Origin of the sequence: Corynebacterium sp. CCUG 70398, from assembly GCF_024454055.1 — a bacterium.
Lineage (GTDB): Bacteria > Actinomycetota > Actinomycetes > Mycobacteriales > Mycobacteriaceae > Corynebacterium > Corynebacterium genitalium.
Window position 1 is genome coordinate 1 of sequence record NZ_JAGPYZ010000003.1, and the last position, 115,343, is coordinate 115,343.

A 115,343-nucleotide genomic window follows, 5' to 3' on the forward strand; every position below is an offset into this window, starting at 1 on the left:
ATGGTTTGAGCATTGCCGAATACCGAAAAGTCAATGTAGCGTGAGATTGAAACTGTCCAAAAAACGTCCGCATCCTCTTTTGCTACTTAACCCTAAAAGAAAACGCCCATCACCGTTGTGCGGATGGGCGTGATTTCTGCTTTTGTGGTGCGCCATGACGGGCTCGAACCGCCGACCTACTGGGTGTAAACCAGTTGCTCTTCCAGCTGAGCTAACGGCGCGCGTGTCGACGATGCTAGCACGCAGGCGCGTCACCCAACAAAACCCTAGAAACCTTTGAAAACGCGAGAGAGCTCTAGAAGCGCTCTTCGGTTTCTTTCTGAGCCCACGGGTTCGTGCGTGAACTTCCGTACCGAGCTCGGGCAGGAGCTGCTGTCGCCACCGGGCCTTTGGGTTCAGTCTCGGTCGTCCCAGAGGCTGACGACGAAACCGGCGCGGGGGCGGGGGAGTCATCGGCGATGGGATTGACCAGCTCGGCGAGTTCTTCTTGCTCCTGGCGGTAGCGGCGGCGCTCGCGCACCTCGGAATAGAGGAAGTAGATCAGGCCGGCCGGCGCCATGATGCCGAAGGCGATCCACTGTAACCCATAGGACAAATGGTTGCCGCGGTCGAGCTGCGGCAGGGGGATGGGGTTGAGAACGCCGGGTTGGTCGGACAGCAGCTGGGCGTAGGGCTCGGCGAAATCCGAGCCTGACTCGGTCAGCTCGGCAATCTGAGCGGGGCTGATGGACTGCACCATGGTGTAGCCCTGATCCTGGGTGGCTCCTTCGGGGTGGGGGTCCTCCGGGGTGCGGATCATGGCGTTGAGGGTGACTGTCTCGGTCGCGGGCGGGGCGGGCAACTCGGGAACAGTCGTGCCGCCGTCTTCGGCAGGCACCCAGCCGCGGTTGATCAGGATGACGGTGCTGGAATCGTCGTCAAGCTGGAAGGGCACCAGTGACTGGAACGCTGGGGCTCCGTCGACGGGCCGCAGGCGAATCAGAACCTCGTCATCGGGCACGTAACGGCCGGTCAGCGAGATCCGGGTCCATTCGTCGGCGGGGTCGTAGCCGCCGTCGAGAAGCGTGGCGGCGGGGACGGGGTCTGCTTCGAAGGCGGTCTCAATGCGCTCGTTGCGCTCGACGATGTCGTGGTCCTTGTTCAACTGCCACGGCGACAGCCATGTGATGGCGAACCAGGAAAATGCGAGCGCCAGAATGAACGCGATGACCCAGCCGGGAGTCAAAAACGACTTCCACACGGAACCGGTTCGGGTCTTTGGCGCACTCACGCTTTCAAGCCTATTAGCCCGCGGGCACGGGGCCGAATCCGCGCAATCAGGCTTCGCGCTCGCGGACCCATTCCACGATGCCGGGCGCGGCGGCCTCAATCTGCTCGCGCGTGGTGGTGAAGCCTTCCGGCCCGCCGTAGTAGGGGTCCGCCACGCCGGCGTCGGCGGGGGAGGAGGGATCGAAGGAACGCAGCAACCGGATCTTGTCCTCGGGCACGCCGCGGACGACCAGCTCAGAGATGTGGCGGGTGTCCAGAGCCACGATTAGGTCGGCGTCCAGCTGAGCGGCGCCGAACTGCTGGGCGCGGTGGGAGGAACCGTCGTAACCGTGGGCGGTGAGCTCGTCCAACGCACGGGAGTCGGCGGGGTTGCCCACGTGCCATCCGCCGATGCCGGAGGAGGTGACTGTGACGTGGTCGAGTCCGGCGCTGACAAGCGCATCGCGAACAATGACTTCTGCCATGGGTGAGCGGCAGATATTGCCTGTGCACACGAATTCAATGTGCGTCATGGAAGTTCCTTACAATCGTGTCCAGTTCTGCGGGCGTGTGCGCGAGAAAATCGGCCTGCTCCCACTCGGAGGAAGTACCGTAACCCCACGCAACAGCGGCAGTGGGAATGCCGAACGTGGCCGCGCCCTCGATATCGTGCGCGCGGTCACCGATCATCAGCCCAGTGCCGCTGGGGATACTTACCTTATCAAGAACATGGGCAATCACGTCGGCTTTGGCGCGCCGTGGGCCATTTTCTTGCGCGGCACCGAGGAAGTCGAAGTAATCCAGCAGGCCTTCCCGCTCGAGGATGGCGCGAGCAAAGCCTTCGCCTTTCGACGTCGCCGTCACCAGCCGGAACCCGTCCGCGCGCCAACCGGCGAGGAGATCCTCGATCCCGTCGAACACCGTCGCCCGCTCCCAGCCGCCGGCGCGGGTGAAGGACATGTAGGCGTCGAAGGCCTCGTGCAGCTGCGCGCTGGAAAGCCCCAGGGAGCGCAACGTTTCCTCCATCGGCGGCCCCGGGATCCGGGCAATGAACTCGTCAGAAGGGTGGTTGACCCCGACTGTGTCCAGGGCGTGGAGGAAGCCGTCGCGAATGCCGGGGAAAGAGTCGATCAGGGTGCCGTCAACGTCCAACAAGAGGGTGGTCATGCCACACAGCCTAAACTGGAGCGCATGACTACCGTCGGCGATGTTGTTCACGCACTCGAGACCGCCTACCCGCCGCGTCTCGCAGAAAGTTGGGACGCGGTGGGCCTGATCTGCGGGGATCCGGCAGAGCCCGCCCGCAAGGTCGTGTTCGCCCTCGACTGCACGCAGGCTGTCGCAGAGCGCGCAGTGGAACTCGGCGCTGACCTGCTGGTGGTCCACCATCCACTGCTCATGCACGGGGTGACCTCGGTGGCTGCGAACACGCCGAAAGGCAAGGTCGTGCACACGCTCATCCGCGGCGGTTGCGCGCTGTTCGCTGCGCACACGAACGCCGATTCTGCGCGCCCGGGCGTTTCTGACAAGCTCGCCGAACTCGTCGGCATCACGCCCGGCCGCCCCATCAAAGTTGTCGACCCAGCCGCGCAGGACCTGTGGGGCGTTCACATTCCGCCCGGCGACGTCGACCGCGTCATGCAGGCGCTTTTCGACGCAGGCGCCGGCCACATCGGCAACTACTCCCACTGCGCCTTCGAGTGGGACGGCCGGGGCGGTTTCACCCCCGAAGAAGGCGCGGATCCAACAGACGGCCACGTCGGTGAGCACTTCACCGGCGAGGAAACCCGCGTCCAATTCGTCGCACCGTCTTCACTACGCGGCAAGCTCACAGCGGTACTGCGTGGGGCGCACCCGTATGAGGAGCCGGCATTCGACGTCGTCACGCTCGAGTCCACCGTGGACCTGGAGACGGTGACGGGGCTGGGGCGCGTCGGAAAGCTCGCGGAGCCGATGACTCTGCGCGCGTTCACGCAGCAGGTCGCTGATGCGCTGCCGGAGACTGCGTGGGGCGTGCGCGCTGCCGGTGACCCGGACCAGATGGTGCAGACGGTGGCAGTGTCATCGGGTTCGGGCGACAGCTTCCTGGATGCTGTGTCCACGCTCGGCGTGGATGTGTACGTCACCTCTGACCTGCGCCATCACCCTGTCGACGAGCATTTGCGCGCCGGCGGGCCTGCCGTGATTGACACTGCGCACTGGGCCAGCGAGTTCCCGTGGACGAGCCAAGCCAGCGAGGTTGTCGCGGAGGCGTGCCCAGAGGTAGAAACGGAGATCATCACTCTGCGCACCGACCCGTGGACTATTTCCGCGCACCCGAAGAGTTAGGAGACAACTATGCACCTGGATCCCGACAAGCAACGCGACCTCCTGGCCCTCGCGCAGGCGGAACGCTCCGCCGCGCACCCCAGCAGCTCCCCGGAACAGCAGGAACTCGACGAGCTGCTGTCCAAGCGCCCGGGCCTGGCCAACGCCGCGGCCGCCGCGCAGCTCGCGCTTGATGACGTCGAAGCAGACATCCTCCGCATCCAGGAGGACGAGCGCAAACTGAAAAAGCGCGAGCTCGACGACAAGCACCAGCTCTCCGCGGAGACCGACCCGGAGCGCCGCGAAGACCTCAAGCGCGACCGCTACGCTGCGAAGTCCCGCATTGCGGACCTACTGTACGAACTCAAGGAAGCCCACGGCGAGGTCAAGGCGCTGCGCGGCAACCGTGACCTGCGTGCTCAGGCCCTCGCGGAGCTGGATGATCGCATCGAAGCCGCCCGCCGCGCCGTCGACGCCCTGCCGGAGGAAGAGCCGGTAGACATCGAGGCCCTGCGCGCGTCGTTGCCGGCCGACGTTCTCGGTGTCTACGCCACTGTCGGTGCCGCGCACTTCAACGGCCGGACCTGCGGTTCCTGCTTCCTTCAGCTCCCGCCCGCGGAGCGCAACGAGGTGCTCGCCGTCCCTGAGGACGAGCTTCCCACCTGCCCGAACTGCGGAACGTTGCTCATCCGATGAAGGTCACCCTCTACACCGACGGCGGTTCCCGCGGCAATCCGGGAGTCGCCGGTTCCGGCAGCGTGCTTTACGACGCCTCCGGTGCAACGCTGGCCGAAATCACCTACGTCGTCGGAAAGAAATCGTCCAACAACGTCGCCGAATACTGCGGTCTGCTGCGCGGGTTGGAGGCCGCGCGGGATCTTGGGGCCACCGACGTTGACGTGTTCATGGACTCCAAGCTTGTCGTCGAGCAGATGGCCGGCCGGTGGAAGATCAAGCATCCGGATATGAAGAAGCTGGCCCTCGAGGCCCGTGACCTGGCCGCTGGGTTCGACTCCGTCACCTACACCTGGGTGCCACGCGCGAAGAACAAGAAGGCTGATGAGCTGTCCAACGTGGCGATGGATGCCGCCGCAGCCGGACATGCGCCGGGGATTATTGATGCGACACCAAGTGGGGAAGGTGCTGGTGAGCAGGCTGATGCTGGCAACAGCCCGACGCCTGGTGCCTCCCACACCGTCGGCGGCCCCGCCCACTGGTCAGGCACATCTGCCGCAGACGCGCCGCGCACCCGCTTCGTGTTGCTTCGGCACGGTCAAACGGAACACTCTGCCCGCAAGGCCTACAGCGGTTCCTCGGATCCGGCTCTCACTGAGACCGGGCAGGAGCAGGCGCGCCGGGCAGCGGCAGCATTGGCCGCGATGGGCACGATCGACGCGATCATCGCTTCACCGGCCACCCGCGCTCAGGAAACTGCCGCCGCTTGCGCGGAAGCTCTCGGTATGCCCGCCGAGAAGATCGAGACCGTCGAGGGGTTCAGGGAGGTCGACTTCGGTTCCTTCGAGGGGCTGACTCGTGCGGAGGCCGAGAAGCAGTTCCCCGATGAATTCGCAGCCTGGATTGGGTCCGCCAACCAGGCGCCGCCGGAGGGGGAGTCCCTGGCCATCTTGCACCGCCGGGTCACGCGGGCGCGCCTCAAGGTGCAACAGAAGCATGAAGGGAAGACGGTGCTCGTGGTCACACACATGACACCGATCAAGTCTGTGGTCCGGCAGGCGCTTTCCTCGGGCCCGGACACCTTCAAGCACATGTTCTTGGACTTGGCTTCGATCTCCGTGGTCGAGTTCTACGGCGACATGGGTGTGCTGCGCTCTTTTAACGACGTCGCACACTTCCGCTAAAGCAACCCCTGTGGACCCGGAATACTGCTGGGCACTTTCCGGAATACTGCTCGGTTAAACACCCTGGTCAAAAGCATGCATTCTAGCGCATATGTCTGAGCGGTATTCCAGCCCCACGGCCCCGGCCCCGCCTGCCTCAGGAGAACTTCCGCAAACTGCCCGCCCAGGGGTACAGTTACGCCTTGCGAGTGAGTCGGCTGGGTGATCGCGGCTCCGCGAACCATTCCACAGGAGAAAGGCGCGGGTCGAGGAAAGTCCGGACTCCACAGGGCACGGTGGTTGCTAACGGCAACCCGGAGCAATCCGCGGGAAAGTGCAACAGAAAGTAGACCGCCGGCGCTGCGCACGGCATCGCCGGGTGCAACGCAGGTAAGGGTGAAAGGGTGCGGTAAGAGCGCACCGGCGTGTGCGGTGACGCATGCGGCCAGGTAAACCCCACTGGGAGCAAGGCAAGAACCCCTGCCTTTTGGCAGAGGTCGTCGGACGTGATGAGGCTGCCCGCCCATGTTCGAAGGTAGCTGCTCGAGACGCTCAGTAATGGGCGTCCTAGATGGATGATCGCCGCCCTGGGCTGCGCTCAGGGAACAGAATCCGGCTCATAGGCCGGCTCACTCGCCCTGTTTCTCACGCGGATGACTCGGCCAAGATTTAGTTTGCAGCGGGCTGGAATCGTATTCAGAAAACACCAGGTCAAATTTCCTGGCCGGGACAAGCTTGCAAACTATATCTGGAAAGCTGCGCGGCGTGTGCAAGACACCGCAAGTGAACCCCGCGCTCAAGAGTGTTTTCTGCAACAATTGGCCGCTATGAAGCTTTACGCAGCCCCTCTCGACTTCCGCGCGATTGCCGCTGAGTTCGACGTCCCCACGGAGTTCAGCCCCGAGCTGCATGAGGCTGCAGCCAACGCGACTGACCGGCATGCGGGGGAGCGTATCGACGCCCGCGACATCCCGCTAGTCACCATCGACCCGGCGGGGTCCATGGACCTGGATCAGGCGGTGTGCATCGAGAAGCATGGCTCCGGCTACCGCGTTTTCTACGCGATTGCGGATGTGGCGGCGTTCATTGAGCCGGGAAGCCCCCTGCACGAGGAGTCCCTGGTGCGCGGCCAGACGATCTACCTGCCCGATGAACCTGCCCGCCTCCACCCGGAGGAGCTCAGTGAGGGCAGTGCGTCGCTGCTTCCGGACGTCGATAGGCCAGCGGTGTTGTGGACGTTCGACCTTGACGCCAACGGCGAGCTCGCCAGCACGCATCTCGAGCGGGCGGTGGTGCACTCCGTTGCGCGACTCGACTACGACGGGGTCCAGGCAGACCTCGACGCCGGTCGCGTCCACCCCTCTATCGCGCTGTTGCCGGAGGTCGGCGAGTTGCGCGCAGCGTCGTCACTCCGACGCAGGGCGATCAACCTGCGCGTGCCGTCGGTCCGCGTCGTCGAGCTTGACGACGGTCAATTCGAGCTGGTCATCGAACCTCGCCACAAAGTCATGGACTACAACTCGGAGATCTCCCTGCTCACGGGCATGGCGGCCGGAGAGATGATGCGCGAGGCGTCGGTGGGCTTCCTGCGCACGTTGCGGCCCGCAGAGGAATCGGCCGAGAGCATGTTCCGCACCGAGGCGCGTGCGCTAGGTTATTCGCTTCCCGACGGCGCCAACATCGGCCTCTTCCTCCACACCGTCAACGCCGCCACGCCCCGGGGAATGGCCGTGATGCGCGAGGCCCAGAAGTTGCTGCGGGGTGCCGGGTATGTCGACCTGACCGAGAAGGAACCAGAGGTTCATGCTGGCATCGGCGGACACTACTCGCACGTCACCGCACCGCTGCGGCGTCTTATTGACCGCTACGCCACCGAGGTCTGCCTGGCCCTTTGCAAGGGCGAGCCGGTTCCGGAGTGGGTGGAGCAGGATGCCCCGCGCGTGATCAAAACGATGGGCCGGACGTCCCAGCTGGCGAACTCAGTGGACCGGGCGTGCCTCAACCTCACCGAGGCCACAGTGCTGCAGCCGTGGGTGGGCCACAACTTCAACGGCGTCATCCTGCGGACCGACCAGGAGAACGACGAGGCCAGGGTGTTCGTCATCGACCCGCCCGTGCTCGCCGATTGCCTCGGCCACCCCGAAGAGCCCCGCGAGGCCACCATGTCCCTCATTCGTGCGGACGTGGAGGAACGCGAGGTCGTGTTCGCCTGGCCGGCGGACTAGCTTGCAGCCTGCGCTAGGATAAAACCTTCGCGGCCGAGCCCTGTTGCACGTCCATCACGTCCAGCCCATCGTCGATAAGGTCGGCGATCGCGTTGCTCGCCTTCTCCGCCGGCACGTATGCGAGCACTGCCTGAGACATGCCGGCAGCAGCCGGGCGCGCGGCTGTGGCCCCGCGCAGCTCCAACAGCTGGATCAACTGGTCGGGCACCGATAGGCCCGGGGTGGGCAGGGGCTGGTCGAGGACGGCGAAAAAGTCGTCGATACGCATGCTGCGTAAGGCCTTCGCTGCGGCAGCCGCTTGCTGCGTTTCCGCCTCGCTGAACGTCACCCACGCGCGCGCAGTTTCCGGGGCCGGGGCGGAGTCCGCACCGTAGACTTGGCGGCGCGCGTCGACCCACTCGGCCACACGATCCACCGCTTCGGGCAGCTGGCGCAGGGAAGGGACGCCGAAGTTGGCGCAGGCGTCGTCGATAAGCGTGCGGCCTTCTGTGATTGCCTGATCGGCGAAAAACTCATCGGACGGTGCTGCGACCGAGAAAATTGCGACGCCCGCGCGGCTGGGGTGAGGTGCCTGGGTGAGCGAACCGTCCGAATAATCGATGACGCACACCGATTCCTCCGCCCCGCGCAATGCGGCCGAGTGGCGGGCACGCAGCACCGGGACCGGCGAGAACGTCTTCGCGGATTGGCTGGCGATCTCCGCGATGCGGGTGCGCAGTGGGGCCGAGTCGATCTCTTCGTCGTCGGCGAGCAGGGCAAGCCCCAGCGCTGTATCGGCTGCGTGCAGCGCGCCAAGCCCCGACCCCAGCGGAATGTCACTGACCACGGTGATGTCCATGCCGGCGGTCTCACGCGACAGCATCTGCCTACCGACGAACGTGTGCACCAGCCCACCGAAGCGCACCGCGTAACGGCTATCCGTGTCCGGAGATTCTGTCAGCTCCGCGACCTCCGACGTCGTGGCCGTGTCCTGAATGACCCTCGAAGCAAACTCGGCGTGGACTGAGATCGTGTCATCGGTGCGCGGGCTCACTGCCACGGCCGCCCGGTGCCAAGCCAGTCCGGCAATGGTGATCCCACCGAAGTGGTCCGCATTCTCACCCACCACGATGAACGTGCCTGGCGCATCCGCCGTGTGCTTCGGATCCCCGCCCGTCACCTCGCGGTGGACCTTAGCCACGCGCTTAGAAGCGGGGGTGAAGTCAGCAGTCCATTCGGCCATGACAGTCCTTTCCGAGGGGAGGATTTCTCACACAACAGTACCAACCGCGCATGTAGCCTTGAGGTGATCCCGGCGGCACGCCGGAAAGTGTTCGGCGCGCAGCCGGACAGAGACTGAAAGGACCCCTTATGAGCGACGAAAAGTTCTACTTCAACCCCTCCACCGGCGAAGTCACCCAGGGGAAAGTCGGCGGCTGGGATGACCGCATGGGCCCCTACGACACCCGCGAGGAAGCACAGCGCGCACTCGACACCGCCGCGGAGCGCAACAAGCGCGCCGAGGCCCAGGACGAGGCTGACGACAACTGGGGCGAGCCCGCGTCCTGGGAGAAGTAAGCGGTAAGGGGGTCCGGTAGGGTTGGCCTGGCCGGGTTGGCCTGGCCGGGTTGGCCTGGCCCCGCGGAGGCCATGAACCTCTGTCTATGAACCGAGTGACTTCACCGTGCTGTCCGGAGCGTCTCAATTCATAGGCAGAGGTTCATGGCATAGCGCTCACAACCCGCCCCGCTCATGGTGCCCCGCTTCGTTCAGCCGTGTCCGGCCAACGCCCGTGCCAACGCCGGAGCTATTCCCACTGCTTCACTTTACGGACCGACTCGAAAAATCTTCCCTGCCACGGAACCGCAGGTCAAACCCCGTAACAGCCGACACTAACAGGGGCGCTTCTGTGGATAACTTACGAAATTCCACAGGTTGAAAGCGTCCGCCTCGACGCGCACCCGTCCTGGTCGCAGACTTAAGACCATGGATGAAAAGTCTCGGGGGCAGTTGGCGGACCTGATCATCAATCTTCGCGCCACACCTTTCGGCGACGAAGAGGTAATTGCGGGCCTGAAGTCCGGTTCACTGACGAAGCTCAGCCGTGACAAAGCCATTCAGACGGAGATCTACCGCTCGCTTGAGGAGCACGAGCGGGCATTCATCCGTGCGCTTGCTGTGGGCAGGGGAGCGCACCGCGCGCTGCTCACCGGGTTTTCGGCTGCGCGGATTCACGGAATGTGGGTGGCAGGACAGTGCAGGGCTCCCGTTGAGTTGGGGTTGAAGAAGACTCCGCCTCGGAGCCAGTGGAATCCAGGCACGGTCTATAGGCGGCTCGATCTCCCGGATGATCGAATCGTTTCGATTGGGGGCGTGCGGACCCCTCGTCTGTTCAGAATCTTCGCTGAAATCGCCCGTCATCACGGATTTCCGAACGCTCTTGTCGCCGCCGATTGGCTGCGCAGACAGGGGATGGATCTTCACTCGATGCGTGAAGAAGCGGAACTCCTAGGTCGCTTTCCTGGCATTGAGGTGGTTGATCGCGCGATCGAGCACTCCATTCACAACTCTGATTCGGCGCTCGAGCCGTACGCACGTGGAATTCTCATCGAAGAACGCTTGCCTGTTCAGGGACAAGCATTGCTTTGCGACGGTTCCTACCGCACCGACCTCCTCATCGGCACGACCACAGTTGTTGAAATCGATGGGGATGAAAAATACTTCGGAAAACACGGGCCGACCAGCCACGTACTGGTGGATGAGAAAAAGCGTGAAAACCGGATTCGGAACACGGGAAAGAGTGTGCTGCGGTACGGAGCCGATGACTTGTTCAACCACAGGGATCGGTTCGTGAGGGAAGTACGGGCGGATTACGAGCGGCATCTCAAACGTGACAGCGCCCAGCGACCGTAACTACGCGAACCGCCGTGGTGCCATGAACCTCTGTAAGGTCCGACCCGCGGGAGTGCCATGAACCTCTGTAAGGTCCGAACCGCCGTGGTGCCATGAACCTCTGCCTATGAACTGAGAGGATGCCGGTTTCAGAGAGCTGCTACTCAGTTCATAGGCAGAGGTTCATAGCGTCTTGCGGATCGGGGCAGATCGGGCCGGGTCGGGCCGGGCGGCGCTACTTCTTCTTGCCAGACTTGACCGGCTTGACCTTCTTGAAGGCCTTCTTCACCTCAGTGATGGCGTCCGGGTACCCCTTGAGCGCCTCGTTGCCGCGGGAGATCTCCCGCTGGAAGAGCATGCCGTAGGCGAAGGTGTCCTCGCCACGGGTGCGGGCCTCACCGGCGATCTGCCGGATCCGGTCACGCGAGGTCACGGCATCCTGGAAATCACCGAGGACCTCCTGGAGCTGCTTGCACGCCTTCGACAGCTTTCCGGCGTTCAACCCACTGTCCTTGGCGGCGTTAGCGGAGTAGCGCAGCTTCTTGGCGGCTTTGCGCACGTCGTGGACGTACTCTTCACGGTCGTGAAGGGGCAGGGAGGTGTCCTGGTAGTACTTCTCGGCCTTCTTCTGGCGCTTCATCAGCTTCTTGTAGCCGGTGGCGAGGTGGTCGTAGAGGATCTCCTCGGGCTCGGCGCCCTCGGACTCGTCAGCTTCAGCCTCCACCTCGGGGAGCTCGAAGTCCGCGGCGGCGGAAGGGGATTCGGCGTCGAATTCGGCAGCGTCCGAACCCGGCAAGGCGTCCGGCGCACCTGCGCCAGGCACCGGCTCCCCACCGAGTTCTGGCGACAGGGGCGGGTTGGCCAACAAGGCGTCGATGTCGTCGAGAAGCTGGAGGTAGCGGTCGGAATCCAGGGTGCGCACGATGCGGCGGTGGGCGCGCTCGTACTCGCGGCGCATGTCGCCGCGGATGTGCTCATCGGCATCCGGGTCGACCATGCCGGTGTCGTCGGAATCGAGTAGGCCGACGAAGCGCTCCTCGACGACCTCGGCGTCGCGGGCGGTGCCCAGCAGGGAGGCCAGCTCCTTGAGCTCGGACTCAAGGTGGGGCAGCTGCGGGCCGGCGAGGATGCCTTCGAAAGTCTCCATCAGGGAGCGCAGCTCACGGGTGGCTACGCGCATCTGGTGGACGGAGTCCCATTCGTCGTTGCGGACGCGGGGATCCCACTCGACGAGCTTGTCACGCTGGGCGCGAAGCGAGTCGACGACGGCCTTAGCGGGGGAGTCGCTGGAAAGCGGCGTGACGGCGGGCGGAACCGGCGCGTTGTTCACGGAGGTGCCCAGGGCGGTGGCGAGCTTGGAAGCGGATGCGGACTTGCGTGCACCCGCGTTGATCAGCACCGTCGTGGCCTCGTGGATAAGTGCGCCGCCGTCTAGGGACTCGGCGAGGGCCGGGCCGAGCTCGACCTCCCACTCGCGCCAGGAGGTTTGCTGGCCACCGGGCAGCAGGGACCATGCGGTGACGCGGTCGTCGCAGAACTCGGCGACAACGCCGCCGTCAGCACCCAGCAGCTGTGTCTCGGCGCGGTTGTTGTCGATCTGCGCGATCGGCGCGAGCGGCTCACGGCGCACAATGGCGCGCACGGCGGAGAGCAACTGAGCCGGCGGCGTGGACAGATCCTCCAACGGCGCGTGCAGCTCCAAGCGGCCGTGGGTGGCGGGCAGCTTCAGGTGCCAGCCGTCGTCGTTACCGCCCGAGCGCCGGCGCAGGGTGATCTTCGCGCGTGTGAGGCGCAGGTCCGCGGTGTCGTAGTAGATCGCGGACAGGCTGTGGTGCGCGGTGTGGCCGAGCGTGTCCACGCCACTCAGCGAAGACAGGTCCGGCGCTGCAACGGAATCGTCGACGGCGAATTTCGCCTCGACCTCAAGAAATGTCTCAGAACCCAGTCCAGAACTCATGGTGATATCGCCTTTCGAGCAACTTTCGTGCGAACGGAGGAATTTACCTCTAGTTTACCTAAGGACCATGCGGCCCGGGGAAACCTAGCGCGCGTCCCCGCTACGCTGGTTGCCATGAACAGCCAACAAGAAAACGTCCTGCGCGACGTCGAAGAACGCGACATCCGCTTCATCCGTCTGTGGTTCACGGACCTGTTCGGTTCGCTGAAGACAGTGATGATGTCGCCGGCGGAGTTGGAGACCGCATTCGACGAGGGCGTCGGCTTTGATGGCTCGTCCATCGAGGGCTTTTCGCGTATCTCCGAGTCGGACACGTTGCTGCTGCCGGATCCGTCGACGTTTCAGCCGCTGCCATTCGACATGGATGACGGAATGCAAACAGCCCGGATGTTCTGCGATATCTCCATGCCGGACGGCAGCCCGCTCTACGCCGATCCGCGCCAGGTCCTGCGCCGGACACTGAACAAGGCTGCCGATGACGGTTTCGAGTGCGTGGCCAGCCCGGAGATCGAGTTCTTTGTGCTCACCGAGGGCAGCGATGACAAGGAGCCGAAGCCGGTCGACGACGGTGGTTATTTTGACCAGGCGAAGCGGAATGCGGCGCCGCAGTTTCGTCGACAAGCGATCTCCGCGCTTGAGTACATGGGCATTGTGACGGAATTTTCGCACCACGAGGGCTCGCCGGGGCAGCAGGAAATTGACCTGCGCCACACAGACGCGCTGACCATGGCGGACAACATCATGAGCTTCCGCTACGTGGTGAAAACCGTCGGTGAGGCGAACAATGTGCTGGCCACGTTCATGCCGAAGCCGTTCCGCGAGCACAACGGCTCGGCGATGCACACCCACCTGTCGCTGTTCGAGGGCGACTCGAACGCCTTTCACGATCCGGACGATGTGTACTCCCTGTCCAAGACCGCCCGCCAGTTCATCGCCGGCGTCATCGAGCACGCCAGCGAGATCTCCGCGGTGACCAACCAGTGGGTGAACTCCTACAAGCGCCTCCAGTTTGGTTCGGAGGCGCCCACGAGCGCGACGTGGGGCGTGTCCAACTCGTCCGCAATGGTGCGCGTGCCCACCTACCGCCTGCACAAAGAAGCTTCTCGACGCATTGAGGTCCGCACCATCGACTCCGCCGCCAACCCCTACCTCGCGTTCGCCGCAGTGTTGGCGGCCGGGCTGGACGGCATTGATAAGGAGATGGAGTTGGGCGAGCCCGCTGTTGATGACGTGTTCTCTCTGACTCGCCGAGAGCGCCGCGCGATGGGGTACAAGGACCTGCCCGGCTCCCTCGACGAGGCACTGCGCGAGCTGGAGAAGTCCGAGTTCATGGCAGAAGTCTTGGGCGAGCAGGTCTTCGAGTTCTTCCTCCGCTCCAAATGGGACGAGTGGCACCAGTATGAAGACCAGATCACGAAGTGGGAACTGCAGACCAATTTGAATCTCTGATCGCTCTGTTGCAGAGCTCCAGAGATCCAAAGGAGGTAAGAAGAAATGGCCCGCAAGACCTCGCCGTCACCTGCGCAACTATCCCTCAGCAGCAAGAACGCCGCCGAGGATCTGGAGCGGCTCGGCTGGATCGACAACGACGTGCTCTACACGCTCGGCGCGGCCGGTAGCCCCGACCTGACGCTCAACACGGCGTACCGTCTCGCGGAAGCGCTCGGTGATTCCTATGAGGAGCTGCGCCAATCGCTTATCGACGATAAAACCCTCCGTGTCCGGCTCTTCGCCCTCCTAGGAGGATCGACCGCGCTCGGCGACCACCTGGTAGCCCACCCCGAGGAGTGGAAACTCCTGGCGGAGCCGTTGCCGGACAGCAGGGAGATCTTCCACGCCATGCTCTCTGCCGTGGATGCGGTACCGGAAGACGGCGACCCGACTGCGACGCAAGAGCTGGACGCGCCGGGCACCTACCGCGCTGCTGAGGCCGGCAACGACGCGAAGCGGGCACTGAAGGATGCCTACCGCACGCTGATGATGCGGGTCGCCGCCGCTGACTTGGCGGGAACCTTTTCCTCCTTCAAGGGCGTCGGCGGGGACCAGGAGGAGCTGACGTACCGGGAGGTCACGGAGCTGCTCACCGTCATTGCCGATGCTGCGCTGACCGCAGCCTTGGCGGTGGCGATGCGCTCCGTCCACGACGACGAGAAGGCCGACGGCAAACTGGCCGTCATCGCGATGGGCAAGTGCGGCGCCCGGGAGCTGAACTACATCTCCGACGTGGACGTCATCTTCGTGGCCGAACCGGCTGACGCGAAGGCGACGAAGGTGGCCAGCGAGTTCACAGCCATCGGCAATTCGGCATTCTTCGACGTCGACCCGAACCTGCGGCCGGAGGGCAAGTCCGGTGCGCTCGTGCGCACCCTCGATTCCCACGAGGCGTATTACAAGCGCTGGGCGGACACGTGGGAATTCCAGGCCCTGCTTAAGGCCCGCCCGATGACGGGCGACATGGAGCTCGGCCAGGAGTACCAGGAACGGTTGCGGCCGATGGTGTGGGAGTCGAGCCAACGCGACTCTTTCGTCGAGGATGTCCAGGCCATGCGCCGCCGGGTGCTGTCCAACGTCCCGGAAGACATGCGCACCCGCGAGCTCAAGCTCGGATCGGGCGGCCTGCGCGATGTCGAGTTCGCCGTGCAGCTTCTCCAACTCGTGCACGGGCGTATTGACGACACCTTGCGCACCCAGAACACCATCGAATCTATCGAGGCGCTCTCCGCCGGCGGGTACATCGGCCGTGAAGACTCGGCCCGGCTCATTGAAGCCTATGAGTTCCTCCGGCTGCTCGAGCACCGGCTGCAGCTGCACCGCTTCCGTCGCACCCACACGCTGCCCGCGGAGGACGACGCGAAGAACCGCCGCTGGCTCGCCTTGACCGCAGGGTTTGTCTCCTCCCCGAAGACACCGGCTGTCGAGGCGATGGAGAAGCACCTCAAGGGCGAGCGCAAGAATATCTCCGACCTGCACTCACGCCTGTTCTACCGCCCGCTGCTCAACGCCATTGCGGGGATGAGCATCGGTGAGGCGTCGCTGACTAAGGACGCCGCCGTCGCTCAGCTCAAAGCACTCGGTTACACCCACCCGTCGCGCGCGTACGAGCACCTCACCGCCTTGGCCAAGGGAACGTCGCGCAAGGCGAAATTGCAAGCCATTCTGCTGCCGACTCTCATGACTTACCTCGGCGACACCGCCGACCCAGATGCCGGCCTGCTCAACTACCGCAAGCTTTCAGAGGCGGCGAACGACAGGTCGTGGTTCCTGCGCATGCTTCGCGACGAAGGCGTTGTCGGTGAACGCCTCATGCACATCTTGGGGACATCCCCTTACGCGGCGAATTTGATTATCAGTGCGCCGGACGTCGTCAAGCAGTTGGGCGATGGTGCCTCGAAACCGAAACTCTTGGACACGAACCCGGACCGTGTGTACAAGTCGCTCATCGCGGCCACGAAGCGCCACGCCGACCCGGACAAAGCCGTCAATGTGGCGAGGTCGCTGCGGCGCGCGGAACTGGCGCGCATCGCCTCGGCGGACCTGCTGGGCATGATGAGTGTGCGCGAGGTGTGCGTGCAGCTGTCGTGGGTGTGGAACGCCGTGCTCGAGGCAGGTTTGCGGGCGGAGATCCGCGCCGACCTGATCGAGCGTGAGCTGGAGGAGCCGCTGGCGCACATTGCCGTGATCGGCATGGGGCGTCTTGGTGGTGAAGAACTCGGGTACGGGTCCGACGCAGACGTCATGGTCGTTGCCGAACCGAGCGAGGGTGTCGCAGAGACAGACGCGTTGGCGTGGGCGAAGAAGATCATCGACCAGATGCGCAAACGCTTGGCCAAACCGTCCAGCGACCCGCCGCTCGAAGTCGATCTGGGGCTGCGCCCTGAGGGACGTTCCGGCCCGGTGGCGCGAACCATCGCCAGCTACGAGCGCTACTACGACGAATGGGGCGCGGTCTGGGAGAAACAAGCCCTTTTGCGGGCCACTGTGTGCGCGGGAGATGTCGAGGTGGGAAAGAACTTCCTCACAGCCATCGATAAGTTCCGTTACCCGGAAGGTGGGGCTAACGATGCGGAGATCAAAGAGATCCGCCGCATCAAAGCGCGCGTGGACAACGAGCGGTTGCCGCGCGGCGCCGACCGCGCCACGCACACGAAGCTCGGCCGCGGCGCGCTGTCCGATATTGAATGGACAGTCCAGCTGCTCACGATGATGCACGCCGATGCGTACGAGGAGCTGCACAACACCTCCACTTTGGAAGTGCTCGACTTCCTGGTCACAGATGAGGCGAACGGCATTATTGAGAACTCGCAGGCGCGGAAGCTCACCGACGCCTGGCTCATGGCCACCGCTGCACGCAATGCGTTGGTCCTGGTCACAGGCAAACGCATCGATCAGTTGCCCGGTCCGGGGGCGCAGCTCAACCAGGTTGCGGGTGCTGCCGGATATGACCCGCAGGACGCGCAAGCGTTCCTGGACCGCTACCTGAAGGTCACGCGCCGGGCTCACCGTGTGGTGGAGGAAGTTTTCTGGGGCGAAGAACCGTCCTTCGAGTTCGAGTAGCGTTGGGCCCATGGCTATGAATCTCTCGATCGATCTGCAGGACGCGACTTTCGGCGACTTGGTCGCGCTCATCCGGGCGGCGCAGGCGGCGGGTGTGGACAACGCCACCCGGTTGGAACTGGAAGACACAACGCTGCTGGTGAACATCGTCGCCCCGGCAGTGGGTTCTGCGAACCTTGCCACGGCTGAGGACTTTGGGGGTGCGGACGGAGCGTCGGGCCGCCACTCGCGCGGACACGAACCGCTGCCGGCGCTGGGGGACAGCGCGATCCGTAGCGTCATCGACATCCTGACCGGCAGGCAGGAGCCTCCCCGCTAAGCGTGTCCTGTGTGGCGGGTAAACTTCTTTAGCGTGGATTACATCTCAACGCGCGACACGTCGAAAACCCCGTACAAGTTCACCGACATCCTGCTCGGTGGTCTCGCCCCGGACGGTGGCCTCTACGTGCCCGTCGCGTACCCGCGGATTACGCCCGAGCGTCTTGCGCAGTGGCGGACCCTGTTGGAGGAGAAGGGTTACGCCGCCTTGGCCGCCGAAGTGGTCAAACTGTTCGTCTCCGACATCCCGCCGGTGAAGATCGAGGAGCTGACGGCCAACGCGTACCGCACCCCGGTCTTCGCCGATGAGGAAATCGTGCCGGTCACGTCGTTGGAAGACGGCATCTACCTAGCGCACCTGTCGGAGGGACCCACGGCCGCCTTCAAGGACATGGCGATGCAGCTGCTCGGCGAGTTCTTCGAGTTCGAGCTGGCGCGGCGCGAAGCCACCCTGAACATCCTCGGCGCGACCTCCGGCGACACCGGTTCTTCTGCCGAGTACGCCATGCGCGGCCGCGACAACATTCGCGTATTCATGCTCACCCCAGCAGGCCGCATGACACTATTCCAGCAAGCGCAAATGTTCGGCCTGGATGAGCCCAACATCTTCAACATCGCCCTCGATGGTGTCTTCGACGACTGCCAGGACGTGGTCAAAGAGGTCAACGCTGACGCCGCGTTCAAGGAGAAGTACTACATCGGCGCGGTGAACTCGATTAACTGGGCCCGCCTGCTCGCGCAGACGATCTACTACATCTCCACCTACCTCAAGGTCACGGAGGCTCCCGGGGAGGGCCAGGAGCCGCAGCAGATTTCCTTCTGTGTTCCCACCGGCAACTTCGGTGATATCTGCGCAGGTCACATTACGAAGCAGATGGGTTTGCCCGTCGACAAGCTCATTGTGGCGACGAACGAGAACGATGTGCTCCACGAGTTCTTCACCACGGGCCAGTACCGTCCGCGCTCCGCTGCCGAGACGCAGGCGACCTCCTCGCCGTCGATGGACATCTCCCGCGCGTCCAACTTCGAACGCTTCATCTTCGATGTGCTCGGGCGCGACGCAGATCGCACGAGCGACCTGTTCGCGGTGCAGGCGAAGGCTGACGGCTTCGAGCTCGAGGACTACCTCATGGAGCAGATCCGCGCCGATTACGGGTTCCTGTCCGGCAAGTCCACGCACGCAGATCGCTTATCGACGATTCGTGCCACCCACACCGACCACGATGTCATGATCGATCCGCACACCGCGGACGGTGTCTTTGTCGCGCGCGGTGTGGCGGCCCGAGTGGACACCCCGATTGTCGTGCTGGAGACCGCGCTGCCGGTGAAGTTCTCCGAGACCATCGTGGAAGCGACTGGTGTGGAACCGGACGTGCCGGAGCGCTTCGCGGAAATCATGGATGCGGACCGCCATGTCGTGGACATGCCGAACGACGCTGAGGCCGTGAAGCAGTACATCGCTACAATCGCTGACAGCAACGCAGTCGAAGGCAACGAGTAGAGGAGCACCCATGGCACAGGAACAATTCGCAGGCCCGGACCACTACACCGAGTTCGACCCGGAGAAATTCGTCCGCGATCTGAAGGTCCAGAAGTCAGTGGGTGAGGACGACAAAGGCGGAAAAGCTGCGAGCGAGAAAGATGCCGCTGGCATCGACGACACCGCCACGAACGCCGATTCTGACTTCGCCGATCAGGTTTAACAACCGCGGGTTGACCCACTGGTGACGCAACCATTCATGCATCCGTCTGAGCCCCCGCGGGAGTACCCCGTGCAGGGCGGGGGCGGGCTGCCTGTTTATTATCCGCCGCAGCCGCTGCCTCAGCCACAGCCGCATCCGCAGCGCCGGTCGAGCGACAGTGGTTTGACCCTGTGGTCGGCGCTGATCGTCATCATGACGTTCGTTGTCGCCTCGGTGGTGTGGCTCGGCGTGAGCACCTCGGATTACCCGACCCTTACCGTCGAGGAGCGCCAGGCGCGCGAGGATGTCCGGACCCCCGGGGAGCCGGCGGCTGATGCACCCGTAGAGGAGCTGCCGGGGACCCCAGTCATTCAGCCGGCGTTCGCTCTGTGGGCCCCGGGCACCAAGATCCAGTCCACGCAGCATTACCCCCAACCGGGCGAAGTTTTCACGGCACAGTCCTGCACTGTCGCGTTCAGTTTCAGCGCCGACGACGGCCGCAACTTCGCCGTCACCGCGGGCCACTGCGGGCGTGAAGGCGACCTGGTGTGGCCGACGAACGCGGAGACGGTGCACGACTTTTCTGTTGAAGCGGGCCGTTATATTTACTCGGGGCTGTACAGCGATGAAAACGGTGACATCGATGTGGGGATCATTGAGATCACTGACCCGAACCGCTTCATGGATCTCGTGGGTGACCCGATCGACACCGGCCTGTACAAAGGCAAGATGGAGCCCGGCGAGCGCATCTGCAAAACCGGCGGAACCACTGGGTTAACCTGCGGAGAGTTCAAGGCGACGGAGCGCATCCAGGTAATCCGCACGGAAGCGGATGTGGAGCGTGAAACCCACGGCGACATTGCCAACGTGTGCGCTCTGCCCGGTGATTCCGGCGGCCCGGTGTTCTACATCGTCGGTGACCGCGCCACGATCATCGGCGTGGTCTCGGGTACTGAAGCTGGCCGTGCGCACGAGGAGTGCGACATCCCCGGCGCAGAGACCAAGATGATGAGCTACTCCAACCTCAACCAGGTCATGGAAGTGATTCGTCGCGTTGTCCCCAACGCCACGTTTTCAGATCAGCGCTGGTGAGATTCGCCCGTGAGCGCTTCCGTCGTTGCGTAGTCGGGCTTCCCGCGAGATTTGACCACACGGTGCACTTCGTTGGGGCTGTAGGTGTACAGGTTGATCTTCTCGATCGCGCGCGGCCGGCGCAGCGGGTTCCACGTCTCGTGGATCTTCTCGGCGACGTCATTGGAGTCGACGAACCAGTTCATGGTCACAGCGTTCTTGTGGCCGCGGTTGGGGTGGTTGGCAAAGTCGATTGAGTCCGCTTTGCCGTCGAGAGCAAAGGTGAGCATGCGCTCGATCGTCTCTGGGGGCAGCGAGGTGTAGCAAAAGCCGTTGAAGGTCACGCGGGTGTTATCTGGGGTTTCCAGAGCCATTGCGTCCAGGCAATTCTGCTCGAGCAGCCGGCTGATATGCCCTGTTAGCTCCGGCATCATGCCGAGCGCTTCCTCGGACACAGTGCCGGTGACTGCGACGCCGGTGTAGGTGCGTGCCGTCGCGGCGTCCTGGATGAGGTAGGAGCGTATCGACGATTTCACCTGCTCCTCATCCGTGCCCGGGGGCGCCGGCTTGGGTTCTCGGGTGACAGTGACCTTGTCCTCCTCGCCCGGACCGGTCACCGTGGTCACCGGGGTGGTCGTGGACTCGGTGGTAGTGGTGCTGCTTCCACTCGTCCCCGTCGTCGCTGTGGCGGAAGCCGCACGTTCTTCGGCTCCAGACTCGTAATTGAACAGCCCAATGGTGAGAACCACGCAGATAACGAGCAGGGCACCGAACCCGACGATGAAGGCTGGGGTGGGCAGGCTGCGCAGGTCTCTCATAGTGCTTCTAAACTTTAGCGCCCTTTGCCCGCAACGTAGACTTGGCGGTATGCCCATTCCAGATTTCATTGTGGAGACTCGCAAGAAGATCGGCCATGACCCCATGTGGATCCCCGCTGTGTCGGCGTTGGTCCTGCGGGATTCCACGGACGGTTCCGCATGGGCAGTGCCGGAAATTCTGCTGGTCAAAAGGGCAGACAACGGGAAGTGGACTCCAGTGACGGGGATTTGTGATCCCGGTGAGGAACCGCAGGACGCCGCTGTGCGCGAGGTCATGGAGGAAACCGGTATCGAGGCTGCTCCCGCGGCACTGATCGGTGCTGGCGCCATTGGCCCGATCACCCATGAGAACGGCGACCAGGCGAGCTACATGTCCATCGCGATCCGCCTCGAGCCTGTCGACGCCGCCGCGGCCCCGCACGTCGCCGACGACGAATCGACGGAGGTCGGCTGGTTCTCTGTCGCCCATATGCCGGTCACGGACCCAAAGTGGCGCCTTGTCATTGCCGACGCGATCGCCCAGCGGAAGCACCCGGCTAATTTCTCTCCGCGCATGGGATTCACCAAGCGGTGATGGCTCCAGACTCTCGCGTCCAGTTCGGGGTGGATGTCAGCGAGCACCAGGATGGCATCAGCCTGGTGCGTGCTGCAGCCGAAGGCATCGAGTTCGCAGTGGTGCGCACCACGGACGGCACGTACAAAGACCGCACATACCGCTCGCATATCGACGGTGCCTCCCACGCCGGCATCGCAGCCGAGTCCTACCACTACCTGCGTAACCCCTCGGAGGGCACCACGATCGCTCAGCAGGTCGAGGCATCCCTCGAGGTGATGTCAGACGCGCAGCGCCCGGTGTGGCTGGATTGTGAAACCCCTGCGGGACTCCACCTTGACCACATCCGCGAGGCGCGCGATCTTTTCTTGCAAGCGGGTGTTCCCGTGTGTGGCATCTATACGTACCCGCACTTTTGGCGGTGGCGGATGCTCGGTGCCGACACCCGGGAGTTCGGCCAGGTGTGGTTAGCCCAGTACGGACAAAACCCGGCCGGTCCGCCCGCGGAGATCTACACGGGGGAGTGGCCGGGTGCCGTCGGCAAGCAAGCGCCCGCAATGTGGCAGTTCAGCTCGCGCGGTCACGTTGCTGGCTTCGAGGTCGACGTGAACGCGCGGACGAACTAGCGCGGGTTCTCCTCGGTACCGGTCGAGGAGTCAGTCTCCGGGGAAGGACCTGTCGATGTGCCGGCTGAAGTGCCGCCTGAGGTGTCACCCCACGTGGACTGGCCGCCAGAAGACGGGACGTCAGACGACGCGGTGCCAGAGGACGATACGTCCGTCGTGGACGAGGTGCTCGAAGGCTCGACGCGGTAGCTGGTGCTGCCGGACTGCTGGTTGCTCTGCTGCGGTGGCTGGAACCCCTGCTGGTCCTGCTGGTACGGCTGCTGGAAACCCTGCTGCGGCTGCTGGGCGGGCTGGCCGTATGGCTGCGGCTGCTGGAAGCCCTGGCCTGGCTGGCCTGGCTGCTGGAAACCCTGCTGGCCTTGCTGGCTCTGCTGCTGGAACTGCTGCTGCGCGTTGCGCTGCTGTGCCTGCTGGACGGAATTCTTCGCCTTGGCGAACTGGCCTTCAATGCCAGAACGGCCCTTGACAAGCAGGAAGATGCTCAACGCCAGAGCCAGGATGCCGAAGAGCAACCACATCCACCACCCGGCGCCGAGGGAGGTGTAATCGTCGCCGATCGAGCTAAAGAAGAAGAACAGGATGCCGGAGAGCTGCAGACCAGCAGCGATGATACCGAGAATGGCACCAAGCTTTTCCTTGCCCAGGAAGTAGAGAACCGTCGCCGCGATGTAGCAGCCCAGAGTCAGGACGGTTCCGATGCCGATGAGGAAGGTGCCCGTCACTTCCTCCTTGAGCGCTGCCTCACCGAGACGGCCGAGGCCAGAACTTTCGACGCTGAAGGCACCCCACCAGTTGAGCGTTCCGCCGATGGAGCCCAATCCTTCAAAATCATCAAGGTCGACAATAGTCCTGGACACAGTCATGAAACTGGTCAGGAAGCTCAGCAGGAAGAACCCGAGCATTGCCCAGGTAGGCCATACGGGCATTACCTTCGGCGCCTGCATGGTGCCGCCGGGCTGGCCTGGCTGCGCGCCCCACTGCGGCTGGCCTTGCGGCTGATTCGGCTGTGCGCCCCACTGCGGCTGGCCCTGCGGCTGACCCGGTTGCGCGCCCCACTGTGGCTGGCTCTGCGGCTGATTCGGCTGATTCGGCTGCGCGCCCCACTGCGGCTGGCCCTGCGGCTGATTGGGCTGACTCGGCTGCGCACCCCACTGCGAGGGGTTTGGCTGGTGGCCGGGTTGCGGACTGCCCCACTGACCTGCGGAGTTCGAAGCGGGGTTGTTCGGTGTTGTCATGGTGGCCTTTCCAAAGATGAAGTTTTCGGTCTTTAGACTATCCGAAAAACTTCCAGCGGAAAGGATTAGTCGGGGATTCATCCCCGGCCGCAGTTAATTAGGCTCGGCCTTCCTTCACCCAGCCGATGAACCTGCTCGAACACAGTGACCAGTGAATGATGAGCAGAACGGGAATGCTCAATGCAACAGTGTCGAGCCAGTTAGAGCCGTTGACCAATGCGACCTGGTGTCCGCCCATGCTCACCGTTCCCGGCGGGAACGTGCAGGCCCACCATGCGGGGGAGTAATCCACCCAGCGCACGACGTTCGGGTAGAACTTCACCATCGCGAAGATCGCAAGGGGAATGGCAATCACCAACGCAGTTAGTCCGTAGCCGATGGAGTAGTGGCCGGGGTAGAGGAGCTGAATGGCTGTTGTCGATTGGCCGACAACGCCGAGCGGAACCCATGCTGTTGCCGAGTTGGCACCGCTGAGATCTACGTTTCCGCGCCACATTTGCCAGTAGACGTAAATGAAGATCGGCACGGCGGTGAAGAAGGACATCACGAAGAAAACGGTGCCCATCGTGTGGTAGAGCTGCCCGTAGTCGCGGGCGAGCCACGCGCCCACAGACGACGAAATCATCGGGCCGACGAGGGGGAGACCCCAGGTGAACTTTGGGGGTCCCTCAAAACGCGTGAGCTGAATTCCCCACGTGATCACAGTGGCCGGCGCTCCGATCCAGAACCCGATCAGGCGGAAAACTGTGTGGCCCGTCAGCCCCGACATCGCTGCCCCCAGAGCGAGGATGCCGATGAAGAACATTGACCACGCTGCCATGGACGTGCGGCGGAAACTCGGTTGGCGGTAACGCACGAAACCGACAATGAGAACGGCCAGGATCCCCCACGCGATCGCGGCAAAGATGCCGGAGGCGATCTTCAGGTCGAGTTCGACGAGGAGGCGGGAAACGATTGAGGTTCCCATGAGACTGCCGCCCCATTCAGGTCCAGGGGGCGGCAGTTGGCGGAATTTGGCAGGCACTCTGGGCATCGTAGTCCTCGGCTCGTGGAGTATCTACTCGGTTCGTCTCGTGCCCCCCAAACGGCCGTTATTAGGCAGAAGGATAGGGTGTACCGGCTTGAGGGGGTTGTACTGCGGGGTATTTCTTGCCGCCTGCAACGAGAACAACGATGTAGAAAATGAAGCCACCAACCGAGGCTGCGAGGAAGAGCCACAAACCAGTGCCCGGGGTGACCGTGAGGTTCTCTTCCATTTCGGGGGCAACGGATATGAAGAAGAAAATCAAGCCTGTGCCCGCCATCTGAGCAAGAGCGGCGAGGATGCCGGGTAAGGCAGATAGCCGGTTGTTGAACAACACGCATATCACGGCAAGTCCTGCCAACACGAGAACCACGATGACGCCGCCGCTGATCACACTGATCAACGTCTGGAAGTCCTCGTCTTCAACGAGTTCCTGCCTTTGTTCCTCTTCGGCTGCCTCGATGTCGTAACCCAGCGCGTCTTCGTCAAAGCCGACGGCATCGAATTCCACGTGCCCCCACCAGTTCAGGGTCAACCCAACATAGCCATCGGCATCCACTCCTTCTGGCAGCATCAGGGAGCTCACCCCGTATTCGTTCGCAAGATCCTCCGTCGTCATTTTGGCGATCATCATCGGAAGGAACGTACTGCCAAGGATCAACAAGAAAAGGGCGATCACGCCGAGCTTTGGCCAAACGGGGGAACGACCCTCCAGCCCGGCGTTGGGATTATATGGCGCATAGGCAGCGCTTGGCTGGGCGGCAGGGGTGCACTGTGGCTGGGGTTGCGGGGTGTATTGCGGGTAACCGCCTTGGGACGCATTCGGGGGCTGAGCTGAAAACGGGTTGTAGGGGGTACTCATAGTGCGGGCCCTTTCGGACAGGTCAGGCAAGTTCGACAACGAAGCCTAACCCACAGACCGGGATCGTGAGGAGTGAGCTAGTCGCGGTCTACGAGGTCAATGCGAACGTGTTTCGCGCGACCAGCGCATACGCGACTGCTGTCGCTGCCACGGTTGCCAGGAGAGAAATCGCGAGATCGCTTGTCGACGCTTCCGCGAGATCCACCCCGTTCACCCCGAAAGCCTCCGGCGCGTAGACGAACGTGTTGCCCACCGCGTGAACCGCTGTGGCTGCCTCAATTCCGCGGGTGGTGTAGGTGAGGAATGCCGTGCACAGTGTTCTAGACGTCGAAGTACAGCTCGTACTCCAGCGGCGTCGGGCGCAGGCGGTTCGGCTCGATCTCGAGGTCGTATTTGAGCTTGATGTAGGTCTCGATGAGGTCCTCGGTGAACACGTCGCCCTCGGTGAGGAATTCGTGGTCCTCTTCCAGCGCGGCCAGGGAGGCCTCGAGGGATGTCGGGGCCTGCGGGATGGACTTGGCCTCTTCCGGCGGCAGCTCGTAGAGGTCCTTGTCCACCGGCTCGTGCGGCTCGATGCGGTTCTTCACACCGTCCAGACCGGCGAGCATCATCGCCGCGAAACCGAGGTACGGGTTGCCCGACGGGTCCGGAGCGCGGAACTCGATGCGCTTAGCCTTCGGGTTGGAGCCGGTGATCGGGATACGGATCGCGGCGGAGCGGTTGCGCTGGGAGTACACAAGGTTGATCGGCGCTTCAAAGCCCGGAACCAGGCGGTGGTAGGAGTTCAGCGTCGGGTTGGTGAACGCCAGGACAGCACCAGCGTGGTGGAGGATGCCGCCGATGTAGAAGCGGGCGATGTCGGACAGACCGCCGTAACCGGACTCGTCGTAAAACAGCGGCTCCCCGTCCTTCCACAGGGACTGGTGGGCATGCATGCCGGAGCCGTTGTCGCCGGCGATCGGCTTGGGCATGAACGTCGCGGTCTTGCCCCACTGGTGCGCTGTGTTCTTAATGATGTACTTGAAGGTCTGCAGGTCATCTGCAGCGTGCAGCATCGTGTTGAACTTGTAATTGATCTCTTGCTGGCCGCCGGTGCCCACCTCGTGGTGGAAACGTTCGATCTCAAACCCGGCGTTGGCCAGGTTGAGGGTCATGGCGTCGCGAATATCCATGGTCTGGTCGACCGGAGGGACCGGGAAGTAGCCGCCCTTCATCGGGGTCTTGTGGCCCAGGTTCTGCGAACCGTCGTGCTCGGATTCACGGGAGCGGTTCCACCAGCCCTCGATCGAGTCGACCTCGTAGAAGCTCTTGTTCGCTGCGGTGGAGTAACGGACCTTGTCAAAGAGGTAGAACTCCGCCTCCGCGCCGAAGAAGCAGGTATCGGCGATGCCGGTGGATTCCAGGTACTCCTCGGCCTTGCGCGCGACGTTGCGCGGGTCGCGGGAGAATGCCTCGTGGGTGAACGGGTCGTTCACGAAGAACTTCACGTTCAGGGTCTTCGCCTTGCGGAAGGGGTCGATCTGCGCGGTTGCCAGGTCCGGCATGAGGATCATGTCGGACTCATCAATCGTCGTAAAGCCCTTGATGCTCGAACCGTCGAATGCGAGACCTTCTTCTACTGCATCCTCGTCAAACATGGATGCGGGGATGGAGAAGTGGTGCTCGATGCCCGGAACATCCGTGAAGCGGACATCAACGAATTCCACCTCTTCGTCTTTGATGAACTTCATTGTGTCCTGGATGTTGTCGAAGGCCACGGGGAAAACTCCTTGATTGCGGATCAGTTACCCCATCGATCGTACCGAAAAATCGATGTCCTCTATCCTTGACATCTATGGCGAACCCCAAGAAAAACTGGCGCGACGGGTCCGAGCTCAACACCGGTGATGCCTGGGCCGAGCCTGGCGAATGGCCGGGGCAAAACCTTGGCCTGCCGCAAGAGGGATCTGGGGCGCAAGCGTCAGTCTTGCGGCGCTCTGGCGCGGTACTCATTGACTGGGTGATCTGCTGGATCATCGCCGCGTTCATCAACATGTACACGTCCGGGCTCGGCGACGTGCCCACGCTGAGGTATCTGCTGTGGATCGTTCTGGGCATTGTCACCGGATGGCTGTTCGCGCGGACACCGGGCATGGCTGTGCTGGGCATGGGCGTTGCGCGTATCGACGACCCCGGTAACCCCGTCGGTCTGTGGCGCGCTGCTGTGCGCACGCTGCTCACCGCGTTCATCTTGCCGGCAGCGATGGTTGACGCTAACGGCCGCGGCCTGCACGACCGCGCAACTGGCACGACAGTCATCCTGAGCTAGAAAGCTAAGCGTTGATCTGGCGGGGAGTGCCGTCGAGCTTCCTGTTGAAATCGATGTAGCGGGAGGGATCTTATGGCGAACTAGGAGCGCCCGCAGTGCGAGCGCACAGGGTGCTTACTTGCCTTGACGCTGCTGCATACGGCGCATTTTGCGGTTCATGCCCGACATGTTCTGCGCCTGGTGCGGCATTGGACCCTTCGGCAGGCCCTGCTGCTGCCCGCCACGGACGTTATCCATCGCCTCCAGCTTGGTGTTCATAGAGTAGACCTCGTCCTTTTGGTAGTTCTTCGGCAGCTTCAACAGGTGGCGCTGCAGCTTCTTCGGTTCAACCTGGCCCTCGCCGCTGCCGACGAATACTTCGTGGATGGGCACGCCGCCGATGAGACGGTCCACGCGCTTGCGTTCTTTGTCCATGAGGGGCTTCAGCCGCTTCTCGTCGCCTTCACCAACCAAGACCACGCCGGGGTTGCCCACCACGCGGTGCACGGCATCCATCTGCGGCGTCGCGGCGACAGCCTTCTTGGTCAGCCACACGATGCCCATCGTGTTCTTCATGTTGTCCAGCGTCCAACCGGCAGCGCCCGGCGTATCGCCGATCTCCTCGTACATGGAGCCTTCAAGACGCCGGGTGAAGATGAACATGGCCAGCACGAAACCGAACAAGAGGCCGAGCACCAGCAGGAACCACTTTCCGCCGGTCAGCATGCCCAGCAGGAAGAACGCCAGCCCGACACCGAGGATCGCCAGCAGCATGTACGGGATGAGCTTCTTATCCCGCTTGCGCTGCATGTTGAACGCCTGCCACACCTGCGAACGCGTCTGCTTGCGCTGGGAGCGCTTCGCGGTGCGTTGCTCTTTCTTCGCGGTCTTCGCTGCGGCTGCTTGCTTGTCTTTGGCCATGGGGACAAGCCTATCAATCCGCATGCTTATCGACGTCCCCCACCCGCCACGTTCCTACCCAGCCCCATCCGGGACAACGACAAACCCGCGGCCGCCACAAAAGGGGAGTGGGGCCGCGGGTTGTCGTCGATAAGCAGGCTTGGGCTAGAGCGCCTTGATCTCTGCGTTCAGGTGCAGCTTCTCCGGCTTGGAGGAGCCACGCAGCTGCAGCTCGTAAGAGCCGTCACCCTGCTCGATGGTCCACAGCGCCACCGACGCCGGGATGACAACAGGCTTGACGAACTCGACGGAGTAACGCAGCGCGCCCGGCAGCTTGCCCTCGAGCGGAGCAAGGACCGCGGCAGCAGAGTACATGCCGTGCGCGATGACCGCCGGGAAGCCGAACAGCTTCGCACCCACGTTGGACGTGTGGATCGGGTTGTGGTCGTTGGAAGCATCCACGTACGCGTTGACGTTGTCGCGGTTCCAGCGCCAGCGAGCATTCGGCTTGAACTCCGGCAGCTCCGGCTTCGGCAGAACCTTGCCGGTGTCCTCACCGCGGGTGGTCACAGCTAGCTCCGCGTCCTTGGCGAACTTGGCGCCCATTGCCAGGAAGCTCGAGGTCTGACGCCATACGACATCGTTCTCACCCTCGGGGGTGACCTCGGTGATCATGTCCACAATCAGGCCGCGGCGGTGCGGGCGCAGGTTCTGGCCGTAGCAGCGGATGTTGTAGGTCTCATCGACCGTGAGGGTGCGGGACTGCTCAATCACATTGGACACGTGCACCGCACCGATTGCCGGAACCGGGAAGTCCGGGCGGGACATCAGGTCCATGATCATCGGGAACGCCAGCACGAAGAAGTACGTCGGCGGGATCTCATTGCCCAAGCGCAGCCCAGTCGCGGAGGTGTACGCGGCGAGGTTGTTCTTGTCGATCTTCACTCCGTCGACCTGGATCGCCGATGTCGGATCACCCTTCGCGGAGCGGGTCTCGCCCACGACGGGCAGAGCGCCCATGAAGATCTTGCGGTTAATGGCCTTGAGATCCGGCACGGCCTTGAGCGTTTGGAAGTCGCGGGTCTTGCCGGACGCAATGCGCTCGTTGCGGGTCTCAGCGCCAGCGTTAGCGTCCGCCTCTGGCTTGACCTCCTCCGCCTTGGCCTCTGCGTCAGCCTTGACTTCTTCTGCCTTGGCGGAGACCTTTTCCTGGACATCTTCGACTTTGTCGGCCACGGTGTTCTTGACCTCTTCGGCCTTCGCGGCAGCCTTGTCGGCGAGGTTTTCAGCGCGATCCTGAGCTTCGGCGGCAGTTGCCTTCGCCTTATCCGCGACGTCCTCGGCCTTGTCTTCTGCCTTGGCGGCGGCCTGCTTTGCCTCCGCCTTGACCTCGGCAGCCTTTGCCTCAGCCTGCTGCTGTGCGTCGTCCTTGGGGTCCTTCTCCGGACCCTTACCTACTGCAGTGGTCATGTTTTTTAAGCTCCAACCAGGTTCTGGCCGCAGACGCGGACGGTGTTGCCGTTGACGGAGGTCGACGACGGAGCGGAGAAGTACGCAACAGTCTCAGCAACGTCGAGTGGCTTACCGCCCTGGCTCAGGGTGTTCAGTCGGCGAGCCACCTCACGAGTCGTGAACGGGATCGCGTCGGTCATCTCAGTCTCGATGAAGCCCGGAGCCACAGCGTTGATGGAGCCGCCCTTCTCAGCGATCTTGTCGGCAAGCGCATCGACGAAGCCGACCACGCCAGCCTTGGTGGTGCCGTAGTTAGTCTGGCCGCGGTTACCGGCGATACCAGAGGTGGAGGAGACACCGACGATGGCCGGCTTGTCAGCGAATGCATCAGCCTCGAGCAGAGCTTCGGTGATGCGCACCGGTGCGACCAGGTTGATGTTCTGGACCATGTTCCAGCGGCTGTCATCCATGTTGACCAGCAGCTTGTCGCGGGTAACGCCAGCGTTGTGAACGATGGTGTCGATCTTGCGGCCGTAACGCTCCTGAGCGTGCTTAGCAATCTCTTCCGCAGCCTTCGGGTCTGTCACGTCGAGCGGCAAAGCGGTGCCCTTGACCTTGTTGGCGGTCTTGGCCAGGCCTTCACCAGCCTGCGGAATGTCCACGCAGATCACCTTGGCGCCGTCACGGGCCAGGGTCTCGGCGATCACGGCACCGATGCCGCGGGCGGCTCCGGTGACCACGGCGAGGCGGCCAGCCAGCGGCTTCTCCCAGTCTTCCGGCTGATCAACATCGGCCGGGGTGACGCGGATGACCTGGCCGTCGACAAACGCGGACTTGCCGGACAGCAGGAAGCGGAGGGTGGACTCCACCTTGGAGATCTGGCCGCCGTCGATGGAGGGGTCCACGTACACCAGCTGGACGGTGCCGCCCTTGCGCATCTCCTTTGCCAGGGAGCGGGTGAAACCTTCCAGCGAGCGCTGTGCAATGCGCTCATCTGTGCCGTCGACCAGCTCCGGGGTGGTGCCGATGACGATGATGCGGGCGTTGTCCAGCACCTTCTTCAGCTGCGGGTGGAAGAACTTGTGCAGGGCCTCGAGCTCCTCCGGCTTGGTCAGGCCGGTGGCATCGAACACGATGCCAGCACGCTTGGTGTCTGCTTCGGCCTTCAACAGCTTGTAAGGGCCATCGAGAAGCTCGGCCAGAGCCGGAGTCAGACGGCCCTCACCGCCAACGACGACCGGACCGTGGAGCAGGGGCTCACCCTGCTTGTAACGACGCAGCGGGTAACCCTGGGGGACACCAGCCTTGGCAGCGAGAGGGGAGTTGATGAACTGTTCGAGGAGGCCTTGGGATGCCACTATTTTCTCCTTCATATAGGCACGTACTGAGGCAAGGGCAACCGTGCGAAATCGGTGGCTCTGTGTCGGATACTATTATAAGATCACTATGGTGACGAACCTTACAAAGGAATGACTTTGTAAAGTGCCAAACAAAAGTCCGGAGAAAATCGCAGGAAGATCCTGGGTTTCTCAACGCTTTTCACGGAAGTGCAGGAATAAGCATGAATGAACCTCGCAAGGTAGCCATCCTCGGCGGTAACCGCATCCCGTTCGCTCGGTCCAACAAGGAATACGCCAACGCATCCAATCAGGACATGCTCACCTCGGCCCTCAACGGCCTAGTGGCGCGTTACGGTCTGCAGGACCAGGAGATGGGTCTCGTCGTCGGTGGTGCTGTGCTCAAGCACGCACGCGACTTCAACCTCGTGCGCGAATCGGTGATCGGATCTGAGCTGGCATCCACCACTCCGGCCTTCGACCTGCAGCACGCCTGCGGCACCTCGCTGACCTCCGCGATCCAGGTCGCTGACGCAATTGCTCTGGGCCGCATCGAGAACGGTATCGCCTGCGGCGCCGACACCACGTCGGACGCCCCGCTGGCTGTGAACGACACGCTGCGTAAGACGCTGATCCGTCTGTCCAACGCCAAGTCCACCGCTGATCAGCTCAAGCTCGTCGGTTCCATCCGCCCGAGCCAGCTGGCTCCGGAGCAGCCGCAGAACGGCGAGCCGCGCACCGGCCTGTCCATGGGTGAGCACGCCGCCATCACCGCCCGCGAGATGGAAATCTCCCGCGAGGCCCAGGATGAGCTGGCAGCCACCTCCCACCAGAACCTGGCCAAGGCTTACGACGAGGGCTTCTTCAACGACCTGATGACCCCGTTCCTCGGCGTGCAGCGCGACACCAACCTGCGCCCGGACTCTTCCGTCGAAAAGCTTTCGAAGCTCAAGCCGGTCTTCGGCAAGAAGGACGCGGAGCAGCACGGCGGCACCGCAACGATGACCGCGGGCAACTCCACCCCGCTGACAGACGGTGCAGCGGCAGTCCTCCTCTCCTCCGAGGAATGGGCAAAGGAGAACAACCTGCCGGTCCAGGCGTACATCGTCGACTCCGAGCTGGCAGCCGTTGACTTCGTCTCCGGCAAGGACGGCCTGCTCATGGCTCCGACCTACGCTGTCCCGCGCATGCTCGAGCGCAACGGCCTGACCCTGCAGGACTTCGACTACTACGAGATCCACGAGGCTTTCGCATCCCAGGTGCTGGCCACCCTCAAGGCATGGGAAGACGAGACCTACTGTCGCGAGCGCCTCGGCCTGGACGCTCCGCTGGGCTCCATCGACCGTTCCAAGCTCAACGTCAAGGGCTCCTCTCTGGCAGCCGGCCACCCGTTCGCCGCGACCGGCGCACGCATCCTCGCTGCGGCTGCCAAGGTGCTGGAGCAAAACGGTGGCGGCCGCACCCTGGTTTCCGTCTGTGCAGCAGGCGGCCAGGGCGTCGTCGCGATCATTGAGCGCTAAAGCGCCAAAGCTTCACCTATTCACCACTCTCCGTAAAGGAACACAACCATGACCTCTGTTGAGGAAAAGGAAGGCCGCAAGGCCAAGCCGGAATCCCGCCAACCGCAGACGCTGCCAGAGACCCCCGATGCAGCTGTCGCGGGGAAGCTGAAGGATCTGCTTGACGGCGCATGGGGCGAGCGCAAGGACGACATCCGCGAGCAGCTCAACCGGGAAGAAGCCCTCCCGATGATCGAAGGCTCGGTTGAGGACATCCGCGCAGCCCTGCTGGAAAAGGTCAAGATGGTGGCTGGCTCCGGCATGATGCAGACCGCTTTCTCCGAAGCTAACGGCGGCTCCGGCGAGGCCCACGTGGGCATCCTGGGCCTGGACCTGTTGGGTCAGTTCAACGGCTCCCTGGCGATTAAGTCCGGTGTGCAGTTCGGCCTGTGGGGCGGCGCAGTCGACGTCCTGGGCACCGAGCGTCACCGCGAGTACGCGCAAGGTGCTATGGACCTGTCCATGCTCGGCTCCTACGGCATGACCGAGCGTGGCCACGGCTCCAACGTCCAGGACCTGGAGACCACCGCGACCTATGACCCGGAGACCCAGGAATTCATCATCCACTCTCCGTCCCCGTCGGCGACCAAGGTTTACATCGGCAACACCGCCCGCGACGGCCGCTGGTCCGCAGTCTTCGCCCAGCTCTACACCCCGGGCGAGGAAGAGTCCCACGGTGTGCACTGCTTCGTTGTGCGCATTCGCGAGGATGACGGCTCCCCGGTCGAGGGCGTCAAGATCGGCGACCACGGCCACAAGGGCGGCCTGCTCGGTGTTGACAACGGCACCCTGACCTTCGACAACGTCCGCATCCCGCGCGAAGCGCTGCTGAACCAGTTCGGCGATGTCGACGAGGCCGGTAACTACACCTCCCCGATCGAGTCGAAGAACCGCCGCTTTTTCACCATGCTGGGCACCCTAATCCGCGGCCGTATTGCCGTCGGTGCTGCCGGCGCAGGCGCGACCAAGTCCGCACTGGCCATAGCCACGAAGTACGCGCACCAGCGCCGCCAGTTCGACTACGGTGACGCCGGCCGTGAAGACAAGCTGATCGACTACCGTGCGCACCGCCGCCGTCTGATCATCCCGCTGGCCCGCACCTACGCTATCCAGCTGCTGCAGAATCAGCTGACCCAGCGTTACGCGGATCAGACCGCACGTCAGGCATCCGGCGAGTGGTCCGTGACCGACCCGACCAAGGCGCAGGCCCTGGCATCCCGCGAGATGGAGACCCTGGCTGCAGCGTTCAAGGCCGTCGCGACCGAGCACGCCACCGACACCATCCAGGAGTGCCGCGAGGCGTGCGGTGGTGCCGGCTTCATGTCCGAGAACCTGCTGACCACCTTCCGCGCAGACACCGATGTGTACAACACGTTCGAGGGCGACAACACCGTTCTGCTGCAGCTGGCCGGCAAGAACCTGCTCACCGCGTACACCAGCGAGATGGCTAACCCGTCTGCGATGGACATTGTGAAGTACGCCGCCACCAACGTGACGGACATCTTCCGCTCCCGCGCTGGCCTGGGTGCCACCGTCCAGTCCGTGGTGGACACGTTCGCGAGCGAAGAAGCGTCGCTTTTCGACGCTGACTACCAGCTCAAGGTGATCCAGCTGCGCGAGCAGCTGGTGATGCGTTCCCTGATCCGCCGCATCCAGGGCGCACGCAAGCTGTCGCGTGCCGAGGGCGCAAAGGTCATCGACAAGGCCCAGGACCACATGCTCAACGCCGCATGGGCGTACATCGAGAACCTGATGGTCCAGGCCATGATCGAAGCAGAGCGTTCCCTGCCGGTCGGCTCCACCGAGCGCGCCGTATTCGAGCAGGTCCGCCACCTGTTCGTCTTCGACACCATCATCCGCAACGCTGGCTGGTACCAGGAGCAAAACGTCATCTCCTCCGGCCGCGTCAAGGCAGCCCGCGCCGCCATCAACGACCTGGTCGACTCGCTTGGCCCCTGGTCTGAGGTTCTCGTGGACGCTTTCGCAGTCCCGTCCGTCGTGCTCGACCGTCCGATCTTCAAGGACGGCGGCACCGACGCCTCCCGCGACAACCCGGAGGCGTGGACGGTTGGGTCCAACATCCCGACCACGGCGAAAGAGAACTAACTCTACGTAGCTAGTCGCTTAGACGAGCAAGGCCTCCCGGATCACATCCGGGAGGCCTTAGCTTTTCGAGTGCTTCTCAGCTCTAGAATACTACTCGCTGTTTTCTGGAATACTGCTCATCTATAAACCCAGGTCAAAAGCATGCAGTTCCGCCTATGTGTCCGAGCAGTATTCCATCCGGCAGGGAAGGGGGCGGGACGACCTGAATGAGATCCCGGCCCCTGCTGTAGCCGCTAAGCCGACGGCATAGACAGGCCTGGCAAGCCCAGCGAGACAGACGGGCGGCCAGCAGAGACCACCGGCGTCTCCTGGGACGGGCCGTACTTGTTCAGCAGGGTAGAAGCTTCCTGGTCGGTCGCACCCTGAGAGGTCTGTGCGAGGTGCTTGAGGTTCTCCGGCAGTTCACGGCCGTGGAACTTCATCGCCTCGACGTAGAGCTTGCCAGCACGGTAGGAGGAGCGAACCAGCGGGCCAGACATGACCGCAGCGAAGCCCATCTCGTATGCGGCGTCGCGGTACTCAATGAACTCCTCCGGCTTCACCCACCGCTCAATCGGGTGGAACTGCGGGCCGGGGCGGAGGTATTGGGTAATCGTGATGATGTCGGTGCCGGCTTCCTGCATGTCCTGCAGCGCCTCGAGCACCTCTTCGCGGGTCTCGCCCATGCCCAGGATGAGGTTCGACTTGGTGATCAGCCCGTAGTCGCGTGCCGCCTGGATGACCTCCAAGGACCGGTCGTAGCGGAACGCCGGGCGGATGCGCTTGAAGATGCGCGGCACCGTCTCCAGGTTGTGCGCGAAGACCTCCGGTTCAGCCTCGAACACCTGCTGCAGCAGGTCGGGCTTACCAGAGAAGTCAGGGGTAAGGTTCTCCACGCCGGTGTGCGGGTTGAGCTCGTGAATCTTGCGCACGACCTCGGCGTAGAGCCAAGCACCCTCGTCATCCAAGTCATCACGGGTCACGCCGGTGATGGTGGAGTAGTTCAGCTCCATCTCGCGCACAGACTCGGCGACGCGCAGGGGTTCTTCAGGGTCAAGCGGTTCCGGTTTCGCGGAGTTGATCATGCAGAAATCGCAACGGCGGGAACAGTTCGCACCGCCGATGAGGAAGGTGGCCTCGCGCGATTCCCAGCACTCGTGAATGTTGGGGCAACCGGCCTCCTGGCACACGGTGTGCAGCGACGCACCGGACACCTTGCGGCGCATGTCCTCGTACTCCGGACCCGTCTTCACCGCATTGCGGATCCACCGCGGCTTCGACTCGATGGGGGTTTGAGCGTTTCGCTTTTCGACGCGCCTTAGCTTGCGTCCTTCTTCTGCCACAGTCACACCATCCAGGTTAGTGCTGCCTTACTAGCGTGTCGAATATCTACGATGCGATTGCCCTACTACGGGGTCGGTGCCGCACCAATCGTGCGGTCGGAGACGTGGAGTTCGCCGGAAAGGGCGCGGGAGAGAGCGTCGACAAGCGTGGGCGTGATGGCATCGGGGGTGATGTCGCGGCCGGTCTCGAGCGACAAGGTGGTCACATCCGCGTCGTTGATGCCGCAGGCGATGATGTGTCCGAAGTACTCGAGTGTGTTGTTGCAGTTCACTGCCAAGCCGTGCATAGTCACACCGCGCGTGACGCGGATGCCCAGCTGAGCGACTTTGCGGTCGCGGCGGAACGTGGCCGGGTCGGCCGGGACCCAGACACCGGAGCGGCCCTCGATCCGACCAGCATCGGCAACGCCGAACTCGCGCACAGCGAAGATCATCGCTTCTTCGATGCGGCGCACGAAGTCGACCACGTCCACAGGATCGGCGAGCTTGATGATGGGATAGATCACCAGCTGGCCCTCACCGTGCCAGGTGATGCGCCCGCCACGGTCGACCTTCACCACGGGCAGGCCGTTGTCGGGGAGGTCTTCCGGCTGGGTGCGCTTGCCGGCGGTATAGGTATTGGGGTGCTGCAGAACCAGCAGGGTATCGCCGATCTCGTCGTTCGCGCGCTGGGTAGCGAGGTCCGCCTGCATGTGCCAGGTTTCTTCATAGTCCACAAGGCCGAGATTTCGCACGTCAAGAGGAGAATTATCAGCGCGGATCGATTTGTCGGCGGGGAAGAACGGATCGCGGGGAGCAGTCATGGGTTCATGGTAGCGCTACCTTTTTAGTATGGCCTTTTAGCCTTTCCGGCGTGATCTCACCTGGGGAAACGCCGCAGCGATCGGTTGAAAGGCGATACTAAAAATGTATGAAGCTCCCGCCACCGTGGAACTAAACGCCGTTGGCGGAAGCGTACTCGTCGGCGGTCATGAGCGGGCCGACCGCGGAAACCTCGACCTCGAAGAGCCACCCCTCGCCGAACGGGTCGTTGTTGATGGCCTCGTAATTGTCCTCGATGGACTCGTTCACGGCCGTGACGGTGCCGGTGACGGGGGAGTACAGATCCGAGACCGACTTGGTGGACTCAACCTCACCGCAGGTCTCACCGGCGGTGACGGTGTCGCCGACAGCAGGCAGCTCTGCGAAAACGATCTCCCCGAGGCGCTCGGTAGCCACGGAGGTGATGCCGATGCGCACAGTCTGGCCCTGAATGGCGTCAGCGGCAGCGTTGACCCACTCGTGGTCCTCGGAGTAAGAGAATTCCTGGGGCAGCGTGATGTCGGCCATGGTTACTTGTCCTTTCGGGAGTAGAAGGGGGTTTCGCTGACCGTGTAGGCGTAGCGCTTACCCCGGATGTCCACCTCAACCTTAGTGCCTGGCTCGGCGTGATTTGGGTCAATGTGCGCCAAAGCAACGGGGTGACCCAGCGTGGGGGAGGGCTGGCCCGAAGTAACGGTGCCAATCTGGGTGTCCGAGCCGTCCGCGAGGAAAACAGTAGCGCCTTCGCGGGCTGCGCGTCGTTCCTCCGAGGTCAACCCCGCGATGACGACGGTCGGCTCGCGGCCGGTCAGCGCCTGCTTGCCCACGAAGTCCGCCTCTTTCTTCGCAAACGCCCGTCCCATCCCAGCTTCCACCGGGGTGATGTCTGCGGTCAGTTCGTGGCCGTAGAGGGGCATGGAGGCCTCGAGGCGCAGGGAGTCGCGGGCGGCGAGGCCGCACGGGGTGCCTTTGTCGACGACCGCGTCCCACACCTTTTGTGCGTCCTCGCGCATGCAGAACAGCTCAAAGCCGTCTTCGCCTGTGTAGCCGGTGCGGGCGACGAAGACCTCAACAGGCGAGTCCTCGGACTTCAGGCGCATCCACTCGCCCGAGTAGTAGGCGAGGTCGCCGGGGGTGCCGTCGATAAGCGGCTCGAGCACCTCGAGCGCACGCGGACCCTGGACTGCGACCAGGGCGACCGCTTCGGAATCGTTGCGGATCTCCACGTCGAAGTCGCCGACGCGGGCCTCGAACGCCGCCCAGACTGCGCCGGTGTTGCCGGCGTTGGGCACGACCATGAAGTGATCGTCGGCAAATTTGTACGTGATCAGATCGTCGATGATGCCGCCATCGTCATTCACGATCATCGAGTACTTCGCCTTGCCCACCTTGAGGGCGGAAAGCGAGCTGATGAGAACGTAGTCGAGGTACGCACCGGCGTCGGGGCCTTTCACGTCGATCTCACCCATGTGCGACAGGTCGAAGATGCCCACGTCGTTGCGCACGGCGCGGTGTTCCTCGAGCTCGCTGCCATATTTCAGAGGCATGGTCCAGCCACCGAAGTCGGTGAAGGTGGCGTTCAACGCCTCGTGGGCAGAGTGCAGTGGTGTTTGGGGCATGACTTAGATCCTGTTCTCTTCGGTGACAGTCGGGTCGCGCTCTTCATCGACGTCGCTTGCGGCAATATCGAAAGCCTCCGGCGGCGGGCAGGCGCACACGAGGTTGCGGTCGCCGTAGGCCTCGTCGATGCGGCGCACCGGCGGGAAGTACTTGTTGGTCAACAGCGAGTCGACCGGGTAGACGGCCTCTTGGCGGCTGAACTGGTAATCCCAATCACCGACGACAACGCTGCGGGCGGTGAACGGTGCGTTGTGGACGACAGAGGCCTCGTAGGCGACGTGTCCGTCGATGATGTCCTGGATCTCCGCGCGGATGGAACGCATCGCTGTGATGAACCGGTCCAGCTCGGCGAGATCCTCGGATTCGGTCGGCTCGATCATCAATGTGCCTGCCACTGGGAACGCCAAAGTGGGGGCGTGGAAACCGTAGTCGACGAGGCGCTTGGCCACGTCGGCAGCGGTCACGCCGCACTGGTCGGTCAGCGGGCGCAGATCCACGATGCACTCGTGCCCGACCAATCCGTTGTTGCCGGTGTACAACACCGGGAAAGAGTCGTTGAGCTCGTGCGCGACGTAGTTAGCGTTGAGGATCGCGTTGCGGGTCGCAGACGCGAGGCCCTCTGCACCAGACATCGCGATGTACGCCCACGAGATCGGGAGCACGCCCGCAGAACCGTACGTGGTCGACGCAATGGGCACGCCGGCGCCCTCAGGAGCCTCCTGCGCGGCCTCAGAACCGCTGACCTGCGGATCAGACGGCAGGAACGGAGCCAGGTGCTTACCCACACCGATCGGGCCGACACCCGGTCCGCCGCCACCGTGCGGGATGGTGAAGGTCTTGTGCAGGTTCAGGTGCGAGCAGTCGCCGCCAAAGTCGCCGGGGCGGGCCAAGCCGGTCAGGGCGTTCATGTTCGCGCCATCGATGTAGACCTGACCGCCGACAGCGTGGACCTTCTCTGCGACCTCGGACACAGTGTCCTCGTACACACCGTGCGTGGACGGGTAGGTGATCATGATCGCCGCGACGTGCTCCCCGTACTGCTCGAGCTTCTTATCCAAGTCTTCAATGTCGATGGAACCGTCATCGGCGGTAGCCACGACGACCACGCGCAGATTCGCCAGCGTTGCCGACGCAGCGTTCGTGCCATGTGCGGATGCCGGGATGAGGCAGATGTCGCGCTCGGTGTCGCCGTTGGCCACGTGGTAGCGGCGCATCGCCAGCAGCCCGGCCAGCTCACCGGTCGCGCCGGAATTCGGCTGGACGGACACGGCATCGTAACCGGTGATTTCCACGAGCCAGCCGTTGAGCTCGTCGATCAGCTCGCGCCAGCCTTCGGTGTACTTGTCCGGCGTGAACGGGTGCACGTTGGCAAAGCCCGGCCACGTAATCGCCTCAAGCCCGGCAGTCGGGTTGAGCTTCATCGTGCACGAACCCAGCGGGATCATCGTGCGGTCGAGCGCCAGATCCTTGTCCCCGAGTTTGCGGATGTAGCGCATCATCATCGTCTCGGAGTGGTGCGTGTTGAACACCTCGTGCGTGAGCACGTCACTGGTGCGCAGCAGTGCTTCCGGCAGGTGGTTCTCGGCACCTGCTGCCGGCTGGTCAATAATGCCGAAGCCTCCGAGCAGACCGACCAGGTCGGCCTCGTCGGTGTCCTCACCAAAGCTCACGCCCACCGTGTCGGCGTCGATCGCGCGAACAAGATAACCGTTCTCAGCCAGCGCATCGACAATGCCTTGCGCACGGCCGGGCACCTTCACCGCGACAGTGTCGAAGAAGTTCTCGTGCGCGAGCTCCAGGCCCGCATTGCTTATCGACGCAGCAAACCGCCCCGCCCACTCATGCACCTGCTGCGCAATCTCGCGCAGGCCCTCCGGCCCGTGGTACACGGCGTACATGGACGCGGTGACCGCCAGCAGCGCCTGGGCGGTGCAGATGTTAGAGGTCGCCTTCTCGCGGCGGATGTGCTGCTCACGGGTCTGCAGCGACAGGCGGTAGGCGGGGAAGCCCTCAGCGTCGACCGAGACGCCGACCAGGCGGCCCGGCATCTGGCGCTTGAGCTTGTCGGTGACAGCCATGTAGGCGGCGTGCGGGCCGCCGTAGAACAGCGGAACACCGAAGCGCTGGGTGGTACCCACCGCGATGTCTGCGCCCATCTCGCCCGGGGACTCGACCAGCAGCAGCGCCAGCGGATCGGCAACCACGGTGGCCAGGCCGCCGCGGGAGTGGATCGCCTCGATAACCGGCCGAGGGTCGGTGATGTCGCCCTCTGTGCCCGGGTAGGCGACGACAACTCCGACGAAGTCTTCTCCGACCAAGTTGGAATCCAAAGCGGTGACCTCAACCTCGAGGTCGAGGGCGCGGGCGCGCTCAGCACCGACGGCGATCACCTGCGGGTGGAGACGGGCGTCCAGGATGACGCGGCGGCCCTTCTTCATAGCGCGCGACATCAGGCCGATGGCTTCAGCAACGGCAGAAGCTTCGCACAGGAGAGATGCGTTAGCGATCGGCAGGCCCGTAAGGTCCTGCACCATTGTCTGGAAGTTCAGCAGCGCCTCTAGACGGCCCTGGGAGATCTCCGGCTGGTAGGGGGTGTAGGCGGTGTACCAACCTGCATCTTCCACCACACCGCGGCGAATCACCGGCGGGGTGACCGTGGAGGAATACCCCTGGCCGTGGAAGGCGCGCAACACCGTGTTCTTGCCAGCTAGTTCGCGAAGGCGGTTCTGCGCCTCCTTCTCGCTCAGCGGCTCAGGCAAGTTCAGTGGCTGCTTGAGCAGGATTCCGGGGGGTGTTGCAGCGTCGACAAGCTCGGCGATTGAGCCGTAGCCAACGCGGTCGAGCATCTGCGCGCGTTCTTCATCAGTCGGGCCGATGTGGCGGGTGATGTAGTCCACGGTTCTCCTTTAGTTTCCGGGGTGATTCAGTTGGTCTCCCACAAGTTTAAGTGAGGGGTTTTAAAACTCGTCCACAGCTGCTTCGCCGAACAGCCACGTAACGGCAATCGCGCCGGGGTCGGGCACATCGGAAGCGGATTCGCCCAGGTAAGAGGCGCGTCCCTTCTTCGCTGCCATGCCGCGGGTCGACTTCGCGCCCTTGACTGCCGGCTCGAAAACGCGCTCCAGAACCTCATCGATTGATTCGGCGCTGGTGATGTCGGAGGCGGCCTTGGCGGCGGGAGCCAAAGCGTCGATAAGCGTGTTGTCTCCCTGCTTGGCGCCGCCAAGCTCGGTGATCGCCTCGACACCGTTGTTCAGGCCCGTCGCCAGCGTCTTCGCAAAGGCTTCCGCGCCTGCGTCGCGCGAGTCCACGCCGGTTTCAGCGAAGGCGTCGCTCATTTCGCGGAAGAACGTGCCCAGGACCGCGCCTGAGGTGCCGCCGGCACGCACGAGCATGCGGTGGGCGAAGAACTCGAGCGCTTGCTCGTCGGAGCACTTCAGCGGGGTCGTGATGTCGCCAAAAGCGGCTTCCATGTTCTGGCCGAAGTCGCCGTCGCCGGCAATGCGGTCGAGCTCGGTGAGGTCGTCGAAAGCGCCAGAGAGGCGGTCGACAAACGCGCTGAGCCACTTGTTCTTCTTGCCGTTGACCGGCTGTTCAAAATCATCCTCCATCGCAGCAAGGGCGAACTTCGGGTTGACGGCAGCGGCGGGCCAGGCAGGGGCAGATGTCTCGGCATCGAGCAGCTCCAGCATTTCTCGGTTGACCTTCGTCAACGTCAGCGAGACACCGGCCATGTTCAGAGAAGTCACCAATGAGCCGCGGTAGCCGCGCTTGACCTTGATGCCCTTTTCCTCGAGCTGCTTGCACGCCTCGCCGAAAACGAGGTCGAGCTCCAGCTCGCTCGTGCCGCCCAGCCCGTTGACCAGAAGAACAACATCGGTGTTCTCCTTGACCGTGACGTCGGCCTTGTTGAGGGAAGTGATGATCCCGTCGAGCAGTTCCTCAACGAGGTTGGCTGCCGTCGGCTTCTTCACACCCGGTTTTTGCTTGCGGCGCTCAACACCAGGCTCGCCGTGGATGCCCACACCGATCTCGATCTCCTTCTCCTCAAGGTCGAAGGTTTGGCGGTCGCTGGTGGGCAAGTGGCCTGCCTGAAACGCCACGGCCATGCTGCGGGACTGGTCGGCGGCCTTCTGCCCCCACTTGACCACATCTTTCAACTCATCACCGCGGGCAGCAGAAGCTCCGGCGATCTTCTCCACGATGATGGTCGCGCCGGTACCGCGCCGGCCGGGGGAGTCATCGTTGTCGATTTCAGTGGCGACATCGTCCGCCACGATGATCTGGCCGACTTCCCCCTCGACGGTGTTCGCCGCCACGGTGAAGTTCATGACGTCGCCCGTGTAGTTCTTCACCACATGGACCACGCCCTTGCCGCGGTCAGCCCACTCGGTGGCGGCGATGACCTGGACGGCGTTCGGGGAGGTGAACACCAGACCTGGGCAGGCCGCGTCCAGCATGCCCTCCCCAATGAAACCGGCGTGCATCGGCTCGTGGCCGGAACCGCCACCGGAGATCACGCCGACCTTGCCGCGCTGATTGCTCTCTTCCTGCGTGCGTTTGCGGCCGATGAACCCTTCGCTGTGCCACTCGGCGTCCGGGTGTGCAGCAACCAGGCCACCGATCGCCTCCTCGATGAAATCTGCCGCATCGTTTCGGAAGGATTTGAAGGTCTCGGTCTTCTTCTTTTTCGCGTTGTCCTGTGCCTTTGCCATACCTCCAGTCTAGAGGGATCGGCGAGGTGGCGTGCCCGGTTCGCAACCCGCACAGGGGTTGCACATCCGCGGTGACAATGGGATCTAGGAAAGCCGAAACCCGGCCCCAGCTGAAGCTGGAACCGGGCTCAGTGCGCGGAGACAGGGGGATTAGATGTCCAAGTCGTCCTGGAAGTCGCCGGCCTCGATGCGGTCCACGATGGTGGAGACGAAGCGGCCAGCGTCAGCGCCGTCGACCAGCTGGTGGTCGTAGGTGAACGGCAGGAAGCACATCTGGCGGATCGCGATGGAGTCGATGCCGTCCTCGGTGACAATGACCGGGCGCTTCTGGATCGCCGCGGTGCCCAGGATGCCGGCCTGCGGCGGGGTGAGGATCGGGGTATCCAGCAGTGCACCCTCGGAGCCGATGTTGGACACCGTGAAGGTGGCCCCCGACAGGTCATCCGGGCGCAGCTTCTTGTTGCGTGCGCGCTCGGCGACATCAGCCACGCCCTTGGCAATGTCAGCCAGGGTCATGTCCTGAACGTTCTTCAGCACCGGCACGAGCAGACCCTGCGGGGTGTCCACCGCGACGCCAATGTTGACGGTGTCGTGGTAGGTGATCTCCTTGGTCTCAGCGTTGTAGGACGCGTTGACGTTCGGGTGGGAAACCAGAGCCTCTGCGGCGGCCTTGATGAAGAAGTGCAGGTACGTGATGTTCACGCCGTGCTTATCGACGAACGCCGGCTTCGCAGCCTTACGCAGCTCTGCAACGCGCGTGACGTCGGCCTCCTGGACGTGGGTGAGCTGTGCAGTGATCTGCAGGGACTCGACCATCTTGGCGGCCGTGATTTCGCGGATGCGGTTGACCTTCTGGGTCGTGCCGATCAGCTCGGACTTCGCCGGGTCCACAGACTTCGTGGACCAGCGGGAGCGCGGGCCAGCGTCCTTCTGCTCAGCGGCAGCAGCCTGGGTCGACTCAGCGGAGTCGGCGGAGCCACCCTGCGCAGCAGCCAGGACATCCTGCTTGCGGATGCGGCCGCCGACACCAGTGCCCTCGATGGAGTTGAGGTCCACACCGTGCTTGTCAGCCAGCTTGCGCACCAGCGGGGTCACGTACGGCACCTTGCCGCCGTTGTCGACCTTCGCCGAGGTGTTGGTGGACTCAGCGGAGTCACCTGCAGGCTTCTCGTCCTTCTTCGGTGCCTCGGACTTCGGCTTCTCGTCCTTGGCTGCGTGCTTCTCTTCCTTGACCTCAGGCTCAGCGGGCTTCTCCTCCTTTGCAGGGGGCTCGGAAGCAGAGGTGCCAGAGTCGTCGGAAGCGGAATCGTCAGCAGCCGCCTCAGCGTCACCGACGCGGGCAATGACCTCGCCGACCTCGACGGTGTCGTCCTCTTCTGCGAGGATTTCCAGCAGAGTGCCCTCCACCGGGGACGGGATCTCGGTGTCGACCTTGTCGGTGGAGACCTCGAGCAGCGGCTCGTCGACCTCGACCATGTCGCCGACGGACTTCAGCCACGTGGTGATGGTGCCTTCGGTGACAGACTCACCCAGTTCCGGCATCTCCACGTCGGTGGACTCACCAGAGCCCTTCTTGTTGGTGGAGGACTTGTTCTCGGAGTCCTTCTTCGGTGCGTCAGCCGGGTTGTCGCCTTCGCCTTGTGCCGAGTTGTCGTCGTCGACCTCTTCGTCAGCGTCAGCAACATCGTCCTCGCCGCGGTTGGTCTGCTCCGGCTCGTCGGAAGCACCAGCTGCGTCAGCGTCACCAACACGGGCGATCACTTCGCCGACCTCAACGGTGTCATCCTCTTCCGCGAGGATCTCGACCAGGGTGCCGGCCACCGGGGACGGGATCTCGGTGTCGACCTTGTCGGTGGAAACCTCGAGCAGCGGCTCATCGACCTCAACCTCGTCGCCGACGGACTTCAGCCACGTGGTGATGGTGCCCTCGGTGACAGACTCACCCAGCTCCGGCATTTCAACATCGGTGGCGCTTCCGGAACCGCCGGACTTCTTCGGCGCGGACTCCTCCTGCGCCGGCTTCTCGTCGGTCTCTTCCTTCTCTGCCTCTGCAGAGTCGTCCGAGTCAGCCGCATCAGAGCCGGAGCCGGAGTCACCGGACGGCTCTTCGCCCTCGTCGCCGACGACAGCGATGACTTCGCCGACCTCGACAGTGTCGTCCTCCTCAGCCTTGATCTCCAGCAGCACGCCAGCGACCGGGGACGGGATCTCGGTGTCGACCTTGTCGGTGGAGACCTCGAGCAATGGCTCGTCGACCTCGACGGTGTCGCCGACCTCCTTGAGCCACGTCGTGATGGTGCCTTCGGTGACCGATTCGCCCAGCTCGGGCATCTCTACAGAGTGAGCCATGGTTGTGTGTGTCTCCTATAAAAGTTTGCAGACGTTGAATCTCTTCCCAGAGTACTCGCTTCCCAGGCATCGCGTCCGCAAGTGTGATGTCCGCCAAATACGGGGGGTGCGACAGGGGAGGCCTACAATATTGACCGTGTTCAATCTGTTCGGCTCACGCAAGAAGAATTCCCCGTTCAAGCCGCCGCGCGGCCCGGGGGAGACTGTGCGGCCGGAAGATGCCCAGTATCTCAAGCAGTGGGCGGAGCGGCATGGGTTCGTCGAGGGCTTCGTCGAGCCGGAAACGATGGTCAACGAAATGTCAGTCGTGCTCGTTGCGGACAATGGCGAGTACACGCGCCGCAACATTGGGGGACCCACGGGCATTGACGCGGTGAGCAAGATGCTGGGCATTTCGCTTTACGACGTTGAAGAGACCGGATACCCGGACCGCATGCGGAAACGGATGGAGCAGGAGCGGATCCTGCGTAAGCGCGCCGAACAAAAAGAACGCCGCGCCAAGTTCGAGCGCGGCGAAGACCCTAACGTCTAGGCGACGGAGCCCTTAAACGTTAGGAGCAGATCGAACGAATCGTCTCCACGATGGTGCGCACCGGCACACCGGTCGCCCGGGCGGGAATGAATCCGTAGGGGCCGCCGGTGTTCCAAGCGGGGGAGGCGACGTCGATATGCGCCCACGGGATCTCCTCGCCGTCGGCGGTCTCGCCCACGAACTTGGATAGGTAGGTGGCGGCGAATTCCATGCCGCCGAAGCGGTCCGAGTTGGCGTTTTTGATGTCGGCCACCTTGGAGGCGATTTCCTCGTCGTGTTCTTCCAGCATCGGCATGGCCCAGCCGGGTTCATCGATCTCGCGTGCCGTTTCGGCGATCTGGTCGCGCAGTTCGTCTGAACCCATGACGCCGAAGGTGCGCTTGCCCAGCGCCACCATCTGCGCGCCGGTCAAGGTGGATGTTTCGATGAGGTAGTCGGGGTGGTCCTCGCTGGCGCGGGCAATTGCGTCGGCAAGCACGAGGCGGCCCTCGGCATCAGTGTTGATCACCTCGGATGTCATGCCGCCGTAGTGGGTGATCACGTCGCCAGGGCGTTGCGCCGTACCGGATGGCATGTTCTCGGCCAGGGGAAGCCATGCGTCGACACGCACAGGTAGCTCGAGCGCCGCGATCGCGGAGGTAGCCGCGAGCACAGCTGCGGAACCTCCCATGTCCATCACCATCTGCTCCATCCCGGCGGCAGGTTTGATGGAGATGCCGCCGGTGTCGAAGGTGATGCCTTTACCGACGAGCGCCACGGACGTGCCCGCGTTCTCTGGCGCCCAGGAGAGGTGGACGAGACGCGGCGGACGCTCAGAACCCTGACCAACGGCGGTGATGCCGCCGAAACCCTGCTCGCGGAGCTGATCGTGGTCGAGTACCTCCACGGTGAGACCGCACCGACCGGCGACCGCAGTAGCGATGTCGGCGTAGTTGGCAGGGTAGAGCAGGTTCGACGGCGTGTTCACCAGGTCACGGGCGAGGACGACCGCGTTGGCAACGGTGACGGCGGCATCGAACTGGTCGCGGTCGGCCTCATCGCCGATGACAGTGACCAAGGGGCGCCGCGCCGGGGTGTCGCTGTACCCCTCGACCTCGGCAGTTTTCTCTCCTTCGGCGGTGTCCGGGGTGGCCTTCTCCGCACTCTTGAGGCCGTTGTAGGCGTAGCCGCCGAGCAGCAGCCCCTCCACAGTCGCGCGGATGCCGTAGCTGCCCAGAACGACTGCGTTCGTGGAGTCCTTCAGCCCCCGCGCAGCCGCACCCATCGCGCGGCGCAGAGCGGTCTCGTCCAAACCGTCCTCACCAACACCGACGGCAACGAAGAGCACACCGTCGCTGACGAGCTTCGTGATTTCCCCCAACTTGCCCGTCGCCCCGAGGGACTCGAGCTGACGGTAAACCTCAGCACTGGTCAGAGGTGACGTAGGCATCGCCAGCTCCCCATCCTCCTGCAGGACGGGGATGATCCTCGTGTTCGCTGACTCGGCTCTAGCAATGTCGGCGGCGAACTCCAGCTGCGGCATGGTGCCGTGCGCCGGTAGCAGATCGGTGAAGTGGGGAAGTTTCGCGTGAGTGGACATGCCAGCGATCCTACTGGCCTCGCTGACTACGGATAACCCCCGGTCTGGACTATGGCAGCGCGGTCGGGGGCGGTCGGGGGCGGGAGTATGATTCCGGGTATGACGAACCACAACCTCCCTGAATTCACCGTTACAAAGAACGAGAATCCGAAGAGTGCGCAGGAGCGCGCGGAGATTCTGGAAAACCCAATGTTCGGTAAGAAATTCACCGACCACATGGTTTCCATCGATTGGACTAAGGATCAGGGGTGGCACAACGCGCAGGTGCGCCCGTATGAGAATGTCTCCTTCGATCCGGCATCGATGGTGTTCCACTACGGTCAGGCCATCTTTGAGGGGTTGAAGGCCTACCGTCACGCCGACGGCACCATCGTCACTTTCCGGCCGGAACAGAACGCGCGCCGTATGCAGAACTCGGCGGAACGTCTGGCTATGCCGGAGATTCCGGAGGAGCTGTTCATTGAGTCGCTGCGCCAGCTGGTTGATATTGACCACGAGTGGGTCCCGGAGGCCGGGGGTGAGGCGGCGCTGTACCTCCGCCCATTCATGATCTCCACGCAGGTCGGGTTAGGCGTGCACCCGGCTGACTCCTACACCTTCTTCGTCATCGCGTCCCCGGCTGGCTCCTACTTCTCCGGCGGCGTGAACCCGGTCAAGGTGTGGATTAGCGACGATTATGTCCGCGCCGCGCCAGGCGGTACCGGCGCAGCCAAGTTCGCGGGCAACTACGCCGCGTCTCTGCTGGCCCAGGCGCAAGCCGAAGAGAAGGGCTGCGACCAGGTGGTGTGGCTTGACGCTATCGAGCGGACCTACATCGAAGAGATGGGCGGCATGAACCTCATGTTCGTTTATGGCTCCGGTGACAGCGCCAGGGTGGTCACCCCGGAATTGTCCGGCTCGCTGCTTCCGGGTATTACGCGCGACTCACTGTTGCAGGTCGCACGCGACCTTGGCTTTACGACGGAGGAAGTGCGCATCACAGTCGACGACTGGCGCAACGGTGCCGAATCGGGGGAAATGACCGAAACCATGGCATGCGGCACCGCAGCAGTGATCACCCCGGTCGGCCACGTCGTGGGCAATGACGTTGACTTCGCCGTCAACGGCAATGAAGCCGGTGATGTCACGATGGCGATGCGCGATCGTCTCACCGCGATCCAGCGCGGTGAGCATGAGGACACCCACGGCTGGCTGCACACCCTGGTGCAGGGCGGGAACTAAAGCACCGGGTCGCCGCTGGCGGCTTGGTTGTCAGCCTGCTGGCTGGCCTGGGCGCGCATCTCGTCGCGCACCAAGTCCACGGCAGCTTTGACCAAGGGAAGGGTGGCGGCTCCGCCAGTTGCTTGTCCCGTGGACATGTCCAGGGCAGCCACCGGCGTGAGATCAAGTGCTTGGAGGCAGACCATGTGGCACGGTTCCGGACTCAACTGGCCGGCGAGGAGCCATTCTTTCGTCCCCGGAGCGAGGCGCTCGGCGGTGTAGGCCGCAACGGCGGTGTATGCGCCGTCGATAAGCACTGGCGTACGCCGCACCGCGCATTGCGCAATGAACGCAGTGAGCGCAACGAAGTCCGGGGCCGAGATTCTCCGCAGCACTTCGAGGACATCCTCGCGCTGGTCGCGGACGCGGAACATGGCATCGCGCACCGCGGCGACTTTAGTCTTCCACACTTCGTCATTAATCCCGCTGCCGCGCCCAACGGCGACAGCCGGTTCCGTGAAGGTGAACGTGCCCATGACGGCAGCAGCGACGGTGGTGTTCCCCACGCCGAGGTCACCGAGCACGATCAGATCGCTGCCCGAATCGATCTCGTGATCCGCAGCGGACTTGCCCAATTGTGCGGCGCGCTCGAACTCGTCCGGGCTCATGGCGTCGTCGACATCGATGGGGCCGGACGGGGCGTCCACGTTGACGTCGATAAGGCGCACGGATGCCCCAGCATTCCGAGCGAGCGCACACACTGGTGCCGCACCGGATTGAATTTCCTGCGCTTGCACCGCCGACGCATCGGGAGTGAACGCAGAGACGCCGCGCTGCGCAATGCCGTGGCTACCGGCGAACACGACCACTCGCACCGTGCCCAGGGGCCTCGGTGGAGCCTCGCCTTGCCGTCCAGCCACCCACGCACCGATGCCTGCCAAGCGGCCAAAAGACAGCCCGCGCGGATTCTGTGTCAACGCTGACTGGACTGCAGCCTCCGCAGACGCGTCAGGGGCGGGGACCGGATCGAACGCGAGCGAAAGAGGAGTAGACACGGCGCGGGCCCCTTCTACACCTTGGAACCGAGAGCGACCTGCGGCTTGGGCGTGCGCCAGTTGCGTGGCTGTGACGCGCGGGAGAAGGCGTACATGCCCAGGCCAAAGCCGGTGTCGTTCTCCTCAGGGAACTTTTCCTTGACGGCCTTGTTGGCCTTGCGGCCGATGATGAACGCCTCCGCCAACACCGTCGCGATGAAAATCATCGACAACGTCGACAGCACCGCAGCCATCTGCGGCACGAACTGGCCGATGAGCATAATCAGCAACATCACGAACGCCGCCGGCATGATGTAGTTGGAGATGAAACGGCGCGAATCCACCCAATCGCGGACGTACTTGCGCACCTTTCCCTTGTCGCGGTCCATGAGGTACGCCTCTTCACCGGCGTCCATCTTGGCTTGCAATTCCTTGTTCTGTGCGCGGCGCTGCGCGCGCTCCTGCTTCTTGTAGTCCTTCCACTCTTCCTTGGACATGGACTTCTTCAGCTCTTTGCGCTTCTGCGCAGCCTGCGGAGTGGACATCGCGTTCGGGTCGCGGATCACACCGCGCTTGACCTCCTGGTCGTGGCGCTTCGGCGTGGGGCGCCCCTTCGGCGGAGTGTAGCCCTTGGGCAGTTTCTTCTCTGGGGCATTTTTAGCGCCGTCCGTGCTGGTCGTGCTGGTCACCTCGGACTTGTGTTCAGCAAGATCGACTTTGGTGGAGCCGCCGGCCGCGGCGTCGGTCGCGTCAGTTTTCTGCCAGGGAAGTTTCACGCTCTCTAGGCTACAAGGCCGGTTTCTGTTACAGCCACACAGGGTCGACGGGTTCGTGCAGCTTGACGGCCGTGGCAGTGCGCCGGTTTCTGCTCCTGGAATGCAGTTCGCATCGTGGGTGTTGGACACGGTAGAAGTCCGCTCCTTCGCTCCAAGTTAGGGTGCACTAGCATCCGTTCCGGCTCGGGGAGTAGGCTCGGACCCCGAAACTGCAACACGGCCTCAATTGGCCAAGGAGATGTTTTATGACTGCACCGACTTCCACTACCGGCGTCAAGCTGACCGACGCAGCTGCAGCTAAGGCAAAGGCGCTGCTGGATCAGGAAGGCCGCAACGACCTGTCTCTGCGCATCGCTGTGCAGCCGGGTGGCTGCGCTGGTCTGCGCTACCAGCTCTACTTTGACGACCGCGACCTCGACGGCGACAAGGCCGATGTCGTCGGCGGTGTGCGCCTCGTCGTGGACAAGATGTCTGTTCCGTACCTCATGGGCGCGGAGATTGACTTCGCAGACACGATTGAGCAGCAGGGTTTCACCATTGACAACCCGAACGCCGGTGGCTCCTGCGCCTGCGGCGACTCTTTCAACTAAGACGAACGCTCCGCTGAGAGCGAGGATTGAATTAAGCGCCCCTCGGGGCGCTTAATTCTTTAGGTTGAGTACCGGTGCCAGCCGGTGCCCCAGCATCTATTCGCAGCCGTGCTCCTATTCGCAGCCGTGCTCCTCGCGAAGCCATGTCTTGGCCGCTGCCAAAGCAGCGTCGCTCGAATCAGTCTTTGTGTCGGGTTCGATTGGATCCTCCGCGTAGGTTTGGCCGGTACGGTCGCGGTTCCTGGCTGTGGTGAGCATCAGCTCGCTGCCGTCGGGGAATTCATAGACATTATTCGCCGAGGCGAACCCAGCGGTCGGCGTGCCGAAGCTGCGGGAATTGTCCAGACCGCGGAAGGACAGCATGGTCGCCTCACCGGAAGACGCGGTCGCGTCACTGACGAGCACAGCCGTCGGCGCATCCCATTTGCCACCGGTGGTTGAGAGGGGAGTGCCGCCGCCGCTGACTGAATTCCCCTCGACCTTCACCGGCATCGCATTGCCGGAAGCGACGAACTCGATCGCAGTGCCGTCGGGGATTATGGGAGAGAGACCCGCTAGCATAGGGCCCATGTCGCCGCCGTCGTTGGTCTGTAGATCCACGATTGCGCCGCATGCGCCGTTATCGCGGGCCTGCGTCAGGCCGTTCGACAGCTCGTCAGCGTAGCTCTGCACGTCGTCGTCGCGGTGGATACCGGGCACCGTGGCGATGGCGACGGCACTCTCCACGTTGACGGTGGGTTCGGATGCGCCGTCTTCGGCGTTTTCGTCATCAACGCGCTGCTGCTTTTCATCGGGGGAGATCAGGCGCGAGTGCTTACCGCCGGCGGCGCGAACCGCGTTGTTGAGATCTTCGCGCACTTCGTCGACAGAATCCGCCTTCTTGGCCACATCTTTGGCGTGCTCGCTCGCGGCCGAGAATTCCTCCGAGTCGCTGTAGATACCTTGCTCGGCCAGCTGAAGTACCGTCGAGGTGTAGCGTTTCGGTGAGTCCGTGCCCACAAAACGTGCCGTCCCCGTAGTCATCGCGGTGACGGCCGGGCCGTAAAAGTACACGGCTACTGCAGCGACTATCACCACGGCGAGGGCTAGCGCCCCGATCACGGTCCAGACTTTCCTTCGGTTTGTCTTGGTCTCGGACTTTCGCTGTAACTGCTGGTTGCTCTGCGCGTTGGTCATAGTGCGAATTGAACCGACAGAAGCACGAAAATTCAGTAACCCTGCTTATCCAATCGGGGTAGAGCCAGCACTACCCCGTCCACCGGCGTGTGTGGTGCCGACGAGCGGGGTAGTGGGGCAGGGAGAGTGGTGAGCCTTAGAGCTTCACCGGATAATCGCGCTGCTCAACGCCGGGATCGATGCGGTGCTCGACGAAGATGCCGTGCCAGACCATGAACGCCAGCACGGTCCACAGACGACGCGAGTGGTCGGAGACACCGTCGCGGTGCTCCTTGAGCATCTCTTCGACTTCGTGTTTGTTGAAGATGTCGTCGGTCTGGGAGTCGCGGATGGTCTGCTGGGCCCAACCGTAGAGCTCGTCGCCGGCGAGCCAGTGGCGCATAGGCACGGGGAAGCCGAGCTTCTTGCGGTGCAGGACGTGCGGCGGGACGATCTGCTCCATGGCCTTGCGCAGGGCGTATTTGGTTGTTCCGTCCGCGATCTTCAGATCGTGAGGGATGGTCTCCGCGACAGCGAAGACCTCCTTATCCAGGAACGGCACGCGCAGCTCGAGGGAGTGCGCCATGTTGATCTTGTCAGCCTTGACCAGGATGTCGCCGCGCATCCACGTGAACAGGTCCAAGTGCTGCATGCGCGCGACGGGGTCCATGTCGACGGACTCGGCGTAAATCGGTGCGGTGACCTCGCGGTGGTCCCACTCGCGCTTGGCCCACGGAAGCACTCGGCGCAGCTGGTCGTAGTTGAAGGAGCGCGCGTTACCGTAGTAGCGATCCTCCATCGGCATCGTTCCGCGCTCAAGCAGTGACTTACCCTTCATTCCCTCAGGCAGAATGTGGCTTAACCGATTGAGGCCCTTGAGCAGGGGGTCCGGCATCTTCTCGAACGGCGCGAGAGACAGGGGCTCCTTATAGATGGTGTAGCCGCCGAAGAGCTCGTCCGCGCCCTCACCGGACAGGACCACCTTGACGTGCTTCCGAGCCTCTTGCGCCACGAAGAAGAGCGGGACGAGCGACGGGTCAGCCACCGGGTCGTCGAGGTACCACATGATCTTCGGGATGGACTCGGCGTATTCCTCCGGAGAGACGATCTTGACTATGTGTTCAACGCCGATCGCTTCCGCGGACTCAGCCGCGACATCGACCTCGGAGTAACCCTGGCGTTCAAAACCGGTGGTGAACGTCAGCAAGTTCGGGTTGTGCCGCTTAGCCAATGTCGCAATAGCGGTCGAGTCAATACCGCCGGAGAGGAAGGAGCCGACGGTCACGTCTGCGCGCATGTGCTTTGCGACGGAATCTTCCAGGGCGGCGGCAATAGCGTCGAAAAGCTTTTGTTCTTCGCCTTTGATCACCGGCGTGACATTGAACTGGGGCCGGAAGTAGCGCTCCGCGACGACCTCACCGCCGGGGGTCAGCGTGGCGGTGCATCCAGATTCGAGCCGGCGGATGGCCGCGTGGAGAGATTCCGGCTCCGGGACGTACTGCAGGTCCACATAATGCTCGATGGCGCGCTTATCCAGGCTCAGATCCAGCCCGAGCTCCGGCGCCATCTCCAGGATGGACTTCTTCTCCGAGGAGAAGACGGTGCCTGCGTCGGTCGTGGCGTAGTAGAGGGGCTTGATTCCGAACTGGTCGCGGGCAGCGAACATGACCCGGTCCTGGGTGTCCCAGATGGTGAAGGCGAACATGCCTCGGAGGTGGTTCACCACGTCCTTGCCCCAGTGGTGGTAGCCCACCACGATGGTTTCGGAATCACCGTGCGTGTTGAAGGTGTAGCCGAGGGCGGACAGCTCATCGCGCAGTTCTATGTAGTTGTAGATCTCACCGTTGAACGTCAGTGCGTAGCGCTGCGGGTTGTCTTCCGGCCCCCAGCGCAACGGCTGGTGGGAGTGCTCGAGGTCAATGATGGACAGGCGGTTGAAGCCGAAAACTGCGTCATCGTCGTTCCACGTCCCGGCGGCATCTGGGCCGCGGTGGTGGAAACACGGCAGGGCACGCTCGGTGGCCGCGACGAAGCGGGCAGCGTCCGAATTGCTGCTGAGCATTGCGAGAAGACCGCACATAAGTGGGTGGCTCCTTAGAAAGAGTTGAGTAAAACTAGCTCCACCCACAATAGATCTGCGGGGCGCCGCTGAGTCTATTGGTGTCGCACCACCTTTAGCCCGTCCCCGTTAGGGGTGCAACTTCCGATTGATATTCTACAAGATAAGTGTGACCGCAATTACGCCTGTGGGAAATCTGTGGTGGATCTGCGCACAGTGACTGCAGGTGACCGGCTAGGACAGCGCCTCTTTGGGTGCTCTGCGTAGGCCGTGGCTCTGCGTCGCCGAAAACGCGGGAGCCATGCAGGTTAAACATGTGGCGCTGATCCTCTATTCTGACTGGGTAGGAATATTCTGTGTGGATAGGAAGGCTTTACACACGTGGATACGGCAAAGAACCGTGGCCTCGCCAAGAAGCTCGGCCTCGCAGGGGTTATCGCCCTGAGTGGCCTGGGCCTGGCGGGCTGTGAGGTCGCACCGCCGAGCGCACTCGGCAACCTGCTGGACATGGGCTGGCCAGACCCGGTCACCCCTGAAGGTGCCAGCATGTACAACTTCTGGGTCTGGGTCTGGCTTGTAGCCTGGATCATCGGCATCATCATGTGGGCCATCTTCATCTACGCGGTCTTCGCGTGGAACGGCAAGCGCCGTCAGAAGCAGGGCCACGGCGAGTTCCCGAAGCAGCTGCAGTACAACATTCCGCTTGAGCTGGCGCTGACCATTGTGCCGATCCTGATTGTCATGGTCCTGTTCTTCTTCACGGTCCAGGCGCAGACCAAGGTTGTGGCCCTGGATAAAGAGCCTGATGTCACTGTCGATGTCACGGCGTTCCAGTGGAACTGGAAGTTCGGCTACGCGGAGGTCAAGGGAGACCTGTCGCCGGTCGGCGGGGACTATGACGGTAGCGATCTGGAGCGCCAGAAGCTGGCCGACGAGACCAAGATCGACGACGAGAACATGGTCAACGGCAACCCGATCCACGGCCAGTCTTCGAACGACCAGTCCTACCTCAACTACAACCTGATTGAGACTGTCGGTTCCACCGAGGAAGTTCCGGTTCTGGTTCTGCCGACCGACACAGCGATCGAGTTCCGTCTCGCATCCAGCGATGTGAGCCACGCCTTCTGGGTTCCGGAGTTCCTGTTCAAGCGCGATGCTTACTCTCACCCGGAGATGAACCAGCAGGAGCGCAGCTTCCAGATCGAGGAGATCACCGAGACCGGTTCCTTCGTCGGCCGCTGTGCTGAGATGTGCGGTACCTACCACGCAATGATGAACTTCGAAATCCGTGCGGTCACGCCGGATCAGTTCCGCGAGTACATGGACTTCCGCCACAACAACCCCGAAGCATCCAACTCCGAGGCTCTCGAGGCCATCGGCGAGGAGCCGTTCGCTACGTCCACCCGCCCGTTCAACTCCGACCGCACCGGCACGCGCGACGGAAACAACGCCGTCGACAACGTCGGCATCTAAGAGAGGCTAGGTACACATCATGGGTGCAGGATCAAAGGTCTTCTACGGAATCGGCGTCTTCATCGCGGTCATTGCGGTGCTCTACGCCCTGGGCACTAACTTCGTCGGCGACGACGCGTACATGGGCGGCTATGAATGGGCCGGCGGTGTGGCCCTGGTTCTCGCAGCTGCTTTCTCCTTCATGCTCGGCGGTTACCTTCACTTCACCGAACGTCGCATCGATATCCTCCCGGAGGACTGGGAGGAAGCAGAGGTTGAGGACGGCGCTGGTGTTTTGGGCTTCTTCTCCCCGAACTCCGTCTGGCCGATGGTGATGACTGGTGGCATTACCCTCATGGCTTTCGGGATCTGCTTCTGGCAGCTGTGGCTTCTGGCCCTTGGTGTCGTCGTGCTCATCTGGGGCGTGACGATGCTGAACCTGCAGTACGGTATCCCCCGGGAGAAGCACTAAGACTTCGCCGCAAAGGCGAACGTAACTTCCGCCCCCACGCCCCGTGGCGTGGGGGTTTCCATTTTTCTATTGGGGCAGACCAACCTTTCGGTCGATGGGGTGAGGGGTCATCCGAAAGTTGATGGGGGTGCACGTTTCTGCAGGCCGAATGTGTGAATCCAGTCACACGCGGGAACTAAGACGTTCGTGGCGCACGTTCGCTTAGCGGCGTTCCCGCGGTGGGGTGAGAGTGTTGCCGCGTTAGGGGAATCGCGGCTCAAGCTATGACCTGCACGGATGACCGTCGTAAAGCACCGCGAAAGAGTTCCCGGACGGATGCGTGACTGCGACACGCGGAATGTGAGCATAAATACGGGCAGGTCCGTGAACTGCTCACATGAAAAACTCGGGGGTAAACAAGGTGACTTTAGGGTTCAAAAGCGGGATACTAATACGCGTGACGACTGCAACAACGAACCCAGGTATGGCGACTTCGCCCGACCGTTTGCCGGTGCTGAACCGACCGAACATGGTCAGCGTCGGAACGATCGTGTTCCTCGCCCAAGAATTGATGTTCTTCGCCGGCTTGTTCGCGATGTACTTCACCTCGCGTGCAAACGGCATGAAAACTGGTGATTGGGCTGTTCAAACCGATCACCTCAACGTTCTCTTCGGAACGATCATCACCATTGTGCTGGTGACCTCCTCGGTCACCTCGCAGCTTGGTGTGTTCGCCGCAGAGAAGGGTGATGTCTTCGGGCTGCGCAAGTGGTTCACCGTGACCATTGCCCTGGGCGTGATCTTCCTGGGTCTGGTCGCCTACGAGTGGGCTGAGATGGTCATGCACGGTGTGACCCCGCAGTCCAGCGTCTACGGGTCGGTGTTCTACATCATCACCGGCTTCCACATGGCGCACGTGACCGCGGGCATCATTGCGTTCTGCATTGTCATGGCACGCGTGGCCAAGTCGAAGTTCACCCCGGCGCAGGCAACTGCGGCCATGGTGACCTCCTACTACTGGCACTTCGTCGACGTCATTTGGATCGGCGTGTTCGTTACTCTCTACCTCGTTCAGTAGCTGCCCACACGGGCACTCGCTCGCACGCAGCACGCTGATTGAAAATCTGATTTCGCTAAAGGGAACAACATGGATAACACCCCCAAGAAGGCGCGTAACCGCCGCAAGCTGCGCAGGTCCGCTGCCGGCGCGATGGCGTTGACGTTTGGTCTCACGGGTGCCGGCCTGCTTGCGTCCGCCCTGACTCCGGACGCACAGGTCGCCACCGCCCAGCGCGACGACCAGGCAATGATCCAAGAGGGCAAGGACCTCTACGACGTTGCTTGCATCACCTGCCACGGCGCTAACCTCCAGGGCGTCAAGGACCGCGGTCCGTCCCTGATCGGTACCGGTGAAGGTGCCGTGTACTTCCAGGTGCACTCCGGCCGCATGCCGATGATGTCGAATGACGCTCAGGCTGAGCGCAAGAAGCCGCGCTACACCGAGGCGCAGACCCTGGCCATCGCCGCGTATGTTGCAGCAAACGGTGGCGGCCCGGAGCTGGTCTACAACGAGGACGGCTCTGTCGCTATGGAGGAGCTGCGCGGTAAGAACTACGACGGACAGATTCAGGCTGACGACGTTGCACGCGGATCGGAGCTGTTCCGCCTCAACTGTGCGTCCTGCCACAACTTCACTGGCCGTGGTGGCGCGCTGTCCTCCGGTAAGTACGCGCCGGTCCTGGACCCTGCCAATGAGCAGGAGATTTACCAGGCAATGCTGACTGGTCCGCAGAACATGCCGAAGTTCTCTGACCGCCAGCTCACCGCGGACGAGAAGAAGGACATCATCGCCTTCATCAAGTCCGCCAAGGAAACCCCGAGCCCCTCGGGTTGGTCGCTTGGCGGTATCGGCCCCGTTGCTGAGGGCCTTGCAATGTGGATCATCGGTGTCACCCTGGTCGGCGCCGCTGCAATGTGGATTGGATCGCGCTCATGAGCAATGAAGTGAAGAAGGATTACACAGACAAAGAGCTCGATCGCATGAGCAATGCCGAGCTGGCTGCCCTGGGCACCGAGCTCGACGACGTGACGGTTGCGTACCGCAAGGAACGCTGGCCGATTGAGGATGACCCGGCAGAGAAGCGCGCTGCGCGCGGCATCATGGTCTGGCTGATCATCTCGATCGTCATGGGCCTGGCATTCCTGGGCGTTTACCTCTTCTGGCCGTGGGAGCCCCGCTTCCACGGTGACGAAGGCCTGTGGATGTACACCATGTACACCCCTTTGCTCGGCCTGACCTCTGGCCTGGCGCTTGCATCTCTGGGCTTCGCTGTCGTCCAGTACGTCAAGAAGTTCATCCCGGAAGAAATCGCGGTACAGCGTCGCCACGACGGCCGCTCCTCCGAGCTGGACCGCCGCACGACCACCGCGCTGCTTAACGATGCATGGCAGACTTCCACCCTTGGTCGCCGCAAGGTGATGCAGGGTCTCCTCGGTGGTGCTGGCCTGCTTGCTGGCCTGGCCATCATCGCCCCGCTCGGCGGCGTGATCAAGAACCCGTGGCGTCCCCGCCACGCCATGAACTACGAAGGCGACGGCACCTTGTGGACCCAGGGTTGGTCCATGGCGCGTGAAGGCAAGAAGCTTTACCTGGGCCGCGACACCGGTGCGATTGCCGAGCTGCACGACAGTGACGCCGGCAAGCACTACACCACGGCTGGTGTGTCCCGCCTGGTGCGCATGCGCCCCGAGGACTTGGACGCAGCTTCCATGGAGACGGTCTTCCCGCTCCTGGAGCAGGACGTTAACGACGGCGATGACTACAACCCGGACCTGGACGTGTACGAGAACCACATGCACTCCATCCACGGCCCGCGCAATGCGGTCATGCTGATCCGCCTGCGTTCCTCCGACGCTGCCGCAGTGGTGGAGCGCCAAGGTCAGGAAGACTTCCACTACGGCGACTACTACGCCTACTCCAAGATCTGTACGCACATCGGTTGCCCGACCTCCCTGTACGAGGCTCAGACCAACCGCATCCTGTGCCCGTGCCACCAGTCGCAGTTCGATGCACTGCAGCACGGCAAGCCGATCTTCGGTCCAGCTGCGCGCGCTCTGCCGCAGCTGCCGATTGAGATCGACGAAGATGGTTACCTCATCGCCCGCGGGGACTTCATTGAGCCCGTCGGCCCGGCATTCTGGGAGCGTAAGTCCTAATGAGCACTAAACTCAGTCAAGCTGCTGACAATATTGATTCGCGCTACACGATCTCGGGTGTCCTGCGCCCGCAGCTGAACAAGGTCTTTCCGACGCACTGGTCCTTCATGCTCGGCGAGATGGCCTTGTACAGCTTCATCATCCTGTTGCTGACAGGTGTGTACCTGGCGCTCTTCTTCGACCCGTCGATCACGAAGGTGATCTACGACGGCGGATACCTCCCGCTCAACGGCGTGGAGATGTCGCGCGCATACGCGACTGCCCTGGACATTTCCTTCGAGGTCCGCGGTGGTCTGTTCATCCGCCAAATGCACCACTGGGCTGCGCTCATGTTCATGATGGCGATGTTCGCCCACATGCTGCGCATCTTCTTCACCGGTGCATTCCGTCGCCCGCGTGAAGCCAACTGGATCATCGGTGTTGTCCTGATTCTGCTGGGCATGATCGAGGGCTTCCTCGGTTACTCCCTGCCGGATGACCTGCTTTCCGGTGTCGGTCTGCGCATTATGTCCGCGATCATCGTGGGCCTGCCGATCATCGGCACCTGGATCCACTGGGCAATCTTCGGCGGCGACTTCCCGTCCGACCTCATGCTGGACCGCTTCTACATCATGCACGTGCTGATCCTGCCGGGCATCATCCTCGCGCTGATTGCCGGACACCTGCTGATGGTCTGGTTCCAGAAGCACACCCAGTTCCCTGGCCCGGGCCGCACCGAGAACAACGTTGTGGGTATCCGCATTCTACCGGTCTTCGCAGTCAAGGCTGTCGGTTTCGGCCTGCTGGTCTTCGGTGTCCTCGCGCTGATGGCCGGTGTCACTACCATTAACGCGATTTGGAACCTCGGCCCCTACAACCCGTCGCAGGTGTCCGCTGGTTCTCAGCCTGACGTCTACATGCTGTGGACGGATGGTGCCGCCCGTGTCATGCCGGCGTGGGAGCTCTACTTGGGTAACTACACCATCCCGGGCGTGTTCTGGGTGGCACTGATGGCAGGCCTCATGGTGGTGCTGTTGCTGCTGTATCCCTTCCTAGAGAAGAAGATGCTTGGCGACGACGCGCACCACAACCTCTTGCAGCGTCCCCGCGACGTTCCTGTCCGCACCGGTATCGGTGTCATGGGCATCACCTTCTTCCTGCTGCTGACATTGTCCGGTGGTAACGACCTGTTTGCTTACCACTTCCAGATCTCGCTGAACGCGATGACCTGGGTTGGCCGTATAGGTTTGATCGTGCTGCCGCCGCTGGCGTACTTCATCACCTACCGCATTTGCGTCGGTCTCCAGCGCTCTGACCGTGAGGTCCTGGAGCACGGTATTGAGACCGGTGTGATCAAGAAGCTGCCGAATGGTGCCTTCGTCGAGGTTCACCAGCCGATTGGCCCGGTGGACGAGCACGGCCACCAGATCCCGCTCGAGTACGCGGGCGCTGTTGTTCCGAAGCAGATGAACCAGCTCGGTTACGCCGACTCGGAGACCTCCGGCACGTTCAGCCCGGATGATCCGGCGATCACTGCGCGCCGCAACGAGATCGCGCGCCAGAACCACCACGAAGAGGTGGAGACGCTGCGTGCGCTGGAGGCAGAGAAGAACTCTGTCGACCGCGACGCCGGTACTAAGAGCAAGCGTTAGAGCCATTAGCGCATAACGCCGAGGCCCCTCTGACTGCCCAAAAACGGGCGGGGGAGGGGCCTTTGGCTTGTAACAAAACCATAAAGACCTCTACTGTGAGCAGGATCACAACAGAAAATTTTGGCGTCAATCATCGCTTTCTGCCGGCCTTGGACGTAACGTCATTCCGCAGCAAACGTGCTGGTGACAGGCCCGCAGTAGGCCGTCACACGCTAAAGCAGGTTGGCATGGAGGGGCTCGAGGCGTCGGTTTTTCGGGGCGCCGGGGAAAATAACGAAAAAATAACGGGCGCGCCGTTGGACAATGCTTGTGTCCGTTTCGTAACCTAGCTGAGACCTTGTAGCCACGAAGGCGCAAGCGACATTTGAACCACATAGAGCCGAGTTCTAGGACCCCTATGGTCCGGAAGCCGGGGAACCATGACTTCCCTGGGGTGAACGGGGCGCAAGGAGCGCGCAAGCGCAGGAGCGTCCTAGAGGTGACTTCCCGCACCGAACCCGACAGCTAACCCGGTAGGCGCAACTGGAGATATGGAGTTTATAAGTGGCTAAGCACCGCCGCCAGGCAAACGGTACCAAGCGCACCGTTGCAACCGCGTCCGCCGTTCTCGCCGGCGCAACCCTGATCGCCCCGACTACCGCTGACGCTGCCGAGGTTCGCGTTCCTAACACGAACATCTCTGCGGAGATCCCGGGCATTGAGAACACCCCTGGCATCGCAAGCATCCCGGGCATCGAGCAGTGGATCCCGTCCCTGGCCGGTAAGGCCGACCGCGACGCTGACATCCGTTCTGCTATCGCGGCCGTGAAGGCTGTTCCGGGCGTTGCTAACGTTCCGGGCTTCAACGACTGGATCAACGGCGTCGAGAAGAAGTACGCTAGCGCCCCTGTCGCTAACCGCCAGCCGCAGGCTGCTGCCGCACCGGCTCCGGTGCGCCAGCCGTCCCAGGGTGAGCGCATCGTGTCCATCGCAAAGTCCAAGATCGGCTCCCCGTACGTCTACGGCGCTGCCGGCCCGAACGCGTTCGACTGCTCTGGCTTCACCTCCTGGGTTCACGCTCAGGCAGGCAAGCAGATTCCGCGTACCTCGCAGGCTCAGGCCAACGCTGGCCGTAAGGTCGCCATTTCTGACCTGCAGCCGGGTGACATCGTCGTCTACTACGGTGGCGCATCCCACGTTGCTATTTACGCCGGTAACGGCCAGATCATCGACGCGCTGAACTCCGGCACCCCGGTGGGCTACCGCCCGCTGAACATGATGCCGATTCACTCTGCAGTCCGCTTCTAGCGCAGCACCTGCCGCAGGAACTTCCGCGGCGTACCTAAAACCGGTCTGGAGCCTCGGGGCTCGGGCCGGTTTTGGCTCTTTATCGCACAATTGTCACAACAGTAACAGAGTGGAGCTTTTTGGCACTTTAGTCTGTCCAAAGTGTTTGACCGGTGCGGGCGGACGCTATAACTTTGTTACAGGTTTGTCATCTCTTCCTTCATGTTCTTTCAGAAAGAGGTCCTCGTGGGCAAGCACCGCGCTTCCTCCCGTCGCACGTCGCGTCCGATCGTTGCAGCTGGCGTACTTACAGCCGTCGCAACTGCGGGTTCTACCGTCCCGGCTTATGCCGAGGACGTTGAGACCATGATCAAGGAGATGGAAGATGTCTCCCACCAGGCCACCGAGAAGGCCGAAGAGGTCAAGGAGATCGAGGACCAGATCGTCAAAGGCGATAAGGAAGTCAAGACGCTGCAGAGGCAAGCTGATGATGCAAAGCGTGAAGCAGAACGCGCGGTAGGCGCTCGGTCGGGCGCGCAGCAGGAGGTCGACGGCCACGCGCGTACGCAGTACCGCAACGTCTCTAACGACGCTCGACTTAATGCCCTCGATGCAATGAATCCGCAGGAGGCTATTGACCGCGCTTCCTACCTCGGTTCTCTGAGCCGCTCCGCGCAGCGCACCCTGGATAACTCCACCCAGTTGAACAAGCAAGCAGCCCAGCGGGCCACCGACGCTAACATTGCCGTGGCTGTGGCCAACTACCGCAAGGCGGAGCTGGAGGGCAAGCGCGACAAGCTGGAGAAGGAGCGCAAAGACCTGGACGCCAAGGTCAAGGAAGTCGAGCGTCGCGTGGATGCGTTCACCCCGGAGCAGCGCGCCGCGTGGGAGGCGAAGAACGGACCGGTAGCTCTCAACGTCCCGGCATCCGCCCATGGTGACGGCGTGGTGGGTGCAGCCTTGTCCAAGATTGGTTCACCGTACGGCTGGGGCGCAGCTGGCCCGAACCAGTTCGATTGCTCCGGCTTGATGTACTGGTCCTACGCTCAGAACGGCAAGACCATCCCGCGCACCTCACAGGCGCAGCTGGCTGGCGGCACGCCGGTGCCTTTGTCTGAGCTGCAGCCGGGCGACATCATCGGTTACTACCCGGGAATTACTCACGTGGGCATGTACATCGGTGACGGCCAGGTTGTGCACGCCTCCGATTACGGTATTCCGGTCCAGGTCGTGCCGTTGAACTCGATGCCTGTTCAGGGCGCTGTCCGCTACTAAGCGCTAAGGCATCTGCGCCATTAAGGTTCTCCTGGTCACCAACGACTTCCCGCCTACTTTCGGCGGGATTCAGTCGTATTTGCGAGATTTCACCGACGCTGTCGCTGCTACATGCGGTGCGGAGTCCATCGTTGTTTTCGCATCGACGCAGGATCATGAGCAAGCATCGCTTTACGACGCTTCTTCTGCCACCCCTGTCTTTCGCTGGCCGAAGCTCGTCATGCTGCCTACCCCTCGAACCGCTGAACGCATGAGCCAGATCATTCGAGAACAGGGCATTGACACCGTGTGGTTCGGCGCCGCCGCCCCGTTGGGGTTGATGGCCGGGGTCGCGCGCAAGGCGGGTGCGAAGAGAATTGTCGCAAGCACCCACGGCCATGAAGTCGGGTGGTCGATGCTCCCAGGGCCGCGCCAGGCACTACGGCGGATTGGAAACTCCTCCGACGTGGTGACTTACGTGTCGGACTACACCCGCAGGAGGTTCTCACGCGCCTTCGGGAAGCACCCGGAGTATGTCGCGTTGCCGTCGGGCGTGGATACGGACTTCTTCCGCCCAGCTTCAGAGTCGCAGCGGCGCTCAGCACGGCAGCGTTACGGCTACGGGGCAGACCCGTTGGTGGTTGTTCCGTCTCGGCTCGTCGCGCGCAAAGGACAGGACATGTTGATTCGCGTTTGGCCAAGTATCCGGCAGGTCTTTCCGGATGCGAAGCTCGCGATCATCGGGCAGGGACCTTATGAAGACACGCTGCGCAAGCTGGCCGATAGAAACGCCGTCACAGACTCAGTGCGTTTCCATGGCCGCCTGGAGCGTGAGGACATGCGTGATCTTCTCGCTGCGGCCGACGTCATGGCAATGCCGGCCCGGACACGCGGCTGGGGGCTAGACGTCGAAGGCTTAGGCATCGTCTACCTGGAAGCCCAAGCGTGCGGTATCCCCGTTGTGGCGGGGGACTCTGGCGGAGCGCCGGAGACGGTGACACCGGAGAGCGGCATTGTCGTGGACGGGCATTCAGAGAAAGAGATCACCACGGCCGTGCTCACTTTGCTTGCGGACCCGGAAAGGCGTCGACGCATGGGGCGCGCAGGCCGCGAGCACGTAAGCCAGGCTTTCTCGTGGGAGATGCTGACGAGCAGGCTCGTCCGTGTGTTGGGTCTAGAATGATCTGTCATGGTCACAATCGGATTCGACATTGGCGGGACGAATACGCGCGCTGGTGTCGTCGATAAGCACGGCGACATCGTGGACGTGGAGGAAACTCATACTCCCCACGACGCGGACGGACTGACTCACGCCATCGTCGAACTGGTGGAAGTTTTGCGCCGCAGGCATTCCATCGGCGCTGTCGGTCTCGCCGTCGCCGGTTTCTTGGATCCGGACTGTGAAGTGGTCCGTTTCGCTCCGCACCTACCGTGGCAGGACAACGCGCCAGTGAAGCAGCTGCTGGAAGAAGAGCTGGAGTTGCCGGTATGCCTGGAGCATGATGCGAACGCCGCGGCGTGGGGCGAATACCGCTACGGTGCCGCCCAGGACGCAGACACGTGGGTGTTCTTTGCCGTGGGTACAGGCATTGGTGCAACACTCATGCATCACGGTGAGATCTACCGCGGTTCTTTTGGTACCGCACCCGAATTCGGTCACATCACCGTCGTCCAAGGTGGGCGTGCATGCTCCTGCGGGAAACAAGGGTGCTTGGAGCGCTATGCCTCTGGCACTGCGCTGGTGGACACCGCCGTTGAGATTGCTACGAAGGGTGGATTTGAACCCTGCACGCTGTACCGCAGGGCCGTCGATAAGCGCGCGACTGGCAACGATGTTGTCGCTGCCGCACGCAACGGCGATGCGCTGGCGCTAGCAACAATGGATGACTTTGCGTGCTGGCTCGGACAGGGTCTTTCCATCGTGAGCGACGTGCTCGACCCGGAGTTGATCGTGCTGGGCGGGGGAGTGAGCGCGGATGCTGACCTGTTCCTCGATGCTGCGCACGAAGCCATGCGTCGCAACATGGTCGGATCCGGCTTCCGCCCGATTCCACGTCTGCAAACTGCGGACCTTGGACCGCAGGCAGGTATGATTGGCGTTGCTGATTTGGCCCGCAAACTTCTTTAGGGGAAAACATGAACAACAAGTGGTACAAGTTTTTCAAGTACATCTTGATTGGTCCCTGGCTGCGGTTGTGGAACCGGCCTGAAACGCACGGCCTGGACAACATTCCGCCCGAAGGAACTCCCGCGCTAATGGTGTCCAACCACCAGGCCGTGATGGACTCCTTCTACTTTCCCCTGGTGTGCCCGCGCCAGCTGGTGCACCCCGCAAAGAAGGAGTACTTTACCGCTCCGGGATTGGTCGGGCGCATCCAGAAATTCTTCTTCACTTCCGTGGGACAGGTTCCCATCGACCGATCTGCGAAAGATGCCGGCGACAACTTGCTCAAAGTGACCAAGGAAGTCTTCGACAACGGCGACCTGTTCTGCATCTACCCGGAGGGCACTCGTTCCCCGGACGGCCGCATTTACAAGGGCAAGACTGGCATGGCGCGAATCGCGATGGAAACTGGTGTGCCTTGCATCCCAGTGGCCATGATTGACACCCGTGAGGCAAACCCGATTGGCACCTGGATTCCGCGTCCGGTCAAGGTGACCATCAAAGTCGGTGAGCCCATCGACCCGCACCAGTGGGCCCGCGACAACGGCTACGACCCGTCTGACTCCGCCGTGTGGCGCCCGTTCACGGACTTCTTCATGGAGCAACTCGAGGAACTGTCCGGCTACCCCTACTGCGACGCCTACGCGGCGGCCGTGAAGAAGTCGCTCGAAGCTGGCAACGGGTACCCGGAGGGCACCGAGCCGCCGTGGGGTTGGCTGCAGTAAAGCGTGCGGTACTTCTATGACACGGAGTTCATCGAAGATGGCTCCACCATCGAACTGATCTCCATCGGCATCGTGGCTGAGGACGGACGCGAGTATTACGCAGTGTCCACGGATTTCAACGGTTCACGCGCCAACCCTTGGGTGCGTGAGAACGTTCTAGAGAAACTCCCGAACCCGTCCAGTCCGGAATGGAAGCCTCTGGCGCGCATCCGTGAAGAAGTGCATGCCTTTCTCACCCCAAACGGCACGAGGCCTGAGCTGTGGGCGTGGGTGGGTGCCTATGATCATGTGGTTTTCGCGCAGATGTGGGGCGACATGACGAAGCTGCCTAAGGACTTGCCGCGGTTCACCCGCGAGCTCAAGCAGTACTGGGAGATGGCTGGCCGCCCGAAGATTCCTCCTGCTCCGAAAGATGCCCACGACGCGCTTGTGGACGCTCGACACAACCTGATCAAGTTCCGCGCCTGCAACGACGTTCTGCCATTGGACCGCCGTGGAAGAATTACCCGCCCTGAGTAGGAGAAACGTCTCGGGCGTGCTACAAGTTATAGGGTGAGTTGGACTGTAGACATCCCCAAAGAAGTACTGCCCGATCTACCGCCGTTGCCCGGCGATATCAATGAGGAATTCCAGAAGGTTCTGGGCCTCGAAGCGAAACAGCAGCCGACATGGGATGAGAACGCGGCCGTATACGTCCGCAAGATCCTCGAATCGGTCCCGCCGGTGGTGGTTGCACCCGAGATCCACAAGCTGAAGAGCCAGCTAGCAGACGTCGCTGAGGGCAATGCGTTCCTCCTGCAGGGCGGCGACTGCGCTGAGACATTCGAGTCCAACACTGAGCCGCACATCCGCGCCAACATCAAGACGCTGCTGCAGATGGCCGTCGTGCTCACCTACGGAGCGTCCACCCCGGTGGTGAAACTGGCCCGCATTGCTGGCCAGTACGCCAAGCCGCGTTCCTCGGACTTGGACGAGAACGGTCTGCCGAACTACCGCGGTGACATTGTCAACGGTGTGGAACCCACCGAAGAGTCCCGCAAGCACGACCCGGCACGCATGGTCCGCGCTTACGCCAACTCCTCTGCCGCCATGAACTTGGTGCGCGCTCTGACTACCTCCGGTACCGCTGACCTGTACCGCGTTGAGGCATGGAACCGTGAGTTCGTGGCTAACTCCGCTGCCGGCGCCCGTTACGAGGCCCTGTCACGCGAGATCACCCGCTCCCTGCACTTCATGGATGCCTGCGGCGTGAATGACCGTGAGCTGCGCACCTCCGAGATCTACGCTTCCCACGAGGCGTTGCTGGTGGATTACGAGCGTGCCATGCTGCGCCTCGCCGAAGACGAGAACGGCGAGACCAAGCTCTACGATCTGTCTGCTCACCAGCTCTGGATCGGCGAGCGCACCCGCGGCCTCGACGACTTCCACGTGAACTTCGCGGCGCTGATCAACAACCCGATCGGCCTGAAACTCGGCCCGTCCACCACCCCGGAGGAAGCCGTCGCTTACGCCGCGAAGCTGGACCCGAACCGCGAACCCGGCCGCCTCACCTTTGTCGCCCGCATGGGCCACGACAAGGTGCGTGATGTCCTTCCGGGCATTGTGGATGCTGTTGAGCGCGAGGGACACAAGGTCATTTGGCAGTCCGACCCGATGCACGGCAACACCTTCACCGCGTCCAATGGATACAAGACCCGCCACTTCGACAAGATCATCGACGAAGTGCAGGGCTTCTTCGAGGTCCACCGCCACCTGGGCACCCACCCGGGCGGCATTCACATCGAGCTGACCGGCGAGCATGTCACGGAGTGCCTCGGCGGTGCCCAGGACATCACCGACATCGACCTGCCGGGCCGTTATGAGTCCGCGTGCGACCCGCGCCTGAACACCGAGCAGGCTCTGGAGCTCGCGTTTCTCGTCGCGGAGATGCTCCGCAACTAAGTTGCGCTTAGTAGTACTCCGGCATCCGGATGATCTCGGGGATCTCCCCGTACCATCCGGAGCCGTACCACCAGCCACCGACGGCGACAGCCGCGGTGGCTGTAATCATGAGTAGCACCATGACGGCTGTTGCCGCTGCGGAGCGGTTCGTCTCCGGTTCGGGGATGCGCGGAGCTTCAGGTTCGCGCACCGGTGCCTGTGCTGGAACGGGCGGGTGCGCAGGTGCATGCGCTGGCACTGGCGCAGGGGCTTGCGGCCGATACGGCTGCTGGTGGTCCTGGTGATACAGCGCAGGCGATGGTTCGCGTACTGGTTCTTGCAGGTGCTCGCGCTCTGGTTCGTATACCGGCTGGTGGTCAAAGCGCGTTTCGGGCGCAAGCTCGGGTTCCTCTGCCCCGTCCTGTTCGATCTGCGTCACCCCGGTCGGAATGGCGGCCACACGGTGGGCGGCCGACTGGGTCGGTGCCGGAACGGTGAAGTCGGGCAAGTCCAAGTCGGCGGAAACGTCTTCGAGGGCGTCGAGGAATTCGTCTGCGTCAGCGAAGCGGTCGCGGGGGTGGCGGGCAGTGGCGGTGGCCACGAGCTCGTCGAAAAGCATGGGCACCCCCGCGATGCGTGAGGATGGCGGCGGCACATCCCTGTGCAACCGCGCCATCGCGTGCGCCAGTGAGGTGTCGCCGGAAAACGGCTGGGTACCGGTGAGCAGTTCAAAGAGCACGATGCCGGCGGAGTAGACGTCCGAAGCTTGGGTGAGCTCGGAACCGTCGACTTGCTCCGGGGAGAGATAGGCGACGGTGCCCACGATCTGGTCGGTGGAACGCTGGGATTCGCTGGCTGCGCGAACCAAGCCGAAGTCTGCGAGCTTCACCGAATTGTCGCCGTTAATGAGGATGTTGTCCGGTTTGATGTCGCGATGGACCAACCCGCGGCGGTGCGCCACAGACAGCCCGGTGAGCATCGAACGCATGACTTCAGCAGCGGCATGCGGGGGCATGGGACCTCGCTCGGCCAAAAGCTCGCGCAGCGTGCCGCCGGTGATGAGCTCCATGATGAGGAAGACATCCTCGCCGTGGGACGAGAAGTCGTAGACGTTGACTAAGTTCGGGTGGCTCATCTGCGCCATGGCGCGAGCTTCGCGTTGGAAGCGGTCGAGAAACAGCGGATCGTCGACATAGCGCGGGTGCATGACCTTGGCGGCGACTTCGCGGTCGAGACGAGTATCCAGGCAGCGGTAGACCGTGGACATGCCACCGCGGGCAATGGGGCGGTCCACGGCGTAACGTCCTTCCAATACGTCGCCAGCTGCAAGGTCACTCATGGCATATAAGTATGGCCGACGAGGCTGGGGAAGTGCTAGCAGCGCGCGTACAGTGAAGAGCGTGAGCGATATCGAATATGACCTTGACACCCTTCTTGAGGGCGAAACGCTGCTGTCTTTCCCTGAGGTGGCGGACCGTCTCGGTGTCCCAGTGACCAAGGTCCACGATTACGTTGGTGCGGGAAAACTCGTTGCGCACAAGGCTGACGGTGTGAAGTACATTCCAGAGGCGCTTCTGAGCGGTGATGAGCTATCCAAGTTCGTTGGTGGCGCGATCACGGTGCTTCTCGACGGCGGATACCGCCCCGACGAAATCCTCGCCTACCTCTTCACTGACGACGACAGTCTGCCTGGCCGCCCCATCGATGCGTTGCATGGGCATGGTGCCCGCGAAGTAATCAGGCGCGCGCAGGCAATGGCGTTTTAACGCTCCGGGCTGCAAGCCAGCCGAGAAGGAAGACCGCCAGCATCCACCAGCCGACGTAAAAGCGGTGGTTTCCGCTGCCCATGAACGACAGCGCGACAATGACTGACGCAGCGACGGTCACCTTCACCAGCCAGCGCGGCGGTGCGAACGTTCCCGCAACGCTGATCGACGATGCGTAGTACCACGGCAGCGTCACCGCGTTGAACACGAACGCCACTAGGTACGCCAGTGCTACGCCCTTGACGGCGCGGCGCTGCGACTGGCGGTAGAGGACCCACACCACGACGAGACCAACCAGCATGAGCACAGACCCGATGGTGCGGGTGAAGTCGAGGACAGTGTTGTAAGGGAATTCCTCATCCACCAGCCACACGAGCGGAGTGACCAAGTCTGTGATGAGTGTGGCGCCGGAGAGGGGATTGACCACCTTCGAGTTGCCCGAGATCTCCGCTAGCCAACCCCACGATGTGCCGGATGCCCAGGTAACTGCGGCGACGACGGCGATGGACAGCGCGACGACGCTTACTCCCGTGGCCAGGAAGACGGTGACTCGGCGGCCGTAACGCTGCATCGCGATCCATACGACAAACGGCAGTGCAATGGCCGCCGTCGCCTTGAGCGACACCGCCACGGAGATGAGCACGATCCCCACAAAGAAGCGGCTATGCAGGCAGGCGAGCAAGCCGATGCTGACCAGGCCGACCATCACAGACTCGTTATGCATGCCGCCGACCATGTGGATGATCATCACTGGGTTGGCCACGCCGAGCCACAGCGCCAATGCAGGATCCCCACCCAGCTCACGCGCGATGCGCGGGACTGCCCACGCGATAGCGGCGAAACCGGCGAAGGAGATGAATTTGTAGACAATGATGCCGGCCATGACGTTGTCGCCGACAGCAGTGGTCACTCCTTCACCGATCCACAAGTGCAGCGGGCCATAAGGGGTGGTCGTATTCCGCCAGTCGTGCGAGACCTCCAGTAAGTACGGCCCTGGGTTGACGGCCGCGCCCTCGTCGTAAGGGTTGAAGCCGTCGCGCACCATGGCGCCCTGCATGAGGTAGGAGTACACGTCGCGCGACATCAGCGGTGCCGCGAGCAGCAGGGGAGCGGTCCACCCCCATACCGCAGCGCGGACCTGTTCCACGTGAGCTCCCTGCAGCATGACCCACGCGAAAACGAGGAGAAAAAGCCCGGCAGTGAGAGCGACGTCGGCAAGCCCGCGCGCGTGGCCGTAGGACAGGAAGGCCCATCCGAAGTAGTCGAGCATTCCGCCGCGGTTGCGGGTGGCGCCCGCGCCGAAAGAACCGAGCGCGATAAGCGTGGTACCGGCAACGCCGAGCGGAACTACGACACGGGGAGACATGGTGCGGAGCTTACATGCGCCGCGCGGTGGCATTGACCGCCAGGGTCTCGAGTGTCTCCACCGCCTCGGGCGACAACGCGGCACCACGGACATGTGCAAGGCCGGATTCGGTCAACTCGTCGATACGCTTTTCGACGTCTTCTACCGCCCCCGTCTCACGAATGATCCCCGAGAGTTCGGCGATCTCGTCGGGGGTCAGGGCCGTACCAATGCCGTCCCGGAGGCGCTGCGCTGCCGCCGGGTCACGCTCATCGGCTGCCTGGAGCGCACGGGAATACAGCACAGTGCGCTTGCCTTCCCGCAGGTCGTCTCCAGCGGGTTTTCCAGTGACCTCCGGGTCGCCGAAGACACCGAGAATGTCGTCGCGAAGCTGGAAAGCGATCCCGATGTCGTGGCCGTAACCCCGCAGCGCCGCAATCGTGTCATCGTCCGCACCCGCGATTGCTGCGCCCAAGTGGAGGGGGCGCTCGATGGTGTATGCGGCAGTTTTGAAACGATTGACTGCATTTGCAAGCTCTTCGCTTTCGCAGCCGGCGGCTTCGAGCGAAACATCCAGAATCTGGCCGCCGATGACCTCCGTGCGCATACCTCGCCAGGGGTCGGAAGCGCGGAGAAGAGCCGCGTGGCTCAGGCCGGAGTGGTGCCACATGTCGTCTGCCCACACGAGCGCCAAATCACCGACCAAAATGGCGAGGCTTTCCCCGAACTTGTCGGAATCTCCGAGCCAGTTGTGTTCGCGGTGACTGTGCGCGGCGGCGACGTGCACAGTCGGGTTTCCGCGCCGGGTCGCAGATGCATCGATAATGTCATCATGGATGAGTGCGCATGCCTGAATGAATTCCAAGGAACTCACCGCGCAGAGCACAGCTGCCGGATCCTCCTCCGTATTCTCCAGCCCGTTCGCACCGACAAACCCGACCCATCCGAATGTGGGGCGAATGCGCTTACCACCCCCGAGAACGAAGGTGCGCAGGTGCTCTACCGCCTCCGATACCGGCGGACCGATGATGTCCACTGAATGGCCGTGCTCGGTGAAGAACTTTTCCAGTTCCCGTTCCACAGCCGCGGGGATCTGTGCAGTAGTCGGGACATCGGCCTTATCGGGATGGGTCACCATAGCGGCCACTCTACAGACTGGGAGCCCAGCGGTAGCGTGCGTCCGAGCACCGCAAAGGGACGGGAATCTCCCGCGTAGAGGAAGTTGCGTAGGACATCTTTGAATCCGAGTGAGCGGTAGAGACCGAAAGCGGCATTTGCTTCCGCCGGGACTTCAGGCGTTGACAGCAGGACGTACTTGCGACCTATATCTACTAGCAGCTCGTGAATCAGGGCGTGTCCAACGCCCTGTCCCTGTAGGTCAGGCGCAACGTGGATCTCCGCTAGCTCGAAGTAATGCGATGTCAACTCGCGCCGTATGTGGTCGGGGATGCTCTGTTGCTGTAAACCCAGACGAAGTTGCTGGTCCCACCATCTGTCGGGCGTGCCGTTGAAACCGTAGGCGACACCGGCGAGCGCTCCGGTCTCTGTGAATGCCGCCACGGCAGTGAAACCCGGATGTGAGGTCTCACGGCGCCATACCCCGATTCGCTGTTCGCGGAGGGTGCGCGGGTACTTCATGGCAGTGATATAGAGATCAACCAGGTCCGGAGCCATGCGGGCAAAGTCAAAACCGGACAACCTGCGGATAGTGAAGGTCACGTCTTAATCGAATCACGTCGGGGTTAGTGCGGGGCCATTTTAGGGGTTCGAATGTGCGTTCGATTGGGTAGCCCGGTTTGTCGGGTGGGGGTCCTAGGTTGTTACTCAACAAAACGAACTGCCGACAGGCGAGACGGCCAGCCAAAGGAGGCCCCTCATGAACAGCGTTATCTCTGCAACCACTGGCACGGTGTACGGAACGGTTCCAGCTGCCTCCCGGAGTGAGAATTTTCTCGGCACCGCTCGAGCTCTGCTGGATGAGTCGTATGCGCACCTTGGCGCCGGCCGGTCCGATCTTGCGCTGGAGAGCGCCTACCGCGCAGCATTGCGAACGGCAGGCGCAGTCGTGGCGGATTCGGCGGTGATTGCTAAAAGGAAGAGGTTGCCAACCAGTGCGTGGGCAAAGCTCAAGCTGACCGGTGTCCGCGGCGGCTATTGGGCGGAAGCGTTCGAGGGCTACTCGCGATTGCGTGGGCGGGTCGCCTCGGGCATCGAGCTGAAGCCTGATGGTGCACTAGTCGCGGAGCTGGTTGACCGGGCCGCCGCGTTCTATGCGGAGGTAGCGGGGGAGGGGCCGGGTATGGCGGCGGCGTAGCATGTCCAGGCGTGTGCAGGCGCTATGATGATGTGAGCGTCCAGGGAACAATGCCGTGTAGTTGAGCGTTGTACTCACATAGTGGACACCGACCAAACATGGCTGGGAGGAAAAGTGGCTCTTTCAGAGCAAGAACAGAAGTTACTCCGCGAGATTGAGGAGTCGCTTCTCGCTGACGACCCTAAATTTGGGTCGACGGTGGCTTCCTCGGCGGGGTACGGGGCTGAGCAGCCGGCCGGCAAGCTGACGATTCGCTCTTTCGCCATCATCGTTTTGGGTCTGCTGCTGCTCATCGGTGGTGTTGCTTTGGCTACGCAGAGCATCTGGTTTGTCATCATCAGCATCGTTGGCTTCGTCGTGATGTTCGCCGGTGGCATGTGGGCGTTGCAGACGCCGAACGGGTCCGCTTCGCCGGCGCAAGAAACGCGCCAAGGTAGTCAGGCGCAGCGCAATGGCATGAGCTCGCGCATGGAAGAAAACTTCCGCCGCCGTTTCGAAGATAGATGACGCTTAACCGCTGACCCCTCGCGCCGCTATCAACGGCGGTACTCAACCCTCCAGGAATTGATGTTCTTGGAGGGTTTTCTTGTATGCGCGATGTCTGCCACTTTGCCCCACCTCGCCCACCCACTTTGCCCCACACGAGCTCATTGACTCTAGCGAACTGGGATATTGCCGATATTCAACGTGGTGCCATTGTGATTAAAGGGATGTATCTAGATTAAAGTCATTCATGTTTCGCGCATTTTGATCGTTTTTGGGGCTGGGTGCGGGAGATTCTGCCACCGTATTCAAGCGCTGTGACCTGCAGTGAAGTAACTTTATTAAGAAAACACGCCGCGGAAACTAGCGTTTGTGGGACGAAGTGGGTTAAAGTGGGGCCAGCGAAACGCGATGTGTCGTGTGGAGCTGCATAAAAGTTCACAACCGGAGTCGTTGAGTGAAGGAAGGTAGGGCGCCGGATGTTTCTGGGCACCTATACCCCCAAGCTGGACGACAAGGGACGCCTGACACTGCCAGCGAAATTCCGTGAGGGACTCGCTGACGGTCTGATGGTGACCAAGGGGCAAGACCACTCTCTGGCGGTCTATCCCCGCGAGGAGTTCGCGGCCCGCGCTCGTAAGGCGGCAGCGGTCTCCCGTACGAATCCGAAGGCGCGTGCTTTCATCCGTAACTTGGCAGCAAGTGCGGACGAGCAGGCGCTCGATGGTTCGGGTCGCATCACTCTGTCGCCGGCGCACCGCGATTACGCGAATCTCTCAAAGGAATGCGTGGTCATCGGGTCAGTGGATTTCTTGGAGATCTGGGACGCGGAGTCCTGGGAGAAATACCAAGAAAATACCGAGGCTGCCTTCTCGGCGGCTGATGAGGACGACATTCTCTCGGGTCTGCTCTAACAGGGCAGGCGAGTGGAGAGCGTGTACGAACTCTGCTCGGGGCGCGAGTCGTTCTGGTGTACTTCCCCGATATCAGAATGACCGCCCCGGGCAGGGCTCTATACGTTCCCCGCGGCAACAACTGCAGGTACTTCAAACCCAGGGCGCTCCAAGGGGGTGGACTCGATGGCACAGGAAACAGCAACCGACAACGGCCACGGCCACATCCCCGTCATGCGCGACCGCATGGGAGAACTCCTTCGCCCTGCGGTAGAGCGCTTCGGGCCCCACGCTGTCATCGTCGACGGCACGCTCGGTGCCGGTGGACACACGGAGTACTTCCTGGACACCTTTCCGGAGGCATCAGTCATCGGCATTGACCGTGACGGTGCTGCGCTTGCCCAAGCGGGCGAGCGTCTCGCGCGATTCGGTGACCGTTTCGCGCCGGTGCGGGGCCGCTTTGATTGCCTCGCGGAATCGCTGCGCGACGGTACCGGGCCGGTCTTTGAGACCGTACGCGCGCATGGCTTAGCCGGGGCATTTTTCGACCTCGGTGTCTCATCAATGCAGCTCGACCAGGAAGAGCGCGGCTTCGCTTACCGCGTGGACGCCCCGCTGGACATGCGCATGGACCCGTCGGCAGGTATTACTGCGGCCGATGTGCTGAACACCTACAGCCACGGTGACCTCGCGCATGTGCTCAAGGCGTACGGCGACGAGCGTTTCGCCGGTAAGATCGCCAGCGCTGTCCTCGACGAACGGGAGAAAGCTCCCTTCGACACGTCCGCACGCCTGGTGGAGTTGCTCTACCGGGTGATTCCGGCCGCCACCCGCCGCACCGGCGGCCATCCGGCGAAGCGGACATTCCAGGCGCTTCGCGTGGAAGTCAACCGCGAACTGGACGCACTCACCAACGTGTTGCCGATGGTCGCCGAAGCCCTCGGCCCCGGTGGCCGGGCGGTGTTCATGAGTTACCAATCGCATGAAGACAAGCTGGTCAAGCGCGCGTTCACGGAGTGGACAACGTCCAAAACGCCCGCCGGTTTACCGACCGAACTGCCGGGCATGGCCGCCGAATTCCGCATGGTCACTCACGGTGCAGAGAAGGCGTCGGAGGCGGAAGTGGAAGTCAACAGGCGTGCGGCGCCAGTGCGTGTACGAGCCGTCGAAAAGCTGGAACAACAGTGAAGGGAACAACAATGGGAGCAAGCCGAGACCTCACCGCCGGATCGACGGCGCTGTTGGAGCGTACGACAAAGACCGCTCCGGCCCGCCCGAAGACGACTGGGCTGAAGCCGCACTTGCCTCGCGGCCCACGACGCTTGGGTTCGAAGCAGGTTGTGTCTGTCCGTGGACGCCGCGTGGTCAACACCACGGCGGCAAAGCGAACGTTCTCCAAGCTGTCCATTCTGTCGCTGCCGCTGCTCATTTTGGGCATCTTCGGTGCCATGATGCTCTCCGCTCTGTCCACTCAGCAGACGTTCACCATTCAGCAACTCCAGAATGAGGAACGCACGCTGAGCAACGAAATTGAGACCCTCAACCGCAACCTGGAGGATGCGCGCGCAGCCGCAGACATCGCCGCGAAGGCGGACGCGGCCGGTCTCGTTGTTCCCGAACAACCAGGAATTATTGCCGTGAATGAGAAGGGCGAAGCCCACGAGACGCGCGAGGCCGATCCGGAGAAAACCGGCCAGGTCGTGGACGTCAACGGAGAGACTATTCGCGTCGACCGCGCAACGAGCGACCGTGACGCGACGAGCGATGTTGCCGACAATCTGTCTGCTTTACCGCAAACGTCTAACGGCGCACCGACTGGACCGCCCGCGCCAGCTGCTCCACCCGCAGCGGGCGGGGCCCCGGCAGCGCTGCCGAGCATTCCTGGCGCTCGGTAAAAACGTAAAGGCGTGGCGGTCATCACCTAGCCCCCGTCGCGGGGCAAGATGAGACCCTGAAGTTATTGGGCGTGAGCGAGGTAGGTGACACAAGCGCCGTGAGCAGATTGGACCCGCAACGGCGGAGAATGCCGCACCCGCGGCGGCGCCCGCCGGCAGCGCCAGCACAAAAGGTCATTACCACCAGCCGGATGCGGATTCTCACGGCTATTTTCCTGGTCCTTGCCCTCGTGCTCATTGGGCGTTTGGCATGGGTGCAGCTCAAGTGGGGGCCGGAACTGCAAACCGTCGCTGCGGACCAGCGCACCCGGACCTTCACCGATCCCGCTCGTCGCGGTGAGATCGTGGACCGGGAAGGCAATTATCTTGCCTACACGATGCAGGCGCGCTCCCTGACTGTTTCGCCCGTGATCCTGCGCAAAGAACTTGGCGAGCTCGTGCGCAACGAGATGTATGAAGAGGGTGCCTCCCGTGCGGAAGCCGAAGCTCAGCAGGATGCTCGCGTAGAGGATTATCTGCGCCAGATGGCTAATGAGATTCCCGTCATGGTCGGGGAGGATCCGAAAGCCATCGAGCGTGAGAACGCGGACGACAACGCCGAAAAAGACAAAGACAACAAGGACAGTAAGGACAACAAGGACGCAAAAGGTAAATACGAGAAGAAACTCGAGACTCCGCGCGTGAGCTCCAAAGACATCCTGGAAAAGCTCCACGCGGACACAGATTACGAGGTTCTCGTCCGCAATGTCGACCCAGATGTCGCTGCTGAGGTTGCACAGAAGTTCCACGGTGTTGCAGCTGACCACCAAGACATCCGCGAATACCCCAACGGCGCAATCGGGGAGAACATTATTGGCCGCGTCTCCATGGACGGGCAGGGCCAGTTCGGGCTCGAAGCCTCTAGCGACGCGATTCTGACGGGCATCAACGGCCGCTCCACCGAAGATGTCTCTGCCAACGGCCAAGTCATCCCCGGCACGTTGCGCGACGTTGTGCCGGCAGTGAACGGATCGCGCGTTGAGCTGACTATTGATCTGGATCTGCAGGCCTACGTGCAGCAGCTGTTGGAGCAAGCGAAGGCGAACTCGAAGGCCAAGGACGCCGAGGCTGTGGTCTTGGATGCTGCCACCGGCGAGGTGCTCGCCATGGCCAACACGTCCACGATCGACCCGAACGGCGACTTGGAGAAGCAACTGTCGCAGGGCCGCAGCTTTGATAACCCGTCGATTTCCCACCCCTTCGAACCTGGCTCGGTGGCCAAGATCATCACGGCTACCGCGGCCATTGAAGAGGGCATCACCACCCCGGATGAAGTGCACACAGTTCCGGGACGAATCGAAATGTCCGGCGTCACTGTCGCAGACGCGTGGGAGCACGGTGATGCGCCGTACACCACGACAGGAATCTTCGGTAAGTCCTCGAACGTTGGCACGCTCATGCTCGCTCAGGAGGTGGGCGAGGAGCGTTTCGACGACTACTTGCAGCGCTTCGGAATCGGGCAGGGCACCGGCATTGAACTCCCGAACGAATCCCCTGGTCTCGTGCCGTCCCGCGAGCAGTGGTCGGGTGGCACCTTTGCCAACCTGCCCATCGGTCAAGGCATGTCCCTGACCACCCTCCAACTCGCCAGCGTGTACCAGGCCTTGGCGAACGACGGTGAACGCATCGAGCCGCGCATCGTCAAAAAGGTTGTGCAGCAGTCCGGGGAGGAGCTGCCGCAAGACGAGCCCCGCCGCTCCCGTGTCGCCAGCGAAGAGACCGCACAGACAGTTGTGAATATGTTCCGCTCTCCGTTCCAGGATGATCCGAATGGTGTCCAGAATGGTACTGCTGCCGGCAACGAGATCCCCGGCTACCAGCTCGCCGGCAAGACCGGTACTGCCCAGCAGGTCAACCCCGAAACGGGCGCATACTCTAACTCGGATTACTGGATCACTTTCGCCGGTATTGCTCCGGCGGATGATCCTCGCTTCGTCGTCGCGGTTATGCTGGACGACCCGGAGCGGGGTCCGCTCGAAGGCGGCGCTGGCGGCCAGTCGGCGGCACCGGTGTTCACCGAGATTGCGAACTGGTTAATCAACCGCGAGAACATCGGTCAGAGCCCCGACCCAGGTGAGCCGTTCGTGCTGGAAGCGCGTTAGAAAAGGGAGTGCATAACCATGGCTAAGGTTTCGCTGGAGAATCTGGCGGAGATCGCAGGCGCGCGCGTGGAGAACGCGCCGGAGAGTTCGCTATCCGTCAGCGCAATCAGCCTTGATTCGAATGCCGTGAAAAGCGGTGCGATGTTCGCTGCGCTTCCGGGCACCCGAGTGCACGGCGCCACCTTCGCGCACGCGTCGGACGCCTCTGCGGTGCTGACCGATGATGCCGGGTGGGACATCCTGCGTGAGACGGGATTTGAGCGCCCAGTACTCGTCGTTGAGCGTGTGCGCGACATCCTCGGTGATGTCGCTGCCGAAATCTACGGACACCCGACTGAGCACCTGACGGTGATCGGAGTGACGGGAACGTCGGGAAAAACGACCACGACGTACTTGCTCGAATCCGGGTTGACCGCCGCCGGTTGCGCCGTCGGGTTGATCGGCACGACGGGCACCCGCATCAAAGGTGAGGATGTGCCCACATCGTTGACCACTCCTGAAGCTCCGAAACTCCAAGAGCTGTTCGCGGACATGGTCTCCCGCGGCGTGACGCACGTGGTCATGGAGGTTTCCTCTCACGCGCTCGTGCTGGGCCGCGTCGATGGCACGAAGTTTGCGGCGGCCGGGTTTACCAACCTCTCCCAGGACCACCTGGACTTCCACCCCACGATGGAGGACTACTTCGAGGCCAAGGCCATCCTCTTCGACCGGGCAGAGAAAGCCGTCGTGTGCATTGACGACGAATGGGGCCAGAAGATGACGCAGCGCGCCCACTCACCTGTCACCGTGGGGGTGCATAACACCAGCGCCGATTGCACGGCGCGGCTGGATAGTGTGACTGAGTCCGGTGCGCAGGACATCACTGTGCGCATCGGCGGGCAGGACATTTCCACGCGCATCCCTCTGCCGGGGGCGTTCAACATCGCTAACACTGCGCTGGCGACAGCTCTCGCCGATTCGGTGGGCATCGATCCGAAGGTCTTCCTGCAGGGGCTGGACGCGGCCCGAGTCCCGGGGCGCATGGAACGCGTGAGCGTTGGGCAGCCGTTCGTTGCTGTTGTCGACTACGCCCACAAGCCCGCTGCTGTCGCAGCTGCGCTGGACAGCTTGCGCGAGCAGGTTGACGGTCGGATCGGTGTCGTTGTCGGTGCCGGTGGTGACCGCGACCATTCGAAGCGCCCGCTCATGGGTGCAGAGGCAGCAACACGGGCAGACCTGGTGATCATCACCGACGACAACCCCCGCACCGAGGACCCGGCAACAATCCGTGCGGCTGTAAAGCAGGGTGCTGAAAGCGTCATCGACGGTGCCGCGACGGACATTCGCGAGGTCGCCTCCCGTGCACAGGCAATCGCGGACCTGGTTGCATGGGCAGAACCCGGAGATGCCATTATCGTCGTGGGTAAAGGGCACGAAGTCGGGCAGATCATTGGGGAGACCACGCACCACTTCGATGATCGTGAAGAAGTCGCGTTCGCCCTGGCGCGTCGAGAGGGCAAGGAGGTCAAGGAATGATCGAGATAACACTCGCCGACATTGCCCGCGTTACAGGTGGGCAGTTGAGCCCGGGCGCAGATCCAGAGGCCACCGTCACTGGTTATGTTGAGTTCGATTCGCGGAAGATCACCGAAGGCGGGTTGTTCGTCGCACTTCCCGGTGCGAACGTGGACGGCCACGACTTCGCGCAGTCCGCGATCGACCGCGGTGCCGTGGGAGCCCTGGTTGCCCGCGACGTAGGGGTGCCCGCTGTCATTCTTCCGCCCGTCGAACAGATCGAGGGTGATAATTCGGACTTGGCCGCTAATGATCCGGATGGTTCCGCCCGCGCAGTTGTCGCGGGGATGGCGAAGTTGGCGGCGCATGTGGCGACGACGCTCGTCGATAAGCATCAGCTGCGCATCACGGGCATCACTGGTTCTGCTGGAAAGACCTCCACCAAAGACCTCATTGCCAGCGTGCTTGCGGATGCCGGTGAAACCGTTGCGCCGCCAGGTTCTTTTAACAATGAGATCGGTTTGCCCTACACCGTTTTGCGCTGTACGGAGGACACAGACTTCCTTGTCGCGGAGATGTCCGCTCGCGGGATCGGGCACATCGCGCAACTCACTCACGTCGCGCCGCCGCAGATCGGCGTGGTACTCAATGTCGGTAGCGCCCACCTCGGCGAATTCGGCTCCCGCGAAAACATCGCGCAGGCGAAGGGCGAGCTCGTCGAAGCGCTTCCAGCCGACGGCATCGCGATCCTCAATGCCGACGACGAGCTAGTTGCCGGCATGGCGTCTCGCACGAAAGCGCGCGTCGTGTGCTTTTCCACTGACCCGCGCTCCAACGCGGAGTATGTCGCCGAGGGCATCACGCTTGACGACGTCGCACGTGCCTCCTTCACCATGCATTCGCCCAACAGCGAACCCCAGCAGGTGAGATTGAAAGTGTTCGGGGCCCACCAAGTCTCCAATGCCCTGGCCACAGCAGCGGTGGGGATGGAAGCCGGCATGGATGCCGCCACCGTTGCCCGCGCTTTGTCTAACGCACATAGTTTGTCCGTTAACCGCATGGACGTGAATACCCGCGCCGACGGCGTGACCGTGATCAACGATGCGTACAACGCTAACCCGGACTCCATGCGCGCTGGCATCGCCGCCCTGGGGTACACTGCTGCGGGCCGCCCCGGCGTCCGCTCCATCGCGGTGCTGGGGGAGATGGGTGAGCTCGGCGAGGACTCGGTGGAAGCACACACCGCGTTGGGCAATGAGCTCGCCCGCTATCGTGTGACGCACCTCGTTGTCGTCGGCGAGAGCGCTGAAACGGCCGCCCTGCTCAGCCGCGCTGCGGAGCGGGGAATTGAAAGTGTCAGCGCCCTCGACATCGAGGACGCAACGGAACGGGTCAGTGAGATCCTGCGCACGGTACCGCTCGGCGAGGAGAACTGGCGCGACCGTCCCGACCGCGACGTTGTGTTGGTGAAAGCCTCCAACGCTGCCGGTCTGTGGAGGGTAGCGGAACGACTGTTAGACGGAGGAAAGCAATAGTGACGCAGATCATCATGTCGGGGGTCATTAGCTTCCTCGTAGCCATCTTCACCACCCCGCTGCTCATCCGCTACTTCACCAACCACGGCCAGGGCCAGGAAATCCGTGAGGACGGTCCGAAGTCGCACATCCGCAAACGCGGCACACCCACGATGGGTGGCATCGCCATTTTGCTGGGCATTGTCGCGGCCTATGTAATTGTGGGCATCTGGGGTTCTGTCACCGGCAAGGGCGGTTTCACGGCCTCGGGTTTGCTCGTCCTTGGCCTGACTATGGGCCTGGGCCTCCTCGGTTTCGCCGATGACGGCATGAAGCTCTTTTTCAACCGCAACCTTGGGCTGAACAAGAAGGCCAAGCTTGCCGGCCAGCTCGCCATTGCCCTGATCTTCGGGTACTTGCTGCTCCAGTTTGAAAATGACAGTGGACTGACTCCGGGCTCGACGCACCTGAGCTTCATCCGCGACATTGAGACCTTCGACATTGCGATCGGTGGAGCGGTCGTGGGCACGATCCTTTTCCTCGTGTTCATCTACTTCCTCATCGCGGCATGGTCTAACGCTGTCAACCTCACTGATGGTCTCGACGGTTTGGCGGCGGGTTCTACAGCGCTGGTCATGTTCGGCTACATGGTGATCACGTTCTGGCAGTTCCGGAACTCGTGCTCCGTGACTCCAGGACCGGGGTGCTACGACGTCCGCGATCCGCTCGACCTTGCCATCTTGTGTGCCGCAGGAATGGGCGCGTGCGCCGGTTTCCTGTGGTGGAACGCCGCCCCGGCGAAGATTTTCATGGGTGACACCGGTTCGCTCGCACTCGGTGGACTCGTGGCTGGCGTGTCCATCAGTAGCCACACCGAGGTGCTCATGGTGATCATCGGCGCTCTCTTCGTCATGGAAGCCACTTCCGTGGTCATCCAGGTTGCTGCCTTCAAGACCACCGGTAAGCGTGTGTTCCGCATGGCCCCGTTCCACCACCACTTTGAAAATGGTGGCTGGGCTGAGACAACGGTGGTCATCCGCTTCTGGCTGATCTGCGGTATCGCCGTGGTCATCGGTCTGGCGGTCTTTTACGCCGAGTGGCTCACGGCAACCGGAGTGACCTTGGCATGAGCGTAAACATGCAGGCCGGCGACCCTTTCACCCCCATGCTCTCTGGCGGAGTACTCGTGGCTGGGGCTGGTGTCTCGGGGCTCGGCACTGCGAAGCTGCTCCGCGCTGCGGGAGTGGACTTCGCTGTCGCCGACGATGATGCGACTAAGCGTGCCGCTGTGCAGGAAAAAACAGGCTGCGCCACCATGGACACGGCGGAAGCTGCGCAGCGCGCGACCGAGTTTCCCCTTGTGGTGACATCCCCGGGATGGCGCCCGGATTCGCCGCTCCTCGTCGCCGCCAGCGATGTCAATTGCACCGTCATTGGTGATGTGGAGCTGTGCTACTTACTCGATCAGCACCGTTTCTTCGGCCCGTCACGTGATTGGCTCGTGGTCACTGGAACGAATGGCAAGACCACCACGACAGGCATGCTCGCCGCGATCATGGAAGAGGCGTCTTCCTATTCAGGTAAACGCGCGGCCGCGTGCGGCAACATCGGCATCGCCGTCGCCGACGCACTCATGCAGACACCACGCATCGACGTGCTTGTCGCCGAGCTATCGAGCTTCCAGCTCCACTGGTCCCACGAACTCACCCCAGACGCCGGAGTGCTACTCAACCTGGCTGACGACCACATCGATTGGCACGGCAGCTTCGACGCGTACGCTGAGGCAAAAGCGAAAGTCTTCAGCGCCTCCACCGCGGTCGCCGGTATCGACGATGAGCAGGTTGCCCGTTATGCCGCTCAGACCAACCGCAGTGACATCATCGGCTTCACGCTGAACGCGCCGGACGACAACCAGGTCGGTGTCATTGACGGAAACATCGTGTCCCGCATCGGGGATACGCCCACGCGCATTTCGCTTATCGACGGCATCGAGCCCGCCGGCGAAGCCGGCATCCTCGACGCACTTGCCGCCACGGCCGTCGCTGTCACCCGTGGGGCAAGCCCGGAGCAGATTGACCGGGCACTGCACTCATATCAGGTCTCCGGCCACAGGGGAGCAGTGGTTTACCGGGCAGGCGGTGTCGCCTGGATCGACAACTCTAAGGCGACAAACCCTCATGCGGCTGATTCCGCGCTCAACGGCACGGCAGGCAAGATCGTATGGATCGCCGGCGGTCAACTCAAGGGCGCGGACGTCGATCAGCTCGTGCGCGACCACGCCCATCAATTCAGAGCGGTCGCTCTGTTGGGGGTGGATCGGGATGTGATTGCTGGGGCCGTCGATAAACATGCGCCTGATGTGAATGTGTTCGTGACGGACTCGAGCGACCCTGTTACCGCCATGAACGATGTCGTCCGTTTTGCCTCTGAGCAGGCAAAAGAAGGTGACAGCGTCATCCTCGCTCCCGCCGCGGCGAGCCTGGATATGTACTCCGGCATGGTTCAACGCGGAAATCTTTTCGCGGACGCTGCGCGCGCCCTCGCCGAAAACGGCTAGCCGTAAGGCAATGTGAAAATTGTGACGACGACGAGGCCTGCCGCGAACAAGCGGCCACCGCAGCAAAAGAAGCCGAGCCAGTACTCCTCCGGCATGGCTCGTCGCTTGGCGCGCCTGAACGAATGGATGGATGCCCGGCCGTTGCTGGACTACACCATGACGCGCACCATCGTGCTGGTTCTTGCGGGGCTGGGCGTGATCATGGTGACCAGCTCGTCGATGACGTGGTCCGTTCTCGATGACTCCTCTGTGTGGGCGCAGCCTCTCAAGCAGGGCATCGTCGTGGCGCTTGGTTTGCTCGCGTTCTGGGTCGCGCTGCAGATTTCCCCTGAGCGCGTGCGCGGCTTCGCCTCGCTGCTCATGGTGGGGTCGGTTCTCCTGCTGGGCGCTGTGCTTGTTCCCGGTATCGGAACCGGCCGTGAGGAAGTGGGTTCACAATCGTGGATCTACATTGGCGGATTCCAACTTCAGCCGTCGGAAATCGCCCGCGTAGCTATCTGTGTCTGGGGCGCCTCGATTCTGGCGAACAAGAATCCGCGGAGGATGTTCGAACTCACCAACGGGTACGTTCCGTTCATTTGCGTCGCTGCGCTGTGCATGTTCCTCATTGGCGCCCAGGGCGACCTAGGCATGATGGTGTCGTTGGCGATCGTTGTCGCTTTCATCCTTGTCTTTGCAGGTGTGCCGTGGAAGATCATCAGCGTCGCAGCCGGTTTCGGCGCGGTACTGCTCGTCGCGGTTATGGCAGCCGGCGGTTACCGTTCGCAGCGTTTCCATGTCTACTTCGACGCGCTCTTCGGCCACTTCGAGGACACGCGCGGCACGGCGTTCCAGTCCTACCAAGGCTTCCTGTCGCTTGCCGACGGCTCTCTCTTCGGTGTGGGCCTGGGCCAGTCCCGCGCGAAGTGGTTCTACCTGCCGGAAGCGAAAAACGACTTCATCTTCGCTGTCATTGGTGAAGAACTCGGCCTGTGGGGCGGGGCACTGGTGATCACCCTGTTCACAATGTTGCTTTTCTTCGGTCTGCGCACGGCCCGCCGTGCCCAGAACCAGTACCAAGCTCTTCTGGCAGCGGCGATTACCACCGGGATCGTCTCCCAGGCCTTCATCAACATCGGCTACGTTGTCGGCCTGTTGCCGGTGACTGGTATTCAGCTGCCGATGATCTCCGCCGGCGGCACCTCCGCCGTGATCACCCTGGGCGCGATGGGCTTGGTCGCCTCGGTCGCCCGCCATGAACCGGACGCAGTATCGGCGATGCAGAACTACGGCCGCCCGATGTTCGACCGGGTCTTCTTCCTCCGCGAACCGCGCGTTGTCGGAAACGCCGCCGGAACCACGAACCAGCGCAACATCCGCCGCCAGGACCGCCGCGAACGCGACTACGGAACCCCGGTTACCGCACGTCCGGCACCGCAGCGCCGACCAGCCCCGCAGCGCCGCCCGGCCGCGCGTTACGATGGCCGAGAAGAAGTTCGTCGCGCTAGTTAACAAGGCGGTGCACTGCACAATATGAACGATAATGATGCCCCGGTGAATATCGTTGTGGCCGGTGGTGGAACTGCCGGCCACATCGAGCCGGCTCTTGCTGTCGCGGAGGTGCTGCGCGACAATCACGGCGCTGTAGTCTCCGCGCTTGGTACGGAGAAGGGCCTGGAGACGTCTATCGTCCCTGCCCGTGATTTTCCCCTCCACTTGGTGGACCCTGTTCCGATTCCGCGCAAGCAGCCGCTCAAGCTGCTCGGCGTGCCGGGCAAGCTGATGAAATCGGTCAACCAGACCCGTGCAGTCCTGAAGGAGACTCAGGCTGACGCCGTTTTGGGCACAGGTGGCTACGTTGCCGCTTCCGCTTACCTGGCGGCGAAAAGCCTGGGCATTCCGTTCTTCGTCCTGGAGACCAACGCTCTGGCAGGCATGGCGAACAAGCTGGGCACTCGTCTCGGCGGCACGGGCATTAACGCCGTGCCGAACTCAGGCATGCCTGGTGATGTCCTGGGCATTCCCGTGCGTCCTGGTGTCGGCCAAGATCCGGACGGCGTGAAAGCTGAGCGCGGATACAAGATGTGGAACCTGGACCCGGCCCGCGACACCATCCTGGTCACTGGAGGCTCCCAAGGTGCCCAGAGCATCAACCAGGCTCTCGCTGGCGCGGTGGGCAGGATGACAGCGTCCGGCTACCAAGTCCTTCATGCGTATGGCAGGAAGAACGACGCGCCTGATTCGCACGAGCACTACACGGCCGTCCCGTACATCGACGACATGGAAGCGGCCTATGCAGTCGCAGACGTGGTGATTTGCCGCTCTGGTGCAATGACCGTCGCTGAGAACGCCGCAGCCGGAGTACCGGCGATATATATCCCGCTGCCACACGGAAATGGTGAGCAGGGATTGAACTCTGCCCACCTCGTCGAGGCAGGTGCAGCAAAGCGTATCGACGACGCTGATCTGACCGCCGACGCCCTTGTCGGCGCCGTCGTGGAGATTCTCGGCGATGCCGGGGTGAAAGAACAGATGCGCGCCATTCTTCAGGGGTCCGGCGCCGGTAATGCCGCCGAAGAAATTGCCCGTCGGATTGTCGCAGCTGCAGGAAGGAAGTCATGAGCATTGATCTCTCCCGCGTCCACTTGATCGGTATCGGTGGATCCGGAATGTCTGGCGTAGCCCGCATTCTGCTCGACCGTGGCAGCGTGGTCACGGGGTCCGACGTGAAGGATTCCCGCCCAGTGCGGGCACTGCAAGCCCAAGGCGCACACATTGCCATCGGCCACGCGGCCGAGAACCTCGAGCTGGCCGGTGAACTGCCCACGGTCGTGGTGACCAGTTTCGCGGCCATCCCGAAGGACAACCCGGAACTTGTCGGTGCCGCCGAACACGGTATTCCTGTCATCCGCCGCTCCGACCTGCTGGGTGAGCTGATGGAGGGCTACACCCAAATGCTCTTCGCCGGCACCCACGGTAAGACTTCGACGACGTCGATGGCTGTCGTGGCGCTCCAAGCCGCAGGGGAGGACCCCTCCTTCGCCATCGGCGGCCAGCTCAACCGCGCGGGCACCAATGCCCACCACGGCAGCGGCGCTGTCTTCGTGGCGGAAGCGGACGAGTCCGACGGGTCGCTGTTGCGCTACCGGCCCGACATCGCCGTGATCACGAACATTGAGCCGGACCACCTCGACTACTTCGGCGATGCCGAGACCTACTACAAGGTCTTCGACGATTTCGCTGACCGAATCACCGACACCGGCACCTTGATTGTGTGCCTTGATGATGAATCCGCCGCCGAATGCGGCGTGCGCGCCTTGGAGCGGGGTGTGACTGTCGTCGGTTACGGCACCATGACTCACCCTTCCATCCCGAACGCGGCACATGTCGTGGACTGGCGCACGGAGAACGACCTTAGCGTGGTCAAGGTCAACCTCAACGGCACGGAGATGACGTACCACCTGTCCATCCCCGGAAAGCACATGGTGCTCAACTCTGTCGCAGCTCTGGTAGCTGGCGTGACGGCCGGTGCGGATCCGTTCGCGCTCGCCGAGGGGTTGAGCGGTTTCACCGGTGTGCGCCGCCGGTTCGAGCTGCGCGGTGAGTTGTCGGACGGCACGCGTGTCTACGACGACTATGCCCACCACCCGACGGAGGTCGATGCAGTTCTCAAAGCTGCGAAGGGGACCGGGGCGCGCGTTGTTGTGTGTTTCCAGCCGCACCTGTACTCACGCACGCAGGAATTCGCCGGCGAGTTCGCGGACGCGTTGTCGCTTGCCGACGCCGCTGTTGTCCTCGACATTTTCGGCGCCCGCGAAACTCCGGTGGAGGGGCTCGACTCGCGCATCATTACGGACCACATGTCCATCACAGATGTCGTGTACGAGCCGAACTTCTCTGCGGCGCCGGCAGCCGTCGCAAAGCTTGTGCGCCCTGGTGACCTGGTATTGACGATGGGCGCGGGGTCGGTGACGATGCTCGCCGACCCGATTCTGGACGCACTCGCGGGAGCATGAGAGCAATGCCTGTGAAGAGAATCGCCGGCGCCATTGCGGCCCTCCTTGTCCTCGTCGCCGTAGCGTGGGCGATCATCTACTTCACCCCTGTGATGACTGTGAAGAACGTGGTGGCCGATGGCAACCAGCACGTCTCAGACGAAGACATCGCCTCCGCGACCGGGGTGGAGCCAGGAATCCCGCTCGCGCAGGTGAATACACGGGAGGCAGCGTCCGGGGTCGCTTCCTTGCCGTGGGTGAAGTCGGCGACGGCCTCACGTAGTTGGCCCAGCACGCTCAAGATCAAGGTCGAGGAAAACGTCGCAGTCGCGTTCATGAAGGGCTCGCAGGGTGCCACGCTTATCGACGCTGAAGGCCGCGAATTCGCCGTCGACACTCCGCCCGACAACGCTGTAGAGCTCACAGGCGGTATGAACGACGAGAACGTCCGGAAGGATGCCGTCGATATTGTCGCTAGCTTGAGTGAGAAGGCTAAAGGTGCCGTGGACTCGATTGAGGCGCGGTCGAAGTACGACTTCGTGCTGCATCTCAAAGACAAAACTGTGGTGTGGGGCGCGTCTGAGGACAACGAGAACAAGTCTTTAGCTCTGGACACAGTTCTGCAGCGCGAGGGTGGCGAATTCAACGTGAGCAACCCGCAGCAAATCACCTCTAAATAGCATAACTCCAGGTCACAAACCCTAAAGTAGAGGTTGAGGGTACCGACACGCCGGAAAAATTCGCCGATTTTCGCGGTAGGTTGGTCATGATGGAAAGCGTCTTGTGAAACCCGATTCCCCGTTACCCCTGAAAGGCGAGACCACACCAATGACCTCTCCCAGCAACTACCTCGCCATGATCCGCGTCGTCGGAGTCGGCGGCGGCGGTGTCAACGCAGTTAACCGCATGATCGAAGAGGGCCTCAAGGGTGTTGAGTTCGTTGCCATCAACACCGACTCCCAGGCACTTCTGTTCACCGACGCTGACACCAAGCTCGACATCGGCCGCGAGGCCACCCGAGGCCTGGGTGCCGGCGCCAACCCCGAGGTCGGCCGCACCTCCGCAGAGGACCACAAGCAGGAGATCGAAGAGTCCCTGAAGGGCTCTGACATGGTGTTCGTCACCGCAGGTGAGGGTGGCGGTACCGGTACTGGTGCCGCTCCGGTCGTCGCCGGCATCGCCAAGAAGATGGGCGCGCTGACCATCGGTGTTGTCACCCGCCCATTCTCCTTCGAGGGCAAGCGCCGCACCCGCCAGGCCCTGGAGGGCATCGAGGCGCTCAAGGAAGTCTGCGACACCGTGATCGTCATCCCGAACGACCGTCTGCTGCAGCTTGGTGACGCTGAGCTGTCCATGATGGAAGCGTTCCGCGCCGCTGACGAGGTGCTCTACAACGGTGTCCAAGGGATCACCAACCTGATCACCATTCCGGGCATGATCAACGTCGACTTCGCCGACGTTCGCTCCGTCATGGCTGATGCCGGCTCCGCCCTGATGGGTGTCGGCTCCGCCCGGGGAGAGAACCGTGTCATGGCCGCCACCGAGCAGGCGATCAACTCCCCGCTGCTGGAAACGACCATGGAGGGCGCGAAGGGCGTACTCATCTCCGTCGCCGGTGGCTCCGACCTGGGACTGATGGAGGTCAACAACGCCGCATCGATCGTCGAGGAGAAGGCTGACGACGACGCTAACATCATCTTCGGCACGATCATCGACGACAACCTGGGCGACGAGGTGCGCGTGACCATCATCGCGACCGGCTTCGACGAGAAGGCCAACGCCCGCCCGGACCGCACCGGTGCCCCGGAGCAGGTAGTCGTCGAGGCCGAACCGGCGCAGGAGACCCCGACCCCGGCGCCGTCCTCGAGCTCCCTGTTCGAACCGCGTGAAGAGACCCGCGACTACGACAGCGAGCCCGCCCAGCCCGTTCAGCCGGCCCAGCCCGCGCAGCCGGCAGAGCCCCAGTACGAGGCCCCCGCTCCGCGCCACCGCTACGACGATGACCGCGGCGGGCTGTTCACCGACTCCCGTACCAGCCGCAGCCGCGAAGAGTACCGCCCGCGCCGCCGGGAGGAGCGTCTGGACGACGACCTCGACGTGCCGGACTTCCTCCGCTAAGTCGAGCGAAAAACAGGAGTACTCTGGGGTGTCATGATTGACACCACTTCCCGCCCCGTCCGCATGGTCTTCACGGGCCGCGCGGCCGGGGATTTGTCTTTGGAGGACACCCGCCGCACCCTGGGTGAGAAGCTCGGCATCGAGCGTCAGGTGTGGATGGAGCAGCTCCACACCAATACCGTCACCGTGGTGGACGGCGCCACGGCTTCCCCGGTTGAAGCGACTGACGCGACTGTCACCACGACCCCGAAACTGGCGCTGTGCGTGAAAGTCGCCGACTGCGTGCCTGTCTTGCTCGCCGACCATGCCTCTGGCGTGATCGCCGCCGCGCACGCGGGCCGCATGGGTGCGCGCAACGGGATCGTCCGCAACACCGTGGAGACAATGGTCGAACTGGGCGCGACCCCGGCGAATATCCAGGCTCTTCTCGGACCGGCTGCGGCAGGGGAATCCTACGAGGTTCCGCAGGATATGGCTGATGACGTCGAAAAGCACTTGCCTGGCTCGCGCACCCGCACAAAGCAGGGCACACCGGGCATTGACGTGCGCGCAGGCCTGGTGCGCCAGTTGCTTGGCCTCGGCGTGACACACATTGACGCTGATCCGCGCGACACCATCACCGACCCCGACTTCTTTTCCTACCGCCGCGAAGGGCAAACCGGCCGCCAAGCCGGCATCATCTGGCTGACGGGAGCATGATGACACGCAAAGACGAACTAGCCGCCAATCTGGAAGGACTCCGTAAGGATGTCCGCGCCGCTGAACGCTCGGCCGGGCGCGAAGACGGCAGCGTAGCCATTCTCCCGGTGACGAAGTTCCACCCCGCATCTGATGTGGCGCTGCTTGCGGAACTCGGCATCGCCACCGTCGGTGAGAACCGGGAACAGGAAGCGAAGCAGAAGGCGGCGGAGCTGCCCAACATGCGGTTCGCCATGATCGGTCAAATCCAGACGAAGAAGGCGAACTCGGTCGCGCGGTGGGCCAGCGAAGTCCACTCACTCGACTCCGTCAAACTCGCCCGCGCGCTGGATAGCGGTGTGGCGCTTGCGCTCGAGCGCGGCGACAGGACGAGCGATCAGCTGCCCTGCCTCATTCAGCTCTCCTTCGACGAAGATGAAAACAGGGGAGGGGTGCGCGAATCCGGCCTCGCGGAACTCGTCGCGGAAGCCGAGCAATTAGAGCATGTGCTTGTCGACGGCTTCATGGTCGTGCCTCCCATCGATGCAGACCCTGCGCGGGTTTTTGAGGCGTCGAGAAGCATCGCGGATGACTACGCTGGGCGCTTGGGTCGCCCAATGTTGCTATCTGCCGGGATGTCACATGATTTTGAGCAGGCAATTACCTGTGGATCCGACATCGTGCGTGTCGGAACACGGCTGCTGGGACAGCGGCCCGTAGGCTGACGGACAACGCATCAACAATCCTCAAAACCGCCCGCGAACAGGAGACTTAAGCCATGTCTTTCTCGAACAGCCTGAAGGAATTCTTCGGCCTCGGCCAGTACGATCCGGCCGTCGACCCGTACTACGATGACCCGGCTTACGAGGAAGCTGGCTCCACGTCCTACAGCGCCCGCGGCTACGTAGAGCGCGACTACGAACAGCGCGACTACACCGCAGCCATCATCAGCGTCCGCCCGCGCAACTACAACGACGCCAAGGAGATCGGCGAGCCGTTCCGTGACGGCGACGCAGTGGTGATGGACCTCTCCGCCGTGGACAAGCCGACCGCGATGCGGCTGATCGACTTTGCCGCAGGCCTGTGCTTCGCTGCCCGCGGCAAGATGCACAAGCTCTCCCGCACTGGTGATGAGAACCTGGTTTTCGCTATCGTTCCGGAGAACGCCCGCACCACCGTAGGCGAGCTGGAGCGCGCAGCACACCTGCGTTAGGGTTTAGTGCCGTGACTATGATCGGCGCCATTCTCTATGCACTTGTGGGTTTGTACACCCTCATGGTGATCGTCCGGCTCATCATCGAGATGATCCAGTCTTTCGCTAAACACTTCGATCCTCCGTCGTGGTTCATGGTCGCTGCGGAGGTCTTTTTTGTCACCACAGACCCGCCGATCCGCTTCCTGCGCCGTTATATTCCGCCACTTCCGCTCGGTGGGGTGGCCTTGGATGTCAGCGTAATTGTGCTGTTCATAGGCCTAATGATCCTTTCTGCGTTGATCGTCACCATCTTCGGGATTTAATCAATCATTGCGCGTTAATACTTACCCTCTGGTAAAGATTGAGGGTACAAGTAACGTGGGTTATTATTTACCTCGGTAAACCAAAACCCCCGGACCATTAACTCGAAGGGAACGCAAATGCCGCTGACACCAGCAGACGTGCACAATGTCGCTTTCAGCAAGCCGCCGATTGGGAAGCGTGGATACAACGAGGACGAGGTCGACCAGTTCCTGGACCTCGTCGAGGACACACTCGCCCAGCTGCAGGATGAGAACGACGATCTGCGCGCTCGTCTCGAGGAGGGCGGCTCCGCCCCGGCTCAGGGTGCCCCGCAGGCAGATGAAGGCGCGATCCGCCGCCGGATCGAGCAGGAGCTGCGCCAAGAGTACGAAGGCCGTCTCCGCGAGGCTCAGCAGGCTCGCGAGCGCGCAGAGAACGAGGCACGCACCGCCCGCGAAGGTGCTGCCGCATCTGCGTCCACCAAGATCGACCCGTCGGCACAGGCCACCGAAGAAGCCAACGTGCAGGCAGCACGCGTTCTGGGCTTGGCTCAGGAAACCGCCGAGCGCGTTACCCGCGAGGCCGAGGAAGAATCCCGCCGCCTGCTCGAGGAAGCACGCACCAGCGCTAGCCAGCAGGTCGGCGAGGCTGAGAGCCGTGCTGCAGCAACCACCCAGGCTGCCGAGCAGCGCGCCAACCAGCTTGTCAGCGACGCAGAGCGTCGCGCCGAGGAAACCACCAACGAAGCAAACTCCCGTGCCGAGGCTCAGATCCGCCAGGCAGAGGAGAAGGCAGCCCAGCTGCAGGCAGATGCCGAGCGCAAGCACACCGAGATCATGAACACGGTGAAGCAACAGCAGTCCGCACTGGAGGCTCGCATCGCCGAGCTGCGCACCTTCGAGCGCGAGTACCGTACCCGCCTCAAGACCCTGCTCGAGTCCCAGCTCGAGGAGCTGGAGACGCGCGGTTCTTCCGCACCGTCCGGCGAAAACTAAAGCCCTGCACTAGGGCTCCATCCCCGCGCACCATTCGGTGGCGCGGGGTTTCGTCGCGCGCACGGCTGGCTTCGGCTTGGCGGGGGTCTGAGCGGTCCGTGCGGAAAAGTTGATATCCCGGTTTCTGTGACCTGGGTTTATTGCGTTCCCGGTCAGCCAAAATGTCAACTTTTCCGCACAGCCCCCCAGCGGCACCACTAAATAGGCCCACACAATTGCGCACATCTTCTTGTGGGTGGCTACAATGAGCGCCAGAAAGAGACACGCAATGATCCGGCCATCACCGGGGAGCGTTCCGGAAGAACGGCCGCGGCTACTAAAGCTCACAGCTCACTAGACCCGGACTTCACCACAAACGAAGCGGGAGCCCGTACTTGGGTTCCAAGCGGGGTGGTACCGCGCAGTGATTCAGTGATCTGCGTCCCCGCACGGCAGCAACAGTGTGAGTGAAGGATCGGATTATGAGCAGCAACACCGCCGGCCGTGCGTACCCCAAGGTGGATATGACTGGGGGATCCAACAAGTTCCCCGACATGGAGCGCATCGTTCTGGACTATTGGCAGAAGGACTCCACCTTCCAAGCCAGCCTGGACAACAGGGAAAACTGCGAGGAGTACGTCTTCAACGACGGGCCCCCGTTTGCCAACGGTCTACCGCACTACGGCCACTTGCTCACCGGGTACGTCAAGGACATCGTTCCGCGTTTCCGCACGATGACCGGCTACCACGTGCCGCGCGTCTTCGGCTGGGATTGCCACGGTTTGCCCGCTGAGCTCGAGGCGGAGAAGCAGCTGGGCATCACTGACAAGGCCCAGATCGAAGATATGGGCTTGGCTAAGTTCAACGAGTACTGCGGCCAGTCCGTCATGCACTATGCGGGCGAGTGGGAGGACTACGTCACCCGCCAGGCGCGCTGGGTGGACTTTGAGAATGGCTACAAGACGATGGACATCGAGTACATGGAGTCCGTCATGTGGGCGTTCAAGGAGCTCTATGACAAAGGCCTGATCTACCAGGGCTTCCGTGTCCTGCCGTACTCCTGGGCTGAGCACACACCGCTGTCGAACCAGGAGACGCGTCTCGACGATTCTTACAAGGAACGCCAGGATCCCACCGTCACTGTCACGCTGCCCATCACCGGTGCACGCGCGGGCTTCAAGGCGGAGCAGACGCTTGCTGAGCACCCAGAGCTTATCGACGCCAACGCGCTCGCCTGGACCACCACCCCCTGGACCCTGCCCTCGAACCTCGCGTTGGCTGTCGGCCCGGAAATCGAATACGCACTGTGTGTCGCACACGGCGACACACAGAAAGAAAAGTACCTCATCGCGACCTCGCTCATCGGCTCGTATACAAAGGAACTGGGGGAGGACCCGGAGGTCCTCGCAACGTTCAAGGGCGCTGAGCTCGAGGGGCTGGAGTACACCCCGGTCTTCGACTACTTCGCCGATCAGCCGAACGCGTTCATGATCCTCGTTGCGGACTACGTCTCCACCGAGGACGGCACCGGTATTGTCCACCAGGCCCCGGCATTCGGTGAGGACGATATGATCACCTGCGAGAAGTACGGCATCGGCCTGGTCATCCCCGTTGACGCCGACGGCAAGTTCACCAGCCAGGTGCCCGAGTACGAGGGCCAGCTCGTTTTCGACGCCAACCGTGACATCATCCGCGACCTGAAGGCTCGCGGCCGCGTCTTCCAGGACAAGGTGATCGTCCACTCCTACCCGCACTCCTGGCGCTCCGGTGAGCCTCTGATCTACATGGCGCTGCCTGCGTGGTTTGTGAAGGTCACCGACATCCGTGACCGCATGGTGGAGCTGAACCAGACCATCGAATGGATCCCGGAGCACGTCCGCGACGGCCAGTTCGGTAAATGGCTGGAAGGCGCACGCGACTGGAACATCTCCCGTACCCGTTACTGGGGCTCCCCGGTGCCCGCCTGGGTCTCGGACAACCCGGACTACCCGCGTGTGGACGTTTATGGCTCACTCGACGAGTTGGAGGCGGACTTCGGCATGCGCCCCGAGTCGCTGCACCGCCCGTACATCGACGAACTGACCCGCCCGAACCCGGACGACCCGACAGGCCAGTCCACGATGCGTCGTGTACCGGATGTACTCGACTGCTGGTTCGAATCTGGCTCCATGCCGTTTGCGCAGTACCACTACCCGTTCGAGAACGTTGAAGAGTTCGACACCCGCCAGCCGGCCGACTTCATCGTCGAATACTCCGGCCAGAGCCGCGGCTGGTTTTACGTCCAGCACGTGCTGTCTACCGCACTGTTTGATCAAGTCGCGTTCAAACAGGTCGTTGCGCACGGCATCGTGTTGGGCGACGACGGACAGAAAATGTCCAAGTCGAAAGGCAATTACCCGAACATCTACGAGGTCTTCGACCGCGACGGCTCTGACGCCATGCGCTGGTTCCTCATGTCCTCGCCGATTCTGCGCGGCGGCAACCTCATTGTCACCGAGCAAGGGATCCGTGACGGCGTGCGCCAGGCAATCCTGCCGATCTGGAACGCCTACACCTTCCTCCAGCTCTACTCTGATCGGGAGGCGCAGTGGGACACCAGCTCGGATAACGTGCTGGACCGCTACATCCTGGCCAAGCTCCACGACATGGTGGGCAACGTGCGCGCAGCGCTTGACGCAACGGACATCTCTGGCGCGTGCGATGAGGTCCGCGTCTTCGCCGACACCTTGACCAATTGGTACGTCCGTCGCTCCCGCGACCGTTTCTGGGCGGGCCAGGACGAGCACCCGGAGGCATTCAACACGCTCTACACGGTGCTGGAGGTCCTGTGCCGGGCAGCTGCCCCACTTTTGCCGTACATCACGGAGGTCATGTGGCGCGGTCTCACGGGCGAGCGTTCGGTCCACCTCACCGACTACCCGGACGCGGACCAGTTCCCGGCCGATGCCGAGCTCGTTGCTGCAATGGACGCGACGCGCTCGGTGTGCTCGGCGGCGTCGTCGCTACGCAAGGCGAAGAAGCTGCGCAACCGCCTGCCGCTGCCTGCGCTGAAGGTGGCGCTACCGGAGGCGAAGTCCTTGGAGCCGTTCACTGATGTGATCCGCGACGAAGTCAACGTGAAGAACGTCGAGCTGACCACGGACGTCGACTCTGCAGGCTCGTTCGAAGTCGTCGTGAACGCCAAGGTGGCGGGCCCGACCTTGGGCAAGGATGTGCAACGCGCGATCAAGAACGTCAAGGCCGGCAATTACGTTCACGACGGCGCAAACGTCGTTGTCGACGGCGATATCGTGCTCACTCCAGAGCTCTACACCGAGCGTCTTGTTGCTGCGGACCCGGATTCGACCGCACGCATCGAGGGCAAGGACGGGCTCGTGGTGCTGGATGACACGGTCACGGAAGAGCTCGAGGCCGAAGGCTGGGCTGCTGACGTGATCCGTGGCCTGCAGGATGCCCGCAAGAAGGAGGGACTGGACGTTTCCGACCGGATCACCGTCACGCTCTACGTTCCGGCCGATAAGGAGCAGTGGGCGAACCAGCACGCCGATCACATTGCGGCAGAGACCTTGGCCACGCAGTTGTCTGTCGCTACCGACGGTGCCGGTGCCCACGAGGTGCTCGACGGCGTCACAGCATCGGTGGCTAAGAACGGCTAAGTGACCGCGGCGAGCCATGAGCGGGCTGAATTCTGCTTGAATGGCGGCATGGGTAGGTCTCCGTCTTTGTTCGTGGTCAACCTCCCGGACGACGCGCGGGCCCACAAGGATCTCCAGTGGGCGCGCAAGCATTCGGTGCTCGGTTTCACCAGCCGCTTTCGGGATCAGCCCGAGGTGGGTGACATCCTCATGCTGTGCACCGGTGTGAAGACGGGCAAACGGAAGGCTGTCGGCCACGTTCTCTTGGCCGTCGTTGTCAGCGCGCCGTTCCACCCCGATAAGGAAATTCCGCCAGTCAACCTGTCATGGCCGTCTGAGGTGGAGGAGCGCAAGCGCAAGTACATCCGCCGGGTTCCTGTGTCCTTCTTCGCGGAGCAACAGGACAATGATGCAGCCAAGCTCGCGCCGCTTTTCGACGCTTTGCGCCGCTCCGGCAAAAACGGCACCCCGCGCAAAGTCGAGGCGTCACCGGAGGATCTTGACACCATTGCACGAAACTTCTGGTTTGGCAGCTGGGCGGAGTTGGAGCGCGCTACGTCCTTCCCGTTTCGCGCGATCGACACGCTGGTGGCCCGCGCAGAGGACTCAGCCCGGGCACATTTCGAATCGGAGGGATGGGACGTCATTCACGTCGGCCACCCGCACAACTTCCTGTGCCGAAGGGGCGGGGAGGAAAAGCGCGTCACGGTCAAAGTGTCCGACACCGCTTCGATCCGTCTCGACCCTTCAGAGCTGGCCAGCGCGCGCCAGCAGACCACCGATCTCGTCGTTGTCAGCTCCGACGACGACTTGCGCATCCTGCCGGACTGGCACCCGCTGGATGCAGACCTGACCGCTTCCGAATTCGAATACCGACTTCCTGAAGGATGACAGAACTTACCCGCTGGGTCCTCCATATCGACATGGACGCGTTCTACGCGTCGTGCGAGCAACTGACCCGCCCCACACTCAAGGGCCGCCCTGTCCTCGTCGCTGGCGTGACAGGTAGGGGAGTTGTCGCCGGAGCGAGCTATGAAGCCCGGAAATTCGGGGCGCGCTCTGCCATGCCCACATACCGCGCCACTCGGCTCGTCGGTCCGCAGGCAGTCCTGGTCACCCCGCGTAGAAAGGTCTACACCACCGCGTCGCGGCGCGTGTTCGAGATCATCGCCCGCCATGTCGACGTGGTGGAACAGCTCTCGATTGATGAGGCATTCATGGAGCCGCACGAGCTCCAAGGCGCGACCGCCGACGAGGTCCGCGACTGGGCGAACACCCTGCGCGACCAGATCCGTGAGGAGACGGGTCTGCCCAGTTCCATCGGTGCCGGCAGCGGCAAGCAGTACGCCAAGATCGGCTCCGGTTTGGCCAAGCCCGATGGCACCTACATCATTCCGAAAGCTCAGCAAACGGACATTCTCCATCCCCTGCCCGTCAAGGAACTGTGGGGTGTTGGGCCGGTGACAGGGGCGAAACTCACAGGCGCTGGAATCGAGACCATCGGCGACTTTGCGGCGATGACAGAGAGGGAAGTGGATATTGCGTTGGGGGGAGTCGTCGGCAAGCAATTGTGGATGCTCGCACGCGGCATCGACGAACGTGAGGTCAAACCCCGCGCCGAGTCGAAGCAAATTTCCGCCGAGCACACATACCCGCAGGATCTGACCACGACAGCAGATGTCGAGGCTGCCATCAGGCGCGCGGCATCCGAGGCGCACCGCCGGTTGCTTATCGACGGCCGCGGCGCCCGCACCGCCACCGTCAAACTGAAAATGGCCGACTTCCGTATTGAGTCCCGCTCAACAACATTGCCGTACGCGACCGATGACCTCGAGACCCTCATCGCCGCCGCGTTCCGGATTGCCCGGTACCCAGATGAGGTCGGCCCGGTCCGCTTGGTGGGGGTGGGGTTCTCGGGCCTCGAAGACGTCATGCAGGACACCCTGTTTCCGGAGTTAGACCAGGCCATCACCCCGCACCGCGTCATTCCGGAGGAAACGGGCGTGAGCGATCTGGCGGAACCTCTGCCGACGTTCTCGCACACCGAGCAGTCCGGGTGGACCGCTACCCAAGACGTGTTCCACCCCGAGCACGGTCATGGGTGGATCCAAGGAGCTGGCCATGGGTTTGTCACAGTCCGGTTTGAAACCCGGGCCACGGGTCCGGGGAAGGTGTGTAACTTCCGTGCTGACGACCCTGACCTCGTCCCGGCCGACCCAGTCGATTCGCTGGCCTGGGACGACTGGCTTGAGAAACAGGACGACTAGGCTCAGCCGAACACGGTCTTAGGGTCGAGTCCTGCCCGCAGCGCTACTGCCAGGGCCATCCGGGCTTGTCCTGCCCGCAGCGGCCCGGATGGGATCGCGCCGAACGCACCCAGGGTGCTGCCGCCGCCGGGGCCGCCGTAGGTGAACTCGACGGTGCCGAAGGGCACAGACGTGGTGACCACTACCGGCACTGTCTGCAGGGCGGCCTCGATCGCTGTTCCCATTGCGTCGGAGACGTTGCCGGCGCCGAGTGCCTCCACCACGATCCCGTTCGCGCCGGAGCGCACCGCAAAGTCGATGAGCTCACCGCCCGCGCCGGGCCACGCGCGGAAGATCGGGATGTGCACGCCCGCAAGTGCCACTGGTGCAACCGGTTCTCGCCGTGACGATGGGTTGGCCGAGAACGGCGACATCTCCGCGGTGTCGCGCTTGAACAGCCCCCGCGCCGGGAGCACATCGCCCACGCACACGAGGACCCCGCCAGCGCTGTTGTCAGGATCGTGTGCGAGTTCGATGGCTCGCCTCAGGTTGCTGGGCCCGTCTTCGGCACCCATCGCGCCCGTCACCACGACTGGCTTGGCCGAAGCGTGGAAGAGGTCCAGTACGAGTGCTGTGTCTGCCAGGGAATCTGTGCCGTGGGTGACCACTACGCCGGTAACGGAGTCGTCATCAAGCTGGGCGTGAACTTCCGCGACGAGATTGTCCACATCCGCCAACGTCATGGAGGAGGAGTCAACAGACTGCACGTCCACGGGACGGCACGGCACCCCGGGCGCGGCCCGCTCGATAAGGTCTGCAGCGGTCAGTTGCGGTACCAAGGCGCCGGTGTCGTCCGGGACGCAGGCGATCGTCCCGCCGGTGGCAATCACGGCAATTGTGCTCATATCTCAAGGTTGCCACAGGCGTGCCAATTTGAGCTGGCATGCACAAGCGGTAACGTTGACCCAGTTAAGGGAACAGAAGGAGAGATAGTGAAAGCACGCAAACTTATCGCCGTCACCGCCGCGTTCGGTGCAGCGCTGAGCCTGGCAGCCTGCTCCGACGAGGAGAACGGCGCAGAAGAGACTGCCGTGGCCACCGAAACCAACGTGGCCACCGAGCAGGCCGCTCCTGCTGAGATGCCCAATGCTGTGCAGCTCAACGAGATCCTGGCCCGCGCCACCGACCCGAACCTGCCGATGGAGGAGCGCACCCGCACCGTCCAGGGCGGCGAGAACGCTGTCGAGCTGTTCGACGTCATGACGAAGGCCAAGCAGGAGTCCGGCGCCGACTTCCAGGTCGTCGAGCCGATTCTGCCCGGCTACACCCCGAACGAAGTTCTCGCAGCCGTGAACTTCACCCAGCCGGAGCAAGGCCCCTCCGTCGCAGAGAACGTGTCCTTCGTCTACGAGAACGGGGCCTGGAAGCTGTCCCAGTCGTGGGCGTGCATCCTGATCCGCAACACCGTGGCCCCGGAGCAAGTCCCGCAGATGTGCGAGGCAACTCCGGAGGGTGAGGGCGTCGCTCCGGCACCTGCGCCCGAGGGTGCACCTGCACCTGCTCCGGAGGGCGCTCCGGCGCCCGCACCAGGCGGTGCTCCGGCCCCGGCTCCTGAGGGCGCCCCGGCACCGGCACCAGGCGGAGCTCCGGCCCCGGCACCTGCCCCCGGCGGTGCACCGGCACCTGCCCTTTAAGCTTCCGGGTTTTCTTCGCGCCACACCTCTTCTGTCCACAGCGTGGACAGGGTGAGGATCGTGGCGCGGTTGTCTTTGTGCTCAATGCGCCGGCGCCAGTTGCGGCGGACCCACCGGTCGTGAGAGGTCATGATGACTGTGCCCTCGAAATCCAGCAGTGCCTCCTCGAGTTCCTCGGCGAGGACGAGGGAGAGGTGGTTGGTCGGCTCGTCGAGAAGCAGTAGATCCGGCGGGTTGGACAAGATCAGGCCCAGCGAAACACGGCGACGTTGACCTAAGGACAGGTCGTCGAGGGGTTGTGCGGCCTGCTCTTCTGTCATCAATCCCATCTCGACGATGGTCGGCAGAATGTCGGCGGGGGTGCGCGACAGATCAGTCCAGTCGTCGTCCTGCTCCAGACGTGCGACGGTGATCTCCTCCGGCATGATGATTTCGCCGCCGTAGTCGGTGAGCTCGCCGTCGATGATCTTCAACAGCGTAGACTTGCCCGACCCGTTCGGGCCTTCGACAAGTAGCTGCTGGCCCGGCTGAACTTTGATGCTCAGCGGAGCGAGCCGGTCCGGGACGGAGAGGTTCTTCGTCACTACGGCAGGGACTCCCAGCGATGTCGCGGTGTGCTCCGGCAGGCCCTGGAAGCGCAGCCGCTTCGGCGGTGCCGGGATTTGGTAGCGCTCGAGTTTCTCCAGCCGCGATTCGGCTGCTTTTCGTCGGTTGCCCACCGTTTTCGCAGCCCTGTCAGCGTAGTACTTCGCGGCTTTGCGGGTTTCCGTCTTAGCTTCATGCGAGTGGAACACGTCGTCCTCGGTTTGGTGGGCGGCCTTTTCCAGCCGCTCACGCTCGTGTTCCTGAGCTGCGTAGTCGGTGGCCCAGCGGGCGCGGCGCTTCTCGCGGGCCTCGAGGTAATCGGAGAAGGAGCCGGAGAATTTCGCTCCCTGCTTTGTCTCTTCACCCATACCGCCTTCAGGGCCGAGCCCAGGGTCGAGATCGACCAAGCTGTCGCAGGCGGTGTCCAGGAAGTAGCGGTCGTGGGAAGCAGCCAGCACAGGGCCTTTGAATGAGGTGAGCTCGTCGACGAGGAAGTCCACTGCTTCGTCATCGAGGTGGTTCGTTGGCTCGTCGAGAACCATGGCGTCCACCGGGCGCAGCAGCAATGTGGCCAGCGCGAAGCGGCGTCGCTGCCCGCCGGACATCTCGCCGAGCGGAGTCGCCAGATCTACCCCTGCCAGACCTAAACCGGCCAGCACGGTGGCAATGCGCGCATCCAGTTCCCACACGCCGGAATTCTCCGCCCGTGTCAGAGCCACATCGAAGCGTTCCGCCAGTCCGGCATCAGCGGGGTTGTCCGCCATTTGCTCCGACAAGGCTCCGATCTCGCGCTCGACGCCGCGGAGTTCGTCCACGGCGGCGTCGATAAGCTCCGACGCGGGGGACGTGAACGGCAGTGAAGTCTCTTGGGCAATGAACCCCGTCACAGGCGGGGTGATGATCGTGCCTGCGGTCGGCTTGTTATCGCCGGCGATAAGGGAGAGCAACGTCGACTTGCCGGAGCCGTTCTCACCGATCAGCCCCGTGACAGAACCGGACGGCACTGCAAAGGAGATATCGGTGAGTACGCGGTGGCCGTCGGGGTAGGAAAAGGAGACTCCGTCAAGTCCGATGTGCAGCGGGGCAGGCATGTTATTTCCCGTAGGTCGTTGCGGTGGTCACGTCCTGGACCACTTTGAAATCGGGGTTGGGGCCGTTGTAGACGGTGCGGGTCGTCGCGGCGTTCTGGCCCTGCGTGGGCAGCGGTTTCGTGAGGTCCACTGTGATGGTCGCGTCGGACGTGGTCGACCACTCATCAGCCGTCAACGTGCCGCCGGCCTGGGTGTCGTCGATGGTGAGCTCTGTCTCCGTCGGCTCGTCTTCGATGTCGAGGGACAGGACGACGGTGTCACCATCGAGGGAGTCCACGGTGTAGCGCGTCGTGCGCAGCATGTGGGCACCGCCGATCGTGCGCGTTTGCACAGTCCACGTCGCTCCCTCGCCGACGGCCTCAATGGGAAACACCGGTTGGGCGGCAAGAACCTGGAGCAGAGCACTCTCAACAATCGCGCGCCCTTCGTCGGAGCTGCCCTCCGGTGGAAGCAGCTTGATGTCCTGGATATTGCCGTGGACGTCGTGCTGCCACCGCATGCGGAAGTCCTCCGCAGTCAGAGCGTCCGTGCCGGCATCCAAGTTCGAATGCTTCGGCTCACCGACCCTCGCCTCGGAGGCATCGTCCGCGATGTAGATAGTCAACGGCAGCGTGACCTTGTCCACGTCACCGCCGGCCGGGGCCTCGGGGTCGACTCTGTCGGTGGCTACTGCGCCTTGAGCGACGCCGTAGGAGACCTCAACGGTCGTGGTTTGCTCCCCGCCTGAATACACCAGCTGACGCTTCTCACCGTCGCCCTGGTCTTCCAGAGTCACGGTGGCGGTGTCGACCTCGAAGGCTGGGACATCGTCCATCGGGTCGGTTTTCGCGCATGCGCTCAGCCCGAGCGATGCGGCAAGCAGCAGGGACAAGAACCGATATCTCACACATCGAACCTACCGCACTGCCAAGCGACTACAGTAAGGCGACGATGACCACAGAAAGCCGAGCTACCCGCACCCGCCCTTATGTTCCGCTCATCGTGAGCGTCATGGCCGCGGTCGGTGTGATCGATCAAATCCTCAAACAGACCATGGTCACGGTGCTCACCCCGGGTGAGGCGGTGTATCTGATCGGCGACTGGTTCCGTCTTTACCTGCTGTTCAACCCCGGCGCGGCCTTCTCCATGGGCCAAAACTCCACGTGGATCTTCACCACGATCCAGCTCGTCTTCGTTGTCAGCGCGCTCCTTGTGGCCCCGCGGATCCGGGATAAGTGGGAGGCGCTGGGCATCGCGCTCATCGCCGGCGGCGCGCTGGGCAACCTCATCGACCGCCTGTTCCGCGATCCGGGATTCTGGTTCGGGCACGTGGTGGACTACATCTCCGTCGGCAGCTTCGCGGTGTTCAACGTCGCGGACATCGCCATCAATGTCGGGGTAGCGGTCTTCGTGCTCTCCTTGTTCCTGGGGGACAACAATGAAGATAAGGATGAGGACAAAGACGGGGGCAGCAATGAGTAGGTACCGTTCGCTCGTTGTTCCAGAGGGGCTCGACAGCATGCGTGTCGACGCTGCCGTGGCCAAAGCATTCGGTCTGTCGCGCACTGTCGCGGCTGAGCTCATTGAAGCGGGCGAGGTGCTTATCGACGGCTCCCGCGTGACCAAATCCGACCGCGTCTCCACCGGGCATAGCCTCGAGGTGACCTTGCCGGAACCGAAGCAGGCGCCGATGCCGAAGGAGGAGATCGTTGAAGGTCTGACGGTGCTGTACGACGATGATGACGTCATTGTCGTGGACAAGCCCGTCGGCGTTGCCGCGCACCCGACGCTGGGTTGGGACGGCCCCACGGTGGTGGGCGGGCTGCAAGCCATGGGCTACCAGTTGCCTGATGCAGGCCCGCCGGAGCGTAAAGGTATTGTGCAGCGGCTCGACGTGGGTACCTCGGGTGTCATGGTCGTGGCCAACTCGATCCCGGGATACTCGGTGCTCAAGCGCGCGTTCAAAGAGCGCACGGTGGAGAAGACTTATCACGCCGTCGTGCAGGGTTTGCCCGATCCGATCGTGGGAACGATCGACGCGCCGATTGGCCGGCACCCGTCGTCGGGGTGGAAGTTCGCCGTCACCGCAGACGGGCGTCACTCAGTCACCCATTACGAGGTTCTCGAGGCGTTCCGGGAAGCAAGCCTGCTGGAAGTCCACTTGGAAACGGGACGCACGCACCAGATCCGCGTCCACATGTCCTCGGTGGGCCACCCCTGCGTGGGGGATCCGATGTACGGCTCCGACCCGAACTTGGGCAAGCGGCTGGGGCTGATCCGGCAGTGGTTGCACGCCACTGCACTCGGTTTCGTCCACCCCGGCACCGGTGTGTGGATGGAAGTGGAGTCACCCTATCCACCCGACCTTCAGCACGCAGTGGACGTGCTGCGGGCATGAGAAAGCTCCCCACGGCATTGACCATCGCCGTAGCGGTGCTCGCAATTTCGGTGGTTCTCATCGCCGGGATCTGGCTGCTGGGAACCCGCACCGGGTTTGAACCGGCTCCCCAAGGCGACCAGCTCGGTCCAGACGCGGGGGAGAGTGCGCAGGAATATGCGCAGCGAGCGTCGATAAGCATGCGCAGCGCTCCGGGCGATGAACCTGCCTTTGCCCTGGTCACGTTCTCACCGGCTTTGAACGCGGAGGAGGCCGCGGATGTCTTGGATCCCATTGGGCGTGTGAACGCGATTCTGCCGCCTGAGTCGCATCCGCTGCCTGTCGGGGAGGGCGACCGCGCGCACAATTTCACCGTGGCAACCGAAGAAGACCTTGCCGGAGTAGTCGTGTGGGACACCGGCGATGCGTTGCGCCAGATCGCCGACAACGAGCGGGTGTGGTCCGTCGAGGCGCTTCCTCCCGATGCCGTGTGGGGGGCTTTTGCCATTCGCCCCGTCAATACTCTCGGGGGTGAACTGTGAGGGTGACGGTGTAATGTTAAGAAGAGCTTGAAGCCCAAGACCCTGTTTGATCGATGATCAGGAGATGACATTGTCTTCTTTCCGCACCGCCCGTAAAGCTGGAGTGTCCCTGGCTGCTGCCTCGACCCTATTCTTTGCCTCAGCCTGCGGCATAGGTGGCGGGGGAGACGCCGCCTCCGGTGACCTCGGCTCCGGCGACTACCAGGTCGTTGCGAAAGAAGGCGTGGTCAACAGCATTGTCGTCGACGGGTCCGTCGCGCCGATCAAGCAGGCTGGCATCTCCTCCGCTATGGCAGCACCCGTTGAGAAAATTCACGTGCAGCTGGGCGACAAGGTGAAAAAGGGCCAGCTCCTGGTCACCATGGACACCTCTGCCGGCCCGCAGCTGCAAAGCCAGGGTGCTGGGGCGGAAGCACTTGAAATGGATGCTGCGGGCAGCCTGCACGAGACCCTCTTGGATGCCGGCAGTGCCATCGAGAACTGCCTGAAACCGTTGCTGCCGGGCCACCCGAAACCCGGCCAAGCGTGCGCCCCGCCTCCACCCCCGCCGGGACAGCCGGCGCAGCCGGGCAATTCTGGCCCGAGCAGGGAAGAGGTCGAGCGTGCGCTGGGTGAAGCCCACGCACAAGGCCGCGAGCAGGGGCAGCGCGAAGCACAGCAGGCCATTGAGCAGCAGATGATGGACGCGCAGGGTGCTCCGGGTGCCCCAGGTGCCCCAGGCGCCCCGGGCGTTCCTGACCCAGGAATGGGTGATCCGGCAGCTGATCCGGCCACGCAAGAAATGCTCATGCAGCAGCAGGCTCAGGCGCAGGCCGAAGAAAGCATCCAGGAATACGAGACGCCGGATCCGGAAATCTACGCCCCCATGGACGGCGTGGTGACCAAGATCGAGGCGGAGGAGGGATCGCCGGCCGCGGGCGGCCTGATGACCGTGTCCGATACCTCGCGCTTCCTCGTCCGCGCCAACGTGCGCGAGTCCGATGTGGCCAATGTGCGCGAAGGAAACCGCGTCACCTTCACCACCCCGGTGACGGATGACAAGGAGTTTGAGGGCCGCGTGCGCCGTGTCGCCCCCATGGCTGACGGGGATCCCGCCGGCGCGGGTGCTGAAGCAGCCGCGCGCGCGATGCAGGGCCAGGGCGGCGACAAGAAGGACACCGGTGTCACCTTCCCGGTGGAGATCGAAGTCACCGGCGATACCAAAGACCTGCGCTTGGGAGCGTCCGCGCGTGTGGAGATCATCACCGACGAAAGCCCGGACGGCTTGAGCATCCCGCGCGACGCGGTGTTCGACGGCAACAAGGTGCTCGTGTTCGCCCGCGAGAACGAGGACGCCACCACGGGCAAGATCGAAGAGCGCACTGTGGAGACCGGTGTGAAGAACGACACCGACATCGCCGTCACCGGAGGCGACCTCAAAGAGGGCGACACGGTCATCGCCTGGCCGGACGATTATCGCGATCGCATCGGTGAAGAAGTGACCATCGCCGATGACGCATCCGCTGACAAGTCCGGTGACAAACCCGCCGATAAGTCCGCGCAGGAGTAACCACCGTGACGGAAACTCCCACAGCCGACCAGCCGCAGCTGGTCGAGATTGATCCTGACCAGCTCATCTTCATGCGCGGCATCACCAAAAAATACAACCAAGGCAAAGACACCGAGCTCACGGTGCTCCACGGCATCGACTTCGACACCAAGCAAGGGGAGTTCGTTTCCATCGTCGGCCCGTCCGGCTGCGGTAAATCAACCTTGATGAACCTCATCGGAATGCTGGACAAACCCACCCACGGAGGTTACGCCTTCAACGGTGAGGACGTCTTCCAAAAGAACGACACTGAGCTAGCGGCCTACCGCTCGCAAAACATCGGTTTCATCTTCCAGAACTTCAACTTGGTCGGGCGTATCAATGCGCTGCAAAATGTTGCCATGCCGATGATGTACGCGGGCGTCGGCAAGCGTGAGCGAGAAGAGCGCGCCGCAGAGCTGCTCGACATTGTCGGCATGGGTGACCGCCTCACACACCAGCCGAACGAGCTTTCCGGTGGTCAAAAGCAGCGCGTGGCCATTGCACGCAGCCTGGCGAACGACCCGGATTTGCTGCTTGCTGACGAGCCGACGGGTGCCCTCGATTCCCAAACCGGACGCATGGTCATGGACTTATTCCACCGTCTCAATCAGGACTATGGCAAAGCCATCGTCTTCATCACCCACAACCCAGACCTAGCTGAAGAGACGCAGCGAAGTGTGGAAATGAAGGACGGCCACGTCGTGGAGGTGCGCGCAGGAGGTGCCCATGGAGCTGCGTGAATCAATCAACCTGGCCACAAGCAGCCTGCGCACGAATAAGCTGCGCTCGATTCTGACTTTGCTAGGCATCATCATCGGCATCATGGCCGTGATCATCATCATGACGCTCGGCCGCGGCCTGCAGAACCAGGTGATGAGTGGTCTGGAAGACATCGGCGCGTCCCGGCACGTGGTGATGATCGCCCAAACTCCAGACGAAGAAGAAGCGATGCCGGAAGATGAGTTCTCCGGCGGCATGGATATGCCGGTCGATGATGAGTCCGACATGGTCTCTATCGACGAGCTCGGCCAGATCCGGGATCATTTCGGTGAGCGGGTCATCGGAACGGATATCTCCGAGAGGGTCCCCGCGGAGACGAAATATGGTGAGAAGACAGCGTCTGCCGATATCAATCCGGTGCTTGCGGATTCGTTGGGCGTTCGCGCCATCAACGTTGAATTCGGTCGGGGAGTGACGCAGCAGGACATTGACACCGAGCGTCCCGTCGCGGTGATTTCGCAGGAGCTTGTCGACGCATTCTTTGACGGCGACGCCGCCGCCGCCCTCGGTGAGCGCATCGATATCGAAGGCGATTCCACCGGGGTGTTCACCGTGATCGGTGTCGCCGAAGCCGAGGAAGAAAGTGCCGATAGCTTCGGTCAGATGCAGGCCTATGGTCAGATCTATATCCCGTTGAGCTCGCTCGAGCGGATCGCCGAACCCATTGAAAGCGTCAACATGTTCATCGTGCAGACCACGGGTGATGAGGACCCGGCTGAGTTCCGCAACGAGCTGCAAAGCTACATGGACCGCCAGTACGCGCACAACGACAACGCCGAGGCGCAAGTCATCGACATGGAGTCGTCCCTCGAGGGATTCACAGCCATCTTTGGCGCCATTAGCTCGGTGATCGCGTCCATCGGTGGTATTTCTCTGCTCGTCGGCGGAATCGGCGTGATGAACGTCATGCTCATCACCGTCACCGAACGCACCCGGGAAATCGGTGTGCGTAAGGCGCTCGGCGCGACCCGCCGCGACATCCGCACCCAGTTCATCGTAGAGGCAGTGATGGTGTGTCTGCTCGGTGGAATCATTGGCGTGCTACTCGGCGGCCTCATCGGCGTGTTGTCGAGTGGCTTGCTCGGCTTCATCGAAGGTGACTCCTACGGCCCGGTGGCATTCCCACCGATCGGGGCAGTGGTGTTCTCGCTGTTGTTCTCGATGGGTATCGGCGTCTTCTTCGGTTTCTACCCGGCAAACAAGGCTGCCAAGATGCAACCGATCGACGCTTTGCGCTACGAGTAGACTCTCCTCATGGCCAAAAAATCCTCCTTTGTCCACCTGCACAACCACACCGAGTTCTCCATGCTCGACGGCATGGCCAAGGTGGATCTGCTGGCGGAGGAGGTCTCCCGCCAGGGCATGCCCGCAGTCGGCATGACCGACCACGGCAACATGTTCGGGTCGAATGCGTTCTACCGCCGGATGACAGACGCGGGCATAAAGCCCATCATTGGTATCGAGGCCTACATGGCACCCGAGTCGCGCTTCAATAAGAAGCGCGTGCTGTGGGGCACCCCGGACCAGAAGGGCGATGACGTTTCCGCCTCCGGTGCGTACCTGCACCAGACCATGCTGGCGGAGAACGCGACAGGGTTGCGCAACCTGTTCCGCTTGAGTTCGCTTGCGTCCTACGAAGGACAACTAGGTAAGTGGCCGCGCATGGATGCAGAGCTCATCGCCGAGCATGCTGACGGCATCATCGCCACCACTGGGTGCCCGTCCGGCGACGTGCAAACGCGCCTGCGCCTGGGCCAGTACGACCAGGCGCTCGAGGCGGCCGCGATGTGGCAGGACATCTACGGCAAGGACAACTACTTCCTCGAGCTCATGGACCACGGGCTGACCATTGAACGCCGCGTCCGTGAGGATTTGCTGCGCATCGGCGAAGCTCTAGACCTGCCGCCGTTGGTCACCAACGACTGCCACTACGTGCTGGAATCCCAGGCGCCCGCCCACGAGGCGATGCTGTGTGTCCAGACTGGTAAGACGCTGCTGGACCCGGACCGGTTCAAGTTCGACGGCACCGGCTACTACATCAAGTCCGCCGAGCAGATGCGCAACGACTGGGACGACATGGTGCCCGACGGTTGCGACAACACTCTCTGGGTCGCTGAGCGCGTTGGCGACTATGGCGAGTTGTGGGAGGAGCACCCGCACGACCGCATGCCGATTGCCACCGTGCCGGAGGGGGAGACCCCGACGACGTGGCTGCGCAAGGAAGTGCACCGCGGCTTGGATGAGCGGTTCGAGGGCAAGGAGGTGCCGGAGGATTACCGCGCCCGCGCCGACTACGAGATCGACGTCATCGACATGAAGGGCTACCCGTCCTACTTCCTGATCGTCGCCGAGCTGATCAAGCACGCACGTTCCATCGGTATCCGCGTCGGTCCGGGCCGTGGTTCCGCAGCAGGTTCCCTGGTCGCGTACGCGCTGACCATCACCAATATCGATCCGATGGAGCACGGCCTGCTCTTCGAGCGTTTCTTGAACCCTGAGCGCCCGTCCGCACCCGATATCGATATTGACTTCGACGACCGCCGCCGCGGCGAGATGCTCACCTATGCAGCAGAGAACTGGGGCGAGGACAAGATCGCCCAGGTGATCACCTTCGGCACCGTGAAGACGAAGCAGGCGATCAAGGACTCCGCCAAGGTCAACTTCGGCCAGGAAGGTTTCCAGAAGGCCGACCGGATCAACGCTGCACTCCCACCGGCGATCATGGCGAAGGACATCCCGCTGTCCGGTATCACCGACCCGGAGCACGACCGCTACTCCGAGGCCACCGAGGTCCGTTCGATGATCGAGACTGACCCGGATGTGGCGAAGATTTATGAGACGGCACGGGGGCTGGAAGGCGTCGTCAGGCAAGCAGGCGTGCACGCGTGTGCCGTGATTATGGCGTCGGTGCCGCTCATGGACCACATCCCGATGTGGAAGAGGCCTGCAGACGGCGCACTAATCACCGGCTGGGACTACCCAGCGTGTGAGGCCATCGGCCTGCTGAAGATGGATTTCCTGGGGCTGCGTAACCTCACGGTGATCGGTGACGCCATCGAGAACATTGAGAAGAACCGCGGCGAGACGATCGATCTCGAGGCATTGGACACGGACAATGAAGCGGTCTACGAGCTGCTGTCCCGTGGTGACACACTCGGTGTGTTTCAGCTCGACGGCGGCGGCATGCAGGAGCTGCTCAAGCGCATGAAGCCGACCGGCTTCAACGATATTGTCGCCTCGTTGGCGCTCTACCGTCCCGGCCCGATGGGTGTGAACGCGCACTGGGATTACGCGGACCGCAAGAACGGCCGCAAGCCGATCACTCCGATCCACCCGGAGCTGGAGGAGCCGCTCAAGGAGATTCTCGACGAGACGTACGGTCTGATCGTTTACCAAGAGCAGATCATGAACATCTCCCAGAAGGTGGCCAACTACACCGCCGGCCAAGCAGACGGCTTCCGTAAGGCGATGGGTAAGAAGAAGCCCGAGGTGCTCGCCCAGGAATACGAGAAGTTTTCCCAGGGCATGTTCGACAACGGTTACTCTAAGGCTGCTGTCGACGCTCTGTGGGGCACGATCGAGCCGTTCGCGTCCTACGCGTTCAACAAGTCCCACGCCGCTGGTTACGCGCTCGTGTCTTACTGGACGGCCTACCTGAAGGCGAACTACGCCGCGGAATACATGGCCGCTCTGCTGACCTCCGTCGGTGACAAGAAGGACAAGTCCGCGATCTACCTGGCTGACTGCAGGCACCTGGGCATCTCGGTGCTCCCGCCGGACATTAATGAGTCTGAAGAGACTTTCATGGCTGTGGACAAGGACATCCGTTACGGCCTTGCCGCGATCCGCAATGTCGGTGCAGAAGTGGTGGAGTCCATCATGGAGTCCCGCCGCACCAAGGGCGCTTTCACGAACTTCTCCGATTACCTGGACAAGATCGATCTGCTGCCGTGCAACAAGCGCATTACCGAGTCGCTGATCAAGGCGGGCGCGTTCGATTCATTGGATCACCCGCGCAAGGGTTTGCTGTTGGTTTCCGACGACGCTGTGGATTCGGTGCTGACCACGAAGAAGGCGGCCGACAAGGGGCAGTTCGACCTGTTTTCTGCCTTCGGGGGAGACCAGGAGGCCACGAACGCGTTTTCCATTGAGGTGCCTGACGACGAGTGGGAGAAGAAGCACAAACTCGCCCTCGAGCGTGAAATGCTCGGTTTGTATGTCTCGGGCCACCCGCTCGACGGTTTCGAGGAAGCCATTGACGCCCAGACCGACACTCCGCTGCCGAAGATCCTAGAAGGAGAGATGCGCCACGGTGATGAAGTGACCATCGGCGGCATTATTTCCGGCGTGGATCGGCGGTACTCGAAAAAGGACGGTTCCCCATGGGCCATCGTCACCCTCGAGGACCACCACGGTGCGCAGGTCGAAGTGCTACTGTTCAACAAGGTCTACGCGCTGGTGGCGCCGCAGATCGTCGAGGACAACATCATACTGGTCAAGGCGCACGTGTCCATCCGCGACGACCGCATGAGCCTATTCGGCGACGACGTGAAAGTCCCAGAGCTCGGCCCCGGTAACGGTGCCGGTCTACCGTTGCGCCTGACTCTGAAGACGGAGCAGTGCACGATGGACAACATCCGCAAACTCAAGCAGGTTCTGTCGAATAACCCGGGTGACTCGGACGTCTACTTGAACCTGGTCAACGGTGACCAGTCCCAATTGATGATCTTGGGGGACCACCTGCGAGTAGAAAGATCCGGCAGCCTCATGGGCGATTTGAAGGCCGCCATGGGTGCCGGAGTCCTGGGATAGAAAAAGCTGGCGAGCGCATCTACTCGCCAGCTAACGTGCCGGGATAACTAGCTCAGCTAGCTATCTACCACGCGTCTACTTCTTGAAGAGGGACTCGAACTGCGCCTTCGCAGCCGGGTTGATCTTGATGATCAGCGCGGCGAGCTGAGTGGCCACGGTAACCACGCCGGCAAGAGCAGCGACGATGGCAGAGATCGACTCGAAGTGGTTGGAATTCAAGTACGCCTCGAGGCGGTTCAGGCCGGAAGAACCCTCGGGGAAGCTGCCGCCGTTCTCCCATGGCCCCTCACTGGATGCGCCGTTCTTGTCCCAGGGGCCCTTGTTATCGCTCTTGTCTTCTTCCTTATCCTCGTCCTTGTCCTCAGACGGGGTGTCGTTGTCCTTGACACTTTCGACCTTCCCATCGTTAGCGTCATCAGCAAACGCAGGGGTGGTGGAACCGAAGATCATAGTGGCGGACAGTGCGGCGGCGATAAGGCCAGTGCGCTTCTTCACGGGGAAAGACTCCTTCAAAACGTTCACGGGTAACGTGCGTGCGACGTGCAGTAGTAGGTTTGGAAACCGCGACATAGTCTAGTCTCTTTTTCGGCAAAATCCAAGGGGTCTAAGATGATCTTCTATGACTTCCGCGCCTGATTTCACGCCCGTGCACGCCTCCGATATCCAGGGTGCGCAGGCTGGAATTTCCAGCGTCATCGCGCCCACTCCGTTGCAGTTCTGCCCGCGCTTGTCGCAGCAGCATGGGGTGGAGGTGTACCTGAAGCGGGAAGACCTCCAGGACGTGCGGTCGTACAAGATCCGCGGCGCCTACTACAACATTTCCAACTTGAGCGATGAGGAGAAAGCGGCTGGGGTCGTCGCGGCGTCGGCAGGCAATCATGCGCAAGGGGTGGCGTACGCGTGCCGGGCGATGGGCATTGACGGTAAGATTTTCGTGCCCAAGCGGACCCCGAAGCAGAAGCGCGACCGGATCATGGTCCACGGCGGGGACAGCGTGGAGCTTGTGCTCGTGGGCAACAACTTCGACGAAGCCGCGGAAGCAGCGCGCCGAGATGCGGAAGATCGCGGTGCCACCCTCGTGGAGCCTTTCAACGCGCGTGACACCGTCATCGGTCAGGGCACTGTGGCTGCGGAGGTGCTCACGCAGCTGACTGGTTTCGGCAAATCGCTCGACTCCATCTTCGTCCCCGTTGGCGGTGGGGGTCTGATCGGAGGAATCGCCGCCTACCTCGCCGACATGTCGCCGCGCACGGCCATCATCGGTACTGAGCCAGCAGGCGCTGCGTCCCTGGCAGCTGCGATGAACGCGGGCGGACCAGTCACGCTCGAGGCGATTGATCCGTTCGTCGATGGGGCCGCGGTCAAGCGCATCGGCGACGTCAACTACCGCATCATCGAGGAAAACCAGGGACGCATCCACATCGTCGACGTCGATGAAGGCGCTGTGTGCACGACCATGCTGGACCTGTACCAGAACGAAGGCATCATTGCGGAGCCTGCGGGCGCACTATCCGTCACTGCCCTCGACGAGGTCAAGCTCGCGCCGGGCAGCACAGTCGTGTGCGTTATCTCCGGCGGTAACAACGACGTGCTGCGCTACGCCGAGATCATGGAGCGCTCCCTGGTGCACCGGGGGCTGAAGCACTACTTCCTGGTCAACTTCGCCCAGGAGCCGGGCCAGCTACGCCGTTTCCTCAACGATGTGCTGGGCCCGGACGATGACATTTCGCTGTTCGAATACCTGAAA

99 protein-coding genes, 1 tRNA gene, 1 other RNA gene, 1 pseudogene and 1 riboswitch (1 of these 103 running past the window's edge) are annotated in these 115,343 nt (G+C 62.6%); of the genes and pseudogenes, 67 read left to right on the forward strand and 35 right to left on the reverse strand.

What is annotated here, in order from left to right; translation table 11 throughout:
* Positions 1 to 145: 145 nt before the first annotated feature.
* The 4 genes from KBX07_RS04610 to KBX07_RS04625 all read right to left on the reverse strand — a co-directional run bounded on the left by KBX07_RS04610 (position 146) and on the right by KBX07_RS04625 (position 2,415).
* Positions 146 to 221: transfer RNA gene (locus KBX07_RS04610), tRNA-Val, on the reverse strand.
* A gap of 74 nt (positions 222 to 295) precedes the next feature.
* On the reverse strand, positions 296 to 1,270 hold the full coding sequence (locus KBX07_RS04615) for an SURF1 family protein (protein WP_370687273.1): 975 nt from the start codon (positions 1,268 to 1,270) through the stop codon (positions 296 to 298).
* A 46-nt stretch (positions 1,271 to 1,316) separates the two neighbouring features.
* Positions 1,317 to 1,781, reverse strand: a complete 465-nt coding sequence (locus KBX07_RS04620) for a low molecular weight protein-tyrosine-phosphatase (RefSeq protein WP_005289417.1) — start codon at positions 1,779 to 1,781, stop codon at positions 1,317 to 1,319.
* Positions 1,768 to 2,415, reverse strand: coding sequence for an HAD-IA family hydrolase (locus KBX07_RS04625; RefSeq protein ID WP_005289418.1), 648 nt, complete (start codon positions 2,413 to 2,415; stop codon positions 1,768 to 1,770). Before KBX07_RS04625 ends, KBX07_RS04620 begins: the two co-directional genes overlap by 14 nt.
* A gap of 24 nt (positions 2,416 to 2,439) precedes the next feature.
* Between KBX07_RS04625 and KBX07_RS04630 the strand changes: the two genes are divergently transcribed.
* The 5 genes from KBX07_RS04630 (at position 2,440) to KBX07_RS04650 (ending at position 7,618) form a co-directional block, all read left to right on the forward strand.
* Positions 2,440 to 3,576, forward strand: a complete 1,137-nt coding sequence (locus KBX07_RS04630; protein WP_256023217.1) for a Nif3-like dinuclear metal center hexameric protein — start codon at positions 2,440 to 2,442, stop codon at positions 3,574 to 3,576.
* 9 nt (positions 3,577 to 3,585) lie between these two features.
* Positions 3,586 to 4,251 (forward strand): zinc ribbon domain-containing protein, encoded by a 666-nt coding sequence (locus tag KBX07_RS04635; protein ID WP_256023219.1) that lies wholly within the window; start codon positions 3,586 to 3,588, stop codon positions 4,249 to 4,251.
* Positions 4,248 to 5,414, forward strand: coding sequence for a bifunctional RNase H/acid phosphatase (locus KBX07_RS04640; RefSeq protein ID WP_256023220.1), 1,167 nt, complete (start codon positions 4,248 to 4,250; stop codon positions 5,412 to 5,414). Before KBX07_RS04635 ends, KBX07_RS04640 begins: the two co-directional genes overlap by 4 nt.
* A gap of 189 nt (positions 5,415 to 5,603) precedes the next feature.
* Positions 5,604 to 6,029, forward strand: an RNA gene (rnpB, locus tag KBX07_RS04645) — RNase P RNA component class A.
* Positions 6,030 to 6,220: 191 nt separating this feature from the next.
* On the forward strand, positions 6,221 to 7,618 hold the full coding sequence (locus tag KBX07_RS04650) for an RNB domain-containing ribonuclease (RefSeq protein WP_256023222.1): 1,398 nt from the start codon (positions 6,221 to 6,223) through the stop codon (positions 7,616 to 7,618).
* A gap of 13 nt (positions 7,619 to 7,631) precedes the next feature.
* Here KBX07_RS04650 and KBX07_RS04655 read toward each other — a convergent pair whose 3' ends face one another.
* Positions 7,632 to 8,840, reverse strand: coding sequence for a galactokinase (locus KBX07_RS04655; RefSeq protein WP_256023223.1), 1,209 nt, complete (start codon positions 8,838 to 8,840; stop codon positions 7,632 to 7,634).
* A 128-nt stretch (positions 8,841 to 8,968) separates the two neighbouring features.
* Here KBX07_RS04655 and KBX07_RS04660 point away from each other — a divergent pair, with 128 nt between their 5' ends.
* The gene (locus KBX07_RS04660; protein ID WP_005289430.1) at positions 8,969 to 9,175 is read left to right on the forward strand and encodes a hypothetical protein; all 207 of its coding nucleotides are present in this window, start codon (positions 8,969 to 8,971) and stop codon (positions 9,173 to 9,175) included.
* Between the two features lie 408 nt (positions 9,176 to 9,583).
* Complete coding sequence (locus tag KBX07_RS04665; RefSeq protein WP_256023225.1) at positions 9,584 to 10,510, forward strand: hypothetical protein; 927 nt, start codon at positions 9,584 to 9,586, stop codon at positions 10,508 to 10,510.
* Between the two features lie 214 nt (positions 10,511 to 10,724).
* Here the strand turns inward: KBX07_RS04665 and KBX07_RS04670 are convergent, their stop codons facing one another.
* On the reverse strand, positions 10,725 to 12,446 hold the full coding sequence (locus KBX07_RS04670) for a CYTH and CHAD domain-containing protein (protein ID WP_256023227.1): 1,722 nt from the start codon (positions 12,444 to 12,446) through the stop codon (positions 10,725 to 10,727).
* Between the two features lie 114 nt (positions 12,447 to 12,560).
* Between KBX07_RS04670 and KBX07_RS04675 the strand changes: the two genes are divergently transcribed.
* The 6 genes from KBX07_RS04675 (at position 12,561) to KBX07_RS04700 (ending at position 20,092) form a co-directional block, all read left to right on the forward strand.
* The gene (locus KBX07_RS04675; RefSeq protein ID WP_256023229.1) at positions 12,561 to 13,895 is read left to right on the forward strand and encodes a glutamine synthetase family protein; all 1,335 of its coding nucleotides are present in this window, start codon (positions 12,561 to 12,563) and stop codon (positions 13,893 to 13,895) included.
* A gap of 45 nt (positions 13,896 to 13,940) precedes the next feature.
* Positions 13,941 to 17,000, forward strand: coding sequence for a bifunctional [glutamine synthetase] adenylyltransferase/[glutamine synthetase]-adenylyl-L-tyrosine phosphorylase (locus KBX07_RS04680; protein WP_256023230.1), 3,060 nt, complete (start codon positions 13,941 to 13,943; stop codon positions 16,998 to 17,000).
* Positions 17,001 to 17,010: 10 nt separating this feature from the next.
* A complete protein-coding gene (locus KBX07_RS04685; RefSeq protein ID WP_256023232.1) occupies positions 17,011 to 17,319 on the forward strand; it encodes a hypothetical protein in 309 nt (102 codons plus the stop codon).
* A gap of 33 nt (positions 17,320 to 17,352) precedes the next feature.
* Positions 17,353 to 18,819, forward strand: a complete 1,467-nt coding sequence (gene thrC / locus KBX07_RS04690; RefSeq protein WP_256023234.1) for a threonine synthase — start codon at positions 17,353 to 17,355, stop codon at positions 18,817 to 18,819.
* Positions 18,820 to 18,829: 10 nt separating this feature from the next.
* The gene (locus KBX07_RS04695) at positions 18,830 to 19,021 is read left to right on the forward strand and encodes a hypothetical protein (RefSeq protein WP_256023235.1); all 192 of its coding nucleotides are present in this window, start codon (positions 18,830 to 18,832) and stop codon (positions 19,019 to 19,021) included.
* Between the two features lie 162 nt (positions 19,022 to 19,183).
* Entirely contained in the window at positions 19,184 to 20,092 is a 909-nt protein-coding gene (locus tag KBX07_RS04700) for a trypsin-like serine protease (protein ID WP_256023237.1), read from the forward strand.
* Here KBX07_RS04700 and KBX07_RS04705 read toward each other — a convergent pair.
* A complete protein-coding gene (locus KBX07_RS04705) occupies positions 20,080 to 20,889 on the reverse strand; it encodes a hypothetical protein (protein ID WP_256023239.1) in 810 nt (269 codons plus the stop codon). The genes KBX07_RS04700 and KBX07_RS04705 overlap by 13 nt on opposite strands.
* Before the next feature lie 49 nt (positions 20,890 to 20,938).
* Here KBX07_RS04705 and KBX07_RS04710 point away from each other — a divergent pair, with 49 nt between their 5' ends.
* Positions 20,939 to 21,463, forward strand: a complete 525-nt coding sequence (locus tag KBX07_RS04710; protein ID WP_005289449.1) for an NUDIX domain-containing protein — start codon at positions 20,939 to 20,941, stop codon at positions 21,461 to 21,463.
* The gene (locus KBX07_RS04715; RefSeq protein ID WP_256023241.1) at positions 21,463 to 22,068 is read left to right on the forward strand and encodes a glycoside hydrolase family 25 protein; all 606 of its coding nucleotides are present in this window, start codon (positions 21,463 to 21,465) and stop codon (positions 22,066 to 22,068) included. Before KBX07_RS04710 ends, KBX07_RS04715 begins: the two co-directional genes overlap by 1 nt.
* Here the strand turns inward: KBX07_RS04715 and KBX07_RS04720 are convergent.
* The 5 genes from KBX07_RS04720 to glnA all read right to left on the reverse strand — a co-directional run bounded on the left by KBX07_RS04720 (position 22,065) and on the right by glnA (position 26,919).
* Positions 22,065 to 23,303 carry a hypothetical protein gene (locus tag KBX07_RS04720; RefSeq protein ID WP_256023242.1) on the reverse strand — a complete coding sequence of 413 codons (1,239 nt, stop codon included), beginning with the start codon at positions 23,301 to 23,303 and terminating at the stop codon, positions 22,065 to 22,067. The two genes, KBX07_RS04715 and KBX07_RS04720, sit on opposite strands and share 4 nt — an antisense overlap.
* A gap of 97 nt (positions 23,304 to 23,400) precedes the next feature.
* The gene (locus KBX07_RS04725) at positions 23,401 to 24,336 is read right to left on the reverse strand and encodes a TDT family transporter (RefSeq protein ID WP_256002952.1); all 936 of its coding nucleotides are present in this window, start codon (positions 24,334 to 24,336) and stop codon (positions 23,401 to 23,403) included.
* Between the two features lie 61 nt (positions 24,337 to 24,397).
* Positions 24,398 to 25,189, reverse strand: a complete 792-nt coding sequence (locus tag KBX07_RS04730) for a hypothetical protein (protein WP_256023244.1) — start codon at positions 25,187 to 25,189, stop codon at positions 24,398 to 24,400.
* Positions 25,190 to 25,277: 88 nt separating this feature from the next.
* Positions 25,278 to 25,442: a hypothetical protein gene (locus tag KBX07_RS04735; RefSeq protein ID WP_256023246.1), complete on the reverse strand. Its 165-nt coding sequence runs from the start codon at positions 25,440 to 25,442 to the stop codon at positions 25,278 to 25,280.
* A 67-nt stretch (positions 25,443 to 25,509) separates the two neighbouring features.
* Positions 25,510 to 26,919, reverse strand: a complete 1,410-nt coding sequence (gene glnA / locus KBX07_RS04740) for a type I glutamate--ammonia ligase (RefSeq protein WP_255997951.1) — start codon at positions 26,917 to 26,919, stop codon at positions 25,510 to 25,512.
* A gap of 104 nt (positions 26,920 to 27,023) precedes the next feature.
* Here glnA and KBX07_RS04745 point away from each other — a divergent pair, with 104 nt between their 5' ends.
* Positions 27,024 to 27,497 (forward strand): RDD family protein, encoded by a 474-nt coding sequence (locus KBX07_RS04745; RefSeq protein ID WP_256023248.1) that lies wholly within the window; start codon positions 27,024 to 27,026, stop codon positions 27,495 to 27,497.
* 114 nt (positions 27,498 to 27,611) lie between these two features.
* Here KBX07_RS04745 and KBX07_RS04750 read toward each other — a convergent pair whose 3' ends face one another.
* The 3 genes from KBX07_RS04750 to KBX07_RS04760 all read right to left on the reverse strand — a co-directional run bounded on the left by KBX07_RS04750 (position 27,612) and on the right by KBX07_RS04760 (position 31,186).
* Positions 27,612 to 28,397 carry a DUF4191 domain-containing protein gene (locus tag KBX07_RS04750; protein ID WP_256023249.1) on the reverse strand — a complete coding sequence of 262 codons (786 nt, stop codon included), beginning with the start codon at positions 28,395 to 28,397 and terminating at the stop codon, positions 27,612 to 27,614.
* Positions 28,398 to 28,541: 144 nt separating this feature from the next.
* Positions 28,542 to 29,846: a MaoC/PaaZ C-terminal domain-containing protein gene (locus KBX07_RS04755; protein ID WP_256023251.1), complete on the reverse strand. Its 1,305-nt coding sequence runs from the start codon at positions 29,844 to 29,846 to the stop codon at positions 28,542 to 28,544.
* A 5-nt stretch (positions 29,847 to 29,851) separates the two neighbouring features.
* Complete coding sequence (locus tag KBX07_RS04760; RefSeq protein WP_370687274.1) at positions 29,852 to 31,186, reverse strand: 3-oxoacyl-ACP reductase; 1,335 nt, start codon at positions 31,184 to 31,186, stop codon at positions 29,852 to 29,854.
* Positions 31,187 to 31,389: 203 nt separating this feature from the next.
* Here KBX07_RS04760 and KBX07_RS04765 point away from each other — a divergent pair, with 203 nt between their 5' ends.
* Complete coding sequence (locus KBX07_RS04765; RefSeq protein ID WP_305083377.1) at positions 31,390 to 32,685, forward strand: acetyl-CoA C-acetyltransferase; 1,296 nt, start codon at positions 31,390 to 31,392, stop codon at positions 32,683 to 32,685.
* Positions 32,686 to 32,733: 48 nt separating this feature from the next.
* Positions 32,734 to 34,830: an acyl-CoA dehydrogenase family protein gene (locus KBX07_RS04770; protein WP_005289470.1), complete on the forward strand. Its 2,097-nt coding sequence runs from the start codon at positions 32,734 to 32,736 to the stop codon at positions 34,828 to 34,830.
* A 233-nt stretch (positions 34,831 to 35,063) separates the two neighbouring features.
* Here the strand turns inward: KBX07_RS04770 and lipA are convergent, their stop codons facing one another.
* From lipA to sucB, 7 genes are all read right to left on the reverse strand, one after another.
* A complete protein-coding gene (gene lipA / locus KBX07_RS04775; RefSeq protein WP_255994774.1) occupies positions 35,064 to 36,158 on the reverse strand; it encodes a lipoyl synthase in 1,095 nt (364 codons plus the stop codon).
* Positions 36,159 to 36,217: 59 nt separating this feature from the next.
* A complete protein-coding gene (lipB, locus tag KBX07_RS04780; protein WP_256023252.1) occupies positions 36,218 to 36,955 on the reverse strand; it encodes a lipoyl(octanoyl) transferase LipB in 738 nt (245 codons plus the stop codon).
* 130 nt (positions 36,956 to 37,085) lie between these two features.
* On the reverse strand, positions 37,086 to 37,481 hold the full coding sequence (gcvH, locus tag KBX07_RS04785) for a glycine cleavage system protein GcvH (protein ID WP_255994775.1): 396 nt from the start codon (positions 37,479 to 37,481) through the stop codon (positions 37,086 to 37,088).
* Positions 37,482 to 37,483: 2 nt separating this feature from the next.
* The gene (gene gcvT / locus KBX07_RS04790) at positions 37,484 to 38,572 is read right to left on the reverse strand and encodes a glycine cleavage system aminomethyltransferase GcvT (protein WP_255994776.1); all 1,089 of its coding nucleotides are present in this window, start codon (positions 38,570 to 38,572) and stop codon (positions 37,484 to 37,486) included.
* A gap of 3 nt (positions 38,573 to 38,575) precedes the next feature.
* Positions 38,576 to 41,470, reverse strand: a complete 2,895-nt coding sequence (gcvP, locus tag KBX07_RS04795; protein WP_256023254.1) for an aminomethyl-transferring glycine dehydrogenase — start codon at positions 41,468 to 41,470, stop codon at positions 38,576 to 38,578.
* Between the two features lie 60 nt (positions 41,471 to 41,530).
* Entirely contained in the window at positions 41,531 to 43,288 is a 1,758-nt protein-coding gene (locus KBX07_RS04800; protein ID WP_256023256.1) for a dihydroxyacetone kinase family protein, read from the reverse strand.
* Between the two features lie 150 nt (positions 43,289 to 43,438).
* Positions 43,439 to 45,637 carry a 2-oxoglutarate dehydrogenase, E2 component, dihydrolipoamide succinyltransferase gene (sucB, locus tag KBX07_RS04805; RefSeq protein ID WP_256023258.1) on the reverse strand — a complete coding sequence of 733 codons (2,199 nt, stop codon included), beginning with the start codon at positions 45,635 to 45,637 and terminating at the stop codon, positions 43,439 to 43,441.
* A gap of 136 nt (positions 45,638 to 45,773) precedes the next feature.
* Between sucB and KBX07_RS04810 the strand changes: the two genes are divergently transcribed.
* Entirely contained in the window at positions 45,774 to 46,169 is a 396-nt protein-coding gene (locus KBX07_RS04810; RefSeq protein ID WP_040424316.1) for a hypothetical protein, read from the forward strand.
* A 19-nt stretch (positions 46,170 to 46,188) separates the two neighbouring features.
* On the opposite strand, the gene KBX07_RS04815 is transcribed toward KBX07_RS04810, so the two are convergent.
* Positions 46,189 to 47,748: a leucyl aminopeptidase gene (locus KBX07_RS04815; protein WP_255997888.1), complete on the reverse strand. Its 1,560-nt coding sequence runs from the start codon at positions 47,746 to 47,748 to the stop codon at positions 46,189 to 46,191.
* Positions 47,749 to 47,847: 99 nt separating this feature from the next.
* On the opposite strand from KBX07_RS04815, the gene KBX07_RS04820 reads away from it, so the two are divergent.
* Complete coding sequence (locus KBX07_RS04820) at positions 47,848 to 48,969, forward strand: branched-chain amino acid aminotransferase (RefSeq protein WP_256019621.1); 1,122 nt, start codon at positions 47,848 to 47,850, stop codon at positions 48,967 to 48,969.
* Here KBX07_RS04820 and KBX07_RS04825 read toward each other — a convergent pair.
* Complete coding sequence (locus KBX07_RS04825) at positions 48,966 to 50,003, reverse strand: nicotinate-nucleotide--dimethylbenzimidazole phosphoribosyltransferase (RefSeq protein ID WP_256023260.1); 1,038 nt, start codon at positions 50,001 to 50,003, stop codon at positions 48,966 to 48,968. The genes KBX07_RS04820 and KBX07_RS04825 overlap by 4 nt on opposite strands.
* A 14-nt stretch (positions 50,004 to 50,017) precedes the next feature.
* A complete protein-coding gene (locus tag KBX07_RS04830) occupies positions 50,018 to 50,758 on the reverse strand; it encodes a DUF3043 domain-containing protein (protein ID WP_256023261.1) in 741 nt (246 codons plus the stop codon).
* 245 nt (positions 50,759 to 51,003) lie between these two features.
* On the opposite strand from KBX07_RS04830, the gene KBX07_RS04835 reads away from it, so the two are divergent.
* Positions 51,004 to 51,348: an iron-sulfur cluster assembly accessory protein gene (locus tag KBX07_RS04835; RefSeq protein WP_005289494.1), complete on the forward strand. Its 345-nt coding sequence runs from the start codon at positions 51,004 to 51,006 to the stop codon at positions 51,346 to 51,348.
* A gap of 114 nt (positions 51,349 to 51,462) precedes the next feature.
* On the opposite strand, the gene KBX07_RS04840 is transcribed toward KBX07_RS04835, so the two are convergent.
* Positions 51,463 to 52,524 carry a S41 family peptidase gene (locus KBX07_RS04840; RefSeq protein WP_005289496.1) on the reverse strand — a complete coding sequence of 354 codons (1,062 nt, stop codon included), beginning with the start codon at positions 52,522 to 52,524 and terminating at the stop codon, positions 51,463 to 51,465.
* Between the two features lie 136 nt (positions 52,525 to 52,660).
* Complete coding sequence (gene asnB / locus KBX07_RS04845) at positions 52,661 to 54,583, reverse strand: asparagine synthase (glutamine-hydrolyzing) (protein WP_256023263.1); 1,923 nt, start codon at positions 54,581 to 54,583, stop codon at positions 52,661 to 52,663.
* Positions 54,584 to 54,943: 360 nt separating this feature from the next.
* Between asnB and KBX07_RS04850 the strand changes: the two genes are divergently transcribed.
* The 13 genes from KBX07_RS04850 to KBX07_RS04910 all read left to right on the forward strand — a co-directional run bounded on the left by KBX07_RS04850 (position 54,944) and on the right by KBX07_RS04910 (position 68,662).
* On the forward strand, positions 54,944 to 56,035 hold the full coding sequence (locus KBX07_RS04850) for a cytochrome c oxidase subunit II (RefSeq protein ID WP_256023265.1): 1,092 nt from the start codon (positions 54,944 to 54,946) through the stop codon (positions 56,033 to 56,035).
* 19 nt (positions 56,036 to 56,054) lie between these two features.
* Entirely contained in the window at positions 56,055 to 56,486 is a 432-nt protein-coding gene (locus tag KBX07_RS04855; RefSeq protein WP_005289502.1) for a cytochrome c oxidase subunit 4, read from the forward strand.
* A 436-nt stretch (positions 56,487 to 56,922) separates the two neighbouring features.
* Positions 56,923 to 57,543 carry a heme-copper oxidase subunit III gene (locus KBX07_RS04860; protein WP_198002190.1) on the forward strand — a complete coding sequence of 207 codons (621 nt, stop codon included), beginning with the start codon at positions 56,923 to 56,925 and terminating at the stop codon, positions 57,541 to 57,543.
* A 69-nt stretch (positions 57,544 to 57,612) separates the two neighbouring features.
* Complete coding sequence (locus tag KBX07_RS04865) at positions 57,613 to 58,461, forward strand: c-type cytochrome (RefSeq protein WP_255994785.1); 849 nt, start codon at positions 57,613 to 57,615, stop codon at positions 58,459 to 58,461.
* Entirely contained in the window at positions 58,458 to 59,681 is a 1,224-nt protein-coding gene (locus tag KBX07_RS04870; protein ID WP_005289512.1) for a ubiquinol-cytochrome c reductase iron-sulfur subunit, read from the forward strand. Before KBX07_RS04865 ends, KBX07_RS04870 begins: the two co-directional genes overlap by 4 nt.
* Positions 59,681 to 61,312 carry a cytochrome bc complex cytochrome b subunit gene (locus tag KBX07_RS04875; RefSeq protein WP_005289514.1) on the forward strand — a complete coding sequence of 544 codons (1,632 nt, stop codon included), beginning with the start codon at positions 59,681 to 59,683 and terminating at the stop codon, positions 61,310 to 61,312. Before KBX07_RS04870 ends, KBX07_RS04875 begins: the two co-directional genes overlap by 1 nt.
* 367 nt (positions 61,313 to 61,679) lie before the next feature.
* Positions 61,680 to 61,846, forward strand: a riboswitch (cyclic di-AMP (ydaO/yuaA leader).
* Positions 61,847 to 61,855: 9 nt separating this feature from the next.
* Positions 61,856 to 62,599, forward strand: coding sequence for a C40 family peptidase (locus tag KBX07_RS04880; RefSeq protein WP_005289516.1), 744 nt, complete (start codon positions 61,856 to 61,858; stop codon positions 62,597 to 62,599).
* A gap of 201 nt (positions 62,600 to 62,800) precedes the next feature.
* Positions 62,801 to 63,853 carry a C40 family peptidase gene (locus tag KBX07_RS04885; protein ID WP_255994787.1) on the forward strand — a complete coding sequence of 351 codons (1,053 nt, stop codon included), beginning with the start codon at positions 62,801 to 62,803 and terminating at the stop codon, positions 63,851 to 63,853.
* Positions 63,854 to 63,872: 19 nt separating this feature from the next.
* Positions 63,873 to 65,015: a glycosyltransferase family 4 protein gene (locus KBX07_RS04890; protein WP_255997953.1), complete on the forward strand. Its 1,143-nt coding sequence runs from the start codon at positions 63,873 to 63,875 to the stop codon at positions 65,013 to 65,015.
* A 6-nt stretch (positions 65,016 to 65,021) separates the two neighbouring features.
* Positions 65,022 to 65,960, forward strand: a complete 939-nt coding sequence (locus tag KBX07_RS04895; protein WP_005289522.1) for an ROK family protein — start codon at positions 65,022 to 65,024, stop codon at positions 65,958 to 65,960.
* Between the two features lie 8 nt (positions 65,961 to 65,968).
* Positions 65,969 to 66,721, forward strand: a complete 753-nt coding sequence (locus tag KBX07_RS04900; RefSeq protein ID WP_005289525.1) for a 1-acyl-sn-glycerol-3-phosphate acyltransferase — start codon at positions 65,969 to 65,971, stop codon at positions 66,719 to 66,721.
* 3 nt (positions 66,722 to 66,724) lie between these two features.
* Complete coding sequence (locus tag KBX07_RS04905; protein ID WP_005289528.1) at positions 66,725 to 67,240, forward strand: polyadenylate-specific 3'-exoribonuclease AS; 516 nt, start codon at positions 66,725 to 66,727, stop codon at positions 67,238 to 67,240.
* Positions 67,241 to 67,273: 33 nt separating this feature from the next.
* Complete coding sequence (locus KBX07_RS04910; protein ID WP_005289530.1) at positions 67,274 to 68,662, forward strand: class II 3-deoxy-7-phosphoheptulonate synthase; 1,389 nt, start codon at positions 67,274 to 67,276, stop codon at positions 68,660 to 68,662.
* Between the two features lie 433 nt (positions 68,663 to 69,095).
* Here KBX07_RS04910 and KBX07_RS04915 read toward each other — a convergent pair.
* Positions 69,096 to 69,980 (reverse strand): annotated as a pseudogene (locus tag KBX07_RS04915) (protein kinase); the annotation flags it as partial.
* Positions 69,981 to 70,032: 52 nt separating this feature from the next.
* On the opposite strand from KBX07_RS04915, the gene KBX07_RS04920 reads away from it, so the two are divergent.
* Positions 70,033 to 70,407 (forward strand): Rv2175c family DNA-binding protein, encoded by a 375-nt coding sequence (locus KBX07_RS04920; RefSeq protein WP_005289534.1) that lies wholly within the window; start codon positions 70,033 to 70,035, stop codon positions 70,405 to 70,407.
* On the opposite strand, the gene KBX07_RS04925 is transcribed toward KBX07_RS04920, so the two are convergent.
* From KBX07_RS04925 to KBX07_RS04935, 3 genes are read right to left on the reverse strand one after another with little or no spacing between them, the layout of a single operon-like run.
* On the reverse strand, positions 70,379 to 71,773 hold the full coding sequence (locus tag KBX07_RS04925; protein ID WP_005289537.1) for an alpha-(1->6)-mannopyranosyltransferase A: 1,395 nt from the start codon (positions 71,771 to 71,773) through the stop codon (positions 70,379 to 70,381). The genes KBX07_RS04920 and KBX07_RS04925 overlap by 29 nt on opposite strands.
* Before the next feature lie 10 nt (positions 71,774 to 71,783).
* Positions 71,784 to 72,890, reverse strand: a complete 1,107-nt coding sequence (locus KBX07_RS04930) for a polyprenyl synthetase family protein (protein ID WP_256023267.1) — start codon at positions 72,888 to 72,890, stop codon at positions 71,784 to 71,786.
* The gene (locus KBX07_RS04935; protein ID WP_005289542.1) at positions 72,884 to 73,471 is read right to left on the reverse strand and encodes an N-acetyltransferase; all 588 of its coding nucleotides are present in this window, start codon (positions 73,469 to 73,471) and stop codon (positions 72,884 to 72,886) included. Before KBX07_RS04935 ends, KBX07_RS04930 begins: the two co-directional genes overlap by 7 nt.
* A 157-nt stretch (positions 73,472 to 73,628) precedes the next feature.
* Here KBX07_RS04935 and KBX07_RS04940 point away from each other — a divergent pair, with 157 nt between their 5' ends.
* The 23 genes from KBX07_RS04940 (at position 73,629) to KBX07_RS05050 (ending at position 100,187) form a co-directional block, all read left to right on the forward strand.
* Positions 73,629 to 74,066 carry an SAV_6107 family HEPN domain-containing protein gene (locus KBX07_RS04940; RefSeq protein WP_256023268.1) on the forward strand — a complete coding sequence of 146 codons (438 nt, stop codon included), beginning with the start codon at positions 73,629 to 73,631 and terminating at the stop codon, positions 74,064 to 74,066.
* Positions 74,067 to 74,147: 81 nt separating this feature from the next.
* A complete protein-coding gene (locus tag KBX07_RS04945) occupies positions 74,148 to 74,573 on the forward strand; it encodes a DUF3040 domain-containing protein (protein WP_255994793.1) in 426 nt (141 codons plus the stop codon).
* A gap of 455 nt (positions 74,574 to 75,028) precedes the next feature.
* The gene (mraZ, locus tag KBX07_RS04950) at positions 75,029 to 75,463 is read left to right on the forward strand and encodes a division/cell wall cluster transcriptional repressor MraZ (protein ID WP_005289548.1); all 435 of its coding nucleotides are present in this window, start codon (positions 75,029 to 75,031) and stop codon (positions 75,461 to 75,463) included.
* Between the two features lie 165 nt (positions 75,464 to 75,628).
* Complete coding sequence (gene rsmH / locus KBX07_RS04955) at positions 75,629 to 76,630, forward strand: 16S rRNA (cytosine(1402)-N(4))-methyltransferase RsmH (RefSeq protein ID WP_256018322.1); 1,002 nt, start codon at positions 75,629 to 75,631, stop codon at positions 76,628 to 76,630.
* Positions 76,631 to 76,641: 11 nt separating this feature from the next.
* Complete coding sequence (locus tag KBX07_RS04960) at positions 76,642 to 77,337, forward strand: hypothetical protein (RefSeq protein WP_050748800.1); 696 nt, start codon at positions 76,642 to 76,644, stop codon at positions 77,335 to 77,337.
* Between the two features lie 191 nt (positions 77,338 to 77,528).
* Entirely contained in the window at positions 77,529 to 79,478 is a 1,950-nt protein-coding gene (locus tag KBX07_RS04965; protein WP_370687004.1) for a peptidoglycan D,D-transpeptidase FtsI family protein, read from the forward strand.
* An 18-nt stretch (positions 79,479 to 79,496) separates the two neighbouring features.
* Positions 79,497 to 80,993 carry a UDP-N-acetylmuramoyl-L-alanyl-D-glutamate--2,6-diaminopimelate ligase gene (locus KBX07_RS04970; RefSeq protein ID WP_256023270.1) on the forward strand — a complete coding sequence of 499 codons (1,497 nt, stop codon included), beginning with the start codon at positions 79,497 to 79,499 and terminating at the stop codon, positions 80,991 to 80,993.
* Positions 80,990 to 82,507 (forward strand): UDP-N-acetylmuramoyl-tripeptide--D-alanyl-D-alanine ligase, encoded by a 1,518-nt coding sequence (murF, locus tag KBX07_RS04975; RefSeq protein ID WP_005289557.1) that lies wholly within the window; start codon positions 80,990 to 80,992, stop codon positions 82,505 to 82,507. Before KBX07_RS04970 ends, murF begins: the two co-directional genes overlap by 4 nt.
* Entirely contained in the window at positions 82,507 to 83,616 is a 1,110-nt protein-coding gene (mraY, locus tag KBX07_RS04980) for a phospho-N-acetylmuramoyl-pentapeptide-transferase (protein ID WP_005289559.1), read from the forward strand. Before murF ends, mraY begins: the two co-directional genes overlap by 1 nt.
* The gene (gene murD, locus KBX07_RS04985) at positions 83,613 to 85,043 is read left to right on the forward strand and encodes a UDP-N-acetylmuramoyl-L-alanine--D-glutamate ligase (protein WP_256023272.1); all 1,431 of its coding nucleotides are present in this window, start codon (positions 83,613 to 83,615) and stop codon (positions 85,041 to 85,043) included. The genes mraY and murD overlap by 4 nt, the downstream gene beginning before the upstream one ends.
* 21 nt (positions 85,044 to 85,064) lie before the next feature.
* A complete protein-coding gene (locus KBX07_RS04990) occupies positions 85,065 to 86,534 on the forward strand; it encodes an FtsW/RodA/SpoVE family cell cycle protein (RefSeq protein ID WP_370687275.1) in 1,470 nt (489 codons plus the stop codon).
* 21 nt (positions 86,535 to 86,555) lie between these two features.
* Positions 86,556 to 87,644, forward strand: a complete 1,089-nt coding sequence (locus KBX07_RS04995) for a glycosyltransferase (RefSeq protein ID WP_255997898.1) — start codon at positions 86,556 to 86,558, stop codon at positions 87,642 to 87,644.
* Complete coding sequence (gene murC, locus KBX07_RS05000; protein ID WP_255997899.1) at positions 87,641 to 89,038, forward strand: UDP-N-acetylmuramate--L-alanine ligase; 1,398 nt, start codon at positions 87,641 to 87,643, stop codon at positions 89,036 to 89,038. Before KBX07_RS04995 ends, murC begins: the two co-directional genes overlap by 4 nt.
* A gap of 5 nt (positions 89,039 to 89,043) precedes the next feature.
* Complete coding sequence (locus KBX07_RS05005) at positions 89,044 to 89,697, forward strand: cell division protein FtsQ/DivIB (RefSeq protein ID WP_232210288.1); 654 nt, start codon at positions 89,044 to 89,046, stop codon at positions 89,695 to 89,697.
* Positions 89,698 to 89,845: 148 nt separating this feature from the next.
* Positions 89,846 to 91,135, forward strand: coding sequence for a cell division protein FtsZ (gene ftsZ, locus KBX07_RS05010; protein WP_005289571.1), 1,290 nt, complete (start codon positions 89,846 to 89,848; stop codon positions 91,133 to 91,135).
* A 33-nt stretch (positions 91,136 to 91,168) separates the two neighbouring features.
* Entirely contained in the window at positions 91,169 to 91,834 is a 666-nt protein-coding gene (pgeF, locus tag KBX07_RS05015) for a peptidoglycan editing factor PgeF (RefSeq protein ID WP_256023273.1), read from the forward strand.
* Positions 91,834 to 92,538, forward strand: a complete 705-nt coding sequence (locus KBX07_RS05020) for a YggS family pyridoxal phosphate-dependent enzyme (RefSeq protein WP_256023385.1) — start codon at positions 91,834 to 91,836, stop codon at positions 92,536 to 92,538. The genes pgeF and KBX07_RS05020 overlap by 1 nt, the downstream gene beginning before the upstream one ends.
* Positions 92,539 to 92,591: 53 nt before the next feature.
* Complete coding sequence (locus KBX07_RS05025) at positions 92,592 to 93,026, forward strand: cell division protein SepF (RefSeq protein WP_255994800.1); 435 nt, start codon at positions 92,592 to 92,594, stop codon at positions 93,024 to 93,026.
* A gap of 17 nt (positions 93,027 to 93,043) precedes the next feature.
* Positions 93,044 to 93,331, forward strand: coding sequence for a YggT family protein (locus KBX07_RS05030; RefSeq protein ID WP_005289578.1), 288 nt, complete (start codon positions 93,044 to 93,046; stop codon positions 93,329 to 93,331).
* A 117-nt stretch (positions 93,332 to 93,448) separates the two neighbouring features.
* The gene (locus KBX07_RS05035; protein ID WP_005289580.1) at positions 93,449 to 94,306 is read left to right on the forward strand and encodes a DivIVA domain-containing protein; all 858 of its coding nucleotides are present in this window, start codon (positions 93,449 to 93,451) and stop codon (positions 94,304 to 94,306) included.
* A gap of 461 nt (positions 94,307 to 94,767) precedes the next feature.
* Positions 94,768 to 97,941, forward strand: coding sequence for an isoleucine--tRNA ligase (gene ileS, locus KBX07_RS05040; protein ID WP_256023275.1), 3,174 nt, complete (start codon positions 94,768 to 94,770; stop codon positions 97,939 to 97,941).
* 48 nt (positions 97,942 to 97,989) lie between these two features.
* Positions 97,990 to 98,811 carry a hypothetical protein gene (locus KBX07_RS05045; RefSeq protein WP_256018333.1) on the forward strand — a complete coding sequence of 274 codons (822 nt, stop codon included), beginning with the start codon at positions 97,990 to 97,992 and terminating at the stop codon, positions 98,809 to 98,811.
* Positions 98,808 to 100,187, forward strand: coding sequence for a DNA polymerase IV (locus KBX07_RS05050; protein WP_256023276.1), 1,380 nt, complete (start codon positions 98,808 to 98,810; stop codon positions 100,185 to 100,187). Before KBX07_RS05045 ends, KBX07_RS05050 begins: the two co-directional genes overlap by 4 nt.
* 2 nt (positions 100,188 to 100,189) lie before the next feature.
* Here KBX07_RS05050 and KBX07_RS05055 read toward each other — a convergent pair whose 3' ends face one another.
* The gene (locus KBX07_RS05055) at positions 100,190 to 101,071 is read right to left on the reverse strand and encodes an asparaginase domain-containing protein (protein ID WP_256023278.1); all 882 of its coding nucleotides are present in this window, start codon (positions 101,069 to 101,071) and stop codon (positions 100,190 to 100,192) included.
* A gap of 87 nt (positions 101,072 to 101,158) precedes the next feature.
* Here KBX07_RS05055 and KBX07_RS05060 point away from each other — a divergent pair, with 87 nt between their 5' ends.
* Positions 101,159 to 101,860: a hypothetical protein gene (locus KBX07_RS05060; protein ID WP_256023279.1), complete on the forward strand. Its 702-nt coding sequence runs from the start codon at positions 101,159 to 101,161 to the stop codon at positions 101,858 to 101,860.
* Here KBX07_RS05060 and KBX07_RS05065 read toward each other — a convergent pair.
* Positions 101,857 to 103,536, reverse strand: a complete 1,680-nt coding sequence (locus tag KBX07_RS05065) for an ABC-F family ATP-binding cassette domain-containing protein (RefSeq protein WP_256023281.1) — start codon at positions 103,534 to 103,536, stop codon at positions 101,857 to 101,859. The two genes, KBX07_RS05060 and KBX07_RS05065, sit on opposite strands and share 4 nt — an antisense overlap.
* A gap of 1 nt (position 103,537) precedes the next feature.
* A complete protein-coding gene (locus KBX07_RS05070) occupies positions 103,538 to 104,422 on the reverse strand; it encodes a hypothetical protein (protein WP_256023282.1) in 885 nt (294 codons plus the stop codon).
* A gap of 44 nt (positions 104,423 to 104,466) precedes the next feature.
* Here KBX07_RS05070 and lspA point away from each other — a divergent pair, with 44 nt between their 5' ends.
* From lspA to dnaE, 7 genes are all read left to right on the forward strand, one after another.
* Positions 104,467 to 104,997, forward strand: a complete 531-nt coding sequence (lspA, locus tag KBX07_RS05075) for a signal peptidase II (RefSeq protein WP_256023284.1) — start codon at positions 104,467 to 104,469, stop codon at positions 104,995 to 104,997.
* Positions 104,990 to 105,913: an RluA family pseudouridine synthase gene (locus tag KBX07_RS05080; RefSeq protein ID WP_005289610.1), complete on the forward strand. Its 924-nt coding sequence runs from the start codon at positions 104,990 to 104,992 to the stop codon at positions 105,911 to 105,913. Before lspA ends, KBX07_RS05080 begins: the two co-directional genes overlap by 8 nt.
* Positions 105,910 to 106,434, forward strand: coding sequence for a hypothetical protein (locus KBX07_RS05085; RefSeq protein WP_256023286.1), 525 nt, complete (start codon positions 105,910 to 105,912; stop codon positions 106,432 to 106,434). Before KBX07_RS05080 ends, KBX07_RS05085 begins: the two co-directional genes overlap by 4 nt.
* Positions 106,435 to 106,498: 64 nt before the next feature.
* Positions 106,499 to 107,983 (forward strand): efflux RND transporter periplasmic adaptor subunit, encoded by a 1,485-nt coding sequence (locus tag KBX07_RS05090; protein WP_256023288.1) that lies wholly within the window; start codon positions 106,499 to 106,501, stop codon positions 107,981 to 107,983.
* A gap of 71 nt (positions 107,984 to 108,054) precedes the next feature.
* Positions 108,055 to 108,744, forward strand: coding sequence for an ABC transporter ATP-binding protein (locus KBX07_RS05095; protein WP_256023387.1), 690 nt, complete (start codon positions 108,055 to 108,057; stop codon positions 108,742 to 108,744).
* Complete coding sequence (locus KBX07_RS05100) at positions 108,731 to 110,029, forward strand: ABC transporter permease (protein ID WP_256023289.1); 1,299 nt, start codon at positions 108,731 to 108,733, stop codon at positions 110,027 to 110,029. The genes KBX07_RS05095 and KBX07_RS05100 overlap by 14 nt, the downstream gene beginning before the upstream one ends.
* 9 nt (positions 110,030 to 110,038) lie before the next feature.
* Positions 110,039 to 113,596, forward strand: a complete 3,558-nt coding sequence (dnaE, locus tag KBX07_RS05105; protein ID WP_256023290.1) for a DNA polymerase III subunit alpha — start codon at positions 110,039 to 110,041, stop codon at positions 113,594 to 113,596.
* A gap of 75 nt (positions 113,597 to 113,671) precedes the next feature.
* Here the strand turns inward: dnaE and KBX07_RS05110 are convergent, their stop codons facing one another.
* The gene (locus KBX07_RS05110) at positions 113,672 to 114,091 is read right to left on the reverse strand and encodes a hypothetical protein (protein ID WP_255994813.1); all 420 of its coding nucleotides are present in this window, start codon (positions 114,089 to 114,091) and stop codon (positions 113,672 to 113,674) included.
* A gap of 124 nt (positions 114,092 to 114,215) precedes the next feature.
* Here KBX07_RS05110 and ilvA point away from each other — a divergent pair, with 124 nt between their 5' ends.
* A protein-coding gene (ilvA, locus tag KBX07_RS05115) for a threonine ammonia-lyase IlvA (protein WP_256023291.1) crosses the window boundary here: on the forward strand, positions 114,216 to 115,343 show its 5' portion. 156 nt of this gene lie beyond the right edge of the window; the window shows 1,128 of its 1,284 coding nt (coding positions 1–1,128); its start codon is at positions 114,216 to 114,218; its stop codon lies off the right edge, out of view.

What these genes read in the sequence shown, in the direction of transcription:
- KBX07_RS05030 (WP_005289578.1), top strand. Translation starts at nt 93,044, where the DNA reads ATGATCGGCGCCATTCTCTATGCACTTGTGGGTTTGTACACCCTCATG.
- KBX07_RS04940 (WP_256023268.1), top strand. Translation starts at nt 73,629, where the DNA reads ATGAACAGCGTTATCTCTGCAACCACTGGCACGGTGTACGGAACGGTT.
- KBX07_RS04750 (WP_256023249.1), bottom strand. Translation starts at nt 28,397, where the DNA reads ATGGCCAAAGACAAGCAAGCAGCCGCAGCGAAGACCGCGAAGAAAGAG.
- KBX07_RS04875 (WP_005289514.1), top strand. Translation starts at nt 59,681, where the DNA reads ATGAGCACTAAACTCAGTCAAGCTGCTGACAATATTGATTCGCGCTAC.
- KBX07_RS04685 (WP_256023232.1), top strand. Translation starts at nt 17,011, where the DNA reads ATGGCTATGAATCTCTCGATCGATCTGCAGGACGCGACTTTCGGCGAC.
- sucB (WP_256023258.1), bottom strand. Translation starts at nt 45,637, where the DNA reads ATGGCTCACTCTGTAGAGATGCCCGAGCTGGGCGAATCGGTCACCGAA.
- KBX07_RS04870 (WP_005289512.1), top strand. Translation starts at nt 58,458, where the DNA reads ATGAGCAATGAAGTGAAGAAGGATTACACAGACAAAGAGCTCGATCGC.
- KBX07_RS04840 (WP_005289496.1), bottom strand. Translation starts at nt 52,524, where the DNA reads ATGACCAACGCGCAGAGCAACCAGCAGTTACAGCGAAAGTCCGAGACC.
- KBX07_RS05085 (WP_256023286.1), top strand. Translation starts at nt 105,910, where the DNA reads ATGAGAAAGCTCCCCACGGCATTGACCATCGCCGTAGCGGTGCTCGCA.
- KBX07_RS04995 (WP_255997898.1), top strand. Translation starts at nt 86,556, where the DNA reads ATGAACGATAATGATGCCCCGGTGAATATCGTTGTGGCCGGTGGTGGA.
- KBX07_RS05045 (WP_256018333.1), top strand. Translation starts at nt 97,990, where the DNA reads ATGGGTAGGTCTCCGTCTTTGTTCGTGGTCAACCTCCCGGACGACGCG.
- KBX07_RS04960 (WP_050748800.1), top strand. Translation starts at nt 76,642, where the DNA reads ATGGGAGCAAGCCGAGACCTCACCGCCGGATCGACGGCGCTGTTGGAG.
- KBX07_RS05005 (WP_232210288.1), top strand. Translation starts at nt 89,044, where the DNA reads ATGCCTGTGAAGAGAATCGCCGGCGCCATTGCGGCCCTCCTTGTCCTC.
- ftsZ (WP_005289571.1), top strand. Translation starts at nt 89,846, where the DNA reads ATGACCTCTCCCAGCAACTACCTCGCCATGATCCGCGTCGTCGGAGTC.
- KBX07_RS04620 (WP_005289417.1), bottom strand. Translation starts at nt 1,781, where the DNA reads ATGACGCACATTGAATTCGTGTGCACAGGCAATATCTGCCGCTCACCC.
- KBX07_RS04900 (WP_005289525.1), top strand. Translation starts at nt 65,969, where the DNA reads ATGAACAACAAGTGGTACAAGTTTTTCAAGTACATCTTGATTGGTCCC.
- lipB (WP_256023252.1), bottom strand. Translation starts at nt 36,955, where the DNA reads ATGACTGCTCCCCGCGATCCGTTCTTCCCCGCCGACAAATCGATCCGC.
- KBX07_RS05100 (WP_256023289.1), top strand. Translation starts at nt 108,731, where the DNA reads ATGGAGCTGCGTGAATCAATCAACCTGGCCACAAGCAGCCTGCGCACG.
- KBX07_RS04820 (WP_256019621.1), top strand. Translation starts at nt 47,848, where the DNA reads ATGACGAACCACAACCTCCCTGAATTCACCGTTACAAAGAACGAGAAT.
- KBX07_RS04800 (WP_256023256.1), bottom strand. Translation starts at nt 43,288, where the DNA reads ATGGCAAAGGCACAGGACAACGCGAAAAAGAAGAAGACCGAGACCTTC.
- KBX07_RS04835 (WP_005289494.1), top strand. Translation starts at nt 51,004, where the DNA reads ATGACTGCACCGACTTCCACTACCGGCGTCAAGCTGACCGACGCAGCT.
- KBX07_RS05050 (WP_256023276.1), top strand. Translation starts at nt 98,808, where the DNA reads ATGACAGAACTTACCCGCTGGGTCCTCCATATCGACATGGACGCGTTC.
- pgeF (WP_256023273.1), top strand. Translation starts at nt 91,169, where the DNA reads ATGATTGACACCACTTCCCGCCCCGTCCGCATGGTCTTCACGGGCCGC.
- KBX07_RS05035 (WP_005289580.1), top strand. Translation starts at nt 93,449, where the DNA reads ATGCCGCTGACACCAGCAGACGTGCACAATGTCGCTTTCAGCAAGCCG.
- mraZ (WP_005289548.1), top strand. Translation starts at nt 75,029, where the DNA reads ATGTTTCTGGGCACCTATACCCCCAAGCTGGACGACAAGGGACGCCTG.
- murD (WP_256023272.1), top strand. Translation starts at nt 83,613, where the DNA reads ATGAGCGTAAACATGCAGGCCGGCGACCCTTTCACCCCCATGCTCTCT.
- KBX07_RS04765 (WP_305083377.1), top strand. Translation starts at nt 31,390, where the DNA reads ATGAATGAACCTCGCAAGGTAGCCATCCTCGGCGGTAACCGCATCCCG.
- KBX07_RS04705 (WP_256023239.1), bottom strand. Translation starts at nt 20,889, where the DNA reads ATGAGAGACCTGCGCAGCCTGCCCACCCCAGCCTTCATCGTCGGGTTC.
- KBX07_RS04675 (WP_256023229.1), top strand. Translation starts at nt 12,561, where the DNA reads ATGAACAGCCAACAAGAAAACGTCCTGCGCGACGTCGAAGAACGCGAC.
- KBX07_RS04680 (WP_256023230.1), top strand. Translation starts at nt 13,941, where the DNA reads ATGGCCCGCAAGACCTCGCCGTCACCTGCGCAACTATCCCTCAGCAGC.
- KBX07_RS04695 (WP_256023235.1), top strand. Translation starts at nt 18,830, where the DNA reads ATGGCACAGGAACAATTCGCAGGCCCGGACCACTACACCGAGTTCGAC.
- glnA (WP_255997951.1), bottom strand. Translation starts at nt 26,919, where the DNA reads ATGAAGTTCATCAAAGACGAAGAGGTGGAATTCGTTGATGTCCGCTTC.
- murF (WP_005289557.1), top strand. Translation starts at nt 80,990, where the DNA reads ATGATCGAGATAACACTCGCCGACATTGCCCGCGTTACAGGTGGGCAG.
- gcvT (WP_255994776.1), bottom strand. Translation starts at nt 38,572, where the DNA reads ATGCCCCAAACACCACTGCACTCTGCCCACGAGGCGTTGAACGCCACC.
- KBX07_RS04720 (WP_256023242.1), bottom strand. Translation starts at nt 23,303, where the DNA reads ATGACAACACCGAACAACCCCGCTTCGAACTCCGCAGGTCAGTGGGGC.
- KBX07_RS04660 (WP_005289430.1), top strand. Translation starts at nt 8,969, where the DNA reads ATGAGCGACGAAAAGTTCTACTTCAACCCCTCCACCGGCGAAGTCACC.
- KBX07_RS04885 (WP_255994787.1), top strand. Translation starts at nt 62,801, where the DNA reads ATGTTCTTTCAGAAAGAGGTCCTCGTGGGCAAGCACCGCGCTTCCTCC.
- KBX07_RS04730 (WP_256023244.1), bottom strand. Translation starts at nt 25,189, where the DNA reads ATGAGTACCCCCTACAACCCGTTTTCAGCTCAGCCCCCGAATGCGTCC.
- KBX07_RS04630 (WP_256023217.1), top strand. Translation starts at nt 2,440, where the DNA reads ATGACTACCGTCGGCGATGTTGTTCACGCACTCGAGACCGCCTACCCG.
- lspA (WP_256023284.1), top strand. Translation starts at nt 104,467, where the DNA reads ATGACCACAGAAAGCCGAGCTACCCGCACCCGCCCTTATGTTCCGCTC.
- KBX07_RS05065 (WP_256023281.1), bottom strand. Translation starts at nt 103,536, where the DNA reads ATGCCTGCCCCGCTGCACATCGGACTTGACGGAGTCTCCTTTTCCTAC.
- murC (WP_255997899.1), top strand. Translation starts at nt 87,641, where the DNA reads ATGAGCATTGATCTCTCCCGCGTCCACTTGATCGGTATCGGTGGATCC.
- KBX07_RS05055 (WP_256023278.1), bottom strand. Translation starts at nt 101,071, where the DNA reads ATGAGCACAATTGCCGTGATTGCCACCGGCGGGACGATCGCCTGCGTC.
- KBX07_RS05080 (WP_005289610.1), top strand. Translation starts at nt 104,990, where the DNA reads ATGAGTAGGTACCGTTCGCTCGTTGTTCCAGAGGGGCTCGACAGCATG.
- asnB (WP_256023263.1), bottom strand. Translation starts at nt 54,583, where the DNA reads ATGTGCGGTCTTCTCGCAATGCTCAGCAGCAATTCGGACGCTGCCCGC.
- KBX07_RS05020 (WP_256023385.1), top strand. Translation starts at nt 91,834, where the DNA reads ATGACACGCAAAGACGAACTAGCCGCCAATCTGGAAGGACTCCGTAAG.
- KBX07_RS04655 (WP_256023223.1), bottom strand. Translation starts at nt 8,840, where the DNA reads ATGGCCGAATGGACTGCTGACTTCACCCCCGCTTCTAAGCGCGTGGCT.
- KBX07_RS04930 (WP_256023267.1), bottom strand. Translation starts at nt 72,890, where the DNA reads ATGGTGACCCATCCCGATAAGGCCGATGTCCCGACTACTGCACAGATC.
- KBX07_RS04970 (WP_256023270.1), top strand. Translation starts at nt 79,497, where the DNA reads ATGGCTAAGGTTTCGCTGGAGAATCTGGCGGAGATCGCAGGCGCGCGC.
- KBX07_RS04815 (WP_255997888.1), bottom strand. Translation starts at nt 47,748, where the DNA reads ATGTCCACTCACGCGAAACTTCCCCACTTCACCGATCTGCTACCGGCG.
- KBX07_RS04855 (WP_005289502.1), top strand. Translation starts at nt 56,055, where the DNA reads ATGGGTGCAGGATCAAAGGTCTTCTACGGAATCGGCGTCTTCATCGCG.
- KBX07_RS04895 (WP_005289522.1), top strand. Translation starts at nt 65,022, where the DNA reads ATGGTCACAATCGGATTCGACATTGGCGGGACGAATACGCGCGCTGGT.
- gcvH (WP_255994775.1), bottom strand. Translation starts at nt 37,481, where the DNA reads ATGGCCGACATCACGCTGCCCCAGGAATTCTCTTACTCCGAGGACCAC.
- dnaE (WP_256023290.1), top strand. Translation starts at nt 110,039, where the DNA reads ATGGCCAAAAAATCCTCCTTTGTCCACCTGCACAACCACACCGAGTTC.
- KBX07_RS04925 (WP_005289537.1), bottom strand. Translation starts at nt 71,773, where the DNA reads ATGTCTCCCCGTGTCGTAGTTCCGCTCGGCGTTGCCGGTACCACGCTT.
- KBX07_RS04965 (WP_370687004.1), top strand. Translation starts at nt 77,529, where the DNA reads ATGCGGATTCTCACGGCTATTTTCCTGGTCCTTGCCCTCGTGCTCATT.
- KBX07_RS04745 (WP_256023248.1), top strand. Translation starts at nt 27,024, where the DNA reads ATGGCGAACCCCAAGAAAAACTGGCGCGACGGGTCCGAGCTCAACACC.
- KBX07_RS04640 (WP_256023220.1), top strand. Translation starts at nt 4,248, where the DNA reads ATGAAGGTCACCCTCTACACCGACGGCGGTTCCCGCGGCAATCCGGGA.
- rsmH (WP_256018322.1), top strand. Translation starts at nt 75,629, where the DNA reads ATGGCACAGGAAACAGCAACCGACAACGGCCACGGCCACATCCCCGTC.
- KBX07_RS04710 (WP_005289449.1), top strand. Translation starts at nt 20,939, where the DNA reads ATGCCCATTCCAGATTTCATTGTGGAGACTCGCAAGAAGATCGGCCAT.
- KBX07_RS04755 (WP_256023251.1), bottom strand. Translation starts at nt 29,846, where the DNA reads ATGACCACTGCAGTAGGTAAGGGTCCGGAGAAGGACCCCAAGGACGAC.
- KBX07_RS04670 (WP_256023227.1), bottom strand. Translation starts at nt 12,446, where the DNA reads ATGAGTTCTGGACTGGGTTCTGAGACATTTCTTGAGGTCGAGGCGAAA.
- KBX07_RS04715 (WP_256023241.1), top strand. Translation starts at nt 21,463, where the DNA reads ATGGCTCCAGACTCTCGCGTCCAGTTCGGGGTGGATGTCAGCGAGCAC.
- KBX07_RS05090 (WP_256023288.1), top strand. Translation starts at nt 106,499, where the DNA reads ATGACATTGTCTTCTTTCCGCACCGCCCGTAAAGCTGGAGTGTCCCTG.
- KBX07_RS04725 (WP_256002952.1), bottom strand. Translation starts at nt 24,336, where the DNA reads ATGCCCAGAGTGCCTGCCAAATTCCGCCAACTGCCGCCCCCTGGACCT.
- KBX07_RS04865 (WP_255994785.1), top strand. Translation starts at nt 57,613, where the DNA reads ATGGATAACACCCCCAAGAAGGCGCGTAACCGCCGCAAGCTGCGCAGG.
- KBX07_RS05095 (WP_256023387.1), top strand. Translation starts at nt 108,055, where the DNA reads ATGCGCGGCATCACCAAAAAATACAACCAAGGCAAAGACACCGAGCTC.
- ileS (WP_256023275.1), top strand. Translation starts at nt 94,768, where the DNA reads ATGAGCAGCAACACCGCCGGCCGTGCGTACCCCAAGGTGGATATGACT.
- KBX07_RS04650 (WP_256023222.1), top strand. Translation starts at nt 6,221, where the DNA reads ATGAAGCTTTACGCAGCCCCTCTCGACTTCCGCGCGATTGCCGCTGAG.
- KBX07_RS04665 (WP_256023225.1), top strand. Translation starts at nt 9,584, where the DNA reads ATGGATGAAAAGTCTCGGGGGCAGTTGGCGGACCTGATCATCAATCTT.
- KBX07_RS05025 (WP_255994800.1), top strand. Translation starts at nt 92,592, where the DNA reads ATGTCTTTCTCGAACAGCCTGAAGGAATTCTTCGGCCTCGGCCAGTAC.
- KBX07_RS04635 (WP_256023219.1), top strand. Translation starts at nt 3,586, where the DNA reads ATGCACCTGGATCCCGACAAGCAACGCGACCTCCTGGCCCTCGCGCAG.
- KBX07_RS04625 (WP_005289418.1), bottom strand. Translation starts at nt 2,415, where the DNA reads ATGACCACCCTCTTGTTGGACGTTGACGGCACCCTGATCGACTCTTTC.
- KBX07_RS04770 (WP_005289470.1), top strand. Translation starts at nt 32,734, where the DNA reads ATGACCTCTGTTGAGGAAAAGGAAGGCCGCAAGGCCAAGCCGGAATCC.